Origin of the sequence: Geomonas diazotrophica (genome assembly GCF_018919385.1) — a bacterium.
GTDB classification, from domain to species: Bacteria; Desulfobacterota; Desulfuromonadia; order Geobacterales; family Geobacteraceae; genus Geomonas; species Geomonas diazotrophica.
This window is the reverse complement of sequence record NZ_JAHLMF010000001.1, coordinates 400,891-511,007: the sequence shown is the minus strand read 5'-3', so window position 1 is coordinate 511,007 and position 110,117 is coordinate 400,891. Positions and strand designations below refer to the sequence as shown.

At 61.8% G+C, this 110,117-nt stretch carries 108 protein-coding genes, 4 tRNA genes and 1 pseudogene (2 of these 113 only partly in view); 78 read left to right on the top strand and 35 right to left on the bottom strand.

The annotated features are described in order from the left end of the window. A protein-coding gene (gene cmoB / locus KOM00_RS02130; protein WP_216497172.1) for a tRNA 5-methoxyuridine(34)/uridine 5-oxyacetic acid(34) synthase CmoB crosses the window boundary here: on the top strand, positions 1-288 show its final stretch. It extends 684 nt beyond the left edge of the window; the window shows 288 of its 972 coding nt (coding positions 685-972); its start codon lies beyond the left edge, outside the window; the stop codon is at positions 286-288. A gap of 216 nt (positions 289-504) precedes the next feature. Next, entirely contained in the window at positions 505-714 is a 210-nt protein-coding gene (locus KOM00_RS02125; RefSeq protein WP_216497171.1) for a hypothetical protein, read from the top strand. A gap of 87 nt (positions 715-801) precedes the next feature. Here KOM00_RS02125 and KOM00_RS02120 read toward each other — a convergent pair whose 3' ends face one another. Further along, the gene (locus tag KOM00_RS02120) at positions 802-969 is read right to left on the bottom strand and encodes a hypothetical protein (protein ID WP_216497170.1); all 168 of its coding nucleotides are present in this window, start codon (positions 967-969) and stop codon (positions 802-804) included. Between the two features lie 104 nt (positions 970-1,073). After that, entirely contained in the window at positions 1,074-1,451 is a 378-nt protein-coding gene (locus KOM00_RS02115; RefSeq protein WP_216497169.1) for a response regulator, read from the bottom strand. A gap of 251 nt (positions 1,452-1,702) precedes the next feature. Here KOM00_RS02115 and KOM00_RS02110 point away from each other — a divergent pair, with 251 nt between their 5' ends. The 4 genes from KOM00_RS02110 (at position 1,703) to KOM00_RS02095 (ending at position 3,933) form a co-directional block, all read left to right on the top strand. After that, entirely contained in the window at positions 1,703-1,882 is a 180-nt protein-coding gene (locus tag KOM00_RS02110) for a hypothetical protein (RefSeq protein WP_216497168.1), read from the top strand. A 309-nt stretch (positions 1,883-2,191) separates the two neighbouring features. Next, a complete protein-coding gene (locus KOM00_RS02105; RefSeq protein WP_216497167.1) occupies positions 2,192-3,211 on the top strand; it encodes an OmpA family protein in 1,020 nt (339 codons plus the stop codon). Positions 3,212-3,328: 117 nt separating this feature from the next. Then, complete coding sequence (locus KOM00_RS02100) at positions 3,329-3,514, top strand: type II toxin-antitoxin system HicA family toxin (RefSeq protein WP_236026681.1); 186 nt, start codon at positions 3,329-3,331, stop codon at positions 3,512-3,514. A 2-nt stretch (positions 3,515-3,516) separates the two neighbouring features. Then, positions 3,517-3,933, top strand: coding sequence for a type II toxin-antitoxin system HicB family antitoxin (locus KOM00_RS02095; RefSeq protein WP_216497166.1), 417 nt, complete (start codon positions 3,517-3,519; stop codon positions 3,931-3,933). A gap of 11 nt (positions 3,934-3,944) precedes the next feature. Here KOM00_RS02095 and KOM00_RS02090 read toward each other — a convergent pair whose 3' ends face one another. Beyond that, entirely contained in the window at positions 3,945-4,133 is a 189-nt protein-coding gene (locus tag KOM00_RS02090) for a hypothetical protein (RefSeq protein WP_216497165.1), read from the bottom strand. A 208-nt stretch (positions 4,134-4,341) separates the two neighbouring features. Here KOM00_RS02090 and ovoA point away from each other — a divergent pair, with 208 nt between their 5' ends. The 3 genes from ovoA to KOM00_RS02075 are packed head-to-tail and all read left to right on the top strand — an operon-like array spanning position 4,342 to position 8,069. Next, the gene (gene ovoA / locus KOM00_RS02085; protein WP_216497164.1) at positions 4,342-6,447 is read left to right on the top strand and encodes a 5-histidylcysteine sulfoxide synthase; all 2,106 of its coding nucleotides are present in this window, start codon (positions 4,342-4,344) and stop codon (positions 6,445-6,447) included. Continuing rightward, positions 6,444-7,601 (top strand): MalY/PatB family protein, encoded by a 1,158-nt coding sequence (locus tag KOM00_RS02080; protein ID WP_216497163.1) that lies wholly within the window; start codon positions 6,444-6,446, stop codon positions 7,599-7,601. Before ovoA ends, KOM00_RS02080 begins: the two co-directional genes overlap by 4 nt. A 3-nt stretch (positions 7,602-7,604) precedes the next feature. Next, positions 7,605-8,069 carry a DsrE family protein gene (locus KOM00_RS02075; RefSeq protein ID WP_216497162.1) on the top strand — a complete coding sequence of 155 codons (465 nt, stop codon included), beginning with the start codon at positions 7,605-7,607 and terminating at the stop codon, positions 8,067-8,069. Positions 8,070-8,159: 90 nt separating this feature from the next. Here KOM00_RS02075 and KOM00_RS02070 read toward each other — a convergent pair whose 3' ends face one another. After that, positions 8,160-9,203, bottom strand: a complete 1,044-nt coding sequence (locus tag KOM00_RS02070; RefSeq protein WP_216497161.1) for a GMP reductase — start codon at positions 9,201-9,203, stop codon at positions 8,160-8,162. Between the two features lie 244 nt (positions 9,204-9,447). Between KOM00_RS02070 and KOM00_RS02065 the strand changes: the two genes are divergently transcribed. Next, positions 9,448-10,704: an MFS transporter gene (locus KOM00_RS02065; RefSeq protein WP_216497160.1), complete on the top strand. Its 1,257-nt coding sequence runs from the start codon at positions 9,448-9,450 to the stop codon at positions 10,702-10,704. A 34-nt stretch (positions 10,705-10,738) separates the two neighbouring features. Here the strand turns inward: KOM00_RS02065 and KOM00_RS02060 are convergent, their stop codons facing one another. Both KOM00_RS02060 and KOM00_RS02055 read right to left on the bottom strand, forming a co-directional pair. Continuing rightward, entirely contained in the window at positions 10,739-11,746 is a 1,008-nt protein-coding gene (locus tag KOM00_RS02060; protein WP_216497203.1) for a tRNA dihydrouridine synthase, read from the bottom strand. A 145-nt stretch (positions 11,747-11,891) separates the two neighbouring features. Further along, positions 11,892-12,395, bottom strand: a complete 504-nt coding sequence (locus KOM00_RS02055) for an FKBP-type peptidyl-prolyl cis-trans isomerase (protein ID WP_216497159.1) — start codon at positions 12,393-12,395, stop codon at positions 11,892-11,894. A 219-nt stretch (positions 12,396-12,614) separates the two neighbouring features. Between KOM00_RS02055 and KOM00_RS02050 the strand changes: the two genes are divergently transcribed. Beyond that, the gene (locus KOM00_RS02050; protein ID WP_216497158.1) at positions 12,615-12,821 is read left to right on the top strand and encodes a MerR family transcriptional regulator; all 207 of its coding nucleotides are present in this window, start codon (positions 12,615-12,617) and stop codon (positions 12,819-12,821) included. A 98-nt stretch (positions 12,822-12,919) separates the two neighbouring features. On the opposite strand, the gene KOM00_RS02045 is transcribed toward KOM00_RS02050, so the two are convergent. Then, positions 12,920-13,378 carry a hypothetical protein gene (locus tag KOM00_RS02045; RefSeq protein WP_216497157.1) on the bottom strand — a complete coding sequence of 153 codons (459 nt, stop codon included), beginning with the start codon at positions 13,376-13,378 and terminating at the stop codon, positions 12,920-12,922. A 230-nt stretch (positions 13,379-13,608) separates the two neighbouring features. Here KOM00_RS02045 and KOM00_RS02040 point away from each other — a divergent pair, with 230 nt between their 5' ends. From KOM00_RS02040 to KOM00_RS02025, 4 genes are all read left to right on the top strand, one after another. After that, positions 13,609-14,256 (top strand): YceH family protein, encoded by a 648-nt coding sequence (locus tag KOM00_RS02040; RefSeq protein ID WP_216497156.1) that lies wholly within the window; start codon positions 13,609-13,611, stop codon positions 14,254-14,256. A 9-nt stretch (positions 14,257-14,265) separates the two neighbouring features. Then, on the top strand, positions 14,266-14,562 hold the full coding sequence (locus KOM00_RS02035; RefSeq protein ID WP_216497155.1) for a DUF2288 domain-containing protein: 297 nt from the start codon (positions 14,266-14,268) through the stop codon (positions 14,560-14,562). Positions 14,563-14,702: 140 nt separating this feature from the next. Further along, the gene (locus KOM00_RS02030) at positions 14,703-15,425 is read left to right on the top strand and encodes a DUF1847 domain-containing protein (RefSeq protein WP_216497154.1); all 723 of its coding nucleotides are present in this window, start codon (positions 14,703-14,705) and stop codon (positions 15,423-15,425) included. A gap of 179 nt (positions 15,426-15,604) precedes the next feature. Beyond that, positions 15,605-16,861, top strand: a complete 1,257-nt coding sequence (locus KOM00_RS02025; protein WP_216497153.1) for a tyrosine-type recombinase/integrase — start codon at positions 15,605-15,607, stop codon at positions 16,859-16,861. 13 nt (positions 16,862-16,874) lie between these two features. On the opposite strand, the gene KOM00_RS02020 is transcribed toward KOM00_RS02025, so the two are convergent. Beyond that, positions 16,875-17,471: a hypothetical protein gene (locus KOM00_RS02020; RefSeq protein ID WP_216497152.1), complete on the bottom strand. Its 597-nt coding sequence runs from the start codon at positions 17,469-17,471 to the stop codon at positions 16,875-16,877. 152 nt (positions 17,472-17,623) lie between these two features. On the opposite strand from KOM00_RS02020, the gene KOM00_RS02015 reads away from it, so the two are divergent. From KOM00_RS02015 to KOM00_RS01960, 12 genes are all read left to right on the top strand, one after another. Next, positions 17,624-17,827, top strand: coding sequence for a helix-turn-helix transcriptional regulator (locus KOM00_RS02015; RefSeq protein ID WP_216497151.1), 204 nt, complete (start codon positions 17,624-17,626; stop codon positions 17,825-17,827). Between the two features lie 56 nt (positions 17,828-17,883). After that, on the top strand, positions 17,884-18,090 hold the full coding sequence (locus KOM00_RS02010; protein WP_216497150.1) for a hypothetical protein: 207 nt from the start codon (positions 17,884-17,886) through the stop codon (positions 18,088-18,090). A gap of 330 nt (positions 18,091-18,420) precedes the next feature. Then, positions 18,421-19,137: a hypothetical protein gene (locus KOM00_RS02005; protein WP_216497149.1), complete on the top strand. Its 717-nt coding sequence runs from the start codon at positions 18,421-18,423 to the stop codon at positions 19,135-19,137. After that, positions 19,134-20,390, top strand: coding sequence for a DnaB-like helicase C-terminal domain-containing protein (locus tag KOM00_RS02000; protein ID WP_216497148.1), 1,257 nt, complete (start codon positions 19,134-19,136; stop codon positions 20,388-20,390). Before KOM00_RS02005 ends, KOM00_RS02000 begins: the two co-directional genes overlap by 4 nt. A 158-nt stretch (positions 20,391-20,548) precedes the next feature. Then, positions 20,549-20,800, top strand: coding sequence for a hypothetical protein (locus tag KOM00_RS01995; RefSeq protein ID WP_216497147.1), 252 nt, complete (start codon positions 20,549-20,551; stop codon positions 20,798-20,800). 369 nt (positions 20,801-21,169) lie between these two features. Further along, positions 21,170-21,430, top strand: a complete 261-nt coding sequence (locus tag KOM00_RS01990) for a Mor transcription activator family protein (RefSeq protein ID WP_216497146.1) — start codon at positions 21,170-21,172, stop codon at positions 21,428-21,430. A gap of 64 nt (positions 21,431-21,494) precedes the next feature. After that, complete coding sequence (locus KOM00_RS01985; RefSeq protein ID WP_216497145.1) at positions 21,495-22,676, top strand: phage major capsid protein; 1,182 nt, start codon at positions 21,495-21,497, stop codon at positions 22,674-22,676. Between the two features lies 1 nt (position 22,677). Then, the gene (locus tag KOM00_RS01980; RefSeq protein ID WP_216497144.1) at positions 22,678-22,866 is read left to right on the top strand and encodes a hypothetical protein; all 189 of its coding nucleotides are present in this window, start codon (positions 22,678-22,680) and stop codon (positions 22,864-22,866) included. Between the two features lie 100 nt (positions 22,867-22,966). Then, positions 22,967-23,566 carry a hypothetical protein gene (locus KOM00_RS01975; RefSeq protein ID WP_216497143.1) on the top strand — a complete coding sequence of 200 codons (600 nt, stop codon included), beginning with the start codon at positions 22,967-22,969 and terminating at the stop codon, positions 23,564-23,566. 149 nt (positions 23,567-23,715) lie between these two features. Next, a complete protein-coding gene (locus tag KOM00_RS01970) occupies positions 23,716-24,036 on the top strand; it encodes a phage terminase small subunit P27 family (RefSeq protein WP_216497142.1) in 321 nt (106 codons plus the stop codon). Position 24,037: 1 nt separating this feature from the next. Beyond that, the gene (locus tag KOM00_RS01965; RefSeq protein ID WP_216497141.1) at positions 24,038-24,385 is read left to right on the top strand and encodes a hypothetical protein; all 348 of its coding nucleotides are present in this window, start codon (positions 24,038-24,040) and stop codon (positions 24,383-24,385) included. After that, positions 24,382-26,592, top strand: a complete 2,211-nt coding sequence (locus tag KOM00_RS01960) for a phage tail tape measure protein (RefSeq protein WP_216497140.1) — start codon at positions 24,382-24,384, stop codon at positions 26,590-26,592. The genes KOM00_RS01965 and KOM00_RS01960 overlap by 4 nt, the downstream gene beginning before the upstream one ends. A 130-nt stretch (positions 26,593-26,722) precedes the next feature. Here KOM00_RS01960 and KOM00_RS01955 read toward each other — a convergent pair whose 3' ends face one another. Together KOM00_RS01955 and KOM00_RS01950 are read right to left on the bottom strand one after the other, a co-directional pair. Next, positions 26,723-26,926, bottom strand: coding sequence for a hypothetical protein (locus KOM00_RS01955; RefSeq protein ID WP_216497139.1), 204 nt, complete (start codon positions 26,924-26,926; stop codon positions 26,723-26,725). 54 nt (positions 26,927-26,980) lie between these two features. After that, complete coding sequence (locus KOM00_RS01950; protein ID WP_216497138.1) at positions 26,981-27,211, bottom strand: hypothetical protein; 231 nt, start codon at positions 27,209-27,211, stop codon at positions 26,981-26,983. A 427-nt stretch (positions 27,212-27,638) separates the two neighbouring features. On the opposite strand from KOM00_RS01950, the pseudogene KOM00_RS20975 reads away from it, so the two are divergent. From KOM00_RS20975 to KOM00_RS01940, 3 genes and pseudogenes are all read left to right on the top strand, one after another. Further along, positions 27,639-27,830: pseudogene (locus tag KOM00_RS20975) on the top strand (DUF6011 domain-containing protein); the annotation flags it as partial. Positions 27,831-27,893: 63 nt separating this feature from the next. Next, positions 27,894-28,118 (top strand): hypothetical protein, encoded by a 225-nt coding sequence (locus KOM00_RS01945; RefSeq protein ID WP_216497137.1) that lies wholly within the window; start codon positions 27,894-27,896, stop codon positions 28,116-28,118. Next, positions 28,103-28,297: a helix-turn-helix transcriptional regulator gene (locus KOM00_RS01940; RefSeq protein WP_216497136.1), complete on the top strand. Its 195-nt coding sequence runs from the start codon at positions 28,103-28,105 to the stop codon at positions 28,295-28,297. The genes KOM00_RS01945 and KOM00_RS01940 overlap by 16 nt, the downstream gene beginning before the upstream one ends. A gap of 36 nt (positions 28,298-28,333) precedes the next feature. Here the strand turns inward: KOM00_RS01940 and KOM00_RS01935 are convergent, their stop codons facing one another. Continuing rightward, positions 28,334-28,972 carry a hypothetical protein gene (locus KOM00_RS01935; RefSeq protein ID WP_216497135.1) on the bottom strand — a complete coding sequence of 213 codons (639 nt, stop codon included), beginning with the start codon at positions 28,970-28,972 and terminating at the stop codon, positions 28,334-28,336. Positions 28,973-29,547: 575 nt separating this feature from the next. Here KOM00_RS01935 and KOM00_RS01930 point away from each other — a divergent pair. The 3 genes from KOM00_RS01930 to KOM00_RS01920 all read left to right on the top strand — a co-directional run bounded on the left by KOM00_RS01930 (position 29,548) and on the right by KOM00_RS01920 (position 31,997). Beyond that, complete coding sequence (locus tag KOM00_RS01930) at positions 29,548-29,838, top strand: hypothetical protein (protein WP_216497134.1); 291 nt, start codon at positions 29,548-29,550, stop codon at positions 29,836-29,838. A 67-nt stretch (positions 29,839-29,905) separates the two neighbouring features. Then, positions 29,906-31,213, top strand: a complete 1,308-nt coding sequence (locus KOM00_RS01925; RefSeq protein ID WP_216497133.1) for a hypothetical protein — start codon at positions 29,906-29,908, stop codon at positions 31,211-31,213. Positions 31,214-31,565: 352 nt separating this feature from the next. Beyond that, positions 31,566-31,997 carry an FKBP-type peptidyl-prolyl cis-trans isomerase gene (locus tag KOM00_RS01920; RefSeq protein WP_216497132.1) on the top strand — a complete coding sequence of 144 codons (432 nt, stop codon included), beginning with the start codon at positions 31,566-31,568 and terminating at the stop codon, positions 31,995-31,997. A gap of 100 nt (positions 31,998-32,097) precedes the next feature. Here the strand turns inward: KOM00_RS01920 and KOM00_RS01915 are convergent, their stop codons facing one another. After that, positions 32,098-32,301 carry a hypothetical protein gene (locus tag KOM00_RS01915; RefSeq protein ID WP_216497131.1) on the bottom strand — a complete coding sequence of 68 codons (204 nt, stop codon included), beginning with the start codon at positions 32,299-32,301 and terminating at the stop codon, positions 32,098-32,100. A gap of 286 nt (positions 32,302-32,587) precedes the next feature. On the opposite strand from KOM00_RS01915, the gene KOM00_RS01910 reads away from it, so the two are divergent. The 4 genes from KOM00_RS01910 (at position 32,588) to KOM00_RS01890 (ending at position 38,111) form a co-directional block, all read left to right on the top strand. After that, positions 32,588-34,570, top strand: coding sequence for an APC family permease (locus tag KOM00_RS01910; RefSeq protein ID WP_216497130.1), 1,983 nt, complete (start codon positions 32,588-32,590; stop codon positions 34,568-34,570). A 75-nt stretch (positions 34,571-34,645) separates the two neighbouring features. Further along, positions 34,646-36,217, top strand: coding sequence for a DUF4118 domain-containing protein (locus KOM00_RS20560; RefSeq protein WP_236026680.1), 1,572 nt, complete (start codon positions 34,646-34,648; stop codon positions 36,215-36,217). After that, the gene (locus KOM00_RS01895) at positions 36,207-36,911 is read left to right on the top strand and encodes a response regulator (RefSeq protein WP_216497129.1); all 705 of its coding nucleotides are present in this window, start codon (positions 36,207-36,209) and stop codon (positions 36,909-36,911) included. Before KOM00_RS20560 ends, KOM00_RS01895 begins: the two co-directional genes overlap by 11 nt. A gap of 381 nt (positions 36,912-37,292) precedes the next feature. Beyond that, complete coding sequence (locus KOM00_RS01890; protein ID WP_216497128.1) at positions 37,293-38,111, top strand: flagellin N-terminal helical domain-containing protein; 819 nt, start codon at positions 37,293-37,295, stop codon at positions 38,109-38,111. Between the two features lie 185 nt (positions 38,112-38,296). Here the strand turns inward: KOM00_RS01890 and thpR are convergent, their stop codons facing one another. Continuing rightward, on the bottom strand, positions 38,297-38,833 hold the full coding sequence (gene thpR, locus KOM00_RS01885) for an RNA 2',3'-cyclic phosphodiesterase (protein WP_216497127.1): 537 nt from the start codon (positions 38,831-38,833) through the stop codon (positions 38,297-38,299). Positions 38,834-38,948: 115 nt separating this feature from the next. On the opposite strand from thpR, the gene serS reads away from it, so the two are divergent. From serS to KOM00_RS01840, 9 genes are all read left to right on the top strand, one after another. Continuing rightward, positions 38,949-40,217, top strand: coding sequence for a serine--tRNA ligase (gene serS / locus KOM00_RS01880; RefSeq protein ID WP_216497126.1), 1,269 nt, complete (start codon positions 38,949-38,951; stop codon positions 40,215-40,217). Positions 40,218-40,222: 5 nt separating this feature from the next. Next, positions 40,223-40,308 (top strand) — tRNA-Ser (locus tag KOM00_RS01875). Positions 40,309-40,346: 38 nt separating this feature from the next. Beyond that, positions 40,347-40,439: transfer RNA gene (locus KOM00_RS01870), tRNA-Ser, on the top strand. Positions 40,440-40,489: 50 nt separating this feature from the next. Then, complete coding sequence (locus KOM00_RS01865; protein ID WP_216497125.1) at positions 40,490-40,966, top strand: DUF2155 domain-containing protein; 477 nt, start codon at positions 40,490-40,492, stop codon at positions 40,964-40,966. 8 nt (positions 40,967-40,974) lie between these two features. Continuing rightward, positions 40,975-41,051: transfer RNA gene (locus KOM00_RS01860), tRNA-Arg, on the top strand. A gap of 48 nt (positions 41,052-41,099) precedes the next feature. Beyond that, positions 41,100-41,176, top strand: a tRNA-Arg gene (locus KOM00_RS01855). Positions 41,177-41,770: 594 nt separating this feature from the next. Further along, positions 41,771-42,481: a sensor histidine kinase gene (locus tag KOM00_RS01850; RefSeq protein ID WP_216497124.1), complete on the top strand. Its 711-nt coding sequence runs from the start codon at positions 41,771-41,773 to the stop codon at positions 42,479-42,481. A gap of 150 nt (positions 42,482-42,631) precedes the next feature. Further along, a complete protein-coding gene (locus tag KOM00_RS01845; RefSeq protein ID WP_216497123.1) occupies positions 42,632-42,991 on the top strand; it encodes a hypothetical protein in 360 nt (119 codons plus the stop codon). Positions 42,992-43,276: 285 nt separating this feature from the next. Next, on the top strand, positions 43,277-45,616 hold the full coding sequence (locus KOM00_RS01840) for a multicopper oxidase family protein (RefSeq protein ID WP_216497122.1): 2,340 nt from the start codon (positions 43,277-43,279) through the stop codon (positions 45,614-45,616). Between the two features lie 179 nt (positions 45,617-45,795). Here KOM00_RS01840 and KOM00_RS01835 read toward each other — a convergent pair whose 3' ends face one another. Next, on the bottom strand, positions 45,796-46,197 hold the full coding sequence (locus tag KOM00_RS01835; RefSeq protein ID WP_216497121.1) for a PAS domain-containing protein: 402 nt from the start codon (positions 46,195-46,197) through the stop codon (positions 45,796-45,798). A 194-nt stretch (positions 46,198-46,391) separates the two neighbouring features. Between KOM00_RS01835 and KOM00_RS01830 the strand changes: the two genes are divergently transcribed. From KOM00_RS01830 to KOM00_RS01800, 7 genes are all read left to right on the top strand, one after another. Further along, positions 46,392-47,075: a response regulator gene (locus KOM00_RS01830; RefSeq protein WP_236026704.1), complete on the top strand. Its 684-nt coding sequence runs from the start codon at positions 46,392-46,394 to the stop codon at positions 47,073-47,075. After that, complete coding sequence (locus KOM00_RS01825; protein ID WP_216497119.1) at positions 47,072-48,460, top strand: sensor histidine kinase; 1,389 nt, start codon at positions 47,072-47,074, stop codon at positions 48,458-48,460. The genes KOM00_RS01830 and KOM00_RS01825 overlap by 4 nt, the downstream gene beginning before the upstream one ends. 419 nt (positions 48,461-48,879) lie before the next feature. Then, positions 48,880-50,931 carry a TonB-dependent receptor plug domain-containing protein gene (locus KOM00_RS01820; protein ID WP_216497118.1) on the top strand — a complete coding sequence of 684 codons (2,052 nt, stop codon included), beginning with the start codon at positions 48,880-48,882 and terminating at the stop codon, positions 50,929-50,931. A gap of 14 nt (positions 50,932-50,945) precedes the next feature. Then, complete coding sequence (locus KOM00_RS01815) at positions 50,946-51,509, top strand: YfiR family protein (RefSeq protein ID WP_236026677.1); 564 nt, start codon at positions 50,946-50,948, stop codon at positions 51,507-51,509. 1 nt (position 51,510) lies between these two features. Then, the gene (locus tag KOM00_RS01810; RefSeq protein WP_216497116.1) at positions 51,511-53,682 is read left to right on the top strand and encodes a putative bifunctional diguanylate cyclase/phosphodiesterase; all 2,172 of its coding nucleotides are present in this window, start codon (positions 51,511-51,513) and stop codon (positions 53,680-53,682) included. Positions 53,683-53,700: 18 nt separating this feature from the next. Then, positions 53,701-55,947 carry a GspE/PulE family protein gene (locus KOM00_RS01805; protein WP_216497115.1) on the top strand — a complete coding sequence of 749 codons (2,247 nt, stop codon included), beginning with the start codon at positions 53,701-53,703 and terminating at the stop codon, positions 55,945-55,947. A 48-nt stretch (positions 55,948-55,995) separates the two neighbouring features. Next, complete coding sequence (locus tag KOM00_RS01800) at positions 55,996-58,734, top strand: hybrid sensor histidine kinase/response regulator (protein WP_216497114.1); 2,739 nt, start codon at positions 55,996-55,998, stop codon at positions 58,732-58,734. Positions 58,735-58,776: 42 nt separating this feature from the next. On the opposite strand, the gene KOM00_RS01795 is transcribed toward KOM00_RS01800, so the two are convergent. From KOM00_RS01795 to KOM00_RS01750, 10 genes are all read right to left on the bottom strand, one after another. Beyond that, on the bottom strand, positions 58,777-59,274 hold the full coding sequence (locus tag KOM00_RS01795) for a c-type cytochrome (protein WP_216497113.1): 498 nt from the start codon (positions 59,272-59,274) through the stop codon (positions 58,777-58,779). Continuing rightward, positions 59,271-59,561, bottom strand: a complete 291-nt coding sequence (locus KOM00_RS01790; protein ID WP_216497112.1) for a hypothetical protein — start codon at positions 59,559-59,561, stop codon at positions 59,271-59,273. Before KOM00_RS01790 ends, KOM00_RS01795 begins: the two co-directional genes overlap by 4 nt. 8 nt (positions 59,562-59,569) lie before the next feature. Continuing rightward, on the bottom strand, positions 59,570-59,851 hold the full coding sequence (locus KOM00_RS01785; protein ID WP_236026676.1) for a hypothetical protein: 282 nt from the start codon (positions 59,849-59,851) through the stop codon (positions 59,570-59,572). Positions 59,852-59,860: 9 nt separating this feature from the next. Then, positions 59,861-60,166: a cbb3-type cytochrome oxidase assembly protein CcoS gene (gene ccoS / locus KOM00_RS01780; protein ID WP_216497111.1), complete on the bottom strand. Its 306-nt coding sequence runs from the start codon at positions 60,164-60,166 to the stop codon at positions 59,861-59,863. Positions 60,167-60,238: 72 nt separating this feature from the next. Continuing rightward, on the bottom strand, positions 60,239-61,228 hold the full coding sequence (locus KOM00_RS01775; RefSeq protein WP_216497110.1) for a cbb3-type cytochrome c oxidase subunit II: 990 nt from the start codon (positions 61,226-61,228) through the stop codon (positions 60,239-60,241). Next, complete coding sequence (locus KOM00_RS01770) at positions 61,225-62,610, bottom strand: cbb3-type cytochrome c oxidase subunit I (protein ID WP_216497109.1); 1,386 nt, start codon at positions 62,608-62,610, stop codon at positions 61,225-61,227. The genes KOM00_RS01775 and KOM00_RS01770 overlap by 4 nt, the downstream gene beginning before the upstream one ends. 53 nt (positions 62,611-62,663) lie before the next feature. Further along, a complete protein-coding gene (locus KOM00_RS01765; RefSeq protein ID WP_236026675.1) occupies positions 62,664-63,239 on the bottom strand; it encodes a cytochrome c3 family protein in 576 nt (191 codons plus the stop codon). Continuing rightward, the gene (locus tag KOM00_RS01760; protein WP_216497108.1) at positions 63,239-64,294 is read right to left on the bottom strand and encodes a hypothetical protein; all 1,056 of its coding nucleotides are present in this window, start codon (positions 64,292-64,294) and stop codon (positions 63,239-63,241) included. Before KOM00_RS01760 ends, KOM00_RS01765 begins: the two co-directional genes overlap by 1 nt. Further along, entirely contained in the window at positions 64,281-66,152 is a 1,872-nt protein-coding gene (locus KOM00_RS01755) for a quinol:electron acceptor oxidoreductase subunit ActD (RefSeq protein WP_239027577.1), read from the bottom strand. Before KOM00_RS01755 ends, KOM00_RS01760 begins: the two co-directional genes overlap by 14 nt. A 65-nt stretch (positions 66,153-66,217) precedes the next feature. Further along, the gene (locus KOM00_RS01750) at positions 66,218-69,115 is read right to left on the bottom strand and encodes a 4Fe-4S dicluster domain-containing protein (protein WP_216497107.1); all 2,898 of its coding nucleotides are present in this window, start codon (positions 69,113-69,115) and stop codon (positions 66,218-66,220) included. 194 nt (positions 69,116-69,309) lie between these two features. Between KOM00_RS01750 and KOM00_RS01745 the strand changes: the two genes are divergently transcribed. Together KOM00_RS01745 and KOM00_RS01740 are read left to right on the top strand one after the other, a co-directional pair. Further along, positions 69,310-71,100 (top strand): thiamine pyrophosphate-requiring protein, encoded by a 1,791-nt coding sequence (locus KOM00_RS01745; protein WP_216497106.1) that lies wholly within the window; start codon positions 69,310-69,312, stop codon positions 71,098-71,100. Between the two features lie 187 nt (positions 71,101-71,287). Continuing rightward, entirely contained in the window at positions 71,288-72,160 is an 873-nt protein-coding gene (locus tag KOM00_RS01740; protein ID WP_216497105.1) for an ADP-polyphosphate phosphotransferase, read from the top strand. Between the two features lie 76 nt (positions 72,161-72,236). Here KOM00_RS01740 and KOM00_RS01735 read toward each other — a convergent pair whose 3' ends face one another. Both KOM00_RS01735 and ligD read right to left on the bottom strand, forming a co-directional pair. After that, positions 72,237-72,413 carry a DUF1328 family protein gene (locus KOM00_RS01735; RefSeq protein WP_216497104.1) on the bottom strand — a complete coding sequence of 59 codons (177 nt, stop codon included), beginning with the start codon at positions 72,411-72,413 and terminating at the stop codon, positions 72,237-72,239. A 141-nt stretch (positions 72,414-72,554) separates the two neighbouring features. Then, positions 72,555-75,215 (bottom strand): DNA ligase D, encoded by a 2,661-nt coding sequence (gene ligD, locus KOM00_RS01730; RefSeq protein WP_216497103.1) that lies wholly within the window; start codon positions 75,213-75,215, stop codon positions 72,555-72,557. A gap of 149 nt (positions 75,216-75,364) precedes the next feature. Here ligD and KOM00_RS01725 point away from each other — a divergent pair, with 149 nt between their 5' ends. The 9 genes from KOM00_RS01725 to KOM00_RS01685 all read left to right on the top strand — a co-directional run bounded on the left by KOM00_RS01725 (position 75,365) and on the right by KOM00_RS01685 (position 89,927). Then, complete coding sequence (locus tag KOM00_RS01725; protein ID WP_216497102.1) at positions 75,365-75,544, top strand: SAP domain-containing protein; 180 nt, start codon at positions 75,365-75,367, stop codon at positions 75,542-75,544. A 25-nt stretch (positions 75,545-75,569) separates the two neighbouring features. Beyond that, positions 75,570-75,734: a hypothetical protein gene (locus KOM00_RS01720; protein ID WP_216497101.1), complete on the top strand. Its 165-nt coding sequence runs from the start codon at positions 75,570-75,572 to the stop codon at positions 75,732-75,734. Between the two features lie 108 nt (positions 75,735-75,842). Beyond that, on the top strand, positions 75,843-76,283 hold the full coding sequence (locus tag KOM00_RS01715) for a ferritin-like domain-containing protein (RefSeq protein ID WP_216497100.1): 441 nt from the start codon (positions 75,843-75,845) through the stop codon (positions 76,281-76,283). 301 nt (positions 76,284-76,584) lie between these two features. Next, positions 76,585-78,429: a malto-oligosyltrehalose trehalohydrolase gene (treZ, locus tag KOM00_RS01710; RefSeq protein WP_236026674.1), complete on the top strand. Its 1,845-nt coding sequence runs from the start codon at positions 76,585-76,587 to the stop codon at positions 78,427-78,429. Between the two features lie 10 nt (positions 78,430-78,439). After that, complete coding sequence (locus KOM00_RS01705; protein ID WP_216497098.1) at positions 78,440-80,890, top strand: DUF3536 domain-containing protein; 2,451 nt, start codon at positions 78,440-78,442, stop codon at positions 80,888-80,890. A 12-nt stretch (positions 80,891-80,902) separates the two neighbouring features. Further along, the gene (locus KOM00_RS01700; protein ID WP_216497097.1) at positions 80,903-83,866 is read left to right on the top strand and encodes a malto-oligosyltrehalose synthase; all 2,964 of its coding nucleotides are present in this window, start codon (positions 80,903-80,905) and stop codon (positions 83,864-83,866) included. Between the two features lie 254 nt (positions 83,867-84,120). Next, positions 84,121-86,100 (top strand): alpha-1,4-glucan--maltose-1-phosphate maltosyltransferase, encoded by a 1,980-nt coding sequence (locus KOM00_RS01695; protein ID WP_216497096.1) that lies wholly within the window; start codon positions 84,121-84,123, stop codon positions 86,098-86,100. Between the two features lie 12 nt (positions 86,101-86,112). Then, a complete protein-coding gene (treS, locus tag KOM00_RS01690; RefSeq protein WP_216497095.1) occupies positions 86,113-89,472 on the top strand; it encodes a maltose alpha-D-glucosyltransferase in 3,360 nt (1,119 codons plus the stop codon). Continuing rightward, the gene (locus KOM00_RS01685; RefSeq protein ID WP_216497094.1) at positions 89,469-89,927 is read left to right on the top strand and encodes a CHRD domain-containing protein; all 459 of its coding nucleotides are present in this window, start codon (positions 89,469-89,471) and stop codon (positions 89,925-89,927) included. The genes treS and KOM00_RS01685 overlap by 4 nt, the downstream gene beginning before the upstream one ends. 151 nt (positions 89,928-90,078) lie before the next feature. Here the strand turns inward: KOM00_RS01685 and KOM00_RS01680 are convergent, their stop codons facing one another. From KOM00_RS01680 to ku, 4 genes are all read right to left on the bottom strand, one after another. After that, positions 90,079-91,041 (bottom strand): YihY/virulence factor BrkB family protein, encoded by a 963-nt coding sequence (locus tag KOM00_RS01680; protein ID WP_216497093.1) that lies wholly within the window; start codon positions 91,039-91,041, stop codon positions 90,079-90,081. A 69-nt stretch (positions 91,042-91,110) separates the two neighbouring features. Beyond that, on the bottom strand, positions 91,111-92,331 hold the full coding sequence (locus KOM00_RS01675; RefSeq protein ID WP_216497092.1) for a zinc-dependent alcohol dehydrogenase: 1,221 nt from the start codon (positions 92,329-92,331) through the stop codon (positions 91,111-91,113). 39 nt (positions 92,332-92,370) lie between these two features. Beyond that, on the bottom strand, positions 92,371-93,099 hold the full coding sequence (locus tag KOM00_RS01670; protein ID WP_216497091.1) for an SRPBCC family protein: 729 nt from the start codon (positions 93,097-93,099) through the stop codon (positions 92,371-92,373). Between the two features lie 247 nt (positions 93,100-93,346). Continuing rightward, a complete protein-coding gene (ku, locus tag KOM00_RS01665) occupies positions 93,347-94,123 on the bottom strand; it encodes a non-homologous end joining protein Ku (RefSeq protein WP_216497090.1) in 777 nt (258 codons plus the stop codon). 193 nt (positions 94,124-94,316) lie between these two features. Between ku and KOM00_RS01660 the strand changes: the two genes are divergently transcribed. The 6 genes from KOM00_RS01660 (at position 94,317) to KOM00_RS01635 (ending at position 98,380) form a co-directional block, all read left to right on the top strand. After that, complete coding sequence (locus tag KOM00_RS01660; protein ID WP_216497089.1) at positions 94,317-95,942, top strand: AsmA family protein; 1,626 nt, start codon at positions 94,317-94,319, stop codon at positions 95,940-95,942. A 40-nt stretch (positions 95,943-95,982) separates the two neighbouring features. Beyond that, positions 95,983-96,135: a DUF3309 family protein gene (locus KOM00_RS01655; RefSeq protein WP_199393418.1), complete on the top strand. Its 153-nt coding sequence runs from the start codon at positions 95,983-95,985 to the stop codon at positions 96,133-96,135. A gap of 29 nt (positions 96,136-96,164) precedes the next feature. Then, a complete protein-coding gene (locus KOM00_RS01650; protein WP_216497088.1) occupies positions 96,165-96,350 on the top strand; it encodes a DUF6496 domain-containing protein in 186 nt (61 codons plus the stop codon). Between the two features lie 45 nt (positions 96,351-96,395). Next, positions 96,396-96,959 carry a quinol:electron acceptor oxidoreductase subunit ActD gene (locus KOM00_RS01645; RefSeq protein WP_216497087.1) on the top strand — a complete coding sequence of 188 codons (564 nt, stop codon included), beginning with the start codon at positions 96,396-96,398 and terminating at the stop codon, positions 96,957-96,959. Positions 96,960-97,061: 102 nt separating this feature from the next. Beyond that, positions 97,062-97,574, top strand: a complete 513-nt coding sequence (locus KOM00_RS01640) for a hemerythrin domain-containing protein (RefSeq protein ID WP_216497086.1) — start codon at positions 97,062-97,064, stop codon at positions 97,572-97,574. Between the two features lie 422 nt (positions 97,575-97,996). Next, entirely contained in the window at positions 97,997-98,380 is a 384-nt protein-coding gene (locus KOM00_RS01635; protein WP_216497085.1) for a response regulator, read from the top strand. A 20-nt stretch (positions 98,381-98,400) separates the two neighbouring features. Here the strand turns inward: KOM00_RS01635 and KOM00_RS01630 are convergent, their stop codons facing one another. The 3 genes from KOM00_RS01630 to KOM00_RS01620 all read right to left on the bottom strand — a co-directional run bounded on the left by KOM00_RS01630 (position 98,401) and on the right by KOM00_RS01620 (position 101,495). Further along, positions 98,401-99,252, bottom strand: a complete 852-nt coding sequence (locus tag KOM00_RS01630) for an HDOD domain-containing protein (protein ID WP_216497084.1) — start codon at positions 99,250-99,252, stop codon at positions 98,401-98,403. Positions 99,253-99,292: 40 nt separating this feature from the next. Next, complete coding sequence (locus KOM00_RS01625; RefSeq protein ID WP_216497083.1) at positions 99,293-101,188, bottom strand: GspE/PulE family protein; 1,896 nt, start codon at positions 101,186-101,188, stop codon at positions 99,293-99,295. Between the two features lie 115 nt (positions 101,189-101,303). Beyond that, complete coding sequence (locus KOM00_RS01620) at positions 101,304-101,495, bottom strand: twin-arginine translocase TatA/TatE family subunit (protein WP_015718486.1); 192 nt, start codon at positions 101,493-101,495, stop codon at positions 101,304-101,306. A gap of 174 nt (positions 101,496-101,669) precedes the next feature. Between KOM00_RS01620 and KOM00_RS01615 the strand changes: the two genes are divergently transcribed. Both KOM00_RS01615 and uvrB read left to right on the top strand, forming a co-directional pair. Next, positions 101,670-102,119, top strand: coding sequence for a response regulator (locus KOM00_RS01615; RefSeq protein ID WP_216497082.1), 450 nt, complete (start codon positions 101,670-101,672; stop codon positions 102,117-102,119). Positions 102,120-102,164: 45 nt separating this feature from the next. Further along, positions 102,165-104,153, top strand: coding sequence for an excinuclease ABC subunit UvrB (gene uvrB, locus KOM00_RS01610; protein ID WP_216497081.1), 1,989 nt, complete (start codon positions 102,165-102,167; stop codon positions 104,151-104,153). Between the two features lie 138 nt (positions 104,154-104,291). Here the strand turns inward: uvrB and pcnB are convergent, their stop codons facing one another. Continuing rightward, complete coding sequence (gene pcnB, locus KOM00_RS01605; protein ID WP_216497080.1) at positions 104,292-105,734, bottom strand: polynucleotide adenylyltransferase PcnB; 1,443 nt, start codon at positions 105,732-105,734, stop codon at positions 104,292-104,294. A gap of 105 nt (positions 105,735-105,839) precedes the next feature. On the opposite strand from pcnB, the gene KOM00_RS01600 reads away from it, so the two are divergent. From KOM00_RS01600 to KOM00_RS01580, 5 genes are all read left to right on the top strand, one after another. Then, on the top strand, positions 105,840-106,142 hold the full coding sequence (locus tag KOM00_RS01600) for a nitrous oxide-stimulated promoter family protein (protein ID WP_236026673.1): 303 nt from the start codon (positions 105,840-105,842) through the stop codon (positions 106,140-106,142). 130 nt (positions 106,143-106,272) lie between these two features. After that, complete coding sequence (locus KOM00_RS01595) at positions 106,273-107,046, top strand: ATP-binding protein (protein WP_216497078.1); 774 nt, start codon at positions 106,273-106,275, stop codon at positions 107,044-107,046. Positions 107,047-107,193: 147 nt separating this feature from the next. Further along, on the top strand, positions 107,194-107,796 hold the full coding sequence (locus KOM00_RS01590; protein ID WP_216497077.1) for a peroxiredoxin: 603 nt from the start codon (positions 107,194-107,196) through the stop codon (positions 107,794-107,796). A gap of 166 nt (positions 107,797-107,962) precedes the next feature. After that, positions 107,963-108,373, top strand: a complete 411-nt coding sequence (locus KOM00_RS01585; protein ID WP_216497076.1) for an exosortase system-associated protein, TIGR04073 family — start codon at positions 107,963-107,965, stop codon at positions 108,371-108,373. 3 nt (positions 108,374-108,376) lie between these two features. Next, positions 108,377-108,748 (top strand): exosortase system-associated protein, TIGR04073 family, encoded by a 372-nt coding sequence (locus tag KOM00_RS01580; protein WP_216497198.1) that lies wholly within the window; start codon positions 108,377-108,379, stop codon positions 108,746-108,748. 258 nt (positions 108,749-109,006) lie between these two features. On the opposite strand, the gene KOM00_RS01575 is transcribed toward KOM00_RS01580, so the two are convergent. Next, positions 109,007-109,246, bottom strand: coding sequence for a hypothetical protein (locus tag KOM00_RS01575; protein ID WP_199387369.1), 240 nt, complete (start codon positions 109,244-109,246; stop codon positions 109,007-109,009). Positions 109,247-109,523: 277 nt separating this feature from the next. On the opposite strand from KOM00_RS01575, the gene KOM00_RS01570 reads away from it, so the two are divergent. After that, on the top strand, positions 109,524-110,117 hold the start of the coding sequence (locus tag KOM00_RS01570) for a TIGR03960 family B12-binding radical SAM protein (protein ID WP_216497075.1). The gene runs 1,896 nt beyond the window's last position; 594 of the gene's 2,490 nt are visible here — the first part of the coding sequence; the start codon lies at positions 109,524-109,526; its stop codon lies beyond the right edge, outside the window.

Below are 110,117 nucleotides of genomic sequence, written 5' to 3'. Positions count from 1 at the left end.
GTGGAAGGCGACGAGGCTACGGTATTCATGCCTCAGGGACGTTACGCCAAGATGCGCAATGTCTGGTTCCTCCCGTCCATTGCCGTGATGACCCTGTGGTTGCAGCGCTGCGGGTTCACGCAGATTGCCTGCGTCGACACCAACCGCACCAGTCGGGAGGAACAGCGTTCGACGGAGTGGATGCAGTTTGAGTCGCTGGCGGATTTTCTTGATCCTGATGACGCGGAGAAGACGATTGAAGGGCACCCGGCACCGCTGCGGGCGATATTTACAGCGAAGAGGCCGTAGCTAACTGGTACCAGGCGGTACCTAAGCGGAAGCGGACCGTGTTTAAGAAAATGCAGACCGGAGTTAACAAAAAGCAGGTCGTAGTTAATTTAAAGACGGTCGTATTTAATTTAAACAAGGTCGTAGATTAAATAAACCGGGCTCTTCATTAAGCACCACCCCTCCTTCACGGGGATAAAAGGGGGCGTTGACGCCAAAAGTGAGGGGAGAATTGCGATGGTGAAGGGCGCTTCGGCTAAATTGCAGGGGCTTGTCGTGTTTGAACCACTTTGTTTAACAAAAAGCGGCCCTCGTTTTTTTAAAGCAGGTCTTACATTAGAAAAAGCGGGTCTACTTTTATTTAAAGTGACCCCTATATTAGAAAATGAACGCCTCGTTTCCCTAAAAGGTGGTGGTATGAGGGGGCGAGGAGTTGGCCTGGCGTGATATGAAGGGGCGGCTTTTACCGAAACTCCCCGACGGGGAATCCCAAACGGCCAAGGACCGTTCCGTCGGGGCAGCTTTCGAGAAAAACTACCTGCGCCCACCGTACGGACCGCGTCCATAGCGGCCATCGTAGTCGTTGTAATACCCTCCGTGATGCTGTCCGCGGTAATAATCATCGAACGGCACGACAACACAGGCCGACAGCAGTGACGGTAACACCACTAGTGCGATCAGATACCGGATTTTCTTTTTCATCTCGAGTCTCCTTTTTCCCCGGGGCATGTTGCCACCGTCTACAGGTTAAAAGGAAATTGAGGATGAAATATGGAACAAAGAAGAAAATACGCCAGTTTGCCGTTTCAGGCGCCGCACAGGACTTGCTTGATGGTGTCGTAAATCTCTCTTGGCTCGAAAGGTTTCTTGAGTATCCCCTTGGCCCCGACCTTCATCACCGCGTTGGTGTCACTGGGGCAATCCGAGGCGCTGCTGGTCAGCACATTGGCGTTTTTGTTCAGCGCGATCATCTCCCTGGTGGCGTCGATACCGTTTTTGACCGGCATGTAGACGTCCATTATCACGATATGCGGGCGATGTGTGAGAAACATCCGCACCGCCTCGATTCCGTCTGCCGCCTCGGCAACTACCGTGAACCCGATCCTGCTGAGGATATCGCGCAACGAATCACGATAAAACGCCTCGTCGTCGACTATCAGTATCCGTACGTCCTTCAGGGCCATTGTTCCTCCTTTGCGCTTGGCGCCCAAGAATTTTCCAGAAGAAGCTGCGATGGCTGCGTTGCAATTGCGGGATCATTCGGGTCAATGCCTACCCGTCTTCCGTGGATTTATAGAACTTTCATTCTCGTACGTCAATTAGAATATATGAAGTTTGGAATACCAAGATTTCCCAGCTTCGGGGGGGAAGTTCGCCAACGTCACGGGAGACCTGCTATGATAGGGGCATCAACTCGCACGAAAAGGAGAACGACATGAGCGAGAAGGAAAGCTGCCCAAAACCGAAACAACACCCGGCGCATATGTGCCAGTTGAAACATGAGGGGAGGATCGAAGAGATCGACAAGCATTCGGCCAGACCTAAATTCGTCTGCAACCGGTGCCGAGCCAAGGCGGACGAGGAGGATTACCTCTGCAATCCGCGGTCACTGTAGCACCGCGCGCCTTTACGTATCGACGGCCGCTGACCCGCATCGGCGGCCGTCTTCTCAAGAGCCTCCGAAGTGATGATCCTCAAATCAGCACAGCACACCCACCAACAGTGTGAAGACAAATTAATTCCGACCTCTGCTGGAATACCTAATCATTTCAATGTAAGTTTATATCCGCCGGCTTGGTATGTGTTGGCTGCGACTGCAGATCAACCAATATCCGAAGTCGGCTGTTTTTATGATCCCGCCCCCTGTTCCAGTCGCGACATTCCGACTGACAGTTGAATGGGAAAAATGTGATAAGGAGGCAACATGAGAAGAGAGAAACAGTTGAAGGGGGCTTTGCTGCTGGCAGCTTTGGTGTCGGTGGGAGCCATGTCCGGCTGCGCCCACTACGAGGTGAACAACGGGCGCGGCAATATCCCCGGCTACTACATCGTCGCCGACGTCCAGCAGGCGGACAAAGCCGTGGAAACGGCACGCGCCGAGGGAAAGGACAAGCTCTGCCCGGCCGAGTTCGCGCAGGCCGAAGCCGCCAAGAACCAGGCCTATGACGTCCTGAGGGCCTGCCACACCGAAGAAGCGATTGCGCTCGCCAAGGATGCGACCGCCAAGGCCAAGGCTCTCTGCCCGGCCAAGGCTCCCGAGCCGCCCAAGCCCGCGCCCAAGGCGGTCGAGCCGCCGCCCCCCGCCGCTCCCACGGACCAGTTGACCATCACGCCTGCTTCGGTCACCAAGGGAGACTCCGTCACCCTTAACTGGCAATCAAGCAACGCGACCAACTGCGTCATCGAACCGGGCATAGGGCCGGTGCAGCCGGCGGGGTCTATGGTCATTACCCCGCAGGACAGCGCCAACTACATCCTGACCTGCACCGGTGCCGGTGGCAGCGCGAAGAGCATGGCGAAGGTCGACGTGGCGGTGCCGGTGCCGGCGCCGAAGCCCGCACCGGTCGTGGTCGTGCCGCCCCCCGAGCCGGCCAAGCTGTGCAAGCCTACGGTGATCAACGTAAAGTTCGACACCAACAAGTCCGACATCAAGGCCGAGTACCACAACGAGCTGAAGGCGCTGGCCGACTTCCTGAAGGAGTTCCCCAACGCCAAGGGGACCATCGAAGGGCATACCGACAGCGTCGGGGACAAGGCCGCCAACATGAAGCTCTCGCAGCGCCGCGCAGACAGCGTGCGCAACTACCTGGTCAAGAACTTCGGCATCGCGCCGGACCGCATCAAGGCGGTAGGGTACGGGCCGACCAAACCGGTGGCGAGCAACAAAACTGCGGCAGGCAAGCAGCAAAACCGCCGCATCGAGTCCAACTTCAGCTGCGACTAGCGTTCCGTACAAAATGGCCGTAAAACAAAAGAAGGCGTCCCCTGCCACGCAGGGGGCGCCTTTTCGTTTGAGAAAGCGACTTGTTGACTTACACCTTATATGTTGTATATCATCCGAATGACCGGGAAACAGCTTAAAAAGCTGCTGCTGGAATCGGGATGGCGGCTGGATCGTATCTCCGGCAGCCACCACGTCATGATCAAGGATGGTCGCCGCTCGATCCCCGTCCCCGTTCATGGCCATGCGGACCTGCCCAAGGGGCTGGTGCATGCGGTCCTCAAACAAGCGGGAATAAAGGAATAGAAATGCTTTCGTACGCCGCACGCATAAAAAAAGAAGCAGACGGTTACTTGGTAACCTTTCCTGACTTTGATAACGTCATGACCTACGGCCTCACGATCGAGGAAGCCCTGCTCAATGCTGAGGAAGCGCTGAACGGTTGCCTGGAGTCGGATTTTGAGCGGAATTTCAAAATACCGGAGCCGTCTCACATGAGTGGGAAGAACGTGCACCAGATCCCGGTGGCGCCGCACGTCGCAGTCGCAATCATGCTCCGGGCCCTGCGTGCCGAGCGCTCGCAGATGGAAATCGCAAAGCAGTTGAACATTGCCTACCAGGTCTATCAGCGCCTGGAGAATCCCCGCAAGGCGAACCCTACCATCAAGACGCTCGAGAAGATCGCCAAAGTCTTTGGCAGACGTGTCGAACTCGGCTTCGTTTAAGCCAACCGCCTTTATTTCCTGATCAGATCGGCCACCGCCCCGGCTCCCCGCAGCACCCCTTCGAGATTCACCACCGTTCTTCCCCCTGACAGGTCGCTCTGCTCGCTTACCTTCAGGCCGTACTCTCTGAGCCGGTCACCGACGTATTGCGCCGCGTCATTAAGCGCATGGCAGTTGGCGAGGCGCAGGCAGCTACCCACACTATGGCTGACTTGTAATTCATAGAACGACTCCTCCCGGGAGCCTCCAACCTGCGAAAAGGATGAAGTTATCACCCGCGGTGTCAATATCGGGACTGTCACCTGACCCGGCGACGACGCCTGCAGGAAAAGTTCTGGTATCATTTGAAACGGCTGCTTCAGTCAGAAGGAAAACTGCGTGTGACAGCAATAAAACCTGGGGGCGGACATGGATCTGAAAAAAACTCATAGCGTGGTATTGAACGAAGGCGATCCTGAACAGAAACGCGCCGAGATACTTGAATACTTCAACGCCACGTTCACGATAGATGAGCTGCTCTATGACACCTTGAAGGATGACGGTGCGTTCTACCTGAGGGCGGATCGGCTGCGTCACCCGCTCATCTTCTACTTTGGGCACACCGCCTCGTTCTTCGTCAACAAGCTGGTGATCGCCCGGCTCATCGAAAAGCGGATCAACCCGCGCCTGGAGGCGATGTTCGCGGTCGGCGTGGACGAGATGTCGTGGGACGACCTGGACGAGACTCACTACGATTGGCCCACCCGGGGCGAGGTGAAGGCGTATCGCGACCAGGTGCGCGAGTTGGTGACAGGGCTGATCAAGACCCTGCCGCTCACCCTCCCCATCACCTGGGAGAGCCCCTTCTGGGCCATCGTGATGGGGATCGAGCACGAGCGGATCCACCTGGAGACTTCCTCGGTGCTGATCCGACAGCTCCCCATCGACCGGGTGCGCCGCCACGAGTTCTGGGAGATCTGCCGGGATGCGGGCGCCCCCCCGGAGAACGAGCTGGTTCCGGTTCCCGGAGGAGAGGTGGTGCTGGGCAAGGAAGAGGGGCATCCGCTCTACGGCTGGGACAACGAGTACGGTCATCACGAGGCTCAGCTGCAGGGGTTCGCCGCATCGAAATATCTCGTGTCCAATCGCGAGTACCTCTCCTTCGTGGAGGCCGGCGGGTACCGCGAGGAGCGCTGGTGGAGCGAGGAGGGGTGGCACTGGCGCAACTTCAAGAATGCCGAGCACCCGCTGTTCTGGGTGGAGCGCCCGCACGGCTGGGGGCTGCGCACCATGGTGGAGGTGATCGATCTCCCGTGGAACTGGCCGGTGGAGGTGAACTACCTGGAGGCGAAGGCGTTTTGCAACTGGCTCGCCGACAAGACCGGGAAACGGATCCGTCTTCCCAGCGAGGACGAGTGGTACCGGATCTACGACGTCGCCGGCGTGCGCGATCCCCAGGAGTGGAGCGAGGCTCCCGGCAACATCAACCTCGCCTACTGGGCGTCGTCCTGTCCGGTGGACCGCTTCCGCTTCGGACAGCTTTTCGACGTCGTCGGCAACGTCTGGCAGTGGACCGAAACCCCCATCTACGCTTTCCACGGGTTCCGCATCCATCCTTGGTACGACGACTTCTCGACGCCGACCTTCGACACGCGCCACAACCTCATCAAGGGGGGCTCCTGGATCTCCACCGGCAACGAGGCGACCCGCGAGTCGCGCTACGCCTTCCGGCGCCACTTCTTCCAGCACGCCGGCTTTCGTTACGTGGAAAGCGACAACCCGTTGCAACTGCACGAAGATCCCTACGAGACCGACGCGCTGGCGGCGCAGTACTGCGACGCCCACTACGGCCCGGAGCATTTCGGGGTGCCTAACTTCGCGAAGGCTTGCGCAGACGTCTGTTTGGAGCTAACATCCGGGCGCGCCAGGGGGCATGCCCTCGACCTCGGCTGCGCGGTGGGGCGGGCGAGCTTCGAACTGGCGCGGGGTTTCGAAAGGGTTACGGGAATCGACTTTTCCAGCAGGTTCTTTAGGCTGGCGGCCCGGATGCAGGAGGAGGGGTACCTGCGCTACGCCATTCCCGAAGAGGGGGAGATCGTTTCTTTCCACGAACTGAGCCTGGAGGAGCTGGGGCTTGCCGCGTTGCGTGACCGGGTGCAGTTCTACCAGGGGGATGCCTGCAACCTGCCGGATAAATTCTCCGGCTACGACCTGGTGCTCGCCGCGAACATCATGGACCGGCTCTATTCGCCGCGCCGATTCCTTGCGGGCATCCGCGGCCGGCTCAATCCCGGCGGTCTCCTGGTGCTGGTGTCCCCCTACACATGGCTGGAGGAATACACCAAGAAAGAAGAGTGGCTGGGAGGGTACCGGGAGGCGGGGGAGCCGGTGTGGACCCTGGATGGCCTAAAGGCAGAGCTGTCGCCTCATTTCCGGATGCTGGGTGAGCCGCGCGACGTTCCGTTCGTGATACGGGAGACGCGCCGCAAGTTCCAGCACGGCATTTCCGAACTGACCGTATGGGAGCTTAAATGACGCAGAAGAAGTTCGATTTCGACGAGATCATCGACCGGCGCGGCACCGCGAGCGAGAAGTGGGACAAGTACCGCGACCGCGACGTCATCCCCCTTTGGGTGGCGGACATGGATTTCCGTTCGCCCCCCGCCATCATAAAGGCGCTGCACGAGCGGGTGGAACACGGAGTCTTTGGCTACACCGCGCCGCCCCAGGGGCTGGTGCAGGCGGTGATCGACTCGCTGCAGGCGGAATACGACTGGCAGGTGCGGCGGGAATGGATCACGTGGTTGCCGGGGCTGGTGACCGGGCTCAACGTGAGTTGCCGGGCGGTGGGGGAGCCGGGTGACGACGTCGTTACCTTCACACCGGTCTATCCCCCCTTCATGTCGGCGCCCCCACTCTCGGGGCGCAACGCGATCAACGTGCCGCTCGTTTGCGAAGCGGGTCGCTGGGGCCTGGACCTGGAGGCGCTGGAGGCCGCGGTGACACCGAGGACGAGGCAGCTCCTGCTGTGCAGCCCGCACAACCCGGTGGGGCGGGTTTGGACCCGTGAGGAACTGGTCGCCCTGGATGAGTTCGCCGCGCGGCACGACCTGGTGATCTGCAGCGACGAGATCCATGCCGGCCTGGTCCTCGAACCGGGCGTGCGGCACATCCCGATCGCCACTCTCTCCCCGGAGACCAGCCGGCGCACCATCACGTTGATGGCTCCCAGCAAGACCTACAACGTGCCGGGGCTCGGCTGCTCCTTCGCGGTCATCTCCGACGACACCTTGCGGCGGGCCTTCAGGAAGGCGATGGGGCGCATCGTGCCGCACGTGAATCTCTTGGGCTACACCGCCGCCGAGGCGGCATATCGCGATGGGGAGGAGTGGCGCCGGGAACTGCTGGAATACCTGCGCGGCAACAGGGACCTGGTGGAAGAAGAGGTGACCGGGATGGGGCTCTGTGTGGCGCGGGTCGAGGCGACCTACCTTTCCTGGATCGATCTGCGCAAGACGGGGATCGAGGACCCGGTCCGCTTCTTCGAAGAAGCCGGTGTCGGCCTCTCCGGCGGGAGCGACTTCGGCCTTCCCGGCTACGTGAGGCTCAACTTCGGCTGCCGCCGGGAACTCTTGAAGGAAGCGCTCAGGCGCATGAAGGCGGCCCTTGAGGGGTTGCCCGGGAGGTGACGGATGCTGAGACGACTGTTGTTCTCCTTGCTGTTCCTGCTGCTTAGCGTCGCTGTCGCGGGGGCGGCCCCTAAAGCGGAGGACCACGACGCCCTGGCGGGATTGAAGAGCGCACGGGTCATCTTCGACGCGCGGGTGCCGGACTGGGAACGGCTGGTCTTCAACCTCGAGCTGATCGCGGAAACCTTCGACGGCATGACCGCGCAGGGGGTACGGCCGGAAATGGTGGTCTCCTTCCGCGGCCCCGGCGTCAAGCTTCTGACCGCACCGGTGATCAACAAGGAGGCGCTGGAGCTGATCAGGGAGTTGAAGAAGAAGGGCGTGCGCTTCGAGGCATGTGCGGTCGCCATGAGGGTGTTCAAGGTCGATCCGGCCCTGCTCGTCCCGGAGGTGAAGCTGGTCGGCAACGTGCTGACCTCGCTGATCGGTTACCAGAACAAGGGGTACGCGATGATCACCGTCAACTGAAGGCGCCGCACCACCGTGGCGACTGCCGTCATTTCCCCCTCTCCCGTCTGCCGGCCGGAGCCTGTTGAGGGCGAGGGGAAACAGGCGGCCCTATCCGAAGATCCTGTTCTCCTGTTCCTGCACCCTGATGAAGGTCGTGCGCTTGGTCAGTTCCTTGAGCGCGGCGGCCCCCACGTAGGTGCAGGCGGAACGCACCCCCCCCAGGATGTCGCGCACCGTCTCGTCAATCGGCCCCCTGTAGGGAACTTCCACCGTCTTTCCCTCCGATGCGCGGTAATGGGCGACGCCCCCGGAGTGTTTATCCATAGCCGTCGTCGAACTCATGCCGTAAAAGAGCTTGAACTGCCTCCCGCCGCGCTCAACGATCTGGCCGCCGCTCTCGTCATGGCCGGCGAGCATCCCGCCCAGCATGACGAAATCAGCCCCGCCGCCGAATGCCTTGGCGACGTCCCCCGGACAGGTGCAGCCACCGTCGGAAATGATCCTTCCACCCAGCCCGTGCGCGGCATCGGCGCACTCGATCACAGCAGAAAGCTGCGGATAGCCGACACCTGCCTTTACGCGGGTGGTGCAGACCGAGCCGGGACCGATCCCCACCTTGACGATATCGGCGCCTGACAAGAGGAGTTCCTCGACCATCTCGCCGGTGACCACGTTGCCCGCGACGATAGTCTTGTCGGGGAAGCCGTCCCTCACCTTCTGCACGAACTCCACGAAGCTCTCCGCGTAGCCGTTGGCAACGTCAATGCAGATGAACTGCAGCTTCGGATGATTCGCGATGATGGCGGAGAACTTATCATAATCGCTGTCGGAGGTGCCGGTGCTGACCATGATCCGGTTGTAGATGTCGTCACCCTGGTCATGGTTGTCGAGCCAGGCATCCCACTCGGCCACCGTGTAGTGCTTGTGGAGTGCGGTCAGCATCCCGTGCTCGGCAAGCCGGTCCGCCACCTCGAAGGTCCCGGTGGTATCCATGTTGGCGGCTATGACCGGCACGCCGCTCCAGTCGTACTTGCTGTGCAGGAACCTGAAGTGCCGCTGCAGGTCGACCTGGGCCCTGCTCTTCAGGTTCGATCTCTTTGGTCTGATCAGCACGTCGCTGAACCCCAGCTTAATGTCGCTTTCCAGGAACATCTCATATCCTCCTTCGGGTTCCCTTTGCTCCCCTTTCCGGGGAGGGGCGGGCTTAAGTTGCCAATGGCCGGGCGAATGATTATTCGCCCCTACAGGTTCACGTGCGCGAGGACTTCGCTCGCACTGACACAGCCAGTAAGAGAGTACCGGAAAACACAATGTCCACAAGGTGCATGTGATTCCGCACGCTTGGTTGAGTTTGACCAAGCGCTGTGTTAGAGTGCGCGGCGGAGGAGCGTATACAATGATCGACGAACGTCAGCGCCGCCAGCGCTGGTTGATTTTTTTCATCCTGTCCCTTATCTACATCCTGGTCTACTTCTATCGCGTATCGCTGGCCGTGGTCGCCAAGGACGTCTCTCGCGACCTGCACCTCACCCCGGCCCAACTGGGGTCGCTCTCCAGCATCCTCTTCTACGTTTATGCCGCTGCGCAGATCCCGCTGGGGCCGATGATCGACCGGCTGGGGAGCCGCGTGGTGATCAGCGGTTGCGGCGTGCTGACCGCCATTGGGGGGATCCTCTTCTCGCAGGCGGGCAGCATGGGGCAGGCACTGGTCGCGCGCATCCTCATCGGCATCGGCACCGCCTCGGTATTGATGGCGACCTTCAGCCTTTTCAGCCACTGGTTTACCAGGCAGGAGTTCGGTAAGGTCTCCGGCCTGATGGTCGCGGTGGGGAACATGGGAAACCTGGCCGGGACGGCGCCGCTGGCGCTGGCGGTGGCCTGGATCGGGTGGCGCAACTCGTTCCTCGCCATCGGCGTCATGCAGGCCCTGGCCACGGTGCTGGTCTTCTTGCTGGTGCGCGACCGTCCTGCGGTGGCCGTGGAAGGTGCCGGCGAGCCGGCGCCGGTGAAGATGGGGATGTTGCAGGCGTGGAAGCACATCACGACCAACCGGGACTTCTGGCTCTTGGCGGGGCTGGCCTTCGCCTGGTACGGATGCTACCTGGCGGTGCAGGGGCTGTGGGGGGGGCCGTACCTGATGGAGGTGCTCAAGCTGTCGCGGGAGGAGACGGGGCGGATGCTGATGTTCACCTCGATCGGGTTCATCTGCGGCAGCCTGGTGATCGATTCCATCGCCCGGAAGCTGGCGCATTCCTACAAGAAGACCTTTCTCTGGGGGCAGATACTGCTGCTGATCCTGATGACCGGCTTCCAGGGGCCGCTCGATCATCTCCCCCTGCTGCTATTGGGCGCGTATTTCTTCTGCCTGGGGCTGGCCGTGTCGAGCGGCGTCATGATCTACCCGGTCAACCGCTCCATGTTCCCGGTCTCCATCGTCGGCACCGCGCTCACCTCCATCAACCTCTTCGTATTGTTGGGGGCGGCTTCCGTGCAGCAGATCATGGGGATGGTGCTCGACGCCGTGGGCAAGACCACGCCGGAGGCGACGGCGCAGGCGTTCCATTCGGCCTTCCTGGTCCCTGTGGGTATCCAGGCGGTGGCCGCGGCCCTGTTTTTCCTTGCAAGGGATTACTGGGAAGAGGCTAAGGGGTAGATGCTGGAGGCTAGAGGCTGGGGACTGGTAGGAACTAAGCTGCTAGGTCTTCTACTGCGGCGCGGAAGGCGTGCAGGTTCCTGGCACGCTTGAGCTGCTTCAGCTCGCGCTCCATTTCGTGGTCCTCCACGTTGGAGACCACACCCTTGATCTTGCCCAGCACCTGCATGTCGCCGCAGAAGAGCTTGCCGTAGAGAGGAAGGAGGTCGCTCAGGTAGCGGTGCAGCATGGCACGCCTCTCGGCCAGGTCGGGAGCGGCGGCGGCGCGGCCGCGCAGCCTCTGGAAAAGCATCGGCTCGCCGATGCCGCCGCGGCCGAGCATGAGGCCGGCCGCCCCGGTGCGTTCCAGCAGCTCCAGGCCGAAAGCGGCGCTCCTGATGTCGCCGTTGGCGATCACGGGAATGGCGGTCCGCTTGATCACCTCCGCGGTGACGGCGTGGTCGGCGAACCCTTCGTAGGCCTGGCGCACCGTGCGCGGGTGCAGCACCAGGAAGTCGATCCGGGAGCTCTCGAAAAGTGGGAGCAGCGAGAAGATCTGCTGCGGGTCCTCGTACCCCGCACGGATCTTGACCGAGAAGGAGCCGCGTATTTCCTGCCGCAGCGCCGGGATGATCTCCTGCAGCAGTTCCGGGCGCTTCAGCATCCCGCCACCGGTCAGCCCGCTGGTCATACGCCCGTAGGGGCAGCCCATGTTCAGATTGATGTGCACCGCGCCCGCTTTCTGGGCGGTCCGTGCCGCGGCGACCAGCGCGTCCCTACCGTGCCCGATCAGCTGGACCACCAGCGGCACCCCGTTCTCTTCGGCGGCGCACTCGCGCACGTCCCCCGGCATGAGGAGCTTCTTCTCCGACTGGGAGTTCACCCGCATGAATTCGGTCCAGACCACGTCCGGGCGCACCCATTTCGTGAACAACTCGCGCAGCGCGCGGTTGGTGAGCCCTTGCATGGGGGCGAGCATGAGCGGTTTCTCTCCCGGGTTCCAGGGGAGCACGTGCTTCGCTTGCGGATTGGCGGCGGGAATGGTTGTTTCTGAGGTATGCATCTTCTTCAAGGAATGACGCGCCTCTGCATGCGGGGAGGCGGCTCGTGGTTCGACGCCGTTTTCGTTGTGAATCGTGTGGGGGCGAATGATTCGCCCCCACATTTCAGTCAGTGCAACGGCGCCCCCGCAAACAGGGACGGTTTATCTAGAGGACTTCCAGCAGCTCGATCTCGTAGGTGATGTCTTCGCCCGCCAGCGGGTGGTTGGCGTCGACCACGATGGCGGTCTCGTTCACCTCGACCACGACCACGTCGACCGGCTCGTCGTCGTCGCCGGTCAGCTCCAGCTCCATGCCGACTTCCGGCTCGATGTCGCCGGTAAGCTGCTCGCGGCTGATGGCGAAGACCTCGTCCTCGTCGTACTCGCCGAAGGCGTCCTCGGCCGGGATCACGATGGTCTTCTTCTCGCCGGGGGCCATGCCGACCAGGGCCTCTTCGATCTGCGGGAAGAACTCCTCGTTGCCGATGGTGAATTCCATCGGGCCGGATTCGCCGCAGCCGCAGTCGTCGTCTTCGCAGCCGTTATCGCCGCATCCGCAATCGTCGTCTTCGCAGCAACCGGTGTCGAGGGTGGTGTCGATGATGGTGCCATCTTCCAAGCTGCCGGTATAGTTGATCCGTACTTTGTCGCCTTTCTTTGCAATTGCCATTTTTACTCGGTTCCTTCTCATGGGGTTGATGTCTAGCTCCAGGCTATTCCCGGATGGTACGTGGGACGGTGCCCGCTAGTCCAGCAAAATCTGGTGCCGGTCCTCTTTTTTTGTTTGCTGTGACTTTCAGGTGCCGGCTTTGTCAGGACAATCGGCACTTTACTGCACGGGTCTCCTTGTGGAATCATTACCACATGGGGGGGAAGGAGGATTCAGGCCATGTCGGAAACGAAGAAGAAAGTGACGATGGAAGAGTGGAACTCCAGGTTCAGGTCCCTCGGGGTGGACGACAACCTCATGGGGCACTGGCACACCCTGTTCGAAAGGGAAAACCCTTCGGGGCACCAGAGTTTCCTGGAATGGCTGGGACTCCCCGAGGAGCGGATAGCGCAGGTGCGCGCCAAATCCGCGGAATCGAAAAAATAGCCCCAAAAAAAGAAGCCGCCACGATAGCGTGGCGGCCTTCTCGAAAGCCGGCTCTTCGCCCCTTAGGGGCGTTTCTTTTCTTTAAACTCGACCTCAGCCTATTTGGAGCCTTTCTTCACCGCGAAGCTGTAGCACTGCAGGTAGGTGAGGACGGTGAGCAGGAAGCTGTAGATGATGATGCTGAGGATGAAGGGATCCGGCGGGGACGCCAGGGCGAAGATGAAGTAGAAGCCCAGGACGGACATCTTGGCCACATCGGTCCATCTTTTTTTCTTGGCGAACTCCTTGGCCTCCTCCTGGGTCGGTGACATCCCGGCGATGGCGAGGTCCCGCTCGGCTTCCTTGGCGGCGAACCTGAAGATGGGGTAGAAGAGCAGCAACTGGATCACGAAGGCATAGACCACCCCGTTCATGAAGCGGTAGCCCCTGCCCACTGCCTGCAGCCGCTGCTGGAAGTTGACCGCGGTATAGATCAGCAGGGCGATCAGCCCGAACTGCGCCACGGTAAATATCTTTATCGTCTTGTTGATCTTCTTCAGATCCAGGTTAACCGCCATGTCATCTCCTTGCGCGGATTTGCTGCTGCCGCCTTAACTGTGCCATACCATAACAAATAAAATATTGTTATACAACAGAAGAGTCTTCGCTGCCGCAACCGCTCTTTTTGCATTGAACCATGTCCGGGAATCTAGTAAGTTGGAGCGACTTCACGCCCGGGTATGGCATAAGGTGCAATCCCCGTTGTTTTATTGATGACCAGAAGCCCCCGGATAAAGGAGCTTTCCCCATGGATGTGACCCTTAACGCCATCGAAGTTAGAGTGCTCGGTTCCCTGATCGAGAAGGAACTGACCACGCCGGAGTATTACCCCCTTTCCCTGAACGCGCTGGTGAACGCCTGCAACCAGAAATCGAACCGTGACCCGGTTGCCAACCTCGATGAGACCGAGGTGACCGGCGCCCTCGACACCCTGCGCTTCAAGCAGTTCGCCCTCCTCTCCGGCGTTGGCGGCAGGGTGTCCAAGTACCGTCACGCGTTGGTGGAAAAGTTCCGTTTCACCCCGGCCGAGCTCGCGCTTTTGTGCGAGCTGATGCTGCGCGGCCCGCAGACGGTGGGGGAGCTGAGGACGCGCGGCGAGCGGATGCACGCCTTCGCAGACCTTGCCGAGGTGGAGGCGGTGCTGCAGGACCTGATGGAGAGGACGCCTCCGCTGGTGACGCGCCTGCCGGTTCAGCCGGGACGCAAGGAGCCGCGCTACTGCCAGCTCTTGTCGGGCGAGCCGGATCTCGCCGAACTGGCCGCTGCGCCGGAAGCTTCGAGGGGGGGCGCGGACAGCAAGCGGATCGCGGAGTTGGAGCAGGAGGTTGCCGGCCTGCGCGAGGAGGTGGCGGCCCTGCGCCAGACCATCGCCGATTTCAAGAAATCTTTCGAATAGGAGTTTGACATGACCGATGCCAAGGAGGAACTTGCCACCAAGGTTGATATCGCCGACTGGCTTTCGCTCAGGGCGCACCTGGAGCGCGGCGGGGTGATCGTGGTGGACCCGCTGCTGGAGCTTGTCGAGGTGGGGGCGGCCCTCGCGGCGGACGAGGTGCAGGCGGTGCAGCGCTGGCTCTCTTCGTCCCTTTTGACCAAGCCGAGCCTCGAGCAGGTAAAGAAATGGGATGCCGAGAAGGGGAAGATCTTCAACTGCCTGATCGTCTCCCCCTACGTGTTGATCCAGGAGCCGCTAAACCCTTGACGCAAAGGCGCGGAGGCGCCAGGACGCAGAGAGACGCTTTGGCTGGGGAAAGCCAGCAGCTCAAATTTTCATGACGGCCTGCCTTTGCGGCATGGCGTCTTCGGTTAATCGTCTTTGGTTGGAGCTTACAAGGAGGAGACATGGAAAAGGAGTACGCCGAGGTCACCTGCGCGAGCTGCAGCGCGGTTTGGCAGAAGAAAGGGACCACCAACTGCTGGAGCGGAGATCCGGCCACCGCGCCGCCCAGGCCCGGGAACTGTCCGGCCGACCGGCATGCCGCCGTGGTGAAGGAAACGGCGGAGCTGATGAAAGGGGAGAGCGAGGACGCCAAGATGGCGTTCGTGGCGGCCCGCGTCGAGGGGCTTTGCTACCAGCCCATCCCCGGCAGCGACGCGGTGAACGCGCGCTGGACCCGGGTCGAGGACACCATCGCCTTCGCGAAGCTCATGGGTTACCAGAGGATCGGTATCGCAACCTGCATCGGCCTGCTCGACGAGTGCGAGCGGCTGGTAGCCATCCTGAAGGCCCAGGGATTCACCCCCTTCAGCGTCTGCTGCAAGGCGGGGAGCATCGACAAGAAGGAGTTGGGACTGGCCGAAAGCGACAAGGTGCGCCCCGGGACCTTCGAGCCCGCCTGCAACCCGATCGCACAGGCGGAGATCTGCAACAGCCTCGAAACCGACATGAACATGATCGTCGGCCTGTGCGTCGGCCACGACATGCTTTTCAACAAGTACTCCAAGGCCCCGGTCACCACGCTTGTCGTGAAGGACCGCGTCACCGGCCACAACCCCGCCGCCGTCCTCTACGGCCAGAATTTCTATTACAAGAGGCTGCAAAAGGGGCCTATGGTAATTGAATAGTTTGCTCACATTTGTACATATTGATATTCTTTAGCAATATCAATAAATTACGCTTGACTCCGCGTCCAATGAACCGCTAAGCTTTAGTACAGCTTTAGCGGTTTTTTTATTTCTCGACCTACCCATGTCCTACCCGCGTTGCGGGTTTGTGCTCGTGGGTAGGAAAAAGAGGGGTGCCTATGCCGAAGATCAACCTAACGTTGCGAGAGATAAGACAGATAGTCCCACCGGAATCCGGGAGGGTGGATTATTTCGACACCGAGTTGAGAGGTTTCTTGTTGAGGGTGTCCGCCGACTTCCCGGACAAGGGAGGGGTGAAGCAGAAGGGCGCCCGCGTGTTCTACGTTCAGGCAGACGTAATGGACCCGGCAAAGGGCAAATACGTCACTCGTAAGGCCAAGGTAGGGGCCTTCGGCGAGTTGACCCCTGACGAGGCACGTGGGAAGGCGCGCGTGCTTCTGCAGCAGCTCCGGGCTGGGCAACCTGTTGCCCCTTCCAACGTGCCGACGCTAGCCAAGATGTTAGAGATCCATCTGGCCGACAAAAACTTCAAGCCGCGGACGGAGGATTCGTACCGGTCGGAGATACCGGTCAAGTTTGCTACCTGGATGGACTTGCCGCTCACCGAAGTCAGTAAGATCCCCGCCGACGTCATCATCGACCGCTTCAAGCTGGTTGAGAAGGCCCACGGGAAAATGTCGGCGAAGAACAACTTCAGCAAGCTGCAGGCCATCTTGAATTACGCTAAGGTGAAGTATCCGGCCGCGATGCCGGTCAACCCCTGCTCCGTCATCGGTATCGCTGGCTTGTGGCCAAAGACAGCCAGTCGGGATGACTGCTTGAGGGGGAATGACTTCAAGGTCTTCAGGGAGGGCATCAAGTCCTTCAACGAGATCACGCAGGACTGTTACGTGTTCTGTCTATACCATGGCTTGCGGAACCGGGAAGCGGCGGGGCTCCGGTGGGAGCATGTCGACCTAGAGGAGACGACTCTGGTCCTTCCAGACACGAAAAGCAACCAGCCGCTGAAGGTCCCTCTCTCGCGGCAGTCCCTCGAGATCCTGAAACGGAGACGGGCAGAGAACCCAGAGGACAATCCCTTTATTTTCCCTTCCCTGAATGCCAATCATGCGAGCAAAACGGGGCACATTGCCCTGAAAGCCGACCTCCTCCAGTACAAGACCGGACTCAAGCTAACCGTTCATGGTTTGCGCCGGTCCTTCACCACGATTGGGGAGAGGCTGAAGCTTCGCAGGCAGGACATTGACAAGCTGACGAACCACTCAGACGGGAGCGTGACGGGGAAACATTACGATTGCACCGACGTCGACGACCTTCGCGCACCCCTCCAGGCTATTGCAAACGAGATTGAGCGGCTAATGGTTCATGGGGTGTGTGGGAAGGTGGTCGAGCTGGTGACTAGGGCGGTTGGATAGCTGCGAGGCTGTTTTATTTCCGAGGAATATCTTTTACTGCTTTCTCCAAACGAAGAAATAGTGGGTTTAACAGCTCTCGCACCTGTTCGAGCCGCTTTTCTGCCGTCAAGCCAGGCTCTTCTAAAATTCTCTTCGTCTCTTCTACGAATTCCTCTACTGCGGCCCTGCCACCTAGGGCCCCTTCAAGTCCGCCTTCGCCCAGTGCTTCGTCTACGAGCCTCACGCGACGCTCCACGGCCTGCATAAGGTCGGACCTATACTTATCCTCAATGGATTTCTGTCGCGCCAATTCAACTTCTTCAGGCCCAAGCGCCACTCCTCGCTCAAAGGCAGCTTTAGCCTCTTCATAATCCCCTTGCATTTTCCCACACAGCCACTGTGCGGGCACCCTGAGATATCCAGACATGTTTAGCACGAAGGTGGTAGTCAGAGGCTTTTTCTTGTTGAAAACCTGGCCAACATAGGCAGGTGAAACACCGACCTCCTTTCCAACCTTCACGAAAAGGCCATGAGCACCCCATTCTCCTCTCGTTCTGAACACCTCGATTAATTTATCAAGCACAATCTGCTGATTTTGCTCATTTTTTAGGAATTCGGACAAAGTTTCCATATTTATCCTTGCAAAAAATCTTTGTTTAGTTTAGTTTGTCTTTGTATTGATTGGTTGTCATAATGAATATAACGGAAAGTTTCCGAAGCCGCAACATCCGTGAAGAAAGTTTCGGGTGCTATGCGCATCTCCGCGCGATGGAAGGAGGTCTTATGGGTAACAAGTTGTTGAACGAGAAGGAGGTGGCCGAACAGATCGGCATGTCGGTTCATTGGCTCCGTCGTATGCGCATCACGGGCGGGGGTATTCCTTTCCTTAAAATGGGGAACGGAGCAAAAGCCGGGGTCCGTTACGAAGTAGACGCTGTCGAAGCTTTCAAGCGTAGCCGAGTTAGGACGTCAACCAGCACCTACTGACCGGCCCACACGCCGGGAATCCGCCCCTTGGGGGCAAATCTACGGGGGGGATGAGTATGACAACTGTGGAAATGAAGGAAGCGATCGATAGTGTAGCCCAGCTGGTCAAGACCCTGGACTGGACGAAGCGTGTCCATGTTCTTGATCATATGGCCAGCTTGCTGGATAAAGATGGTTTCCTTGATGCGCACCCTGTTCTTAAAGCAGAGATCACATCATGCAGACGGCGTATGCTCGAAAAGGCACTGAAAGAGGCTGCATAACTGCCTGTCACTTGCCCGTCGTGAGACGAGCGTCCCGCAGCCGCGGGGGCCCCTTTGGGCCTGGATAGGTTCGGAGGACTACCTTTGCGCGAGAACACGCGCCGGAGCCGGTATGAATCAAAAAACTAAAGGGGTTCTTTTGGGCACCCCCTATAAAGCCCTTCGTGTGTCTAGATCTCTAGTGAACGGAGCGAATGAGGCCGCTAGGAAGGCTGACATTTTGCGGAAAATAAACTCCCCCCTTGCATTTCTCCATGAACGGCGCCGTCAGGCGTTCATTTCCTATGCAAAAAATCACTTTACGGCTGAGGCCATCGCGGCGGTGATCTGATGAGTCCTCCAGAGTGCATCCCAGGCGGTTTCATTAAGTCATGGCGCAAGGAATTGGACTCCGACATTTGGATGATGCCTCCGATCTATCACCGCGTCTGGTATTGGTTGAGGCTACATGCGCAATACGAAGCCTTTCTGTTCCCGACCCTCCACCAATACGGCATATGGGTTCTCCCGGGCCAAAGGCTTACCAGTTTGCAGCAGATAGCCGAAGGCGTGAAATGGACGGAATGGGGCCGGGAAGTCATACCCAACAAGAAGACGATTAAGGGCGTGCTGGATTGGCTGGAACACCGGGAGATGGTAACGGTAGAAAGTAACTCAAAGGGCACGTTGATAACTATTGTAAATTGGACCACTTACAACCCGCAAGCGCTGCCGGAGGTAACGGGAGATAGTAACGCGGAAGAAACGCGGGTCGGACACAAGAAAGAAAGAAAAGAAAGAAAAGAAGAATCCTCTAGGGGGAAAAGTTTCGTCTCCCCCACCGAGGCCGAAGTGGGTGCATATATGGTTGAAGTCGAATTTGACGGTGACCCTGCAAGGTTCATCGATTTTTATGCTTCGAAAGGCTGGATGATCGGCCGGAATAAGATGAAGGACTGGAAAGCGGCTGTGAGGACCTGGAAAAGCAATTCTGCCAGCCGATACTTGGCACCCGCAACAGACGAATATAGCCGCCCCACTAAAGCACAGTTGGAGGCCATTATATGAGCACAGAAAACCAGTTTGTCGATACAACAGCAGAGCGGGAGGTAATGGGAGCACTCCTGTTTGACTCAGACATCTTCCCGGATATCCGCAGCATCATATCGCCTGATCACTTCTCTGATGGAAGATTGGCTGCGGTCTTTAAGAACTTCGGTGAGCAATACGAGACACGCGGCCATCTCGACCTAACAACTATTGCAGAACTTGCGCACGTTCCGGTTCCGTTCTTAGCGCAGTGCATGGTTGATGTGATCCCATCCCTTGCGCCTGGTAAAGCCCGTCGGCTTTCTGCCTTAGCCAACAAGCGCATGGTGAGAATGCGGGCTCTTCAGGTTCTTTCTCAACTCGGGACCCTCACAGTTGAAGAAGTAGCAAGGAACTTCTCGGATATTGCAGCGGATGTTGTCACAAGTAGCTCCTCAAAAGCCGTTTATGACTCCGCTTCGCTCTGCAACAGAGTTGTGAAACTTCAAGAGGCACGTGCCGAGAGGCGGCCTGAGGTGCGGGGGCTCGAAATTGGGTACAGCATTCTTGGTCGGCTGTTGAAGGGCCTGCAACCTAAGCGGATTACCGTCATTGCAGCAGCTACCGGCTTTGGCAAGTCAACTTTGGCCCTTAACCTCCTTCACAACATCATCATCGCTGGCCACCGGGCGCTGTTCATCTCGAATGAAAACGATGTGGACTTGAACCTCGACCGTCTTTGTGCAATTCACTCTGGCCTCAAGGTTAAGGACATCGAGAGCGGGGAGCACTACCAGGTGGCTTGCAGCTTTGGGGAGACGTTCCACCGCTCTGGTATCTTCATGACCGATAACAGCCCCCGGACCATAGAGGAGGTGGTGGGGACCATCAGCAAATTTGTGATCCAGCACAAGGTTCAGGTGGTCTTTATAGACTACATCGGAGAAATCAGCCATTCCGGTGACAACCGAGAAACAGAAGAGGCACGTCTCGCGAGATATGCCCAGAAGTTGGTGGACTGTGCGAAATCCCTAGGAATTCACATGGTGGTAATGGCGCAACTCAATAGACAAGGGAATAGCAAGGGACGGCCGTCTAAAGCGGAACTCGCCGGCTGTTTCAAAATCGCTCAGAAAGCACACTCGCTTTTGCTCTTCTGGCAGGACGAAAGGAGGCGCGATGTCCTCACGGTTGAAAAGAATAGGCAGGGACCAGCAGGGATCGACATTGAAATGAACTTCAACCGTACGACGCAGCAAATTTTCGAAAACAGTGTGCTCACGGCGGATTAACGGCGGAATGGAAAAGAGTGTTTCAAATCTGGTCCTGCCATGCCCAGTGACAACAGAGGACGCAAATTTTATGGCGTCCCTCCTCGAGGCCGTGAAGCAGAAACGCCGGGAGGCGACCGGCGGGCGAAGGGTCTACACACCAGACAAGGAGAACAAGCATGTCCGAAAGCCTGAGCGATAGAATGCTGCAACTGGTCAAACAAATCGGAGACCTTCCTGACGAAGGTGCGATTGATACTGTGCTGGCACGCACCATCATAGTTGGGTTCATGGACGTGTTGATGGAGGTTTCCAGCCTCTACGCGGGGTCCCTGGCTGTGACTCACGAGTTGGCAGTTAAGAACGACCGGCTCATTCAGCAGAACGACAAACTGATAACGGCAGCGGTGCGAGGCCCGGGAACGGCATGATCTGCGGGGAAGGGCAAGGCGATGTGGGCTGTCCGCAACCAAGAAGCGGAGGAGAGAACGTGAGACCAGAAAATCCGAGAGTAACTAGAAACGAGGCCAACAAGGCCAGAAGAGTTGATGTCCGCACTGTGCTTGGCTTCGGCCAGGGTGTGGTTGTCCGGTGCATCATGTGCAAGCTGCCAACGGAATACAACCCGGAGACCAGGAAGACTCTTTGCCCGTACTGCGGAGAAGAGAGCCATGCCCTCGATTATATGCTCCACCGCGGGCTCCCTTTGGGCCGCGCGGTCCAGGCTCTTCTCAGGTGGGAAGCAGAACAGAAAAAAGTGAACTGTTCACATGGAAAGTTCAGTGCGCCCGGGGGTATAAATGAGCATCCTGACCGAACTTCAAACGGCCCTTCTTGAGGAGTTCGACCAGGGGACCGCTGAACGGGTGGTGGAAATCGTCCGTTCCCACTTCGGCGGGGAAAGCTACTATATCCCGCGTGCCGCCCCTCTGAGGCAGGAGACGATAAGACAGGCAGCCGCCTCGCTAGGCGTGAAGGAAGCGGCGAAAGCATGCGGGGTGACCGAACGCTGGGTGTACCAAATCCTGGGACGGGCCCAAGGACAAAAGACGAAATTCTAACACGGGGAACGTCGGGAGACAGTGCCTCACCAGCCACGCTGTGAAGCGTAGCGAAGGAGAAACGATGGCAATCAATCTGAAGGAACTGCAGCACCGTAGAGGCCGTGCGTTGGTCGAGGCTAGGAGACTTTCCGAAGTGGCCGTCCGCCAACGTCGCGGCCTCAACTTTTTGGAACAGGTCCAGGTGGACCGGGCGCTTTCTGAGGCCCTCGACCTCAGAACGCAGATCGACAACGAGATCCGCGCCGGCCGGGTCCTCAAAGGTGAGCACTTCCGCGGCACGGACTACTCCGACGCAATCCGTAGTGTCCTGGTGAACGGCCGCTCCAGGGTGACCGAGCCGGAGCAGCGGTCTCTCATGGCAGGTGCCGACGCCCAGGGTGGCTTCTTGTGGATGCCGGAGGAGTGGGCCGGCGAACTGGTTGCCGTGGTCACGAACCTGGTACGCGTCCGCCAGCTCGCCAAGAAGTACACCATCACTCAGGCCAACGCCTTCGCAGCACCAACCGTTGAGAGTGACTTTGATGACCCTGACTGGACGCCTGAGGTCGGCAAGATCAAGGACGATGCAGGATTCCAGGCTGGCTGCCGGCTGCTCACTCCCCACCAACTCACCAAGGGCGTTAAGATCAGCGATGCCCTTCTCCGCTCAACCGCCGGTTTTGCCGAAAGCGTCGTCATCGACCGCCTCGGGTATAAGCGGGGAGTCGCAGAGGAAAAAGCCTTCCTCACCGGTGACGGGCACCAGAAAGCACTGGGCGTTTTTACCCCGTCCGATAAAGGTGTCCCGGTTACCCGCGACGTTCCGGTGGAGCTGGGCGCCAACGCCACGATCCCCACGATCCTCGATGCCTTAACCGCAGCCAAATACTCCATAAAGGCCCAGTACTGGCAGAACATGGAGTGGTTCGTCCACCGCACCGTCCTGCAGATCGTCGCGACCCTGAAGACAGTTGAAGGTCAGTACCTGTACGAGGCCTCAGATGATCCCAACCTCCCCGATCTGCTCCTAGGCCGCCCAATCAACCTGTCAGAATACGCACCCAACACCATTGCCTCCGGCGGCTACCTCGCGTGCCTCGGCGACTTCACCCAGGGGTATGCCATCGCCGATTTCCTTGAGCCGAAGATCAAGATCCTGAACGAGCTCTATGCCATTGAAGGTCAGACGGGTGTCATCCTCCAGGCGTGGACAGACGGCATGCCGGTCCTCGCTGAGGCTTTCGCCCGGGTGAAGGTGGCCTGACATGAAGAGCGCGCGCGTCTACTCGGTCACCTTCCAAGCCCGACTCCATTTGGATGACAACTGCACCAAAACCGAGGAGGAAATCTTGAAGGAGTGGCTGCCTGAACTGCCGACCGTCAGCAGCCCTTCAGGTGGTTACTTTGTAGCGGTGAAAGATGGATCCCGCTTCAAGGCCTCTTTTGAGTTCTAGGACAGTCCAGCTCCTGGCCGGACGGTTGGGGGTATTATCACTCGGCGGTAAAGCCGAGACAAATCCAGCGCCGTGATGGCGCAGCGAAAGGAGAACGTGTATGAAATCGAAGGACATGGAAAGGCTGTGGCAAGACCTCGAGAAAGAACGGGGGAAACTTGTAGGGCTGCAGATCCAAAAGGATGAGGCAGATAGGCGGGTTAACGAGATCAATCGGATCCTGTCGGCAAAGACAGAGGGGGACACGAACCCCGTGACGGAGGGCGCCCTTAAGCTCATCGCGGGTGAAGAGGTGAAGGCCATCGAGTACAGTCCCCTTGATGATGAGCGTGCCAACCTGTACCGAAAACTTACCATCATCAGAGAGGCGATCCGCCTGCAGCAGAACGAGATAGGCCAGGCCGAGAACCGTTACTCCATCCAGGCAGGGAAGGATCTGGCCCCGGAGTACAAGAAGCTTGTCCAGGATATGGTGAGGGGCGTGGTCACCCTGTCCAAAGCGGTCACGGCCGAGAGCCGCTTCAGAGATCAACTCAGTAAGAGCGGTATCGGATTCGGGGTGGCCTTCGGTAACGGTATGGCCTTTACCAAAGTCGGGCACCTGGACGATGACAACAGCCGGGTCTCCTACTACCTGCGGGACGTGGTGAGGGAGGGGTGGCTCACAGAGGAAGAGATAAGGAAGATGGTAGGCGAGTAGGCTTGATAGGGCCGCCGGGGAAGCTCAGCGGCCTTTACCTATCCCTCCCTGGGGGCGGTCTGCATCTTACAGCCGTTTTCTTCCATGACCGCGTGTGAACCCACGCTTGCGCGAAAAGAAGATTCCCTTAGAAAAATTCCGGAGGCCACATGGCAACCAAAGCACCGAAACACCTGAGCAAAGAGGCTAGAAACCTATGGGACCGGCTGCTCAAAGAGTACGACATCGGCGATGAAGCCGGCCTATTGATCCTGCAAACCGGCCTTGAAGCATTCGACCGGATGAGAGACGCGCAAGCGGTCATTGCCAAAGAAGGCTTGACCGTAAAGGACCGTTTTGATCAGCCGAAAGCCCACCCCTTGACTACCGTTGAGCGGGACAGCAGAGCGGCAATGCTTGCGGCCCTCAAGGCGTTGAACCTCGACCTCGAACCACTGCAGGACCGTGCCGGTCGACCGGCTGGGAGGTAACATGGCAACAAACCGCAAACGCACCCCCCGCAGCAGATTGGTGCCCTCCATTTCCCCTGAATGTTTCAACTGGCTCTGCGATATGCAGCACGGCCCGCAGGGACCTTCATGGAAAGACCGTTTCTTCCTGATGCCCGAAGAGGTCCGGCAACTGTGGTTGGACAACAAGGACCAGGTAGTTGCCTGGTGGATTAAGGCCTTCCCGGGCACGAGGCCATCAATGTGGTGGCGTTTCGAAGCGGCAGAGCGGCCCGAAAACGGTGAATCCGAGGTCGAGCACCTCAAGCGGCAGGGGTTACTGACAAAGAGAGAACAACAGGCAATTAAGGCCAAAGGAGGTAGTTTATGAGTGGCCAATTGGGCGAACTCGTCATAAGTCTCTCTGCCGATATTGCCCGCTTCCGCGACGATATGGGGAAAGCCAACAAGGTGGCGCAGGACTCCGCAAAGAGCATCGCAAGCTCATTTGACGTCATCCCGGCCACGTTCAACAAGCTCGGGACTGCTGCAGCTTCCGTGACCGCTGTGCTTGCTGGTGGTGCCATGTTCAAGGACATGGTGAACACCACGAAGGAAGTTTCCGCAGAGGTTGTCAAGCTCTCTAAGGTGTTCGGCGTTTCCGCTTCCCAGGCGTCCGTCATGCGCATTGCCATTGATGACGCCTTCCTCACCGTCGACGATGCCGTTGGTGCATCCGACCGACTCACCCGTCAAGCCCTCAAAAACGGCGAAGCCTTCACTAAAGCCGGGATCGACATTCGTGACAGCAATGGAAACCTCAAAGACTCCATGACGGTCATGATGGAGGTCAACGACTACCTCAAGACGCTGAAGGAAGGCAAGGACCGCGACACCGCCGCGATGGCCCTTTACGGAAAGGGCTGGCGCGAACTTTCCGGTATTCTGCGTCTCACCTCCGAGGGAATGAAGGAAGCCGAGGACCGCGCCAAGGAACTGCACCTCATCTTTGGCGATGACAAGGTCCAAGCGGTCAAGAAGTACAAGGCGGCGATGAAGGATATCGACGATGTGGCCGAGTCGCTGAAGGTGCAGCTTGGCACGGCGCTGCTTCCACCACTCACCCAACTGGCCATAACAATCGGCGAAGCTGCTGTAAAGAGTATTCCCCCATTCATAGAGGGGCTGCACAATGTCGAGGCTGAAATCACCCGTATGGCCATGTTGGCTGACAAGGCTGGCGGCAGCCTCACTACCCTCATGTGGGCGGTGACCGGCGGCAAGTTCACCAACACGGGGAAGTGGTGGGCTGAACAGAATAAACTTTTTGCTCAGCGGTATGCTGACAGTGACAAAATGCTCCAAGCCCTTGCAAACTCCGAGGTTGGTCTTGACGCGGCTGGCAACCGGCTCAAAGCAGATGGCAAACCCGGTGCCGCTGGGCGGCTGGGTGGTGGAAGTAGTACAGGCGCTTCTGCCGCCGAAAAGCTCAACTACACCACCAATGATCCTGGCTTTATGGGCTGGAAGCGCGAACAGGCTGCACTGGAGGAAGAAGCTAAGTGGCTGTCCGACGTCAACAAGAAAACGGACGAGTGGGCGCGGAATCAGGTTAAAAACACCGAGGAAGCGGTTAAAGGGTGGGAGATCCTCAAGTCGACGCTTGATGTTCCATTCCTCACCGAGCCCAAGACCGACAAAGGCACGTATGACCTTCTAACCGACACCTTCACCAAGAAACAGCCTTACAGTCTCACCGGCCCAGGCGAATCAATGGGTTTTGGTGGGATGCGCAAGCAGTTCCCGATAGATCTCGCTGGCGATGCTCAAAAGTCTGCCACCTCCAAGCGCGAGTTTGCCGGGATCATGGCGGCCGGTAATCCCTACGAAGAACAACTGCTGGTCTTGAAGGATTCCCGCGAGCAGCAGGTTGCCATGGTAGCCAAGTGGGACGATACCGAAATTGGCATGGCCGAGAAGAAGACTGAGGCGCTGAAGAAGATTGACCAGGATTACCAGCGTTCAAAGCTTGCGCTGCGCAATTCTGAGTATGAGGCGGCTATTGGTGCGGGGACCAAAGTAGGCGCACAAATGGCCGGAATGTTGATGCAGGGCAACCGGCGCCAGTTTGAAATGGGGAAAAAGCTGGCCATTGCGATGGCTACCATAGACACGGCCATGGGCGTGGCTAAAGCCCTTAGTTCTTCCCCGCCTCCTTTGAACTTTGCCATGGCGGCGCTGACTGCCGGGGCTGGTGCTATGCAACTTGCCACCATTCAATCGACTCAGTACCAGGGCCGCGAAACAGGCGGCAACGTAAGCGCCGGCACCCCATACATTGTTGGTGAGAAGCGGCCGGAACTGTTCGTGCCTGGGCAAAGTGGGTCTATTGTCCCGTATGTGCCGCGTCAGCAGGAGCAAACGGCGGCGGCCCCTGTGGTCAACCTCTACGAGGACAAGAACAAGGCCGGGAAAGTGGAGCACCGCCAGCAAGACGGCAAGAGCGTCATCGACATCTTCGTGGCCGACCTTATGGGCGATGGCCGCGTGCAGAAAGCAATGTCCCGCAAGTTCGGGATGCAACCGGTGGGGGCGTAGTTTGGGGGGTACTCAGATCTTGCCAACCTCTTCACTGAAAACCGTGCGCACAGTCAAATTTTCGCACGGACGAATTAAAAAACTGTAGAATATCAGAGGCCGGGGAAACCTGGCCTTCCCTTTTTTTGTCCTAGTTCTTGGCAGCTTTTGCGGCTTTCTGTGCGGCACGTTGCGCTTGCATCTTTACCCTTGCCATCTGGTTGCGCTCCTGCGGGGTAGTTGTGGCGACCAGGTATGCCTGGTCTTGATAGCCATCGTCGCGCCGTTTAGCCGCCGTTAACTCCTCGCGGATGATCTGGCGGATCCTAGCAAAGTCTTCGGTGCTGAGTGTCATATCTGTCTCCTTGTGCGGCTAGGCTATTTTGAGGTGGAGATGGCTGGGCCCTCATCAATTGCCACCTCCTTTTGCCCTTTTGAGCTCGCGCATCTTGGCGCGTTGAACTTTTGCCATTTGGTCGAAATCAAGCGTTGTGTCGTAAGCCGCTAACTCCTGGCGGCGTTGCTCGGCGTGTATCTCCCTTGCTAACTCCTTGGCGAGCACCTCGATGCACATAACCGCTCTCAGTTCCTCTCTGACAATCTGCCTTACCGCCGCTTGGTCCTCTTTGCTCAGCGCCATGTCTGCCTCCTCTTGCCCACTGGTCTAATTCGCCCGCCCCCCCATGATAAACCATCTGATCCACCACCGCATAGCGCGGCAGGGATCCAGCGTCGTGCCCCTTCCCAACGCCCTTGCTGTACTAGTAAACGAAGGACTATTTTCGTGCACCCCTCTCCGTCCTGCAACTCCTCGACCTGCAAATGAAAAATAGGGCTTTTTTGGGTAAAAAATAAGTGGGGAATTCTCCCGTTTATATGAAATACGTATTTAGTAGTTGCCAAAAAGGGGTGGAATTCGTGCCCGCTTTTGGTCTCGTTTCAGGTTCAGTTTCTGGTTTCGTTTCCGGTTTAGTGCCACTGGTTTTATTTCCGGTTTTCTTCTTGGTCGGGTTTTGTCTGCCTGATTGGGCATTCCCTCCCAAATCCCAAAATCGGAGGCCCCCATCATGGCGCACACTATCGACCAAGAAAAAGAAGACCCTACCGCCTACCCCAGATGCAGCTACAGACCTTCACCAGAAACCAAAAAGGCAAACCCGGGGGAGCCAAACCTGGTTGACACCAGGGCCCGCTGTCGACTTTGCACCCATCCCCTCACATCAGAGGCGTCCATCGCCGCCGGTGTCGGCCCCACGTGCGCTAAAAAAGCAGGGGTGAGGTGTCCGGGAGCTGCACCTGGTCGGAAAGGGAAACGGGTCCTTGTGCACCCTGACCAACTGGGTCTGTTCGAGGACATGCAGCAGGGCGCCGGCCGCGCTCTGGAAGAGGGTGATGGAGGGGCCGCCGATGGGCTCGCAGCCGACCCCGAAGAGAATGCGCCCCTGCGTGACACCGGCGCCATGCCAGGCTGGACCATAACCGTTAAGGTAACGATCACCTGCCATGAAGAGAAGGCCAAGGGGGGTGGCGCATGCAGCGGCTACTGAACGAGAAAGAGGTTGCAGAGCAGATAGGGGTATCGGTGCACTGGTTGAGGCGGAAGCGGGTGACCGGCGGCGGGATCCCCTTCATCAAACTCTCGGACGGCAAGGGGGCGGTGAGGTATGAGCAGGAAGCGGTCGAGGCGTTTGCGCAGGGGCGGGTGAGAAGGTCGACGAGCGGATGACCTGCATTGATCGCATAGCCTGTGGTAGCTGCGGTATCAGATCAACTTCCCATCTGCACTGACCTTGCGCCGCCAATCCCCTACGAGCGCCCAGTACAGGTAAAAGGCTCCGTTCCAAGATGAGTTGCCTTCTGGGGTGTATCTGCGAATTAGGTGCGGCTCTTGGCAGATAACTCCGTCCATTGCCTGTACATGGGAGACGAAAGTTTCCTGGGCCTCCCCAGTGAGGTCGGTCCCTTGCCGTGTACTACGCCAGAGTGTTCCGGCCACCACGCCAACCTCGCAACCGAGGGAGTTGATGGGATCTACAAAGGATCTGCCAAAAATCACGGGGTCTAGGCTCCTATCGACGCTGAACCGTTTGACCCTTTCAAGATCGGCAAGGGAGTTGATCATACTCCCTGACCAATACTGTTTAACCTCCAGGTGCAGTGCGAAGGAGTGCGCCGGCGCAATGGCAAGTACGTCTAGTCGTTCGGCTTTCGGTTGGCCGGGAAAGGAGAGTTCCTGCAGTACGGAAAAACCCATGTTTGCTAGAACTACTGAACAGTGAAGGGATAGGTTGCGTTCCGGCAGTTCACAGGTATTTGATACTCTGGTTGGCCAATAGCTATCCAGCGATCTCCCTAGTGACTTGGCGGTTTCTCGCATGACGTGATCAATGAAATGGACCATTCCCGCCCCTCCTTTAGTACGCCGTTTAATAGCACACAGCGGTGGGCTTGCCCAAGCTCTTTCGGTTGCCGTCTAGCTTGGGTTTGTAGGGTGCGGCGGTCGACGAGCGGTTAGAGTTCCTTGCCAATAGCAACGTCGGCCTCGGCGACTGTCTTGTGGATATTTTTTATTCATGGTGGTTTCAAAATTGCCGAAATGTGCAGCTATAGGTATAGAGGTGGATATCAACAGGGTGCGATGTAGCTGTGAAAAAATAAAAGATGTCACCGTTAGCAATTGACAAGTATGTGCAAAGACGTTATAAATCAACAAGTTTACGCTGTTTTGCTGTTGGTAACTCTGTTGATAACCTGTGGATAAGCTGTGGAAACTGAAATGAAAGCTTTATGCTGGTTTTAGCATATATAGCTTTGCAAGTGGTTCCATTGCTTGAGGTTTTTTAATAGTTTTCCACAGCACCATAGCGGAAAGAGTTGTGCATAACTGTCATTCCCCTTTGGGGCGGTCGGAAATATCACAGAAACACTAGGAACCGCAACATAAACCTAGTCTGGGATTTTTCTACAGGAGGTAAAATGGGCATCCATGAGGCAGTTGCCGCAGCCATGATAGTGGCTGGAGGCTGGCTTTCCATCTTTATGATTAGACTGGGGCTGAAGATTTTGAAAGCCGATCCAGAAGAATATCGTCGCAATCGAGAGGCATCACCTAGGAAACGTGATCCTTGGCTTGGAACTCTGCACACGTTTTACCTGGGTGCTCGGGATCATCGGATAAGCGCCGGTCTGGCTGTGAATAAAGATCGTCGCGAATGGGTTGAGCAAGGCGTTCTTTCCGAAAGCGCTATAGACGCAATCCTCCGCTAAGGCCTACAACTAATATGGTATGAAAAGGCTCAGGACACCACTGAGCCTTTTTTTGTTTGGAGTGAAAATGCAAAGGGTCTTCAAGGCGTGGGTGCCTAACGTTTCTGGCGCCCTTTCGTTCAATACACTAGGGAGCGGAAGTTATCCCGCCCAACCTGTTAGAGCTAACATAGGCGATCATTCCAGCCGATTTATTATTTGTTACCAACACCGCACCCTGCTAGACGCAGTGTCAAAGACTCTCGCGAAGAGAAATGCAATATATGGGGAGTTTGTGTGTCTTTGCGTCGGAACAAGTTCAGACGATCCTCTGTGCCTGGATGATACTCTGCGAGGCAGACTTTTCCTTTTTGAATTTGCAGATGACTGGAAACAGGATGCCAAGCCGATGGTCGATGACGCGATGCAGGTGCTGCGCCAATACCCTGGTTACAGCGTTGCTAGAACAGGTTCCACGTTGGGAAACTATTTCCAAGGACGCTATCAAGACCTCCTCGATAATATACCCGCGTCATGTGCTTTTTTTGTGGACTTTGAGCTCGAAAGGACAGGTGTCGTGACGTTGACGATGCCTGACTCCATTGAACACCAGATATCCAAGTCGGCACCACGGCTCCCAACGGATCAATATGATAGATCCCACATGGAACGTATTGTTTGCTCCCAACTCTTTTTCTTTCTAAAAGACATATGTCATAACCACCAACACCATGATCCCAAGTCTGACACTCTCGTGGACATTCATGAGGTTAACGGGGATGAAAAAAAATGGAGGAGCAATGTCCTCCGTTTCCTGTATAGAAAAGTCATCGAATGTAAGCGGGACTTTCGACCAGCATCGTATAACTCATCGCTTGGGGTACTGATTTATGCCAAGTCATTCAGGGGAATTTCGATGAGGGAAATTGGTGGAGGAGACGATAAGTTCTTTATACCCCCCGTCGTGCAAGACGATCTTCTAGAAACCGCTATAAAGGCAGGTTTTCAGAATAGTTCTTATAAAATAGAGGCGTCAGACGCCGTTGCCGGCGCACGAATTTCTAGGTACACAGCGGCATGGACTTTGGCTGTAACTGTGATTCTCCTATTAAGCATCACCCCCGTCAAACTTAGTGAGCCGGATCTCACACTGATACATGTCGGAGTCCTTCTGGTTCGGTACACGCTTCCTTGCGCTGCAATTGCATGGGTCTTTTATAGATTTAAACACATGGATTTTGGCAAAAAAATCGACATTGCTGATATGTGGATAGCACGTCGATCTCTCTTGGTCCTCCAGGCTTTGGACCAACGTACAGCTGGCTTCATCCTCATAGGGCTCGGCGTTGCGAGCATTCTAGGGGCCATCCTTTTCCTGTATTTTTGGTACCGTTAGTGCCACTGGCACGAAATACTGCTAATCAATAATATTGCCCAAAACTCCTGACCTCAGGGCAAAAGTCACCTGCGTCTTGTCCTACCCATATCGTACCCGTAGCTTTGGGCTATAATAAAAGTGTAAAGTTAACAGGGTGTTTCGACCTTACTCTCCTTTGCTGCAAAAGGGGCCTATGGTTATAGAATCGGTTACTTAACTCGGCACCAGGAGAAGGCAAGGCAGTACCATGCAAGGAGCTGGATCGGAGTATGGGTGGCAATAAGAAGAGGACATAACCATTGATGGAAACAGAGCCTGATGATAGCATCACGTGATTGATGTAAGATTCAGACCACGAACAGGAGCAAAGATGAAAAGAGTGGCGAGTATAGTTATTGCGCTGGCTATTGCTGTTCCCGGCCTGGCTGCGGCTAATGATACTATTGCTGACGCAGCAAGAGAAAATGGGGCCATAAAGACAGCGTCCGGAATGGTGTATCAGCCCATCAAGGAGGGGAGCGGCCCGTCACCTAAGGTATCGAGCATCGTAGGAGTCGACTATCGCGGCACCCTGCCCGATGGCAGGGAATTCGACAGTTCATACAACAGTAAAATGGTCACAAAATTACCCCTTTCGAACGTTATTCCCTGTTGGACCGAAGGGGTCCAGATGATGAAGGTCGGAGGCAAAGCCAAGCTTTTCTGTCCCCCTGAGCTGGCCTACGGAAGCCGTGGCGCTGGACCGGCAATACCGCCGAATGCCACTCTCATATTTGAGGTCGAACTTCTAAGCATAGAATAGGAGGGGAAAGGCCCATATCCTACCCGCGGCGGCCTAACGATGTTAAAGCCGCACAAAATAGGGCCTTTTTAGGCTTACGTCTCTTTGCTCCAGAAGGGGCCTATGGTCGTCGAGTAGCGGGGAGAGGCTGCAGTACCCACCTGTTCTCTGCGGCCATGAACACCGGCACCTCCCTCCGTCCGAAGGGGGGAGGTGCTATCGCGGTCGCCCCTGCCGGGACGCTTGAGCCGCCGGCCATGGCATCGTCGGCAAAATCCTCGCCGAGGTAGAGGCCATCTTCCGTGTTGAAAAGATAGATCTTCATGTCGTCCTCCCGTTTCCTCCCGATTTCATGATTTCACCATAGCGCTTTGCGGATAAAGGCAGGATCAAGATCGGGCTGAAAGAGGTCACGAAGTGGTCAAGATCTTCTGCCGCCGCACGCCGAATGTTTTTCCTCGCGAACCCCTCTCCCTAAACGCGCAACGCCCCGGTCGCGGTCTTGATACTTTCTTGATGCGCCCGGCCGCATCTTGACACCCTCTTTATGCCGCAAGCGGTAGCATCCTTTCAGGGCCGGAAAACAGCGGCCCGGTAAGGGAGGTGCGAGCATGGGACAGGAACTGCCCGAGGCAAGGCAAAACCTGGTCAAACGAGTTGCAACGGCGGTTTTCGGGGCGCCGAAATACCTGAAGGACCCGAGCCTCTTCCACAAGATGTCCCTCGTTCCGGTTCTGGCCTGGGTGGGATTGGGCGCTGACGGGCTTTCCTCGTCGTCGTACGGCCCCGAGGAGGCCTTTCGCGCCCTTGGCAGCCACACCTACCTGGCCATCACGCTCGGACTCTTCACGGCGCTCACCGTCTTCATCATCTCCTACGCCTATTCCCGCATCATCGAGCACTTCCCGCATGGCGGCGGTGGCTACATCGTGGCGACGCACATGCTGGGGGAAAGGGCGGGGGTGGTTTCGGGGAGCGCCCTCCTGGTCGACTACGTGCTGACCATCACCGTCTCCATCGCCTCCTGCGTCGACGCCCTGTTCAGCTACATACCGAAGCCCTTTCACGCCTACAAGGTCGAGGTGGCCTGTGCCCTCGCCGTGGTGCTGATCGTTTTGAACATCAGGGGGGTGAAGGAATCGATCTCCGTGATGGCCCCGATCTTCATGGTCTTCGTCGCGACGCACGTGCTCCTTTTGCTGGACGGCATCTTCACCCACACCGACCGCTTCGCGCCGCTTGCCGCGGGCTTCCACTCCGGGCTCTCGCACGACCTCTCCACCATCGGCGTCTTCGGCATCATGATGCTCTTCCTGCGCGCCTATTCCCTGGGGGGCGGTACCTACACCGGCATCGAGGCGGTTTCCAACGGCCTGCAGATCATGCGCGAGCCGCGCGTGCAGACCGGTAAGAGGACCATGATGTACATGGCGAGTTCGCTGGCATTCACCGCGGGTCTGCTCTTTCTCTGCTACACGCTGATCGGGGTCAGGCCGGTGGAGGGGAAGACGCTGAACTCGGTGCTGGCCGACGCCCTCTTCGCCGACTGGCCGATGGGCGGGGTCCTTGCCTTCGTCACCATCTTCTCTGAAGGCGCCCTGCTCCTGGTCGCCGCGCAGGCCGGGTTCGTCGACGGCCCGCGGGTCATGTCCAACATGGCGGTCGACTCCTGGCTGCCGCACCGTTTCGCGGCGCTTTCGGTGCGCCTCACCATGCGCAACGGCATCGTCCTGATGGGGCTTGCCTCCATCGTGCTCCTGGTGTACACCGGCGGGAGCGTCTCGGCGCTCGTGGTCATGTACTCCATCAACGTCTTCCTGACCTTCTCGCTGTCGCAGCTGGGAATGTCGCGGTTCTACATCCAGCGCAGCCGCGAGGATCCACAGTGGATGCGGCACCTCTCGGTGCACCTGGTCGGCCTGATACTGTGTGCCACCATCCTGGCGGTCACCACGGTCGAGAAGTTCGCTGAAGGTGGATGGCTCACGCTGCTCATCACCTCGGTCGTGATCGGGATCTGCTACCTGATCAGGGGACACTACCAGACGGTGCGCAAGGGGATGGCACAATTGGACGAGGCGCTGCTCGATTTCCCCACCAGCGGCCCCGTCAACGAAGCTGCGCCCTCGCGCAACGACCCGACGGCGATACAGCTCGTTTCGGCCTACTCAGGATTCGGGGTGCACACGCTTCTTTCGATCCTGACCACCTTCCCCAAGACCTACAAGAACGTCGTCTTCGTCTCGGTCGCCGTGATCGACTCGGGCTCGTTCAAGGGGGCCGAGGAGTTGGAGGCGCTGGAGCGGTCGGTGCAGGAGGGGCTTGCCAAGTACGCTGCGCTGGCAAGAAGGCTCGGCTTCGCGGCGGATTACCGGATGGCGGTGGCGACGGACGTGGTGGAGAGCGTGGTCGGCATCTGCAAGGAACTCGGCGAGGAGTATCCCCGCTGCACCGTCTTCACCGGGCAGCTGACGTTCCGGCTGGAGAAGTTCTACCACCGGATGCTGCACAACGAGACCGCCTTCGCCATCCAGCGCCGCCTGCAGTGGGACGGCATCACCACGGTGATCCTGCCGATACGGGTGAGCATCTAACGTCCGGCCTCGCCGGGAACCCGGGGAGGTGGGAAAACCACTTGTATGGTCCGGTAGTTCTGCTAGATTCGAAATATGAGCGAAAACCAGGGAACATCCACATTAGAGACTGCCGTCCTGCGGAGCAGGGCGCACGCTGCCTGGTACCGGGGAGGGGGCGCATATGCGGCCTCGGTCGCCCTGGTCGCGGTGGCGACGCTTTTGTGCGATCTGGCCCGTCCCTATCTCTCGCCGGTCAACATGGTGATGGGGTATCTGCTGGTGGTGGTCCTGGCGGCGCTCTTTCTCGGGCGACGACCCGCCGTGCTGAGCGCCTTTCTGGGCGTGCTCGCCTTCGACTTCTATTTCGTGCCACCCCGCCTCTCCTTCAGGATCGCCGACAAGGAATACCTGGTGACCTTCCTCGCCCTGTTTACGGTGGGGCTCGTGATCAGCTCCCTGGTGGCCAAGGCGCGGGAAAGCCTCGAAGCACTCAGGGTGCGCGAACGGCAGACCGCGAGCCTGTACCGGCTGAGCCGCGATCTTGCCGCCGCGACCGACACGGTTTCCCTGGCGGCTGCGGCGGTCGCCAATCTCGAGGACTCGCTGGGCGGCCAGGTGGCACTGATCCTGGGGCGGGAGGAGGAGTTGGCGCTGGCTGCGGCGAGCAGCGGGTTCGCCTTGCCCCCAGAGGCCCTGCAGGTCGCCGAGTGGTGCCTGCGCTCCCGGCGCCTGGCCGGGGCCGGGACAGATTCCTACGGCGGCGACAGGCTGACCTACGTGCCGCTTAAGGCCCTGGCGGAGACGCACGGGGTGCTGGCCCTGAGGCTGGAAGAGCAAGACGTGCGGCAGGACGTGGAACTGCAACGGCTATTGAGCGCCTACGCCACCCAGATCGCCATGGCGCTGGAGCGGCTGCGCCTTTTGCGGCAGGCCCAGGAAACGCGGATCCTCAAGGAGCGGGAGAACCTGGAGCGGGCCCTGCTCAACTCGATTTCCCACGACCTGCGCACGCCGCTCACCGCCATAACCGGGGCCCTGAGCGCGGTGCTGGAGGAAGGGGAGAAGCTCAACGGCTCCTCCCGCACCGATCTGCTGCAAACCGCACGCGAGGAGGCCGCGCGCCTGAACCGATTCGTCGGGAACCTCCTGGACATGACCCGCCTGGAAGCCGGCGTGCTGCAGCTGAAAAAGGAGCCCTGCGACGTGCAGGACCTGATCGGGACGGCGATAGCGACGGTGGAGGCGCGCCTTTGCGGGATGCCGGTTTCGGTGCGGCTGGCTCCGGAACTCCCCCTGGTCTCCCTCGACTTCGTGCTGATGCTCCAGGTGCTGGTCAACCTGCTGGACAACGCGCTGAAGCACGCCGCGGCCGGCGGGGAACTGGAGGTCGATGCCAACGTGGAGGGAGAACGGCTGGTGCTCGGCGTGGCCGACCGCGGCCCGGGAGTCCCGGAAGCGGACCTGCCGCACATCTTCGAGAAGTTCTACCGCACTCCGGTCCCGGAGGTGGTGGGTGGGACGGGGCTCGGGCTTTCCATCTGCCGGGGCATCGTCGAGGCGCACGGCGGGTCGATCCGGGCGGAGAACAGGAAGGGGAAGGGGCTGAAAATCGTGGTGGAGGTGCCGCTTGGTGCGGCTGCGGAAGGGAGAGCCGATGAAGGGTGAGGAACAAAAGACGAACCTGCCGCGGGTCCTGGTGATCGACGACGAGGTCGCCATCCAGCGTTTCCTGAAGACGGCGCTCGATACCGGCGACTACTCGGTGCACCTGGCGGACAGCGCGCATGCCGGGCTGGCCGCGGCGGTGGCGGTGCGTCCCGACGTCATCCTCCTGGACCTGGGGCTTCCCGACCTGGACGGCATCGAGGTGATCAGGCGGGTGCGCGAATGGTCCCAGGTCCCCATCATCGTCATTTCGGTGCGCGAGCGCGAGGACGAGAAGGTGCGGGCGCTCGACTGCGGTGCCGACGACTACCTCACCAAGCCCTTCGGGATCGGGGAACTGCTCGCCCGGATCAAGGTGGCGCTGCGCCGCTCGCTGCAGCAGGTGCCGGAGCCGGTGTTCCAGGTGGGCGAGCTCCGGGTCGACCTGCCGCACCGCAGGGTGAGCGTGCGGGGGGAAGAGGTGCCGCTCACCCCCACCGAGTACGAGTTGCTGCGCATGTTGGCGACCCACGCCGGGAAGGTGCTGACCCACAGCCAGATCCTCAGGCAGATCTGGGGTGTGGCCTACCTGGAGCAGCCCCACGTCCTGCGGGTCAACATAAGCAACCTCAGGCGCAAGATCGAGGTCGACGCCTCGCGCCCCCGTTATATCCTGACCGAGGCGGGGGTGGGATACCGGCTCAGGTCGGAGTAGGCGCCTCATTTGGCGTGGTGCTCCGGTGTCTTCATTATTTTTGACAGCGGTGCGGCGGGAGCAAGGAAAGCAGCGACGGTTTTTTGACTCGTCCCCCCGATTCTCCGCCAGGGGCAAACCATGCGGGGCGCGGCTCCCCCAACCGCAAAAAAAATTTCTCTCCCTTAGTCCTGTTGCTTCCTCCTTGGTAAGACGGTGTAGAAGCCCGTTTTTATGGCGGATGTGCCGGGGGTGGCGCGGATCAGGAGGCTTGCCGGAAGGGGTGCGCTGCAGGCTCGCCTGTAAAAACGGCACACATGGTGAAAAATGGGTTCTCCCTATCGGCCGCAGTAAAAAAACCGGCAAGAACGCCGGGACCAAAACCAGAAGGGGGGAAACACCATGTCAACCAGCGATATCTCTTTAACAGCAGGAATGAGGACCAACCTCCTCAACCTCCAATCGACCAGCAAGCTCCTGAACAGAACGCAGGAGAGGCTGTCCTCGGGCAAGCAGGTGAACAGTGCACTTGACAACCCGACCAACTACTTTGCAGCTCAGAACGCGAACCAGCGTGCCAGCGACCTGTCCGACCGTAAGGACGGCATGTCGGAAGCGGTGCAGACGGTCGGCGCCACCAACGCGGGCATCACGGCCATCACCGGCCTGATCAACGCCGCAAAAGGTATCGCACAGTCCGCCCTTTCCACCAGCGATACGGGCACTAGGTCGAAACTGGCCACCCAGTATGACACCATCCGCAGCCAGATAGACAACATCTCGTCCGACTCGGGCTATCGCGGCCTTAACCTGCTGAGCGCCACCAACACGCTGACCGTGAACTTCAACGAGGACGCGAGCTCCAGCCTGAACGTGGTCGGCTTCCTGGGAAATGCCAGCGGCCTGAGCCTCTCAGGCGCGAGCGCCAGCTGGGCCACCAACTCGGACATCACCACGGACACGGCGAAGATGGATAGCGCCATCTCGACCCTGAGGTCCAACACCCAAACCCTGGCGGCAAACCTGAACATCATTACCACCCGCCAGAGCTTCACCGATTCGATGGTCAGCACGCTGCAAACCGGCGCCGACAACCTGACACTGGCCGATATGAACCAGGAAGGCGCCAACATGCTGATGCTGCAGACACGCCAGAGCCTTGGCACCACCTCGCTCTCCATGTCCTCGCAGGCAGCGCAGTCCGTGCTCAAACTCTTCTAAACCTCTACCCGGCCCGGAGGGGACACTCCTCCGGGCCGACCTTGATCCTGCCCCAAGGGCCCGAATGACGGACTGACGTCGCTTCGGCGCCACGACCTGAATCCCAATCGACAACTTCTTGACTCGCCGCGACACTGATCTTCCACGTGAAAGCTGCGCCTTAACGCCCGCCGTGTTCGGGGGAACTACCGGCAGAGGTGGGTTTCTTCCAGGCGGTGGATGGCGCCCTTGGGCGTAAGAACGCTGGAGAAGAGGATGAATTCTTCGACGTTGAAAGGCGGGAAGCTGAGATCCCGGTGACTGGCCTCGAAGCGTGCCACGGCAGCAGATGCATTCTCCTTGATGCGGGCCAGGGTGATGTGCGGGGAAAAACCTCGCTCCTCGGGTAGTACGCCGGCATTGACGACGGCGGACTCTATCTGCTGCTGAAGGGTGAGAAGCGGCCGGGATTCCTCCACTCCGACCCAGAGCACCCTCGGGTGTCCGTGTGGGGGGAAGTGTCCCACCCCCCGCAGGGTGAGCGGGAAGGCGGCGAAGTTGACGGCGGAGAGGTTCTGCTTCAGTGAGGCGGAGGTCTGGGGCAGGACGTCCCCCAGGAAGCGGAGGGTCAGATGGATCTGGTCGGGCGTTACCCAGCGCAGACCGGGAACCTCATCACAAAACGCCGAAAGAGAGAGCTTTATGTCTTCGGGGAGTTCAATGGCAATGAAGAGTCTGGCCACGGCTGTCTCCTGTCAGCGGGCATAGGAAGTGCCGGCTTAGCAAAAAAGAGTTGACTAACCCAGAATTGAATGTTAGACAGTATAGCTTTGGTGATCTGAAAGTAAAGGCGCACTCATGCTCGACGCTAGATACTTACGCGAAAACCTGGAGACTGTAGAAGCCCGGTTGAAGACCAGGGGCGAGGGAGTCGATATCGCCCGCTTCAAGGAGCTCGACGGTAGCCGGCGCGAACTGCTCCAGCAGAGCGAGACGCTGAAAGCGTTGCGCAACAAGGTCACCGAAGAGATCGCCCGCCTCAAGGACAAGAGCCAGGGTGACGACAAGAAGGTGCAGATGCGCGAGGTCTCCCAGCAGATCAAGGGGATCGACGAGCAGCTGAAGGGCGTGGAAGAGGAGCTGCAGGCATTCCTCCTCACCGTCCCCAACATCCCGAACGAGACCACCCCGGTGGGCAAGTCCGAAGCGGACAACGTCGTGGTGCGCCTGGAAGGCGAGATCCCCAGCTACTCCTTCGAGCCGAAACCGCACTGGGAGATCGGCGAGAACCTCGGTATCCTCGACTTCGAGCGCGGCGCAAAGCTGACCGGAGCGCGTTTTACGCTGTACAAGGGGCTCGGTGCCAGGCTGGAGAGAGCGCTGATCAACTTCATGCTCGACCTTCATACCGACGAGCATAAATATATTGAAATGCTGCCGCCCTTTATGGTAAACAGGGACAGCATGACCGGTACGGGCCAGTTGCCCAAGTTCGAGGAAGATCTCTTCCATCTGGAAGGGGTCGATTTTTTTCTCATCCCCACGGCAGAGGTCCCGGTAACCAACATTCATCGCGGCGAGATCCTGAAGGGATCGGAGCTGCCGATTTCATACTGCGCCTATACCCCCTGCTTCCGGAAGGAGGCGGGTTCCTACGGCAAGGACACGCGCGGTCTGATCAGGCAGCACCAGTTCAACAAGGTCGAGCTGGTCAAGTTCACCACCCCCGAGCAATCCTACCAGGAGCTGCAGAAGCTGCTCGGCAACGCCGAGGAGGTGCTGCGCAGGCTGCAGATACCTTATCGGGTCGTTGAGCTTTGCACCGGCGATATCGGTTTTTCGGCCGCCAAGACCTTCGACATCGAGGTCTGGTTGCCGGGTCAGAACTGCTACCGGGAGATATCCTCCTGCAGCTGTTTCGAAGATTTTCAGGCGCGTCGGGCCGGGATCCGTTTCCGCCCGGACGAGAAGGCAAAGCCGGAATTTGTCCACACGCTGAACGGCTCGGGCCTCGCAGTCGGAAGAACCGTGGTAGCGGTGCTGGAGAACTACCAGCAGGCGGACGGTTCGGTGCTGATCCCCGAGGCTCTCAGGCCCTACATGGGCGGAGCGGAGCGCATCAGCTAGGCTTTGGAGGAATGGCCGAGTGGTTGAAGGCGGCGGTCTTGAAAACCGTTGAACGAAAGTTCCGTGGGTTCGAATCCTACTTCCTCCGCCATTGATTCACAGCAGGGAAAAAGCAGTAGATGTTGAAACGGAGAGCTGGCCGAGTAGGTCGAAGGCGCACGCCTGCTAAGCGTGTATACTGGGAAACCGGTATCGAGGGTTCGAATCCCTCGCTCTCCGCCATTTTTTTTGCAGTACGCAGTAGCAGGGTTGTTGCAGCAGCGGAGGTTGTAGTGAAGCGGTTGATGAAACTGACAGTTTTGTCCCTCATCGCTATCGGGTTCGCAGCAGGGTGCAACGAGAAGGAAAAGTCGGAGCAGACGGCAACAGCACCGCAGGTGGCCGAGGCTCCTTCCACGGTGGTGGTACCGGATCAGGTGAAGGGAAAGTGGAAGGCGGTGCAGATCCGGGTCGCCGACAAGAACGCCCACTTGAGGAAGGTCTACACCCTGAAGATAGGCTCCGACTTCAATCTTCCCGGATCGGACCTGACGCTCAAGGTGGAAACGTTTTTACCGCACTTCGTGATGGAAGGCACCACCCTCACTTCCCAGTCCAACGACTTGGTCAATCCCGCGGCTCAGCTGGTGATCCGGGAAAAGGGGAAGGAGATCTACAAGGGGTGGCTGTTTTCGCTCTACCCCACCACGCATGCGTTTCAGCATCCACAGTACGGTTTCACCCTGGTCGACTACCTGCCGGCCAGTTGATAAAGAATGCGCTCGTAGCTCAGCTGGATAGAGCAACGGACTACGAATCCGTAGGTCGGGAGTTCGAATCTCTCCGAGCGCGCCATAAAAAGCGGGGTCAGGCTCTTCCTGACCCCTTGCATTTCTCAAGTTTGCGCCCGTAGCTCAGCTGGATAGAGCACAAGACTACGAATCTTGGGGCCGGGCGTTCGAATCGCTCCGGGCGCGCCATCTGAAAAGGGGGACCAGGCATTTTGCCTGGTCCCCCTTTTTTGTTTTTGGGTTGGCAGTCTGCGCCGGGTTCCCTCGGTCTTAACTCGGCCGCCGGGATGTCGCTCCTAGATGGGAAGGCTGCCGGGGCGCGCAAAAAGAGGGGCCCGTCGCCGGGCCCCGATTGCAGGGAACCGATGCAGAGTTTTGCCGGGCAGCAGGCCGATCCTGAGGTTGTGCTCGGGACGGGTGAAGCCGTGGCACATGGAGCAGTCGATCCGCGGGTTCGTAAAAAGGGGGGAGGCGTGTTCGCGGGTTCTCCCCTGGCCGGTGCGAGCCAGAGGCGTTACGCAGTGGGGGCGCGTCGGACATTATTTTTGATTGAAATTAACCTTTCAATAATTTAATGTGCAACGGTTGGTAAATCTTTTCATAAATACCCTGCGATCGTATAGGGCTTCCACCATGGGAACAGCTAGCGAAGAGTCGGAGAAGGTAAAACGCCGAGGGGGCGCAGGCACTGCCGGCGCGCCCTTCGGAGATGGATCGGCACCGTTTGCTCTTGGAGCTCGAACTGCACCAGACGGAATCGGAGTTGCAGGACAGCGGTTTCAGGTGGCGTGGGAGAACGCTGCCGCGCGGGCGCACAGCCTGGAGCTTACGGTGAAGGAGCTGGAATCCTTCAGCTATGCGGTTTCCCATGACCTGAGGGCACCGCTGCGCCACATAAACGGCTACCTGAGCATCCTGGCCCAGGATTTCGAATGCCATCTCCCCGAGGAGGCGCGGCATCTGCTGGAGCGCTCCCGCCAAGCCACGAGGGACATGAGCCGGTTGATCGATGACATGCTCGAGCTGGCCAAGGTAAACCGTATCAAGCTGAAAAGCGACATGGTCAACCTGAGCGCCCTGGCCCGCGGGGCGATGGAGCGGCTCGCCGAAGGGGACCCGGGGCGGTCAGTCGAGGTCGTCATCGTCGACGGGCTGTACGTCCAGGGTGATAAGGCCCTGCTGACCCAGTTGATGTGGAACCTCTTGGAGAACGCCTGGAAGTACACCTCGACCAGAGACAACCCGAAGATCGAAGTCGGCCGGATCATCGTTGACGACCAGCTGGTAATCTTCATCAAGGACAACGGGGTCGGCTTTGACCGCAAGTACAAGGAGAACCTCTTCGTCGCCTTCCAGAGGCTGCACGGCAGAGAATTCGAAGGCAACGGCATAGGGCTCGCCACAGTCAAACGAATCATCGACAGGCACGAGGGAAAGATTTGGGCCGAATCGGAAAAAGGGCAGGGATCGATCTTCTTCTTCGTGCTGCCATAGTAAGGCAGAGACAATGCATCGCTTGCAAGGGATCAAGCCGTCAGGCCTGGTCCTTTTGTTTTCGAGTCATCTCTTTGTTGATGTCTGTGTCTTTTTCTTCTATACTGGCGAGATTGTTCAAAGCTCAAACAGCACAAGGAGGAGGTAATCATGAATGTCGCGATAGTCCATAAAGCAAATGTGAATGACGAGGTGCTTGACGGCCTGGCCAGAGAGCTCCCTAGCATCATTTCCGAATTGCTGGAAATCCGCGGCGGGAAGATGGCCATCCTCAAACCGGAGCAGATCTCGCTGCAGTTTTCCCAGGCAAGCAGCCGGGACATCGGCGCGGACATCCGCATCATCGTGCTGGCCCGTAGCCTTGGACCCCGCACCTCGGTTGAAAACAAGCTCGCCGCGGCCATCCTGGAAAAGGTCATGGCCATGGTCAAGGGAATCGCAGATGCCTGCTCGATCACGGTGAGGCTCTACCTTACCGAAATCGGCGCCGCGGAGTACGTTCCGGAGTAGCTGCCAAGAACAGCGTTCATATAAACTCAATGACAAAGGGTCAGCCTAAAAGGCTGGCCCTTTTTGTTTTCCAGCGCCGGAATGAAAATCAACCCGACATGACTGAATGACAAGGGGTGCGAAAAATAAGACAGTCTTCCCCGGCAAAGGATGAAATCGTTACAGAAAATCCGTGGTCGGATGCGGCAAAAGTCGGGTCTCGACGCAAAAACAGCCGGTTACGCGTGGGAACAAAAATTGCGTTTAATGGTTATGTGATCAAATCGTGGTGGAGGAGGCTGTGCTATGAGGACGAGACTTATACTTTGTACTCTGGGAGCGGTGGCACTTGTCACAACATCCCTGATTGATGCGTGGGGAGGAGTTTCCCCACAGGTTCCACTGGCAGGTTCCTCCATTCCCCAGTTCGTGGATCGCCTGCCCGATCTGGACCTCATTCCCGCCGGGAGCGACCGGATCGAACTCCGCATGAAGGAGTTCAAGACCATGGTGCTCCCGGCGAAAACAGTCCCCGGTTACAGCGGCACCTGGGTCTGGGGATACCTGAAGCCGGACCAGGCGGCGGGACAGCTCGCCGACGGCACGGTGCCGGGGCGCCACTCCTTCATCGGGCCGGTGATCGCGGCAACCCGCGGCGTACCAACGGAGATGAAGTTCATCAACGATCTCCCCACCGCAAGGAGCACCAGGGTGCTGGCCTACAGGTACGGCACGGACCAGACACTGCACTGGGCGGACCCGCTCCACGACGGCGAGAGCATGTGCGCGCATATGGCCATGCCGCCGGAGCCAGGCAGCGACTGCGCGGCCAACTACGGCGAAAGCTACGATGCGCCGATCCCGGCGGCGGTCCACCTGCACGGCGGCGAGGTTCCCCCGCAACTGGACGGGGGGCCGGATTCGTGGTTCACCAGCGACGGCACCAGGAAGGGCGCTTCCTTCTACAGCAAAGACGGCTCCAGCGCCTCGAACTACGCCATCTACCGCTACCCCAACAGCCAGGAGGGAGCGCCGATCTGGTTCCATGACCATACCCTGGGGGCCACCCGGCTCAACGTCTATGCGGGGCTGGCCGGCGCCTACCTCGTGACCGATCCGCCGCACGACCCCAAGAACCTGCCGGAGCTGATCCCGCTGGTGGTCCAGGACCGCATGTTCGACAGCAACGGGCAGCTCTTCTTCACGGCGGGGACGGCGGGTGGCGCGCTCTGGGCGCTCAACCCGGAACACCCCTACTGGAACCCGGAGTTCGTGGGAGACGTGATCGTGGTTAACGGGAAGTCCTGGCCCTACAAGGAGGTGCAGGCCAAGCGCTACACCCTGCTGTTTCTGAACGGGTCCAACGCGAGGAGCTACGAGATGGCGCTGGTGGACCCGGTTTCCAAGAACCCCGGCCCGCCGCTGTGGGTGATCGGCACCGACGGGGGGTACCTGGACCGGCCGGTGAAGATCGATCCGAGGGCTTCGGGAAAACTGGTCCTGTTGCCGGGCGAGCGCTACCAGGTCATCGTCGACTTCGCGGGATACCAGGCCGGCAGGATAGGCCCCAACGGGGCCCCCTACTCCGGCAGCTGGCTGCTGCGCAACACGGCCAAGACCCCCTATCCGGGAGGGGAGACAGCCGACGGCAACACGACGGGGAGGATCCTGCAGTTTCGCGTGGTGGGCGGGACCATCGCGGACGGCTCCTTCAACCCCGCCCTGGCCGATGCGCGGCTTCGGGGTGGCACCGACCAGGGGCCGCCCCTGGTGCGGCTGGCCGACCCGGCGACCGGGACCGTGGCGCCGGGGGTGGCGGTGCATAAGACCAGGCAGTTGACCCTAAACGAGGTGATGGGGATGGCGCAGGCGGCTACGAACCCGGTGGACGGGGCCCAGACCGCCTACCCGGGAGGGCCGCTCGAGATCCTGGTCAACAACACCAAGTGGACCGGCAAGCGTATCGTCGGCGTAGAGGGGGGGATGTACCAGTTCGAGCCCATCCCGGGCTTCGCTGCCGACGCCGGCGGAAACTTCGTCTCCGAGCGCCCGCAGGAGGGGGAAACCGAGGTGTGGGAGATCGTGAACCTGACCGAGGACGCCCATCCCATCCACCTGCACCTGGCGCAGTTCCAGCTGGTGAACCGGCAGGGCTTCGACGCCAAGGCGTACGCCGCGGCCTACGCCGCCGCTTTCCCCGGCGGGGGGTACGACCCGATGACCGGGCAGCCTTATCCGAAGGGGGTCTTCATTCCGGGCTTCGGGCCGCCGCAGAGCTACGACAACAACCCCGGCAACGCGCGTGCCGTCGGGGGGAACCCGGACATCGCTGCCGTGGGTAAAAACGGCAAGCCGCTCTACCTGAGAAACGCGCTTCCGCCGCTGCCCCACGAAGCGGGGTGGAAGGACACCGTCATCGCCTATCCGGGACAGGTGACCCGGATCGCCGTGCGCTGGGCACCGACCGACCTGCCGGCCTCGAGCCCGGCCGCGGCGGGCTTCTTCCCCTTCGATCCCAACGGCGGCAACGGCTACGTCTGGCACTGCCACATCATCGACCACGAGGACAACGAGATGATGCGCCCGGACCAGGTGCTTGCCAACCCGGCGGCTGCCCGCAGTTACCTTTTGGGGAGTGACTACTGACCAGGTGACCGACCGCGGCGGGCAACAGGGGGGCGCCGCGGCGATAAAAGGGGTCATGCCGACGCATGACCCCTTTTATAAGGTTCGTCAGGGGAATCCAGAGAGGACACGCCTGCCCCTCCTCGCTGCTTTGCCCACCCATCCGTAAGTGGAGTGGGTGCGGGAAATCGCTGGCCGGCCTAATGCCCGGAGCAGCTGGCGCAACCCCCCTCGCAGCTCTTGGGGATGAGGCGCTCGGAGGCGAACTCGGTGATGTCGTTGGCGAAGTGGACGTAGAAGTCTTCGGCGCCCGCCAGCGGAATCCAGTAGCTGTCCAGGACGGCCGACCTGAAGTCGTACCAGGCGGTGTCGCGCACGCCGGTCTTGTCGCGCAGGGCGACGTTGGCGCGGCAACCGGCGTGGTGCTTCTTCTCGCCGAGGTCGACGCACCTGAGGCCAGTGGGGTAGCCCAGGGTCTGCGCGGCCTTGTTGGCCTCCAGTATGGTCCTGTCCTTGTAGATCAGCATCACGGGCTCGGGGTAGTTGTCCCAGAAAAGGTGGAAATTCCTGCGGATCTCTTCGCTCACTTCGATCTGGCTCATGTCTGCTCCTTGGTTCTTGGCGCGCCGCAAGGGTCGCGGCGCGGCTTCCCTTTGCATGGTAGTGGCCACAGGGTAGCGAAAAGGTGTAAAGAAAGTATGTGACGTATGTAAAAAAAAGGTAAAAAAAGCGAGAGCCTCGCGCTTCCCTGTTACTATGCGGAACAAGGAAAAACCGGAGGCGGGGTGTGACCGAGATGAAAAACATTTTCCTGGTCGATGACGACCTGAGGCTCAGGCGTCTGGTAGCCAAGTTCCTTGGCGAGTACGGCTTCACCACCAGAGAGTTCCCGGACGGTGGAGCGGTGGTCGAGGCGCTGCACGAGGGGGAACCGGCGGCGGTAATCCTGGATATCATGCTCCCCGGCGAGAACGGGCTCTCTATCTTGAAACGGATCCGCGAGGAGAGCGCGGTCCCGGTGATCATGCTGACGGCCAGGGGGGACGACGAGGATCGCATCGCCGGCCTGGAGCTTGGGGCGGACGACTACCTCCCCAAGCCCTTCAACCCGCGGGAGCTTCTGGCGCGCATCAACGCCGTGCTCAGGCGCAGCCAGCCCACCCCCGCCGGCGATCGCATCGAGGCGGGCGGGTTCGTCCTTTTGCGCAAGCGGCGCACGGTCTCCCGGCAGGGGCAGGAGGTCGAGCTGTCGGCGACCGAACACCGGCTCCTGGAGGCGCTGATGAGCTACCCGGGCACGGTGCTCACCCGCGAGGCGCTTTTGAACTACGCACGCGGCAAGGATTTCGGCCCCTTCGACCGCAGTATCGACGTCCACATCAGCAAGCTGCGCACGAAGACCGAGCAGATCTCGGGGGGGAAGCGCTGCATCAAGACGGTCTGGGGCTCCGGCTACATGTTCGAGGTGGAGGAACCGTGATCCGCAGCCTTTATCTCAAGATCCTGCTGCACTGGTGCGTGGCGCTCGCCCTCACCGAAGCCCTCGTCTTCGTCCTCTTCCTGTTCGTGGTAGGGGAAAGCCACCGCCAGTACGTGACCAAGTCGGTCGCGCAGAGCAGCCACGTCGCGGCGGATTTCCTGGAGCTCTCGGTTGCCGCGGCGCTGGCCCGGGGCGTCGACGAGGCCGCCGCGGTGCAGGGCGCCGCGCGGCAGCTCGCCCTGAGAAGCCACGCCCTGGTGTGGGTCACCGATGCCGCGGGGGAGCTGCTGGGCGCCTCCTTTGAGGGGCGGCGCCCCCCTGAGGTCGAGACGGTGGCGCGCCGGACCGGGAGCCACGACGGGGTGACCGTGACCGTCGACCCGGCCGGGGGGTTCCCCTGGTACGCGGTGCTTCCGGTGACCGGCGCGGAGCACCGCCCCCTGCGGTTGCACCTTTTGTCGCAGCGCCACGGCGGCAGTTTTCCGGCGGGGGGGTTCGCCGCGGGGCTCGCCCTGATCGGTGCGCTGGTGGCGCTGCTCGCGGTGCCGCTCACCCTGCGCATCACCCGGCCGCTCAAGCGCCTGGAGGAGTCGGCCCTGCGCATCGCCGCCGGGGACCTGTCGGCGCGGGCGGAACTCTCCGAGCGCGACGAGATCGGGCGCCTGGCCCGCGCCTTCAACGACATGGCCGAGACGGTGGAGCGGATGGTGCGCGGCGGCCGCGAGCTGACCGCCAACGTCTCCCACGAACTGCGCAGCCCCCTGGCGCGCATCCGGGTGGCGGGCGAGTGTCTGGAAACGGCGGTCGCCCGCTGCGACCGGGAAGATGCCGGGGAGATGCTGGAGGTGATCCGTGAGGAGATCGAGGAGGCGGACCGCCTGGTGGGGGAGATCCTGCAGTACTCGAGGCTGGACCTGCAGGCGCCCCTGCAGCTGGGGGGGCGGGTCGACCTCCCCGAACTGATCGGGGGGGTGGCGAAAGGGGTGGGGCCGCTGGCGAAAAGCAGGGGAATCCCGCTGCGCCTGGAGCTGCACGGCGGCGAGACCATTGCCGGCAACGAGGAGGTGCTGCGGGTTGCCGTGAAGAACCTGCTCGAGAACGCGGTGCTGCACGGCACTCCCGGCGCGGAGGTGCTCGTGGAGCTGGACCGGGAAGACCAGGGGGTCCGGCTGCGGATCACCAACGGCCACGCGCCGCTCGACGAGCAGGAGCTGGCCTCCATCTTCGAGCCGTTCTACCGGGGCAGGGACGCGGCGGCGCAGGGGAGCGGGCTCGGTCTCGCCATAGCCCGCAAGGTCGTCGCCCTGCACAACGGCGACATCGCCGCGTGCAACGTCCCCGGCGGATTCCAGGTCCGCGTCACGCTGCCGCGAGCGCGGGGATGAGGGATTGCGTCGCTGCGACAAGAAGCCATTGAACGCTAAGGTTTAAGACCGATCTTCCGAAGAGAGGAATGAAAGAACGGCGGCAAAATAATACCTGCAGCAGACATTGATGTTCGATTGCATTGGTTGTGCAGTGTGATACGCTTCCCACGATATGCGGGCAAGTCATAACGCATGGTTGGCGCAATGTAGTTGCAGGTAATTAATGTTACTCGTCTCCTCTTTCTCGATGTGACTGTATCTGCGTCACCGCCATTGCCGTATTAAGCATTGACAATAATAATAAAATATTAAATGATCCATCACCCATCAAGAGCTTTCACGGATTTTTTCGATATCATGCAGTGCCTTCTTCCTCAAGCTCGTTGTTCCGTCCGGCGGCACAGGTGCAAAAGAAGCAGGCACGCTGGAGGAAGGCGATGAGAAAATCCCGTCCCGGCCTGCGGCTGGTGCTTGTCGGCTCACTGCTGCTCTCCCTTTCCTGCGGCAGGACGGCGCTCGCCCAGGACGCGGAGCAGGCGGCGCCGTCCGACCTCGAGTCGATGGACCTGGAGCAGCTCACCAACCTGAAGGTGGAGACGGTCTACGGCGTCTCCAAGTTCGAGCAGGTGGTGACCGAGGCGCCCGCGTCGGTGACCGTGGTCACCTCCGAGGAGATCAGGCGCTACGGCTGGCGCACCCTGGCCGACGTGCTGAAGGCGACCCGCGGCTTCTTCGCCACCTACGACAGGAACTACAGCTACATCGGCACCCGCGGCTTCAACCGCCCCGGCGACTACAACACCCGGGTGCTCCTTTTGGTTGACGGCCACCAGATCAACGATGCCATCTATGAATCGGCGGCCATCGGCACCGAGTTCATCCTGGACATGGCACTCATCGACCGCATCGAGATCATCAGGGGCCCCAGTTCGTCCCTCTACGGCGCGGGGGCCTTCTTCGGCGTGATCAACGTGATCAGCAAGAGCGCCAGACAGATCGAGGGGGTCGAGCTGGGAGGGGGCTGGGGGAGCCAAAAGACCGGCTCCGGCCGCATCAGCTACGGCAAGCTCTTCAACGGCGGCGAGTTCCTGCTCTCCGGTTCCGGCTATGACAGTCGGGGCAACGACCGCCTCTTCTTCCCCGAGTTCAACGATCCGGCCACCAACAACGGCATCGCCCGCAACATGGACCGGGACCGCAGCTACTCGCTGTTCGCCTCGGGGCACCTGCACGACTTCACCCTGGCCGGCGCCCTCGTCTCGCGGGACAAGAGGATCCCCACCGCCTCCTTCGGTACCATCTTCAACGACCCGCGCACCGACTCCAACGACCGCAGGAGCTATCTCGACCTCAGGTACGACAAGGCCATCGACGGCACGAGCGTCACCGCCAGGCTCTTCTACGACGAGTACCGCTTTACCGGGAACTTCGCCTATGACCGCACCGGCGACGATCCTCCCTTGTACCCGGCGAGCTACGTGAACCGCGACCAGCACCTGGCGCGCTGGTGGGGCGCGGAGGTGCAGGCGAGCCGCCAGCTGCTGCCGCGCCTGCAACTGACCGGCGGGGCCAGGGTCCGGGACAACTTCCAGGTCGAGATCCCCAACTACGACCTCGTGCCGGGGGGGCGCCGGCTGGATAACAGCCACGAAAACGTCTTCTACGCCCTCTTCGGCCAGGCCGAACTGCGCATCCTGGACACGCTCATCCTGAATGCCGGGGTGCGCTACGACCACTACGAGACCTTCGGCGGGGCCACCAGCCCCCGCCTGGCACTGATCTACACCCCCGTGGAGGGGACCGTCTTCAAGCTCATCTACGGCCACGCCTTCCGGGCGCCCAACGCCTACGAACTCTACTACAACGACGTCTTCGACGGCTACGCCACCAGCACGTCGCTCAGGCCGGAAACCGTGCGCAGCTACGAGGCGATCTACGAGCAGTACTACGGCGGCGTGCTGCGCACCAGCGCGAGCGTCTTCTATAACAAGATCGACAACCTGATCAGCTACCAGGACGTGTCGCCGACCCAGGTGGCCTTCGCCAACATCGACCGGGTCAAGGCGGTGGGGGGCGAGTTCGAGATAGAGGGGCAATGGAGCAGCGGCTTCGCGGCCAGGAGCAGCTACGGCTACGTCGCGGCCAGGAACGAGGGGACCGAGCAGAGCCTGGACTACTCGCCGCGCCACCTGGTGAAGCTGAACCTGACCGCGCCCCTGTACCGCAAGAACGTGTTCGCGGGGATCGAGATGCAGGGGGTGAGCCGGCGCGAGTTCAGCCACAACGGCGCCGGGGTCGCTTCTCCGGGGTACCTGGTCACCAATGCCACCCTCTCCTCGACGGCGCTGCTGCCGGGGCTGGATGCTTCCTTCTCCGTGTACAACCTCCTGGACCGGCGCCTCGACGACCCGGCCACCACCGACCACGCGCAGAGCCTGATCCCCCAGGACGGCAGGACCTACCGGCTCCTGTTCAGTTACCGGTTCTAAGGAGAGGGATGCCGATGCCAGCGATCCGCATAAGGAGGTGCCGCCTGGGGCTGATGCTCCCGGCCCTTCTCTGCCTGCTGCTGGGGGGGGCGGGGCGGTTGCTTGCGGAAGCGCCCCAGGAATACCAGGTGAAGGGGGCCATGGTGTTCAACATGGCCAAGTACATCGAGTGGCCCACGGGCGTCTTCTCCGGAAGCGGGGCCCCGCTGGTGGTCTGCAGCATCGGGCGCGGCCCCTTCACCGGGGCCCTGGAGCAGTACCGCGGCAAGACGGTGCTGGGGCATCCCCTGCAGGTGAGGCGGATGCAGCCCGGCGAGGAGCTGGGGGAGTGCCACCTGCTGGTGGTGAGCGGGGTGGAGAAGCGCTACCTTGCCGGGATCCTGGACCAGGCGCGCAAGCGGTCGCTGTTGACGGTGAGCGATATCCCCGATTTCGCGCGGCTCGGGGGGATCATAGGTCTCGTGGAGGTCGAGGGGCGAGTCCGCTTCGAGATCAACGTCAAGGCGGCGCAGCAGTCCCGTTTCAAGATCAGTTCCCAGCTTCTGAAGCTGGCCAGGATCGTACGCGAAGGTGAATGACATGAGGCGTCCCGGCGAAAAGTTCATCAGAAACCTCCCCCTGCAGCGCAAGCTGATGCTGATCATCATGGGGTGCTGCACGGCGACCCTTTTCGTCTCCTCCCTCTTCTTCGTGGCGCGCGAGGCCAAGGTCCTGTACCGGAACCAGCAGGAGTACCTGGTTTCGCTGGCTGACATGATCGGCAGAAACAGCGCACCGGCGCTGGCCTTCAACGACCCGAAGCCGGCGCTGGATACCATCAGGCCCGTCACCGAGAAGGGCAACATCCTCGCGGTCTACATCCTCAACAAGGATGGCCGCCTGTTCGTGCGCTACCAGGCCGCCGGGCAGGTGCACACCGCCCTTCCCCTGGAGGGCCTGCCGGACTGGGCGTCGCAGGACCAGGTGGCCGAGGCGGTGCGGCAGGTGACCAGCGAGGCCTACACCAGCTCGTTTCTGTCCGGCTACGCCAGCGTGGTCAGGCCGATCCGGCTGGACGGCGAGCAGATCGGCACCGTGGTGATCCATGCCAACGCCAGTGGGTTCCTTAACAGCCTGCGCTGGAACGTCCTGGTCGCGCTCGGTTTCATGGCGGTCACCTTCCTGGTCTTCTGCCTGTTTTCGGCCCGGCTGCAGCTGATGATCTCGGCTCCGCTTTTGGGTCTGCTGGCAGCCATGAAGGAGATTTCCGCCAGCAAGAATTTCGCGCTGCGCGTGACCAAGCCCTGCGACGACGAGATCGGGCTCTTGTACGACGGCTTCAACGAGATGCTCCACGAGATCGAGGAGAGGGACCAGATCCTCAGGCAGCGCCAGGCCCACCTGCAGCAGCTCGCCCATTACGACCCGCTGACCCGGCTCCCCAACCGGACCCTGTTCTACGACCGCCTGGCCCAGGCGCTGTTCCACGCCGAGCGGGCCCGGGAGGCGGTGGCGGTCATCTTCATCGACCTCGACCACTTCAAGGACATCAACGACACCCTGGGGCACCGTACCGGGGACCTGCTGCTCATCGAGGTGGCCGGGCGGCTCGGCACCGTGGTCAGGAGCTGCGACACGGTGGCCCGCCTGGGAGGGGACGAGTTCACCATCTTCTGCCAGAACGTGGCCAACGAGGAGAACGCGGCCCTGGTGGCGCAGAAGCTGGTCGCCCTGTTCGCCACCCCCTTCCGCCTGGGCTCCAGCGAGATCCGCGTCACCGCCAGCGTCGGGGTGACCCTCTTTCCCCACCACGGCAAGACCGTGGACGAACTGCTCATGAACGCCGACATCGCCATGTACCACGCCAAGGGGTGCGGCAAGAACGTCTTCGCGTTGTTCGACAAGCGGATGAACGAGCACGCCAGCGAACGGGTGACGCTTTTGGCCGACCTGCGCCAGGCGGTGGAGCTGGGGCAGTTCGTGCTGCACTACCAGCCCAAGGTCGACCTCCTGACCGGCAAGGTGACCAGCGTCGAGTCGCTGGTACGCTGGATGCACCCAAGGCTTGGGATGCTGGCGCCCGACAAGTTCATCCGCCTGGCCGAGGAGAGCGGCATGATTGCGGAGCTCACCGCCTGGGTGCTGCGCACCGCGTGCCTGCAGGCCAAGGCGTGGCAGGACGCGAACCTGGCGCCGGTCCGGGTGGCGGTGAACCTTTCCCCGTTCCACTTCCAGCGCCAGGACGTGAAGCAGTCGGTCTGCGCCGTGCTGGAGGCGACGGGGCTGGACCCCACCCTTTTGGAGATAGAGATCACCGAGAGCGCCCTGATGCAGAACGACGAGTACACCTGCCGCGTGCTGAGAGAGCTGCGCGAGATGGGGATCACCATCTCCGTCGACGATTTCGGCACCGGCTATTCCTCGCTCTCCTACCTGCACCGCTTCCCCATCAACACCTTGAAGATCGACCGCACCTTCATTCTGAACATGATGAAGAGCTCGGAGGATCAGGCCATCGTGACCGCCATCATCGCCATGGCCAAGAGTCTCAAGATGCAGATCGTGGCGGAGGGGGTGGAATCGGTGGACCAGCTGGAGGCCCTGAAGGACCAGGGATGCCACGAGATCCAGGGCTTCCTGGTGTCACGTCCGGTGAACGCGGAGCGCGTCGCCCGGTTCTTCACCGACGAGGATCACCTGCAGTTGCAAAATTCCGCCGCGCAGCCCCTGGCAGAAGGGACCGCGCAGCATCTGGTAAACGGCAAGGCCTAGGCCCGCCGAGGGGGGATGATGAACGAACTTACCATCAAGCTGAAGACCGGGGACGAGATCAAGGGGGTTTTGACCCGTTCCTTCAAATATCAGGATACCGACCTCGAGGTGCTGACCGAGGGGAGCAAGGAGACGCTGGTCTTTTCCCTGGATGAGATCTGCTACATCCGCTTCCAGAGCCCGCCGGCCGGAATCGGGCGCGGCGGCAACGAGACCCTTGAGGAGGTGCAGACCATCGCAGGGGAGACCTTCCAGGTGACCGTGCCGGGCAACGGCAAGTTCCTCAAGGGGTTTTTGGGGCTGCTGCCGGGAGATGACAACCAGACCATCTTCTTTACCGACTCCGGGGTGCGTTACCGCCAGGATGCGCGCTACACCGGGCAGATCCTCCACGACCAGGGAGTCCTGTCGAACGAAAAGCTCGAGGCGGCGCTGAAGCTGCAGGAGGAGCAGGCGCAGCGCGGGGACCAGGACGCGGCCATTTTGTTGGCCGACGCAGTGGACGAGGGTGAGATGCACGAGCAGGCACAAAGACACGAGATGCACCACACGCGGGTTGGGGACATCCTGGTCGAGTCGGGGCTGGTGACCCGGGAGCAGGTGGAGGCGGCCTTCAAAAGCCAGAAGGGTAAGAAGCTGCAGGTCGGGGAACTCCTGATCATGAAGGGGCTCATCACCGAGGAACAGCTCCTCTCGGCGCTGGCCACCAAGTTCCGGCTCCGCTTCGTGGACCTGGAGACGGTGGTGCCCACCGACGCCGCGCTGAGCGCCATTTCCGAGGGGCTGGCCACCCGGCTCAGGGTCTTCCCCATCTCCCTGGATGGGAGAAAACTGGTGGTGGCCACCTGCGCCCCCACCGACCTGACCATCGGGGACAACCTGAGATTCTCCACCAACTTCGCCCCCGAGCTCGTGGTCGCCCCGTCGCGCCAGATCCTCGCCGCCATCGACAAGTACTACCGGAACCGGGTCGAGACGGTGGACACCCTGTTGAACGCCATGAAGGGGGAGGCGGAGACGGTGACAATCGAGGAGGAGGCCGACGATACCAGGCTCCTCTTCGAGCCCGACTCCAAGATCATCTCCCTGGTGAACCGGATCCTGATCGACGCCTATCGGCGCGGCGCCTCGGACATCCACTTCGAGCCCGGCGCCGGGAGCGAGCCGCTCAGCATCCGCTACCGGATCGACGGCGAGTGCATCCACGCCCACAAGGTCGCCGCCTCGTACAAGGGGGCCATCACGGTGCGCATCAAGATCATGGCCGACCTGAACATCGCCGAGCGGCGGCGCCCGCAAAGCGGCAAGATCCTGCTCCGCTACCGGCAGCAGATGCTGGAATACCGCGTCGAGATCACCCCGATGGTCGGCGGGCGGGAGGGTGCGGTCCTGAGGCTTTTGGCGGCCTCCAAGCCGCTCCCCCTGAGCGGGCTGGGGCTGTTGCCGCACAACCTGGAGCGCTTCATCGACATCCTGGAGAAGCCGCACGGCATCATCCTCTGCGTCGGCCCCACCGGCTCCGGCAAGACCACGACGCTGCACTCGGCGCTGGGACACATAAACACCCAGGAGCGCAAGATCTGGACCGCGGAGGACCCCGTGGAGATCACCCAGGCGGGGCTGTGCCAGGTGCAGGTGAACGCCAAGATCGGCTTCACCTTCGCCGAGGCCCTGCGCTCCTTCCTGCGCGCCGACCCGGACGTCATCATGATCGGCGAGATGCGCGACGCCGAGACCTCCAAGATCGCCATCGAGGCCTCGCTCACCGGCCACCTGGTCTTCTCCACCCTGCACACCAACTCGGCCCCCGAGGCGGCGGTGCGCCTGATCGAGATGGGGATGGACCCCTTCAACTTCTCCGACGCCCTTCTGGGCATCCTGGCCCAGCGCCTGGCCAAGAGGCTCTGCCCGAAATGCAAGAAGCCGGCGCGCGACCAGCGGCAGCGCTACGACGATGCGTTGGCCTCGCTGAGGCAGATCGCCGGGGACAACATAGAGCTCCTTGCCGACTTCAAGGACGCCAACTTCATGAAGGCCGTTGGATGCGACGAGTGCGGCGGCACCGGCTACAAGGGGCGCCTCGCCCTGCACGAGCTGATGGTGGGGACCGAGACGGTCAAGAGCGCCATCAGGCGCGGCGTGGGGATGGACGAACTGCGCTCCATCGCCATGGACGAGGGGATGTGGACGCTGAAGATGGACGGCCTGATGAAGGTGCTGCAGGGGGAGACCGACCTGGAGCAGATCCTGAAGGTGTGCATGTAACGAAGGCGGTACGGCGCAGGCTTCACGAAGCATGGCGGAGGGTGTGGCATGCCCCTGGGTGACTTGCAATCGCGGTGGAAAGTGGTGCTGGTGGCGCTGTCGGTTCTGGCCGTCATCCCGTTCCTCCTCCTGCAGCTGTTCGGTGCCAGGCTGTACCTGGTGCTGGACGTTTCCGCCTACCTCACCTTCCACAACGTGGTGGAGCTCTTCAGCGTCATGGTTTCCCTCTCCATCTTCGGGGTGGGGTGGTTCTCCTTCAGTCAAAGCCGCGACCGGCACACCCTCTTCCTCGCGGTGGCCTTCCTGGGCATCGGCCTTTTGGACTTCATGCACACCCTGGCCTACCTGGGGATGCCCGACCTGATCACCCCCAACTCCGCCAACAAGTCCACCCAGTTCTGGATCGCCGGGCGCTTCTTTTCTGCCGCCGCCTTCCTGGCCAGCGCCTTCGTCGACGAGAAGTGCCGTTGTCGCTGGCTGGGGAGAGTGCAGCTCATAGCGGGGGTGCTGGCCATCGTCGGGATCTCCTTCGCGGCCATCATCTTCCGGCCGGACCTGGTACCCGACACCTTCGCAGCCGGCTCGGGGCTCACCCCCTTCAAGAAGCTCTCAGAGCTGGTCGTCATCGTGCTCCTTTTCCTGTCCACCCTGGCCTACGTGAAGAGGCTGCGCGGCTCCGGCGACGGCATCTACCTCTACTACCTGTGCGCCTTCATCCTCTGCATCGTGAGCGAAGTTGCCTTCACCGCGTACAAGAGCGCCTTCGACAGCTTCAACGTCCTCGGGCACCTGTACAAGCTGTTCGCCTTCCTGCTGATCTACCGAGGCATCTTCGCGGCCGCCGTCAAGCGCCCCTACCGGGAGTTCCACCTGGCCCTGGGGGAGCTGCGCCACACCAACGACGTCCTGATGCACATCATGGACTCCATCCCCCACTGCATCTTCTGGAAGGACAGAAACAGCGTCTACCTGGGGTGCAACAGGGAGTTCGCGAGGAGTGCGGGGCTTGCCGATCCGGCCCTGATTGTGGGGAAGACCGACTACGAGCTCCCCTGGAGCCGGGAGGAGTCCGAGGGGTACCGGGCCGACGACCGGGAGGTCATGCAGGGGAACCAGGCCAAGATGCACATCATCGAGAACCTCACCCAGGCTGACGGGAGCGTCATCTGGATCGAGACCAGCAAGATGCCGCTCACCGACGAGGACGGCGCGGTACGGGGGGTACTCGGCATCTACGAGGACATCACGGCCCGGAAGAAGGCCGAGGAGCGGCTCTCCGAGACGCTGCAGTTCAACCAGGAGATCATCAACAGCGCCCGCGAGGGGATCATCGTCTACGACCGTGAGCTGCGCTACCTGGTCTGGAACCCGTACATGGAGGAGGTGAGCGGCGTGCCGGCGAGCGAGGTTCTGGGGAAGCGCCCCGCGGAGGTCTTTCCCTGGCTTGCCGAAACCGGCCTGACGCACCGCCTGGAACAGCTTTTGGCGGGGGGCGCCCCCACGGTCGCCGAATTCGCCGCGAGACACGTGAGCGGGAGGACGCTCTGGCTTTCCGACGCCTCCGCCCCCCTGAGAAACAGCTCCGGCGGGGTCATCGGGATCATCGGCACGGTGCGTGACGTGACCGAGCGGCGCGGCATCGAGGAGCAGCTGCGCCAGGCCCAGAAGCTGGAGTCGGTCGGGCGGCTGGCCGGCGGGGTGGCGCACGACTTCAACAACAAGCTGACCGTGATCCTGGGCAACGCCGAGCTCGCCGCGCGGCAGGCCGCAGGCGATGCGCTTTTGGAGCACCTGCGCCAGATCGTCAAGGCCGCGGAGCAGTCGCGGGACATCACCACGCAGCTGCTCGCCTTCTCGCGTCAGCAGGTCGTGGTGCCGAAGTGCGTGCAGGTCAACGCCATGCTGGAAGAGCTGAAGAAGTCGCTGGGGCGCCTGATCGGGGAGCACGTCGCCATCGTGCTGGTGCCGGGGGACCGGTTGTGGAACATCAGCATCGACCCGGTGCAGTTGGACCAGATCGTCATGAACCTGGCGGTCAACGCCCGCGACGCCATGCCCCAGGGGGGAACCATCACCCTGGAGACGTCCAACGTGCAGCTCGAGGAGCCGCCCCCCCTGCACCCGGAGGTGCCGGGCGGCAGCTACGTCAGGATCGTGTGCAGGGACACGGGCGCGGGCATGGACGCGGAGACGCGGGGCCACGTCTTCGAGCCGTTCTACACGACCAAGGGACAGGGGAAGGGGACCGGGCTGGGGCTTGCCACCGTGTACGGCATCGTGAGGCAAAACGGCGGCTTCATCGACCTGGAAACCGAGCCTGGGCGCGGCAGCGCCTTCAGCATCCACCTCCCGAGGTGCGTAAGCGACGAGACGGGGCAGAAACCGGCGCCGGCTGCAGTGCTGAGCCGGGGAACCGGCACGGTGCTGCTGGTAGAGGATGAGGATATGGTGCGCGAGCTTACCGCCGGCATGCTGGAAGCCTTGGGCTATAGCTGCCTCGCCATAGCCGATCCGCGGGAGGCCCTGGAGGTTGCGGCGAACGCAGAGGTGCCCATGGACCTGGTGCTCACCGACGTGCTGATGCCGGGGCTTGGGGGACAGGAGATGATGGCGCGGATCAGGCGCACCCGCCCGGGGATCAAGTGCATCTACATGTCCGGCTACAGCCACGCCATCCTGGACGAGTCGAGCGCCAGCCGGGAGGGTGCGGCGTTCCTGAAAAAGCCCTTCCAGATGGAGGAGCTCGCGCGGCTGCTGCACGAGCTCCTCTCCGGCGGACAGGGATGAGCCGGGAAGCCCGGGGGCATGACGCGGGTGAGGGGGGCGGGGTCAGCGGGAGGGTTGCAGCGAGCGCAGGTAGGTCACCAACGGCCAGCGGTGCGCGGGGGGGACCACCCGTTCCAGCACCGGCTCGTGGCCGATTCCGGTGAGCATGGCGCGCAGCAGTTCGCCGTCGCGGTAGGAGGCCCTGGGGAGACGCAGGTCGGCGGGTCTCGGGACATAGCTGTTGCCGACGGGGCCGTTGCCGGCCCCGCTGCCGCCGTGGCAAAAAGCGCAGTAATAGCCGTAATAGACTTCCCCCTGTACCAGGGCGGCCGGGGTGGCCGGGACCGGGTTGGCGAGCCCCGCTGCTTCGGCCTGTGCGGGAGCGCGCCCCGCTGCGGGGGTGACGCTCACCGAACCCACCGCCGGTGCCGGGAGCACCATCTGGAATTCCCGCACGTGGTGCTGCACCGTCATGCGCGGGCCCCGGTACAGGATGTACCCGAAGAGGACCGCCCCGAACAGCGGGGGCGCCACCACCATGAAGAGCGTCAGCTTCCTCATCTGTCCCCCTCCCGTTTACCGCTTTGCCCCCGGGGCGGCAGCGGCACCGCCTCCGGCAGCGGCCGGATCTGGCGCTGCGCCTTTCGCCGCGGCTGCTCGCTCGAATATATGGACTCCGCCGGCGCGTCCGGGAGCTGTCCGAAATCCCAACGCCGGGGCGCGTCCTGGACCAGCAGGTACACCAGCCAGCCGAACCCCATGATGGAGGCGCTGAAGGCGATCAGGATCACCCACTCCCAGGGGGAGCGCAGTTCCTGGTGCTCGTCGTAGTCTGGGGTTCGTTCCATGGGGCGCCTCACCAGTTAGGGGGGATGGCGTGGTTTTGCGTGACCTCGCAGAGGGTGAAGGCGATGCAGACTCCGATGAGGAGGATGATCACCCAGGGGATGAAGCTAGCCAGCCAGCGGAAGAAGCTGGCCGGTCCCCGCACCTTGATCGTTTCGCTCCGCTTCTCGACGCCGCGCGGCAGCCAGAGCGCCTGGTAGGTGAGCGCCATGATCAGCACCAGGGCCGCTCCCGACAAGAGCGCGATGACCAGCCACTGGTTCTGCAGCACGTACAGGTAGAGCATCAGCATGACGTCCCCCTAGCTCCTTTCTCCACGCGACGTTCCCTTCCGTCCGGACAACCCTCCCTGATCCTGGCAAAAGCCGGGGAGCCCATCCGGCCACTGTAGGGGCGAATAATCATTCGCCCCCCTCCCTTGCCCCGGCTCCTCGGGGGGCTCCTCCGGAATGCCGCTGTCCAGCGCCAGGTAGCGGGCCCGCTCCTGGTCGGCGAACTGCCCCGACCGCACCCCCCACACGAAGAAGACGATCAGCGTCCCGCACATCAGGAGCGGGAGGCACATCCAGATCAACAAAAAAGCGGGTGTTTCCAACGGGCTGTCCATCTCTCTCTCCTGTCACCCCTCCCCCTCCGGGAGAGGGGGAGGGGGGGCGCTGCCGTCTCCGGGGGAAGGGGGCTAGGGCGAGCCGTTCACGGCCGGCGGCCGGTAGCGGTTCTGCCAATCCCCCTCGTAGGAGGCGTCGATGCCGCGGGGCTCGGTGTTGGCGTCGGTGTACCCCACGAAGGAGACCGCCAGGTAGTTGGCCAGGTCCCAGATCTTCTCGCTTTCCAGGTGCTTCTTGAAGTAGGGCATGGCGGTGCCGGTGATGCCGTTCATGATCTGGTAGTAGAAGATCCCGCCGATGTACCGGTTCTCCACCAGGTGACGCCTGAGAATGGTGAAGTTCAGCGGGGGCGGCCCCAGGAAGGGCTGTGCCGGGCCGTTGCCGTCGCCGACCGGGCTGTGGCAGTTGATGCAGAGCTGCTGGTATATCCTCTTGCCGCGCTGCAGCGCCGCCTCGGTGGCCGGGTAGGGGTTGGGCATCCGGCGCCAGACCTCGGGGACCTGGGCGTGCAGCCACTCGATGTTGCGGTCCACCCCCTCCGCGTAGGCGGCGAGCGCCTGCCGCTTCCAGTCGTGCTGGCGTTTTTGCCTCAGGTCGGCGTCCTTACCCCCCAGCGCCTGCACGTAGGCAGCCAGCGCGGCGATCTCATGCCCGGTCAGGAAGTCCCAGGCGGGCATCAGCGAGACGGGCGTGGTGTAGCGCGGGTTGGTGAAGTGGGCGATGTTCCAGTCGTCGCTGTGCTCCCCCCCTTCCTGGGAGAGGTCCGGGCCGGTGCGCTCGCTCCCCAGGATGGCCGGTTCGATCCCTGCGTAGTCGCCGGCCCTCGCGATCCGCTCCGCCCCGACGTCCCAGTCGCTGACCCGGATGAAGAGGGAATGGCAGTAGCTGCAGCCGTTTTTCACGTAGAGCCGGTGCCCCTCCCGCTCCAGCGGCGAGAGCGGTCGCCAGATGTCGGAGGGGTAGTCCTTCATGGTCATCGAGGGGATCCCCACGATGATGAAGGTGGAGGCCCAAAAGACCATGAGCGCTCCGACGATGAGGAAGGCGGGTGTCATCTTCATGCCGCCTCCTCCGCGCGCCTGATCAGTTCCGGCTCGGGCGCCGGGCGCAGGGTCATGTACAGGTTGAAAAGGCCGACCAGCGAGCCGGTCAGGATGAAGATGCCGAGCGCGGCCCGCAGCACCATGAAGGGGGCGATCTGGGGCAGCACCCGCAGCACCGTCTCGCCGTTGTGCCAGGCGGTCCCCTGCACCAGCCCGGCCATGGTCAGCACCAGGAAGAAGCCGGTGAGCCCCAGGGTGATCAGGCCGAACTGCAGGTTGACCAGCTTCCGGGAATAGACCGGGCGCCCGCTCGCCAGGGGGAGCACGTGCCACATGGCGCCCAGCGCGATGTAGCCGCCGAAGCCGAGCATGGCGATGTGGGCGTGACCGACGGTCCAGTTGTTGAAGTGGGTCACCCGCTGCAGGAAGGGGAGCGACTGCAGCGGCCCCTGGATGCAGGTGATGATGTACCAGACGATCCCCCCCATCACCAGCCGCGCCGCCGGGTCGCTCCAGACCCTGCCGCCGAACCCGCGCGCGGTGAGCCAGAGGTTGATCACCACGATGGAGACCGGCAGTATCATGGAGACGGAGTCGACCACGGAAACCGTCTTCAGCCAGTTCGGGATGGGGGACTGCAGCACGTGGTGCCCGCCGATGTGGCTGTAGAGGGCGATCAGGAACCAAAAGCCCAGAAGCGAAAGGGTGTGCGAGTTGAGCGGCGTCCGGGTCACCCGGGGGATCACGTAGTAGGCGGCGCCGGTGGCGAGAGGCGTGATCAGAAGTCCCGGCAGGTTGTGCCCCCAGAACCAGAGGAAGAGCGAGTCGATCAGCCCCGGCATGGCCCCGGTGGCCGGGTGCCACATGACGTTCCCCAGCGGATAGTTGCAGGCGGTCCAGAGGAGCGCGGCCATGAAGTACCAGATGGAGACGTAGAGCTGCGGCTCCCGGCGGTGCACGATGGTGAGCGCCGTGTTGACGATGAGGCAGGCGACGGCCACAACCAGCGAGACGTCGGCGATCCAGACGTACTCGTTGTACTCGCGTCCCTGGGTGAGGCCGAAGGCGAACCCCACGGGGCCGCTCAGGACGGTCAGGTTCCAGAAGAGGAACGCGATCCACGCCAGGGGCTCGGACCAGAGCCTCGTTTTCAGCAGGGCCGGGAGGTAGTAAAGCCCGGAGCCGATCAGCATGGTGCCGGTGAAGCCGTAGAGCATGGTGTTGATGTGGACCGGGCGCTCCCGTCCGAACACCAGCGCCGCCACGTGGGGGAGGAACTCCGGCGCCACCAGGTGGATGGCGGAGAACATGCCGTACACGGCGCCCACCACGAACCAGACCGCGCCCGCGACCATGAAGGCGAGGGCCGCACTCTGGGGCTTGTGGATAAGGTTGACCATCTGTTTTCCCCTAGTCTGGTTTTTCTTCGCGTAACCGCTTTTGTCGTAACCATTCACCTGTGGCAGACGAAGCAGTCGTGGGTGACCCGGTTGTCCCGGTGACACTGGATGCAAAAGCCCATCTCGAACTTGACCGCCCCCGCCACCCGGTCCATCTGCCGGATGTCGCCGTGGCAGTGACCGCAGTCGACACCGCGCCGCAGGTGCATGGAATGGTCGAAATAGACGAATTCGGGCACCCAGTTCACCCGCTGCCAGACCACCGGCTGGTTCCGGGCCGCGAGCTCCCGCAGCCGGGCGATGTAGGGGTAGGTGCGGATGATGCGGGCGTGGCAGAGCAGGCAGGTCTGCAGCGGCGGTATGCCGGCCCGCGACGAGCGCGTGGCGCTGTCGTGGCACATGAAGCAGCCGATCTGCTTGATCCCGGCATGCACCCGGTGGCTGAACGGGATGGGCTGGCGCGGGCCGAGCCCCACCGGGTAGAGCCGGCCCAGGTAGACCATCCCCGCCAGGGCGGCGCACAGGAGCACGCCGGCGGCTGCCGCGTTGGCCCACAAAGGCACCCCCCTCGGTGTCCCTCCTTTTCCCGGTGCCTTCTCCGGGCCGGTATCGGGTCCCGCTGCCGTCATCACGACCTCCCCTCCCCAACCCGGCGCATCCAGGTCATCCCGAGTCCGAGCACCCCGGCGAAACCGGCGGCGAGGGAGAGCTCCGGGAGCCCGAGCCGGGGCGCCTGCTCGAAGGTCGGCGCCACCAGCCACCAGCGTTCCAGCCAGAGCCCGCACAGTACGAGGAAGGAGATCGCCCCCAGTGCCAGGCGGCTGCGCTTGGCGCGGACCGGCAGGAGGAGCACCAGCGGCCCGAAGTACACGAGGGCCAAAAGGAACGCGCTCACCGGCGCCCACTGCGGGCCGTGCAGGCGCGGCACGATGAAGCGGACCTCGCGGGGGAGGTTCTCGTACCAAAACGGCAAGAGGTGCACGTACATCAGGTAGGTCGTCATCAGGCTGAAGGCGACCATCAGCTTCCCGAGGTCGTGGAGCTGGTCCGGCTCGGCCGCCGGATGGCTCGCGGCGAGGAGCGCCCAGCAGGTGATGGCGATGTAGAGCCCGGACATGAAGAAGTAGCCGCCGGCCAGGTTGCTGTGCCAGTAAGGGTCGAGCGCCATGACCAGGTCGAAGCCGAGCAGGGAGAACACCAGGCAGTAGATCAGCACCAGTACCGCGCCGCTGGACTTTCCCTCCCCCGAGCGTCGCCGGTTTAGGTGGTACAGTGCCGCGCCCCAGAAGATGAGCAGACCCGCCAGGTCGCGCCCCAGCAGGAAGTCGGGGTGCAGCCAGATCCCCTGGTGGTAGTGGACCCGCTGCCAAGGCGCCCAAAGGTCGTTGCCGACCCACAGGAGCACCAGGGCGGCCAGTGAGGGGAGCGCGAAGGCGATCCCGACCGAGGCGAGACGCTCGACCTTGAGGTGCCACCGGCCGTTGCAGGTCGCCACCAACGGCGGCCAGACCACCATCCCCCCCGCCAGCGAGGTGAAGAACAGGAAGTTGATCAGCAGCGAGCGCCAGGCGCGCGGCTCCTCGGCCCCGTTCAGCAGCACGACCCAGGTCGCGATACCGGCCAGGGCGAGGAGGAGCCAGAACGGCAGCCAGAGCTTGGCGAAGGGGCGCTCACTGGCGGACATGGAATTCCTCCGGTCGGGCGGGGGAGAGCCGCTCCTTCAGCAGTTCGACCTGGTCGGGTCCGCAGCTCACCAGCAGGCCGAACTTGTCGCGCGAGAAGCGCGGGTCGTAGCTTGGAGCCGTCTCCAGCCGGAACAGGCGGGCCAAAAGCGCGAGCCCCAGGAGGTTCGCGAGGCTCCCGAGGAGTATGGTTCCCTCGAAGCCGACCACGCAGAACGGGATCCAGGAGAGGGGAGGCTTCCCCCCCACGGTCAGCCGGTTCACCAGCGCGGTGCCGCCGGCGAGCCAGAAACCGCCGGCCAGACCCGCGACCGCACCGGCCAGGGTGAACAGCCGCACCGGGCTCTTCTTCAGCTTCAGGACCTCGGAAAGCGGTTCGATCTTTACCGGGGAGAACGTTTCCATCACCTGGAAACCGCTCTCGCAGCAGCACCTCGCCCCCCGGACCAGGCTGCCGGCGCTGGAGAACACGGCGAGGACGGTGGGGCGGTGCAGCGGCAGCCGGTGGCTCACCGTCTCTGGGCAGGAGGCGCCGGGGGAGAGTTCATTTTCCGCAACCTGCCCCTTCAGTTCGCTGAGCGGGACGGTGGGGAGCCCCTTCGTGAAGAGGACGAAGAAGAGGAAGAAGAAGCCGAAGGAACCGGCGGTGATCATCAGTTCCACCCAGGTGGGGAGGTAGCGCCCGAAATTGTGGGGGAGAAAGTCGTGCGCCTGGGAGGTGTAGATGATCATCAGCCTCTCGTACCACATGCCGACGTTGACCAGCAGCGAGATGACCAGGAGCGGCAGGTAGTGCGTGCGCAGGCGCCGGAAGACGAAGAGCCAGGGGACCAGCACGTTGCAGACCACGCAGAGCCAGTACATCCAGGCCACCGGTCCGAACAGGCGCCACTTGTGGTTTTGCCACTCCACCAGGTCCCCGCTGTACCAGGCGATGAAGGCCTCGACGGCATAGGCGTAGCCGACGATGGTGGCGGTGAGGACGATGGTCTTCGCCAGCATCTCAAAGTGGTGCATCTCGATCAGGCGCTCGAGGTGCAGGAGCTTCCGCATCGGGATCAGCAGGGTGAGCACCATGGCGAGGCCGGAGTGGATGGCGCCGGCCACGAAGTAGGGGGGGAAGATGGCGCTGTGCCACCCCGGCAAAAGGCTCATGGCGAAGTCCCAGGAGACCACCGAGTGCACCGAGACCACCAGCGGCGTGGCGAGGGCCGCGAAGAAGAGGTAGGAGCGGCCGTAGTGGTGCCACTGGGTGCCCGTGCCGGACCACCCAAGCGACAGGGCGCGGTAGATCCTGCTTTTCAACTGTTCCGGGCCCAGTTCCGCGCGGTAGCGGTCCCGCGCCGCCGCGAGGTCGGGGATCATGCCGATGTACCAGAAGATGAGGCTCACCGTGAAGTAGGTGGATACGGCGAGGACGTCCCAGACCAGGGGGCTCACGAAGTTCGGCCAGATCTGGCGCTGCGACGGGTAGGGGATGATGTAGTAGACGGCCCACAGCCTCCCGAGGTGGATGAGCGGGAAGAGCCCGGCGGTCATGACCGCGAAGATGGTCATCGCCTCGGCCGAGCGCGACACGGCGTCGCGCCACTTGGCCCGCAGGAGGTAAAGGATCGCCGAGATCAGGGTTCCCGAGTGCGCGATGCCGACCCAGAAGACGAAGTTGGTGATGTAGACCGCCCAGCCGACGGGGCGGTTCAGCCCGGTCACCCCCATTCCCGCCTGGACCTGGTACATCAGGCTGAGCGCCGCCAGCCCGACCAGCCCGGCCAGGGAGACTACGGCAAGGTAGAACCCGTAGCCCGGCTTCTGCATGGCGTTCAGGACGTCGTCGTTGATTTGGCCGTAGCTTGGCGGCACAGGCGTTCTCCTCTGTCTGACGTCTGACCGGTCCGATCAGCCGGGTCAGACCGCGTCGGACTGTCTCAGACCACGTCGTTGTCCACCCGCTTCAAAAACGTCACCGCGGGCTTGGTGTTGAGCTCATGCAGCAGGTGGTAGCGGCGCGGGTCGCTCCGGGTGAGCCTGGTCACCAGGGCGCCCGGGTCGAGGAGGTCGCCGAAGGTGAAGACCCCGGCCGGGCAGGTCTGGGCGCAGGCCGGAACCACCTCGCCGTCCCGCAGCTTGCGCCCCTCGCGCGCGGCGCGGTACTGCGCCTGCCGGATGCGCTGCACGCAGAAGGTGCACTTTTCCATCACGCCGCGCTGGCGCACGGTCACCTCGGGGTTCAACTGCAGGTCCAGGGGCGTTCTCCATGCCAGGTTCACCCAGTTGAAGCGGCGCACCTTGTAGGGGCAGTTGTTGGAACAGTAGCGGGTGCCGATGCAGCGGTTGTAGATCTGGGCGTTCAGCCCCTCCTCGTTGTGCATCGAGGCGAAGACCGGGCAGACCGGCTCGCAGGGGGCGGCGTCGCAGTGCTGGCAGTGCAGCGGCAGCCACGCGTAGCGCCAGGTACTCCCGGGGACGCGGTAGGGGGGGACGCGCAGCCAGGCCATCTCCCGGCCGTCCGCCACCAGTTCCGGGCCGATCACCGGGACGTTGTTCTCGGCGTAGCAGGCGACGGCGCAGGCGCCGCAGCCGATGCAGCGCTGCAGGTCCACCGCCATGGCCCAGCGGTGCTTCAAGTGCTCGTGTTTCGGGTAGAGGTCGCGATCCGCGTGGTACCCCTCGGGGAGCGGCAGGTCAAACCGTTCCACCTGCGGTTTCGCGGAGCGCAGCACCGAGAGCGGCACCGACTCGAGCAGGTCGCGCTGCAGCTGGTCGTTGCTCAGCGCGGTCCGGATGGGGCGTGGGGCGTTGCCGGCGACCCGGCTGACCCGGCAGGGGGTGAAGAACCCGGCCCGTTGGACGGCATCGAGCAGGAGGAATGCGTTGGAGCCGACCCCCCTCGCGTTCTGGCCCAGCGCGCTGTGCCCCTGCCCGAGGCCGACCGCCGCGCAGCGCTCGTGGATTTCGGTGGTGAGGCGGACCGGCGCCCGCAGAGACCCGGCAACGCTCGTTAGCTGCACCAGGTCCCCCGCCTCGATGCCGAGGGTCGCCGCCTTCTTCGGGTGGAGGTCGATCCAATTACCCCAGACGATGAAGCTGGTCGGGTCGGGAGCCTCCTGCAGCCAGCCCCGGTTGGCCAGACGTCCGTCGTAGAGCATGATCGAGGCCCAGGGCCACAGTTCCACGTCCTCGGCGCGTGCCGGTCCCGAGGGGCGCTGCGCCTGGGAGGATATCCCGGCCAGATGCGGGGTGTGTGCCGTGCCCGGAGGGAGTGTTTCCTGCCAGGTACCTCCGGTCCTGAGCGCCGCCTGCCAACCACGCTCCGCCTCGTCCCCGCCGCCGCCGAAACCACGCCGTTCCTTGAGCCACTGAAGCAGGTCGGCTGGCGTCGTGCCGCGCGCGCTCCGAAGCGGCCTGCCGGCCTCGCGGGCCAGCGCGATCAAGATATCGCAGGCGCCACGGGTGTCGTAGAGGCGACCCATGGCCGGCTGCATCAGACCGTCCACACCCGGTTCCGGCTGGTATTCGCCCCAGGACTCCAGGTGGCTGTCGGTCGGGAGCACCCAGCGCGCCAGCTCCGCCGTCTCGTCCAACTGCGAACCGAGGTAAACCACCATCCCGGCCCGCGCCATCCGGTCCGCCGCACCGGCCCTGGAGTAGGCGGGGTTCGCGTCGAGCACGAACAGGACGTCTTGCGCCCCCAGGGAGGAAAAGAACAGGTCCAGCTCGGCGTCGCGGGCGCTGCCGCTCAGGGCGTGCGGGCGGGAGAAATCGACCGTGCTGCCTATCGCGCCGACGGCGTAGTTGAGCAGGGCGACGCAGAGGGCGGTCTGGGTGGCGGTCGGGCCGGCGGCAAACGGTGGACCGGCCAGGGCCACAGGGCGGCGTGCCGAGGTGAAGCCGCGGGCCACCGTCAGCAGGAGCTCCTGGTCCAGCGCGGGGAGAGAGGGGGCGTTGAGCAGGGTGTCCAGAGCAGGCCGGAGCACCCCCAGGTCGTTCCTGGCCCACCCCCGGTCCACGATCACCCTGAGCAGGGCCGCCGCGACCACCGGGAGCTGCTCGGGAGAAACCTGTACGAAGTAGTCCCCGTTGCCGGCGGTCATGGAGAGGCGCGGCCCCAGGTACGCCATCCGGGTGGGGGACTCCCCTTCCCGGTAGGCGCGGCCGTCGGAAAACTGCCTCGCCTGGCGGACCGGCGAGCCCCAGGTCTCCAGGAAGTCGGCGGCGAAGCTGAGGATGAAGTCGCTTCCTTCCAGGTCGTAGCGGGGGATCACCGGGAGGCCGAAGAGCTGCTGGTGCGCGGCGCGGAGGGATTCGTAGTTGAAGGGTTCGTAGAAGAGGACCCGGTCCGAGCCGAAGGCGGCGGCAAAGGCATGCAGCACCTCGGCCGGCGCCCCGGTCTGCAGGGCGGACAGCAGCGCCACCCTTCCACCTGCGGCCAGCCGGGACGAAATGGAGTCGAAGGCCTCCTGCCAGCTCCTTTGCCGGTGCTTTCTCCCGCTGCGGTAGAGCACCTTGGTGACCCGGTCCGGGTCGAAGAGTCCCTGCAGCGAGGACTGCCCACGCGGGCAGAGCGCACCCCGGTTCACCGGGTGTTCGGGGTTCCCCTCGGCCTTGGTGGCGCGGCCGTCGCGGTTGGCAACGTGCATGCCGCAGCCGGCGGGGCATTCACGACAGGTCGTCGCGTAATAGGTCCAGTGGCCGGGAGAGATCTCTTCGGGTGGGTTCACCTTCGGGATCAGCTTGTTGACCAGCTTGCGCGGCGAATCGGTCGCCAGCGCGATGCTGCTCCCCCCCGTGATCCACAAGAAGGTGCGTCTGGACATCTCGGACATCGGTTCGCCCCCCGGGTCGGTTCTCATCGCTTCAATGAAGATCAAGATGAAAAAAGATTAACCTTTTTTATCAAGGTGGCTGTTCTTGTCAAGCGCGCGGTGCGAGCCGGGGTGCCCGCTGTTGACAAAGAAGGTCCGCTTCCTAGACTGTTAGGGTGATTAAAATTATCAAATTTAATGAGCAGGGAGGACTCATGACAACTGCCAGCGATTACCTGGTGCAACGGCTTTACGACTGGGGGGTGCGCAAGGTCTACGGCTACCCGGGCGACGGTATCAACGGCGTGATGGGCGCCTTGAACCGGGAAAAGGAGAAGGTTGCCTTCATCCAGACCCGCCACGAGGAGGAGGCGGCCTTCATGGCCTGCGCGCACGCCAAGTTCACCGGTGAGGTCGGGGTCTGCATCGCGACATCCGGTCCGGGTGCGATCCACCTGTTGAACGGGCTCTACGACGCGAAGCTCGACCATCAGCCCGTGGTGGCCATCGTGGGACAGCAGTCCACGCAGGCGCTCGGCGCGGACTACCAGCAGGAGGTGGATCTCCTCTCGCTGTTCAAGGACGTGGCCCACCATTACGTGCACATGGCCAGCAGCGCCGGGCAGGTGAGGCAATTGGTGGACCGCGCCATCCGCATCGCCCTGGCCGAGCGGACCGTCACCTGCGTGATCTTCCCCACCGACATGCAGGAGATGGACGCGGTCCCGTCGCCGGTGCGCAAGCACGGCGCGACCTTCACCGGGCTCGGTTTCACCCGGCCGGAGATCGTTCCGGCTCGTGACGACCTCAAACGCGCCGCAGACGTCTTGAACGCCGGGAAAAAGGTGGCCTTCCTGGTGGGGGCCGGCGCGCTGGGCGCGGGCGAGGAGGTGGCCATAGCGGCGGAGAAGCTGGGGGCGGGGGTGGCCAAGGCGCTTCTGGGCAAGGCGGTGCTGCCGGACACCCTCCCCTACGTCACCGGTTCCATAGGCCTTTTGGGGACCAAGCCGAGCTGGGAAATGATGAAGGAGTGCGACACGCTGCTCATGATAGGCAGCGGATTCCCCTATGCGGAGTTCCTGCCCAAGGAGGGGCAGGCGCGCGGGGTGCAGATCGACATCAGCGCCAGGATGCTCGGGCTGCGTTATCCCATGGAGGTGAACCTGCAGGGGGACGCGAGGCTCACCCTGCGTGCGCTGATCCCGCTTCTGGAGCAGAAGCAGGACCGCGGCTGGCGCGATGACATCGAGAAGGGGGTCAACGAGTGGTGGGAGGTCCTTGAGGCCCGCGCCAAGCTTGCAGCGAACCCGATCAACCCGCAGCGCCTGTTCTGGGAACTCTCGGCGCAGCTTCCCGACAACTGCATCCTGACCTGCGACTCGGGTTCGGCCGCCAACTGGTACGCGCGGGATCTCAAGATCCGGGCGGGGATGATGGCGTCCCTCTCGGGGGGGCTCGCCACCATGTGCCCGGGGGTCCCCTACGCCGTCTCCGCCAAGATGAACTACCCGGACCGGCCGGTGATCGCCATGGTGGGGGACGGCGCCATGCAGATGCAGGGGATCAACGGCCTCGTGAACATCGCCAAGTACTGGAAGGAGTGGAGCAATCCGCAGCTGGTGGTCCTGGTGCTCAACAACGGGGACCTGAACCAGGTGACCTGGGAGCAGCGCGTCATGAACGGCGACGCCAAGTTCAGCGCCTCCCAGGACATACCGGAATTCCCCTACGCGGGGTACGCCGAGATGCTCGGCCTGGACGGTATCAGGCTGGACGATCCCGAGCAGATCCGCTCGGCCTGGAGGACGGCTTTGAGCGCCAACCGGCCGGTGGTGATCGATGCGCGCTGCGACCCGGACGTACCGCCGCTGCCGCCGCACATCACCTTCGACCAGGCGAAGGGGTTCCTCTCATCGATCTTCAAGGGGGATCCGAACCTCGGGGGTATCGTGACACAGTCGGCCAAACAGATGATGTCGACGCTTTTGATCAGGAGCGAAAAGTAGCAAATGGGAGGATGACGGGACCTCCTCGCGGCAGGGGCGAATGATCATTCGCCCCTGCCTTTTCTCCTTTCTCGCGTTGCCAATGGTGCTCTGTCCGGTAACTTCATGAATATCATAGCCAGGCATTCTCATTGAAAAGTGCACGATCTGCGTTAGCCTCAACAGTGTGGTCACCAAGGAGGCGCGCATGAAGATCCCTACCGAACAGTTCCGGGTGAAGCCGAAGGACGAGGTGGAGCTGAAGAAACGCCCCACCTCGGTCCCCCCTTTTTACGACTCCAAGGAACAGTACCAGGAGCTCCTGACCGAACAGATCGAACGGCTGAGCGCCCTGCAGGCGCTGCTCTACGCCAACAACAGCTGGTCGATCCTGCTCATTTTCCAGGCCATGGACGCCGCCGGCAAGGACAGCATGATCAAGCACGTCCTCTCCGGGGTCAACCCGCAGGGATGCGAGGTGTACTCCTTCAAGCACCCAAGCACCGAGGAGCTCGACCATGACTTTCTCTGGCGCAGCATCAGGCGCCTTCCGGAACGCGGCCGCATCGGCATCTTCAACCGCTCCTACTACGAGGAGGCGCTGATTGTCCGGGTGCACCCGGAGATCCTGGCGGCGGAGAACCTCCCCGACGAACTGTCCAGCCGCAAGAGCATCTGGCGGGACCGCTTCCGCTCCATGAACGACCTGGAAGCGCACCTGACCCGAAACGGCACCCGCATCATCAAGTTCTTCCTGCACATCTCCAAGGAGGAACAGCGCAAGCGCTTCCTGGAGCGGATCGACAACCCGGAGAAAAACTGGAAGTTCAACCAGGACGACATCGAGGAGCGCAAGCTCTGGAAGCGGTACATGAGGGCCTACGAGGGATGCCTGCGCGCCACCAGCAGCAAGGAGGCCCCGTGGTATGTGGTCCCGGCGGACGACAAGAAGAACGCGAGGCTGATCGTGGCCCAGGTGGTGGTGAACCTGTTGGAAGAGCTGAAGATGGACTATCCGGAAACATCGGGAGAAAAACAGCGGGAGTTGCTCGCCATCCGCGAGCAGCTGATGAAATCATGAACCCGCGGACGGCTTTACATTGAGAACAACAAAAGGCGGCTTACGCCGCCTCGATTGAAGGTCTTGCCAAGGTTTGTCATCGTGTAATGCTCCGTCCTGCCAGAAGGCCTGCCACCAGCATCACCACTGCGACCACCAGGAACAGGTAGAAGAGCAGTTTTGCGATACCGGCTGCCGCTGTTGCAATGCCACCGAAACCGAACACGGCGGCAATTACGGTGATAATGAAGAATATGATGGCCAACCGTAACATGATCGTTCACCTCCCCGCCACTCATTAATTCCCATAAACAAAGTGTATCATGGGAAGGGTGCAATTTTACATCTTGTATTTTTTCAATTCCCAAGGGCGTTCTTGCTCCGCTTCTCATTGCCCGCCGTCCGTTGCCTTGGCCTACCGGCGCTCCAGGTTCTCGATGCATTGCTCCAGGTCGATCCCCGGCCCCAACACCCCTGCGAACAGGTCGCCCATGTGTTCCAGTCGCCGTGGCATGGTGGCGATGGTGAACTGGCCGGGGTCGAGACCGGGTTTCACCTCCTCCCACCTGAGCGGGGCCGAAACGGTTGCCCCCGGCCTTGGGCGGATGCTGTACGGCGCCGCCAGGGTCTGTCCCGGCTTGTTCTGCAGGAAGTCGAGGTAGACCTTTTTCTGGCGCAGCTTCGGGCTGCGCAGGATGCTGGTGAAGTCGGGGACCTTGTAGTGCACCAGGGTGGCGATGACCCTGGCGAACTCGCCCGCGGCGTCGTAGTCGTACTTGGCCCCCAGCGGCACGTAGATGTGGATGCCGGTAGCGCCGGAGGTCTTGGGAAAACCGATGGCGCCGGCCAGGTCCAGGACCTCCCGGACCGCCAACGCCGTCTCGATCACCTTTGCGAAAGGGATGTCCTCGGGGTCGAGGTCGATCACGAAGTAGTCCGGGTAGTCGAGGTGCTGCAGGCGTGACAGCCAGGGGTTGATCTCGATGCAGCCGAGGTTCGCCATGTAGACGAGGGTGGCCTCGTCCTGGCAGACGAAGAACTTGATGTTCTTGTCGACGTGCTTTGAGTAGATCTCCCGGGTGGTGATCCACGAAGGGGGGAGCTCGCCCGCCTCCTTCTGGAAAAAGCCCGGCATAGTGATGCCGTTGGGCGTGCGGTAGAGCGATTCCGGACGGTCGACCAGGTGGGGGAGCATGGCGTGGGCCATGGCCCGGTAGTAGCTGATGACGTCCCCCTTGGTGTACCCCTGGTCCGGCCAGAACACCTTGTCCAGGTTGGAAAGCTCGAGGCGGTGGCCGCCGAGTATCAGCAACTCTTCCGCCCCTTTCTTTCCGCTCACCCCTTTCTTCCGGTCGGCCTGGCGCGGGAGGGAAGGGGGTTCCGAAGCGGCGGCGGGCTGCGGCGTCACCGGGGGCGAAACGACCATCTCGCGCACCACGCTCTTCGGGTCCTTGTCCTCCCTGAGCCCCAGGTAGATGGGGTGGCGCATCACGTTCTCGGCGGTCCATTCGGAAAACTCCACCTCGCAGACCAGCTCCGGCCTTACCCAGGTGATGGGCATGTCCGACGCAACCGGCTGCTGGAAAGGGGACTTTTCCTGCGCCAGCGGTTGCAGCAGGTGGTACATCTCCATGAGCCCCGCCTCGTCAAATCCCCCTCCGGCAAAGCCGATGCAGACCAGCCGGTCTTCCTCGAAGACCCCGAGCACCAGCGCGCCGAATCCTTTACGGCTGCGGCGCGGCTGGGTAAAGCCGCAGATGACCGCCTCCTGCTGCAGTCGCACCTTGATTTTCAGCCAATCCTTGCTCCTTCTTCCCGCCTGGTAGGTGCTGGTCGCGCGCTTGGCAAGGAGCCCCTCCAAGTTGTTCTGGCGCACCAGTTCGAAGAACTGCCTGCCGTACTCCATGACGTGGTCGCTGTAGCGGATGTCGGGCAGGTCGGGAAGGTCGGGAAGGAGGGCGCGCAGCCTCTCCTTGCGGGCCAAAAGGGGCTGGTTGCGCAGGTCAACGCCGTTTAGGTAGAGGAGGTCGAAGACGAAGTAGGCGATGTTGCCGCGCCCGGTTCGCCGGTAATTTTGCAGCAGTTGGAAGGAGGAGCGGCCGCTGTCGTCCAGCGCCACCACCTCGCCGTCCAGGACAGCCTCGACACCGAGGGAGGCGAGCGCCGTAACCACGGTGGAAAATTTTTTGTTGAAGGAGAGGTTGTTGCGCGAGTAGAGAGCGACTTCGCTGCCGGAGACCTCGGCAAGGGCGCGGTAGCCGTCGAGCTTGATCTCGAAGAGCCAGTCGGGGTCGTTGAAGGACTCGGCGGCGGAGGTGGCCAGCATGGGGGGCAACTGGTGCGGCATGGGGGCGCCGCCTCTCACGGTGGACGAAGCGGACCCGGCGGACCCGGGAGACCCGGGAGACCCGGGGGAACTGGGGGAGGGGGGGTGGGGGGAAGCCGGTGAGTCGGTGCCTGCCGGCTCATCCTGCACCTGCGCGGCGGGGCGTCGTGGCATCCTGCCGGCGCGCACGTCCTCGATGGTGGCGTTGCTGACCACGGAACGTTCCTGGAGCGTCACGTCCTCGGTCCCGGCAAATTGATCCTTTTTCTTGATCAGGAGCCAGGAGTTCCCCTTGTCCCCCTTGATCCGCACCAGGGCGAATTCTCCGTTCAGCTTCTCCCCGTGCAGGACGAACTTCAGGTCCCCCTTCTGCAACCCCTCGCGCAAAAGCTGGAGACTTAGTTCCGGCTCCTTCGTCGCCGCGGCATGGAAGGTGCCGGCGTCCCAGATGATCACCTCGCCGGCGCCGTAGTTCCCTTTCGGAATGACTCCTTCGAAATCGCCGTACTCGTAAGGGTGGTCCTCCACCATCATGGCCAGCCGCTTCACGGAGGGATCGAGCGAGGGGCCCTTGGGAATCGCCCAGCTCTTCAGCACCCCGTTGATCTCCAGGCGAAAGTCGTAATGCAGGTGGGAGGCGGCGTGCTTGTGGACCACGAAGCGCAGCGTCCCGACGGACCTTTCCACCTTCCCGGCGGGCTCAGGCGTCCTGTTCAGGTCCCTCTTGCGCCGATACTCTTCCAGTCCCATGAGAACACCTCCTTCGGCTGCACATGAGTCTATCACAGCAGCACGACGCAGGGAGATTGACAAAAGAGGACCGGCGGCTAGATTATTAGACGTTGCCAATTCTGGAACAAGATCAAGGCCCACTGCGGCCACTAGAAAGGAGAAGAAGCATGAAGGTCCAGGACATCAAGGAGATCGCACAAAAGATGGCCATCCATTGCGGGAAGCTGAAAAAGGGCGAGCTGATCCGCCTGATCCAAGTTACGGAAGGGAACAACGCGTGTTTCGACTCGGGGCAGTCTTCCCAGTGCGGGCAGCAGGGGTGCCTCTGGGCGGAGGACTGTAACTGACGACCGGCCGAAAGGGGAGGCGCCGATGGATTTCGACTACACAAAATACCAGTACATTCCGGAGTGCAAGGACGGCTGCGGCGCCATAACCGACTGGTTGAGCAGCAGGGAGATGGCGCGCGAGGCGGGGGAAAACCACCACAAGTCCACGGGCCAATGGATCCTGCTGGAGAAGATGAGGGAGGAATAATTCGTCATGTGATGAGAACTCATGCGGACTGCAGGAGGGAAGCGCAGTTTACCCGCGGCCATACGGGCCGCGTGCAAACAAATACCAAAATCTGATCCGGAGGAAAGCATGAACAGAGACGACATTCTCGACCACTTGGAAAAACTGATCCAGCTTGACGTGGACGCGACCCACGCCTATGACCAGGCTATCAAGAACGTGAAAGAGGTGGTCATCAAGGACAAGCTCATCCAGTTCCAGGCGGACCACCGCAAGCACATCGACCTCCTCTCCGCGAAGGTGCTGGAACTCGGGGGGACCCCACCGGAACTGACCTCGGACTTCAAGGGTTTCCTCATCTCCGGCTTCACCGCCCTGCGCAGCCTGACCGGCACCAAGGGGGCGCTAGAGGCGATGGAGAGCAACGAACGCCTGACCACCAGCCGCTACGAGGAAGCCTCCAAGCTTGACTTCCCGGTGGACATCTCGGCCATCGTGCGCGCCAACTACGCCGACGAACAGCGCCACCTCTCCTTTATCCGCGAAGCACTGCCGACGCTGCGCAAGTAATCCCGAAGGCTGACAAAGGCATCACTGCGGTTTAAGCCCGCGCGGTTTCGCCGATGATAAGGGAGCCCGGGTCCGGCCGGATTCGGGCTCCCTTTGTTAAGCGGGGCGGGCATGCTCTTTGCGTGGATGTTTAATGAATTAAGCGTGTTTAGCGGCCTTAACCTCCGAGAACGCGCGTCCCTGGGTGTGTTGACACGGGGGGGCTCTCATGTATCGTTGAGGAGGTTTGCGCGGTGGGTATGCGCCCCTGGCGGGGAGGTGACGGGGCGGGAGGTGGCGTATGGTTGCGAGCGGATGGCGGATGGAATTAGGTGCCACGGTGTTGAGGGAAGGTGGCGTTCAGTTCCGGGTCTGGGCCCCGAAGTCCACGGCGGTAAACGTCCTGATCCTCTCGGGCAAGGCGGCGGGGACGGTGCCGATGCAGCCTGAGGGGAAGGGGTACCACTCGGTGACCGTACCCGGCGTGATCGACGGGGACCGCTACCTTTTCCAGCTGGAATCCGGCAAGACCTACCCCGATCCGGTCTCGCGTTACCAGCCTGACGGGGTGCACGAGTCTTCCCAGGTGGTGGACCCGGGGCTTTTCCACTGGACGGAGGAGGGGTGGCAGGGCATTTCCCTGGTGGATTACCGGATCTACGAGATCCACGTCGGCACCTTCACGAGGGAAGGGACCTTCGAGGCGGCCATCGAGCACCTCGAGTACCTCGTGGAACTGGGAGTCACCGCCGTCGAGCTGATGCCGGTCTCCCAGTGCCCGGGTACGCGCAACTGGGGCTACGACGGCGCGTACCATTTCGCCCCGCAGCACAGCTACGGCGGCCCCGACGGGCTGAGGCGCCTGGTGCAGGCCTGCCACCGGAAGGGACTCGCCATCCTCCTGGACGTCGTCTACAACCACTTCGGTCCGGAGGGATGCTACCTCGACGAATTCGGTCACTACTTCACCGACAAGTACCGCACCCCCTGGGGGCGGGCCGTGAACCTGGACGGCGCCGAAAGCGACCCCGTGCTCGAGTACTTCCTCGTCAACGCCGGGTACTGGATCAACGAGTTCCACTTCGACGGGCTGCGCCTGGACGCCGTCGACTGGATCTTCGACCAGACGCCGAAGCCGCTTTTAAGGCGCCTGGCCGACGAGGTGCACGCGCACCGGGAGCGCCTCGGGCGCAAGATCCACCTCTTCGCGGAGAACGACACCAACGACGTCCGCCTGATCAACTCCCCGGACAAGTGCGGTTTCGGCTTGGACGCCCAGTGGTGCGACAACTTCCACCACGCCCTGCGTGCGCTGCTGACCGGGGAGACCACCGGCTATTACGAGGATTTCGGGCAGTTCGCGCAGCTGCAAAAGGCCTTCAGCGAGGCCTTCGTCTACACCGGCGAGTACTCCCGCTACCGCAGGCGGCGCCACGGCGGGCCGACCGAGCGGCACCCGGGGTTCCAGTTCGTCGTCTTCTCCCAGAACCACGACCAGGTCGGAAACCGCAAGTGCGGCGACAGGCTGAGCGCGACCCTCCCCTTGAACCAGCTCCTTCTCGCCGCCTCGGCGGTGATCCTTTCCCCCTACCTCCCCCTTCTCTTCATGGGGGAGGAGTACGGCGAACGCGCACCCTTCCACTACTTCATCGACCATGGAGACCTGGAGCTGGCCGAGCAGGTGTTCAAAGGGAAGCTGGAGGAGCACCCGTCGGGGGTGTGCGAGGGGGAGATTCCGGACCCCTCGGCGGAGGATACCTTCCTGGAGTCGAAGACCAGCGTGGGGACGGTGAAGGAAGGGGAGCAGGCGGTGATCCTCGCCTTCTACAGGAAACTCTTCTCCCTGCGCAGTTCGCTTCCGGCGCTGCAGGTCTTCCAGCGCGACGGCATGGAGGTCTCGGGCCTGCCGGAACAGAAGGTGCTTTTTTTCAGGAGGTGGATGGAAACCAACGCCGTCGTCTGCCTGTTCAGCTTCAGCAACATCCAGCAGGATGTCCCGCTTCCCCTCCCCGGGGGGATCTGGGAACGGGTGCTCGACTCCTCGGCCCTTGAGTGGCGCGGGCCGGGAGAGGAGACGCCGGAGCGGATCGAGGCGGGGGAAGGAGGTTCCCGCGGTATGGTCAGGATCAACCCCTTCAGCGTGGTCGTGTACAGCGCGAAGCTTTGAGGAGGAAGTCATGGCGCAGGAGAACGATACCCAGCGTTACGTCTGCATTCACGGTCACTTCTACCAGCCTCCCCGGGAGAACCCGTGGCTCGAGGCTGTCGAGATTCAGGATTCGGCCTTCCCCTACCACGACTGGAACGAGCGCGTCACCGCCGAGTGCTATGCGTCGAACGCGGCCTCCCGCGTCCTGGACGGCGACAGCCGCGTCATGAACATCTCCAGCAACTACGCGAAGATCAGCTTCAACTTCGGTCCCACCGTCCTCTCCTGGATGGAGCAGGCGGCCCCGAGGATCTACCAGGCGATCCTCGACGCGGACAAGCAGAGCATGCAGTGGCGCTCCGGCCACGGCTCCGCCATCGCCCAGGTCTACAACCACATGATCATGCCGCTTGCGAACGCGCGGGACAAGCGGACCCAGGCGGTGTGGGGCATCGCGGACTTCGAGAAGCGCTTCGGGCGCTTTCCTGAGGGGATGTGGCTCGCCGAGACCGCCGTCGACCTCGAGACGCTCGACATCCTCGCCGAGCTCGGGATCAGGTACACCATCCTGGCGCCGCACCAGGCCGCGGCCTATCGCGCCGTCGGCGAGGAGGAGTGGCTCGAGGCGGAGATCGACCCGACCCGCGCCTACCTCTGCAACCTCCCATCCGGCCGCACCATCAGCCTCTTCTTCTACGACGGACCGATCTCCCGCGCGGTCGCCTTCGAGAAGCTCCTGGAAAGCGGCGAGGCGCTCGCCAGCCGGCTCGTCGGCGGCTTCACCGAGGAGCGTGACTGGCCCCAGCTCATGCACATCGCCACCGACGGCGAGACCTACGGCCATCACCAGAAGTTCGGCGACATGGCCCTCGCCTCCTGCCTGAACCACATCGAGAGCAACAACCTCGCCCGGCTCACCAACTACGGCGAATACCTGGAGCTTTGCCCCGCGCAGACCGAGGTGCGCATCCACGAACGCACCTCCTGGAGCTGCGCACACGGGGTTGAGCGCTGGAACAGCGATTGCGGCTGCTCCGGCGGCATGCCGGGGTGGAACCAGCAATGGCGCCAGCCGCTGCGCGCGTCCCTCGACTGGCTACGGGACCTGCTGGCGAAGGGGTTCGAGCAGAAGGGGCGTGAACTGTTCAAGAATCCCTGGCGGGTGCGGGACGCCTACATCGAGGTGATCCTGAACTGCGGAATGGAGGTGGCGGAGCAGTTCCTTTCCAGGCACGCGCTGCGGGAGCTTACGGCAGAGGAGAAGATCAAGGCTCTCAAGCTATTAGAGATGCAGCGCCACACCATGCTCATGTACACGAGCTGCGGCTGGTTTTTCGATGAGCTCTCCGGGCTTGAGACCGTGCAGGTGATCGACTACGCGAGCCGCGCGCTGCAGCTCGCCGGGGGCGTGGTTGAAGGACCGGTGGAGAAAGGGTTCCTGGAGCGGCTCAAGGAGGCGAAGAGCAACATACCTGAATACAAGGACGGACTCTGGATATATCAGAACTTCGTGCTCCCGATCCGTCTCGACCTGGTGAAGGTCGGCGCCCACTACGCCTTCAGCTCCCTCTACGAGGATTACGAGGAGCATTCGCAGATCTACTGCTACGCCATCGCCAGGGAAGAGTACCACAAGATCGGCACCCCGGACGCCGTCATCGCCATGGGACGCATCCATGTGGCGAGCGAGATCACCGAGGAGAAGGCCTGTCTCACCTTCTGCGTGATGCGTCTGGGGAGCCACGATTTCAAGGGGGGGGTGATGGAGGGCTGCGACCAGCAGGGGTATGCCGCCATGCGCGAGGAGTTGAGCGCCGCCTTCGACAAGGGGCTCTACTCGGACCTGGTGCTCCTCATGGACAAGCACTTTGGCACGCACAGCTTCTCCCTTTTGAACCTCTTCAGCGACGAGCAGCGCAAGATCATCGGGGAGATCATAAACCGCAACCTCGAGGAAAGCGTCGCGAGCTACCAGGAGATGTACGAGCGCGTACGGCCGCTGATGGAGTTCGTCAAGGAGACCGGGGTGCCGGTCCCCCACGTCTTCATGGCCGTGGCCCAGCCGGCCCTGAACGAGGCCCTGAAGCGCGCCATGAGCGAGGAGGACGTGGACGAGGAGGGGGTGCGACGCATCGTGGGGCAGATCCGGAAATGGGGCGTGGGGATCGAGGGGCCCGAGACCGAGTACTACATGCGGCGCCACCTGGAGAAGCTCTCGGCCCAGTTGCTCCAGGACCCCTCCGACCTCAAGGTGATGGGCAGGATGCAGAAGTACATGGAACTTCTTAACGAGATCCCGGTCAACCTTGTGCTGTGGCAGCTGCAGAACGACTATTACGACCTGGCGAAGACCGTCTACCCGGAGTACCTGGCGCGTTCCAGCAGCGGCGAGGAGGGGGCGAGCCTCTGGTTCGATGCCTTCAAGAAGCTCGGGGACATGCTGCACTTCAACCTCGACGCGGTACTGCCGCAGGGATAGACGGGGGATGCGATGGAACGCCAGCCACGCCAGCCGCAGGCACGTATACCCAGCGCCACCTACCGTTTGCAGTTCAACGCCGGCTTCACCTTCGCCGACGCCACCAGGATCGTCGGCTACCTGCACGACCTCGGCGTGAGCGACGTGTACGCCTCCTCCTACCTTGCGGCAAAGGAGGGGAGCGTGCACGGCTACGACGTGGTGAACCAGACCATCCTCAACAGGGAGCTCGGCGACGAACGGAGCTACCATGCCTTCGTGGACGAGCTCGCCCGCCACGGCATGGGGCATATCCTCGACTTCGTACCGAACCACATGTGCATCGAAAGCGGGGACAACATCTGGTGGATGGACATCCTCGAAAACGGCATGAGCTCCCCCTACGCCAACTTCTTCGACATCGACTGGGCGCCGGTGAAAAAGGAGCTGACCGGGAAAGTGCTGCTGCCGTTTCTGGGAGACCAGTACGGCAAGGTGCTGGAGAGCGGCGGGTTGCAGCTTCTGTTCCGCGACGGCGCCTTCTTCGTCCAGTGCAATGCGCTGCAGATACCGATCGAGCCGCGCAGTTACCTCCAGATTCTCCAACACCGCCTGGACGTCCTGAAGGAGAGGTTTCCGCCGGACGCCGCGCCGGTCCAGGAGCTTTTGAGCATCGAGACCGGGCTGCAGCATCTCCCTCCCGCCACCGAGCAGGACCCCGAGAAGATGGGCGAGCGCCAGCGGGAGAAGGAGATCATCAAGAAGAGGCTCTGGCAGTTGTGCCAGGATGCGCCCGAGGTTACCGAGTTCATCGCGGAGAACGTCAGGATCTTCAACGGAGTAAAGGGGGAGCCGGGCAGCTTCGATCTCATGGACCAACTGCTGCAGGAGCAGGTCTATCGCCTCTCCTACTGGGGGGTCGCCACCGAGGAGATCAATTACCGGCGCTTCTTCGACATCAACGCGCTGGCGGCGATCCGCATGGAGGACCAGGCGGTCTACCACCTCACCCACGGGCTGCTGTTGCGGCTGATCCGCGAGGGGAAGGTGACCGGGGTGCGCATCGACCACGTCGACGGGCTCTACGACCCCGTTTCCTACCTGCAGAACCTGCAAAAGAGCGCGTACCTGCAGCTCTGCGGCTGCGGCCAGGGGGGAGAGGGGGACGACGGCCCGGAAGGGGAGTATTACCGGGAGCTGGAGCGGGAGCCGTACTACCAGCCGCTTTACGCGGTGGTGGAGAAGATCCTGATGAAAGGGGAGCAGCTCCCGGAACAGTGGCCGGTGGCAGGCACCACCGGTTACGAGTTTTTGAACAGCGTGAACGGCATCTTCGTGGACACCGAGGCCGCCAAGCAGTTTGACCGCATCTACGACCGCTTCGTAAAACGCGTCTCCGACTTCACCGAGATCGTCTACGAAAAGAAGAAGCTGGTGATGCAGGTCTCGCTCTCCGGTGAGGTGAACATGCTGGCGCACCAACTGAACAACATCTCCGAGCAGGACCGGCTCACCCGCGACTTCACCTTGAACAGCCTGGCCCGTGCCATCAGCGAGGTGATCGCCTGCTTTCCGGTCTACCGCACCTACGCGAATTCCCCCTCCGTGCGCGACAAGGACATGCAGTACATCGAGGCGGCGGTGTCCAAGGCCAAGCGGAGGAACCCGGCCATCAGCGGCTCCGTGTTCGATTTCGTGCGGGACGTGCTCCTTTTGAAGGCTCCTGAGCGCGCCGCCGAGGAGAGCCGCCGCACCTGGCTCTCTGTTGCCATGCGTTTCCAGCAGATCACCGGGCCGGTCATGGCCAAGGGGCTGGAGGACACCGCCTTCTACGTATACCACCGGCTCATTTCCCTGAACGACGTCGGCGGGATGCCGGGCAAATTCGGAACCACCCTGGACGCATTCCACGGCCAGAACCTGGAGCGCAACAAGAACTTCCCGCACGGCATGATCACCACATCCACCCACGACTCCAAGCGCGGCGAGGACGTACGCACCCGGATCGACGCCCTCTCCGAGCTTCCGGAACTCTGGCAGAAATCGGTGGTGCGCTGGAGCCGGATCAACAAGGGGCGGGCCAGCCTGATAGACAACCAGCGAGTCCCGGACCGCAACGAGGAGTACCTGATCTACCAGACCCTGCTCGGTGCCTGGCCCGCGGGGGAGATCGACCAGGCTGGCTACGAGAGCTTCAGGGGGAGGATCAAGGAGTACCTGATCAAGGCCTTGCGGGAAGCCAAGGTCAACACCAGCTGGGTGAGCCCGAATGCGGCTTACGAGGAGGCGGTGCTTGGTTTCGCGGACGGCATCCTGGAGCAGTCGCCGGGGAACCTGTTTTTGCGTGAGTTCCGGTCGCTGCAAAAGCGCCTGGCCCGCTGCGGCGTTTTCACCTCGCTGTCCCAGGCCCTCCTGAAGATGACCGTCCCGGGAGTTCCGGACTTCTACCAGGGGACGGAGCTGATCGAGTTCACCCTGGTCGATCCCGACAACCGGCGCCAGGTCGACTACGGCGCGAGGATCGTGGCGCTGCGGGAACTCCGGGTGCGCGAGGCGGAGATCGGCGCGCAGGCGCTCTGCCGGGAGCTTCTGGAGCGAAGCGAAGACGGCCGGATCAAGCTCTTCCTCATCTACCGGGTGCTGAACTACCGGCGGCAGAACCGCGACCCGTTCGATTTCGGGGAGTACCTGCCGCTCGAGGCAAAGGGGGCGCGGGAGCGGCACGTCTGTGCCTTTGCCAGGAAGGGAGGCGAAGGTGTGCTCATCGTGGCGGCGGCGCGGCTGGTGGCGACGCTCATGCCGGAGCCGGAGAGTAGCCCGCTGGGCGAGGGGGTGTGGCAGGACACCGTGCTGCTGCTGCCGGAAGGCGCGGCCCCGCGGTACCGCAACGTGGTCAACAGTCAGCCGGTAGAGGCAAAGCGGCACGGGGGACGGCCGGCGATACCTCTTGCCGTCTTGTTCGGCGAGGTGAGCGTGGCGCTGCTGGAGCCTGCCTAGCTGATCCCTCACCCCCGCCCCTCTCCCGGAGGGCGAGGGGGGAATGGCCCCCGACGGCCAGGGGGACTTGGACGTCACCCGACCTATCCTCTCTTCGACGGCGAGGGGGTCATGGACGTCACCCGCCTTATCCCCTCTCCGACGGCAAGGGGACTAGGACGTCCCGCCTGATCCCCTCTCCCTCCGGGAGAGGGTGCCCGAAGGGCGGGTGAGGGCGGTGCCGCGGATGCAGCCGTTGAAGACGAGGTGAGCCTATGGAAGGGAGAGCCCGGATAGCCATCGAGATGGTGCACCCGCAGATCGACTGCGGCAGGTTCGCCGTGCAGCGGATCGCCGGCGACGAGATGGTGGTGCAGGCAGATGTCTTCAGCGACGGACACGACGAGGTCGTGGCTCTGCTGCTGTACCGCCGGATGGGGGAGGAGCAGTGGCAGGAGAGCGTGATGCGGCGCCTGAACAACGACCGCTGGGAGGGGAGCTTCGTTCTGGGCGAGCCCGGCTTCTACCAGTACACCTTGATGGGGTGGGTCGACCACTTCCGTACCTGGCAGAGGGACCTGCAAAAGCGGTTCGAGGCGGGGCAGGACGTGGCGGTCGACCTGAGAATCGGCGCGAAGATCCTGGAGCAGGCAGCGGGGGAGGCCAACGCGGAGGATGCGGCAAGGCTGCGGGAGGCGGCCGCGGCGCTCTCGGCGGAAAAGGACCAGGAAGGCGCGGTGGCGCTCGGGCTGGAGACCCGGCTCGCCGACCTGGTGAGCACCTGCTGCGCGCGCGGGCTCGCCACCCTCTACCACAAGGAGCTGGTGGTCAGGGTGGACCGCAAGAAGGCGCTCTTCAGCAGCTGGTACGAGCTCTTCCCGCGCTCGCTGGGCGTTGAGGGGCGCCACGGCACGCTGCGGGACTGCATCGCGCTCCTCCCTGACATCGCGATGCTCGGCTTCGACGTCCTCTACCTTCCCCCGATCCACCCCATCGGCTCCAGCAAGCGCAAGGGAAAAGCCAACGCCGTCGAGGCCCAGCCGGGCGACCCCGGCAGCCCCTGGGCCATCGGCTCCGAGGCCGGAGGGCACAAGACGGTGCACCCGGAGCTCGGCACCCTGGACGATTTCCGCTACCTGGTGCGCGAGGCGGAAAGGCACGGCATCGAGATCGCCTTGGACCTCGCCTTCCAGTGTTCGCCCGACCATCCCTACCTGAAGGAGCACCCGGAGTGGTTCACGTGGCGCCCGGACGGTACCGTGCAGTACGCGGAGAATCCCCCCAAGAAGTACCAGGACATCGTGCCGATCAACTTCGAGACCGCTCAGTGGGAGGAGCTCTGGGAGGAGCTGAAGTCCATCGTCTTCTTCTGGATGGACCAGGGGGTGCGCATCTTCCGGGTGGACAACCCGCACACCAAGCCTTTCCCGATGTGGGAGTGGCTCATCGGCCAGGCCAAGGAGAAGTCGCAGGACGTCATCTTCCTGGCCGAGGCCTTCACCCGCCCGAAGATCATGGCCCGGCTCGCCAAGCTCGGCTTCACCCAGTCCTACAGCTACTTCTCCTGGCGTAACAGCAAGGGAGAGCTGACCGAGTACCTGACCGAGCTGACCCGCGGCGACACCAGGGAGTTCATGCGCCCGAATTTCTGGCCCAACACCCCGGACATCCTCACCGAATACCTGCAGTACGGGGGGCGCCCCGCCTTCATGATCCGGCTCGTGCTCGCTGCCACGCTCTCCTCAAACTACGGCATCTACGGCCCGGCTTACGAGCTCTGCGTCGGGGAACCGGAAAAGCCCGGCTCCGAGGAGTACCGCGACGCCGAGAAGTACGAGATCCGGCAGTGGGACCGGGAGGGGGGCGGCAACATCCGCGAGCTGATCGTCATGCTGAACCGGGTCCGCCGCGATCACGCGGCGCTGCAGCAGACCAACAACGTCACCTTCCTCGCGGCCGATGACGACAGCGTCCTCTTCTACGCCAAGATCGCCGAGCAGAAGAAGGGATCGCTCCTGGTCGCGGTGAACCTGGATCCCTTCCGGGTGCGCACGGCGCGACTCAGCCTGCCGCTGGAGCTGTTCGGCGTGCGGCCGGGGCAGTCGTACCTTCTGCACGACCTGATCGGCGGCGATCACTCGATCTGGCAGGGGGAGACCGCCACCGTGCGGCTCGACCCGCAGATCAACCCCGCCTGCATCTACCGGATCAGCACCTGGCAGCGCCGGGAGTCCGACTTCGACTACTACTTCTAGCAGGGGTAAGCCATGCCATTTCGCAACGAGAAGAACCCGCTCTGGTTCAAGGACGCCGTCATCTACGAGGTGCACATAAAGAGCTTTTGCGATTCCAACGGGGACGGCATCGGGGACTTCCGGGGGCTGACGCAGAAGCTCCCGTACCTGCGCGACCTGGGCATCACCGCCATCTGGGTGCTCCCCTTCTACCCCTCGCCGCTTCGGGACGACGGCTACGACATCGCGGACTACCGCAGCGTCCACCCCGACTACGGCACCCTGCGCGACTTCCAGGACTTCCTCAAGGGTGCGCACGCCTTGGGGATGCGGGTCATCACCGAGCTGGTCCTGAACCACACCTCGGACCAGCACCCCTGGTTCCAGAAGTCCCGCAGCGCCAAGCCCGGCTCTCCCTGGCGCGACTTCTACGTCTGGAGCGACACCCCCGATAAGTTCCTGGACGCCCGCATCATATTCAAGGACTTCGAGGTCTCCAACTGGACCCGCGATCCCGTCGCCAAGAGCTACTACTGGCACCGCTTCTACTCGCACCAGCCCGACCTCAACTACGACAACCCCCGGGTGCATGAGGCGATGTTCCGGGTCATCGACTTCTGGTTCGGCATGGGGGTGGACGGCCTGCGCCTGGACGCGGTTCCGTACCTGTACGAGCGCGAGGGGACCAACTGCGAAAACCTCCCGGAGACCTACGAGTTCCTAAAGAAGCTGCGCTCTTACATCGACGCGAAATATCAGGACAAGATGCTGCTCGCCGAGGCGAACCAGTGGCCCGAGGACGCCGCATCATACTTCGGAGGGGGCGCCGCCTGCCAGATGGCGTTCCACTTCCCGCTCATGCCCCGCATGTTCATGGCGCTGCAGATGGAGGACTCCTTCCCCATCGTCAACATCCTGCAGCAGACCCCGCCCATCCCGCAGCAGTGCCAGTGGGCCATGTTCCTGAGAAACCACGATGAGCTCACCCTGGAGATGGTGACCGACGAGGAGCGGGACTACATGTACCGCATCTACGCCCGGGATCCCCGGGCACGGATCAACCTCGGCATCCGGCGCCGGCTCGCGCCGCTCATGGGGGACGACCGGCGCAAGATCGAGCTGATGAACGTGCTCCTGTTCACCATGCCCGGCACTCCGATCGTCTACTACGGCGACGAGATCGGCATGGGGGACAACTATTACCTGGGTGACAGAAACGGCGTGCGCACCCCGATGCAGTGGAGCCCGGACCGCAACGCCGGGTTCTCGCCGGCAAACCCGCAGAAACTCTACCTCCCGATCATCATCGACCCGGAGTACCACTATGAGGCGCGCAACGTCGAGAACCAGGCCAAGAACCCTTCTTCGCTGCTTTGGTGGATGAAGCGGATGATCGACCTGAGAAAGAGGTTCCGGGCCTTCGGCTGGGGGACGCTCGAGTTCATCCCGCTGGACAACCCCAAGGTGCTGGCCATGCTGCGCCAGTATGAGGACCAGATCATCCTGGTGCTGATCAACCTTTCCCGGGCCACCCAGTTCGTGCAGGTGAACCAGCCCCGCTTCGTGGGCTTCTATCCGGAGGAGATGTTCAGCCGCAACCGGTTCCCGGCCATCAAGGAATCCCCGTACGGTGTCATCATGGGGCCCTACGACTACCACCTGCTCATTCTGGCCGACGGTCGGGAAAAGACCAAGCCGCGCGAGGAGGGGGTGCTGGAGGAGATCGCGGTGACGGGCGGCTGGGAGAACGCGCTCAGGGCGGCGGGGCTGCGCCAGTTGGAGCAATCGGTCCTGCCGGACTACCTCAGGAAGTCGCGCTGGTTCCAGGGGAAGAGCCGCATCATGGTCAGGTTCTCCATGCTTGACATGCTCACTATCCCGATCGACAGCTCCTCGGTCATCCTCGCCTTCCTGGAGGTCACCTACAGCGAGGGGACGCCGGAGGTCTACCTGCTGCCGCTGCACTACGTCCCGATGGACGGCGGGGGCGAGATGCTCCTCGGCGCTTCCCCTGAGGCGGTCATATGCCAGCTCAGGGTGGGGGACCGGCCGGGGCTTCTCTACGACGGCCTCTACAACTCGCATCTGCGCTGGGTGCTCTTCGAGCTCATCTCGCGCAGGAAGTCGCTGAAGGGCGACGGCGGCCGCCTCTCGGGACAGCCGGCCATCGCGCTGGCGGCGCTCATGGAAGGGAAGAAGCCCCCGTTCCCGTCCCAGGTGGGGAAGGCGGAGCAGAGCAACAGCTCCGTAACCTTCGGTAACAACTTCTTCTTCAAGCTCTACCGGCGCATGGAGGAGGGGGCCCACCCGGAGCTGGAACTCGGCAGGTTCCTCGACCGGGTCCGCTTCCCGCACGTGGCACCCCTAGGGGGGACCCTGGAATACCGGCGCAACAGCGGCGAGGCCTTTGCCATGGGACTTCTGCAGGGGTTCGTCCCGAACCAGGGGGATGCCTGGACCTTCACGCTCGGCGAGGTGGGGCGGTTCGTGGACCGCGTCCTCGCCCACCGCGAGGACGCGAAGAAATCGGGGCTCGAGCCCCACCCCGGCAACGAGTCGAGCGGCTTCACCCCCGCGCTCTTGGAGCTCATCCAGGGGGTGTATCCCGACAGGGTCGCCCTCATCGGCAGGCGGACCGCCGAATTCCACATCGCACTCTCCTCCCGCAGCGACGACGCGGACTTCGCGCCAGAGCCCTTCACGCTCCTCTACCAGCGCAGCGTTTATCAGTCCATGCGCACGCGCTGCAGGAAGGTCCTCGAACTCCTGCGCAGGAACATGGCGGCCGTCCCGCAGCAAGCGGCCGGCGAGGCGGAGGGGCTTCTCGGCATGGAGAACGACCTTTACGCCGTCTTCCAGAAGTTCATGGTGCGCAAGTTCGGCGCCATGAAGACCCGCGTCCACGGCGACTACCACCTGGGGCAGCTCCTCTACACCGGCGACAACTTCCTGATCATCGACCTGGAGGGGGAGCCGATCAAGTCGCTGAGCGAACGGAGGATCAAGCAGTCACCGCTACGTGACGTGGCAGGCATGATGCGCTCGTTCCACTACGCGGCGCACGCCGTGATCATGCAGCGCACGCAGGTGCGCGACGAGGATATCGCCTACCTCCTTCCCTGGGTCCATGCCTGGTACCGCTACAACGCCGCGGTCTTCCTCGACGCCTACCGGGAAGTGGCGTCCGGCGCCTCGTTCATGCCGAGCGCGCCGGACGAGGTGGAAATCATGCTGCAAACCTTCATGCTGGACAAGGCGATCTACGAGCTGGGCTACGAGCTCAACAACCGGCCGGAGTGGCTCTCCATACCGCTCTCCGGCATTCTCGACCTCCTTGTCTTGGGGCAGGCTTCCGCCAGGCCGGAGGGCGCCGAAAAGGGGAGAACATCATGAGGAAATGGCAAATGTCGGTGGTAGTCTTGGCCGTGTTGGCTACCCTGCCGGCGGGGGCGGAACAGAGGATCTTTCGGGCCAAGCTTTCGGGCCAGCAGGAGGCTCCCTTGGTGAAGACTCCGGCCCGGGGGGATATCAAGATGATTTACGCGGGCGGCGAGATGAGTTACGAGTTGAACGTGAGCAGGATAACGAGCCCGGTCGCGGCGCACATCCATCACGGCAAGCCGGGGCAAAATGGCCCCCCCTTGGTGGGGCTGTTCGGTGGTCCGGTGAAGATGGGCGTATTCAAGGGGATCCTCGCCGAGGGGCTCATCACCAATGAGAACCTGATAGGCGAGCTGGAGGGGAAAACCGTCGAGGACCTGGTACGTATCATAGATGCCGGCGAGGCCTATGTGGATGTGCCGACGGTGACCTACCCCATGGGCGAGATCCGGGGGCAGATCAAGTAAGTTCTTTCTGCGCCAACACCCACCTTGCCCCGGGCGTCCCCACCCCCGGAGTGGAGGGACAGGGAGGGGGAACACCGGCTGCCACAGCCTCACCCCCTCCCAGCCTCCCCCTTCGGGTGGAAGGAGCGTTCTGCGCCACTCGTCATCCCCTCTACGATTTTGCCGCCTCTTCCTTTGCCTTCCGCTGTGACTCCTCCTTTGAATGGGTGCCGCGCTCCGCGGCGTGCTCCCCTTCCACCTTCTCACCCGGCTCCTTCCCCTCCTTCGAACTGTGCTCGATGACCGCGTTGATGACTGCTCCGGCCAGGATGATCAGCCCGCTCAGGTAGAGCCACAACAGGAGCACGATCACGGCGCCGATGCTGCCGTAGGTCTTGTCGTAGGAGCCGAAGTTGTTGATGTAGTAGGAAAAACCGAAGGACATGGCGATCCAGCAGGGGATGGCGACCACCGCGCCGGGGCTGATCCATTTCCACTCGTGTTCCACGTCAGGGGTGAAGTAGTAGATGATGGCGACGGCAAGCACCAGGAGGAAGAGGGTGACGGGGATGAGCCCGATGACGAGGCCGACCTTGAAGGCGACGCCGAAGTCGATCACCCCGGCTATGAAGTCGGCGATCTTCACCCCGAACATGAGCAGTACCATCGCCCCCAAAAAGAGTAGGGAAAGCCCCACCACAAGCCCGATGGCGACCAGGCGCACCTTCCAAAACGGACGCCCCTCCTTGACGTCGTAGAGGTTGTTCATCGCGTCCATGACCGAAACCATGGCGTTGGAAGAAGCCCATAGCGCCAGCAGGATGCCGATGGACAGCAGCCCCTGCTTCTTGTTCAGAAAAAGGGCCCGGATGTTGCTCTCGATCAGGGAGAACGCCTCCGAGGGAAGAAACCTGGCCGCGTTGGCCAGCATGTAGTCCATCAGGTGAGGGATGGGGAGGTAGCCGATCAAGGTGGTGAGAAAAAGCAGGAAGGGGAACGAGGCAAACAGGAAGTAGTAGGCCATGGCGGCGGCATGTTCCGAGCAGTCCTCGTCGCTGAACTTGTGGTAGGCCTTTTTCGCCAGGTCCTTGTAACTGGCGTCACCCAGCTTGAAGTGGCTGCGCAGTGAAAACATGTCGGGCTCCTCCTCTTGCGAGGGCATCTGTTACCCCTCTATGGCGGCATGCCATGTGGGGGGGCGGGTCTATACGGCTCTCGCCTCCTCGGGGCCCGGCCTGGCGGCACTTGCCGATTCCTGAGGGTTCAGGACGATCTTGATGCAGGCATCCTGCTTGTTCAGGAAGGTCTTATAGGCGCCGGGCGCCTGGTCGAGCGGCAGCCGGTGCGTGATGATGGAGGAGGGATTCAACTGCTGCTCCTCTACCAGCTTGAGCAGGTGCGGCAGGTACTTGTGCACGTGGGCCTGCCCCGCGTGCAGGGTGAGCCCCTTGGCAAAGATGGCGCCCATGGGGAAATTGTCGATGAAGCCGCTGTAGACCCCGACGATGGAGAGCGTCCCCCCCTTGCGGCAGGCCTTGGTCAACTGGCGCAGCGCCGAGGTGCGGTCCGTTTCGAGCCGGAGCGTCTGCTTCACCGAATCGTAGATCCCCTCGATGCCGGTTCCGACCGCTTCCAGCCCGACGGCGTCGATGCAGGAGTCCGGACCGCGCCCCCCGGTCATATTCTGCAGCGCCTCCGCCACGTCCACCTCCTCGTAGTTCAGCACCTCGGCCCGGCACTGGGAATGGGCCATCTGCAGGCGCTCCGGGAAGCGGTCTATCCCTATGACCCGCTCGGCCCCGAGGTGCCGTGCCGACATCATCGCCATGAGCCCCACCGGGCCGCACCCCCAGACGGCGACGGTGTCGCCGGGGCTGATGTTGCAGTTGTCGGCGGCCTGGTAGCCGGTCGGGCAGATGTCGGTCAGGAGCACCACCTGCTCGTAGGGGATCCCGTCCGGGATCTTCTCCAGGCCGACGTCCGCGAACGGGACCCGGACGTACTCGGCCTGGCCGCCGGAGAAGCCGCCGTACATGTGCGAGTAGCCGAAGATACCGCCACCGGTGTCGCCGTAGAGGTGCTCCAGCATCCAGGAGTTGGGGTTGGAGTTGTCGCACAGCGACCAGAGTTCGTGCTTGCAGTACCAGCAGACGCCGCAGGAGATCGGGAAGGGGACGATGACCCGGTCGCCGACGTGGAAGCGGGAGACGCCGCTCCCTGTCTCGACGATTTCTCCGACGAACTCGTGCCCCATGATGTCCCCTTTCTTCATGGTGGGGACGTAGCCGTTGTACAGGTGCAGGTCGGAGCCGCAGATGCAGGTGAGCGCGACCTTGACGATGACATCCCCCTTGCTGACGATTTGCGGGTCCGCCACCTCGTCCACCCGCACGTCATGCTTGCCGTGCCAGCATACCGCCCTCATATACCCTCCTTGTCCGCCGCGTGCCCGGCGGGATCGCGTTTATTCGACCGTGCGCCGTGCCGTGGTTTCCTCGCCCACTTCCAGGATCTGCTTCAGCCTTTTCAGATCCTCCTCGAGCTGCTGGGCGTTGATCCCCCGGGCCAGCTTCGCAGCCGCCCTTCCCGCACCGCCGCCGGGGGGGTAGTAGTCGATGGTCACCTTCACCTCGGTCCCCCGGTGTCCCGGCGCCTCCTTGAACTCCACGCTCCCCTTGTTGGGGACGTCCGCCTCGCCCACCGAATGCCAGCTGATCTGCTGGCCCGGCGTGTCCTCCATCATCTCGGCGTCCCATTCGGCTCTGATCCCGCCCGGCCCGATGGCTCTCCAGTGGGAGGTCCGGGCCCCGGTCACCTGCACCGACTCCAGGTGCTTCATGAAGCGGGGGAGGTTCTCGAGGTTGCGCCAGAATTCGTACACCTCTTGCGGCGGCAGCCCGATGGTGACCGCCTTCTCTATGGTCAGGGCGGAGTTGCGCGTGTGCACCGTGTCCATCCCCATGGCGTCGTAGATCCCGCAGTGTCCGGTCTGCCCCCGGTACAGGAACATCCCCCCGGCCAGCATCATGGCGAGCCCCGAGGCGTAATTTCTCTTGCTGATGCACCTGAGCCCCGAAACCGCCAGGGCCGCACCGCCGATGACGGACGCCTTCCGCTCGGCGGGACCCACGTTTACCCGCGTCTCTCTTCGCCACTCTCTCGACTGGCTGCGTTCGGTTTCACTCGGTTCCATGCCTTATCCTCCCTTGGAAGCTGATGGCGCTTGTTCTTATTAAAGGTGCCGGTTTTTGAATTAGAACAAGCTAACACAAGAGGGGGCGATTGCAACGGGGTCGGTCGGAATTATGGGCGTTGGCGGAGTCCGTTGTTCGAAGCTATGGGAATGGAAGGGGACTATGGGGAGGCGTTGCGCGGGGGCTCCCTCCCCCGGAGGGGGAGGGAGGGGGTAGCTGGAAGACGGCGGGGGCGGATAGCGCCGGCTACGCCGCTTCTTTCCGCTTCTGCTTCAGGCTCTCCTTCAAAAGGGCCATCATGTCAGCCACCTTCGGCGGAGGCGGGGCCTTGGCCGGTGCCGGCTGGCGCCCCTGCGCCTTCTCTTCGATCAGCTTTTTCAGGTCGTCGATGTACTGGTCCCTGTACTTCACCGGGTCGAACTTCACCGTCAACTGGTCGATCAGGGACAGGGCCAGGGCCACCTCCTGCTCCCGCACCTGCTCGTTGCCGGGCAGCTTGAGATCCGAGGCGTCGCGCAGCTCCTCGGCATACCGGATCTGGTTCAAGACCAGCAGGTCGTCCAGCGGCCGGACGATGCCGAGGCTGCCGCGGTTTCTCAGGACGTAGTAGGCAACCCCCACCTTGCCCGACCGCTTCAACGCCTCCCTGAGCAGCGCATAGGCCTTGGGACCGCTTTTGTCAGGCTCGAGGTAGTAGGGCTTCTCGAAGTAGCGGGTGTCTATCTCTTTCTCGTCGATGAAGTCGACGATGTCGATCAGGTGGGTCTTTTCCAGGCTGGCGTTTACGAAGTCCTCGTCGGTCAGCACGATGTACTCGCCGTCGCTGTACTCGTACCCTTTGACGATCTCCTCGTAGGGGACTTCCTTGTTGTCGGTCTTGCAGACCCGCAGGTACTTGATTGGGCAAAGATCGTTCTTACGCAGCATGTCCAGGTCCAGAGAGTTGCTCTGGGAGCCGCTATAGAGTTTCACCGGGATGTTCACCAGTCCGAAGCTTATCGAACCGGACCACATAGCTCTCATGTTTGACCTCCTCGGGTGCAGACTTTCATTGCCGCCGCGTCGGGTGCAGGCACAGCTGGAATTTTACCATGATTGAAGGCGGGGGGAGGGGTAAAGCGCTCCCCGCGATTGACAACAGGCATGCAATGCATACATTTATTAGCGTGCCTTTACTTTGCTTGGACTCCTCCATCTGCAACTACAGGAGATCGTTATGGTTGAACCGAAGGAACCGGCGCCGCGCGACACTCGACACGGGCTGGCCGTCCCGAAGGTCCTGCTCTGGATCGTGGGGATAATGGTCTCCCTCGTCCTCATCGCCTTCATCGCCAGCTTCTTCATCGATGAACCGTTGCGGCGCACCACGGAAAAGAAGATGAACCAGAGCCTCAAGGGGTACAAGGTCAGGCTCCCCAGACTGCACTTCAGCCTGATCGGCCTCTCTGTAACCCTGAAGGGGTTGACGATAACCCAGGAGGCGCACCCGGAGCCGCCGGTGGCCGAGTTTCCCTACCTAAGGGCCAGCGTCCAGTGGCGCGAGGTATTGTCCGGGAGACTGGTCGGCGACATGAGGGTCGACGGGCCGAAGATCCATGTCGACTTGCAGCAGCTGAAAAGCGAGGCCGCCAGCAAGGTACCCATGAAGCAGAAGGGATGGCAACAGGCCTTCGAGGCGATCTACCCTCTGAAGATCAACCTTTTGAAGATCACCGATGGAAGCCTCACCTACATCGATGAGGACCCCAAGCGACCTCTGAAGCTCACCCACCTGAACCTGTCGGCCAACAACATCCGCAACATACACCTGCCGGACAAGGTGTACCCGTCCGATTTCCAGATGGAAACCGACATCTTCGGTACCGGGCATGGTCGGGTGGAGGGACGGGCGGACTTCCTGGCGGAGCCGACCCCCGCGGTGAAGGCCGTTATCGAACTCGCCAAGGTTCCCATCGCCTATTTCGCCCAGTTGGCCGCCCGCTCCAACGTCAGGATCGAGGGGGGCGTCCTGAGCGCGAGCGGCGACGTCGAGTTCGGCCGCAAGGTGCAGACGGCCCGGCTCAAGAACCTGAACATTAACGGCGTCAGGCTCGACTACATCCACACCCCGGAGACGGCCCGCGCGGAGGCGAGAAGGGCGGAGAAGGTGAAGAGGGCGGCCAAGGAGGTGAGCAACAAGCCGAACCTGGTACTGACCATCGAGCACTTCATCCTGACCGACGCCAACGTGGGGTTCATCAACGACTACGGGGGCAAAAAGGTCCGCCTTTTCCTGTCGGACGCGAACCTCTACCTCGACAACTTCTCCAACCAGTTTTCCAAGGGGCCGGCCAAGGCCAGGCTCTCCGGCAGATTCATGGGGAGCGGCGTCACCGAGGCGACGGCTACCTTCCGCCCCGAGGACAAGGGGCCCGACCTCGACCTCTACCTGAAAATCGACAACACCCAGCTCGTCTCACTGAACGGCCTGCTGCGCAGCTACGGAAACTTCGACGTCACCGCCGGCACCTTTTCGCTGGTCACGGAGCTGCACGTGAAGAACAACAGGGTGAACGGCTACATCAAACCCTTTTTCAAGGACATGAAGGTATATGACCGGCGCCAGGATAAGAACAAGGGGTTCTTCCACAGGGTCTACGAGATGCTGGTTGGGGGAATCGCCAAGCTGCTGGAAAACAGGCCGCGGGACCAGGTAGCGACCAAGGCGGACATCTCCGGCCCGGTGCAAAACCCGAGGACCAGCACATGGCAAGTCGTGGTGGAGCTGATCCGCAATGCCTTCATAAAGGCCATTCTGCCCACCTTCGAGAGGGACGTCACCGCGCTCGGCAAAAGGAAGTGATGCAACAGCAGCAGATTCCCGGAGGGAAAAGGAGGAAGACATGAGGTTGATTCTGCTTGTGATCGTGATCTTGCTGCTCGTCGGTTCACTCCCCACCTGGCCCTACAGCGCCGGATGGGGTTATTACCCAAGCGGAGGCTTGGGGCTGGTCCTGCTGATCCTGTTGATCCTGGTGCTATTGGGGCGCATCTAGAAGGTCGCAGGACGAAGGAGGAAAAGGTCATGGCGAAATACGGCAAGAAGGCGCAGGAAACGGTGCACGAGGTGATGGACAAGTTCAAGAAGGGGGAACTGAAAAGCGGTGGCAGCGGCAAAAAGGTGACCGACCGCAAGCAGGCGGTGGCCATCGGTCTTTCGGAGGCGCGCGAGAAGGGAGCCAAGGTGCCTGAGCCTCCGGAGCATAAATAAAGCGGGCACCGCCAAACCGGCAGCACCAGAAAAAGGAGGTTCATCATGGCAAAGAACACGGCAGTTTTCGGTATCTACCGCAGCCGCGACAGCGTTGAACAGGCAGTAGAGTCGCTGCGCGCGGCGGACTTCCGCAACACGGACATCTCGGTCCTGTTTTCCGAGAACGTAGGCACCAAGGACTTCGCCCATGAAAAGCACACCAAGGTTCCGGAAGGCTCTACCGCGGGTGCCGGCACCGGCGCGGTGATCGGCGGGGCCTTGGGGTGGCTGAGCGGCATAGGCGCCCTGGCCATCCCGGGCGTCGGCCCCTTCATCGCCGCGGGGCCGATCGTCGCGGCGCTGGCAGGCGTGGGCGCAGGCGGGGTGATCGGCGGGGTCGCAGGGGCGCTCATCGGCATGGGCATCCCTGAGTACGAGGCCAAACGCTACGAAGGGCGGGTGAAGGAAGGGGGGATCCTTCTTTCCGTGCACTGCGACAATGCGGACTGGAAAAAGCGCGCCATCGAAATTCTGAAGCAGACCGGCGCAGCCGACATCGGCTCGGAAGGCGAGTCCAAAGCGGACTTCGCCAGCTCCGACAAGCCCAAGCCGAGGGGGATGGCATAGGAGCGGTAACGAAAATCCGGGTAGTAGCAACGCGGGGGCGAACGGAAGTTCGCCCCTACATGTATGGGTGCCATTTGCCGTGGCGCCTAAAGGAGACAGCAAATGCCTACAGGCCAGAAGTCGAGCGAGTCGCAAAGCAGGGCGGAGATGACCATCTTCGACCTGCTGAAGCAGGACCACGAAAAGGCCCGCTACCTTTTCGACAAGGCGGAAAAGGCGGGCAAGAAGGAGATCTCCTCACTGCAGAAGCTGTTCTCGCAGTTGGAGGAGGAGCTGGAACTGCACATGGAAGGGGAGGAGCGCTTCTTCTATAGCGCCCTGGAGCAGAACGAGGAGATCCGCGACAAGGTGCTGCAGGCGTTCGAGGAGCACCAGGTCGCCAAGGCCATGCTGGGGACCTTCCAATCCCTGGCGGTGGATGACGAGCGCTGGGTGGCGAAGCTGAAGGTGCTCGGCGAGATCGTCGAGCACCACATGCAGGAGGAGGAGAAAGAGGTGTTCAAGATGGCGAGGAAAGCGCTCGGCAAGGAGCAGCAGCACGAAATTGCCCTGGCATTCCAAAGAAGCAAGCGGGAAGGGCGCAAGTCCTCACGCGGAGCACCGGTCGAGGGATAGCGTCGACCAAGCGGACAACAAGGGCGTCGCGTCTGTGTGAACTCACTGCCGCGGCGCCTTTTTTTTGTATGACTTTCGAAAAACCCTATTTGTGTATTGGTTAATGTATGATATAAAATTATCCCTGACTCAGAGGTTGGTTCTGTCAATGTCATAGCCTAGGTGGCTGCTCTCAATACTCCTCAGTTTGTGCCCGGTTGTGGCCGCAAAGCCAGCGAAATGGCGGCCGCTGACAGATGTTTGGATGGCGTGACGCTGGAAGATGAAAACCAATCGGCAGCAGGGCTGGAGCGCGAGCGACAGTCTGATTTGTAAAAATACGTGTTAAATAAAATTTAATTCAATTCACCCGGGAACCGTCGAATAACCAACCCTCGTGTGACAGTGAGAAAGGACCCTGGATGGCAGTTTTTGGAGGCGCTATGCAAGAAGCTGAGATTTTGCTGGTCGAAGATAACAGCAATTGCGAAGAACTCGCCTTGCGGGCCCTGAAGAAAGCGGGCTACGACAAGGTGACGGTTGCGCGCGACGGGGCTGAAGCGTTGGGGATGCTCCTGGGAGAGGGGACGAATTGGGGGGGGCACCATGAACCCAACTTCGTGCTGCTGGACATGAAGCTGCCGAAGATCGACGGGGTCGGGGTGCTGCAGCGGCTGCGCAGCAACGACCGAACCAAGGCGCTCAAGGTCTTCGCGCTCTCCTCCTCGGAAGATCCCAAGGACATAGAGCAGTGCAAGAGCCTGGGAGTGGTGGCCGTTCTGCCAAAGCCGCTCAACCCGGAGCTGCTCAAGCGGTGGCTGCACTAAAATAGGGACGCCGCCCGATCTTATTCCGCTGAAATGGGGACGGCGAGCGCGTCCTCGATGACGATCTCCAGCTCCGCCAGGGCGGTCTCCTTGAGGCCCAGCACTTGTGCCTCGCCGGAGGCGAAGAGCAGGACCGAGGGGTCGCGGTTCATCCCGATGCCGAGCTTGCGGCACGCCAGGTTCGCAAGCCGCACCATGGCCAGCAGCACGTTGCCCTGATCCCAGCGCTCCTGCTGGTGTCCGGCGACGATGTCGCAGTAGATCTGCGGCATCTGCCACTGCACCATGAGCTGGTACCCCTGCTCGACGTGCAGCGTCGAGAGCACCTCCCTCAGCACCGCCTGGCTGGTGACCCCGTTGAAATGCTGCTCACGGCCCACCTCCTCCATGCACTTCAGGAGGAACAGTTTGCCCAGGTCGTGCAGCAGCCCTCCCAGGAAGGCCTCCTGCGCCTGCGCTGCGAACCCCACCTTTTGCGCGAGCCACTTGCTCCCCACCGCGCAGCAGAAAGAATGCTTCCATAGCGTCTGCATCACGGCGTTGTACCGGGTGTCGTTGGAGCGGTACAGGTCCTGCTGCGTGGTGACCATGGCCAGGTTGGCCACCTCGTTGGCGCCCAGCCTGATGATCGCCTCCCGGATCGTGCTCACCTTGGTAAGCCCGGCGTAGAAGGCGGAGTTGGCCGCCCTGAGGACGCCGGTGGCGATGCCGGGATCCGCGTTCAGTAGCTGGTGCACCTCCTTGATGTCGAAGTCGGGACGCGCCAGCGCCTGCTGCAGCCTGATGGCTACCACGTGGAACACCGGGATGCTGAGGCTTCCCTCCGCGAGCCGCGCCTTGATCACCTCAACGATCGAGGTTTGCTGGTTCATGTCAACTGCTCTCCTTGCACTGTGCATCTCTTGCCTTCCCTCAGTATCCGAGGATGCGCCGGAGTTCCATGAGCGGCCTGGGCGTGCCTATGCGGGGAAGGTCGCGCAGCACCTCGTGGACCGATATCAGCCCGTTGGCTGCCTTCACCAGGCCGTCCTCGAACAGGGTCACCAGCCCGGAGGTCTCCATGCTGAGCCTGCGGATCTCGGCTGAGGACCGGTTCTGCAGGATCGCCTCCTTCACCGGTTCATTCAGGACCAGGAGTTCGAAAACGGCGCTCCTCCCCTTGAATCCGGTGAATCGGCAGTTGGTGCACCCCCTGCCCGCCCGGAAGTTGGCTCCGGCCAGGTCCTTGGCCGACATCCCCATCCGTCCGTACTCCGCCGGTGCGGGGATGTAAGGCTCGGCGCAGTCGTTGCAGACCAGGCGCAGCAGGCGCTGGGCGACCACGCAGACCACGGTGGAGGAGATCAGGAACGACTCGATCTGCATGTTCATCAGCCGCAGCAGGCCGCCGATGCTGTCCTCGGTGTGGAAGGTGGTGAGCACCTTGTGGCCGGTCAAGGCCGCCTGGATGGCGGTCTCGGCGGAGAAAGTATCGCGGATCTCTCCGAGGACGATCACGTCCGGGTCCTGGCGCACCATGTGGCGCAGGGTTTCCTCGAAGGTCACCCCGATCTTGTTGTTAATGGAGCATTGGGCCACCCCCTCAATGACGTACTCCACCGGGTCCTCGGCCGTGATGATGCTGGTGTTGATGTTGTTCAGGTGGCTCACGCAGCCGTAGAGGGTCGAGGTCTTGCCGCTACCGGTGGGGCCGGTGATGATCATGACCCCGGACGGGGTCTCCAGGGCGTCCTCCATGAACTGCTTGAGCATGCGCGGCGCCATGCCGATCTGCGAGACCTCGAGGATGGCCTCCTTCTTGTTCAAAAGACGCAGTACGATCTTCTCGCCGAAGATGGTGATGTAGAAGGAGACGCGCATGTCGAGGTTGAAGCCGTGCAGCCGGCTCTCGTAGATGATGCGACCGTCCTGGTGGCGCCTCTTTTCGGCGATGTCGGCCTGGGCCATGACCTTGATGCGAGAGGAGAGCTGCGGCGCGAGGTCGAGCGACAGCTCCATGTGCGGCATCATGACCCCGTCGTGGCGCAGCCGTATGCGGAGCCGGTCCCTGAGCGGCTCGATGTGGATGTCACTGGCCCCCATGGTCATGGCGTCGTCGAAGAGCTTGTTGATCATCCCTACCACGGTGCTCTCGTCGGGCACGGTGGTATCGTCGCCGGCGGTTTTTTGTGCCGCGGCGATGGCGGAGAGGATGGCGGTACGGGTGGCGATGGCAGGCTTCACGTTCCTGCCGAAGATCTTTTCGGCTGACAGACGCGAGTACTTCTCCAGGGGGTTGGCGAAGGCTACCAGCGTCGCCCCCTCCTCGTCGACGGCGTAGGGGACGAAGAGTTCGTCCCGGAACACCTCGAAGGGGGCCTTGGCGAACAGTTTTCGGTCCAGTTTGCGGAATTCCAACTCCGCCATCGGGAAGCCGAGCTGGAAGGAAAGCACCTCGGTCAGCCTGCGTTCCTCGATGAACCCTTTTTCCACGATGATGTCCCCGAGCATCTTGCGCGGGGTGCCCCCTTCCTTTTGCAGGTTAAGCGCGGTGAGGAGTTCGCTTTGCTTCAGGTAGCCGAGTTCGACCAGCAGGTCGCCGATCCGGATGGAAAGGCTGTTCTCGCGCAGGGTCCGCACCACGTCCTCGCGCTTTATGTACTCCAGCTCCTGGAGCACGTCGATCAGTGTCTTCGTGGATTGCAACTTCCCGTGCACGCGCTGGGCATAGAGAAGCTGTTGGTTGGTGATGACGCCGGTGGCAACCAGGAGCTCTACGATCTGTCCGGTGCCCGGGGGGGCAGGGGCGTCTTTATGGTGTTTTTTCATGATTATTCCGGTGTGACGGCCTGATCTGCCGATATGCCGCGCCAAAAAACAAAAGGTCCCCGCTAGCTGCAGCGGAGACCTCGGAACGACGGGGACGCAAACTAATGAGCTGGAGCTAGCTCCCTTTCTTATCGTCATCCGGGCGGCCGGCTTTAATCTCAATTTCGTCCTTGCCGCTGGAAGCCTTCTTGAAGTTCCTGATGCTCTTGCCGAGCGCTCCGCCGATCTCCGGGAGCCGGCCGGCTCCGAACACCACGAGCACGATCACCAGGATAATAATGAGCTCCGGCATTCCGAATCCAAACATATGACCTCCCTTTGTGAATTGCGTAAGATGCTGCAGTATCGCACAGGGGGAGCGGAAAAATCAACAGTTGGATTAAGATTGGTCTGAGAACGAAATTATTAAAAAATTATTGTAAACGCGTTAAAAGTTTGTTACAAACTTGCTGCCGCTATCTCTCTAGCAAGGAGGACTCCCGTGAACAAGATGATCCTGCTGGTCGAGGACAACCCTGACGACGAGGCTCTGACCCTCAGGGCGATACGCAAGCACATGCCGTACGGCATCGTGGTAGCGCGCGACGGCGCCGAAGCGCTGGAGCACCTATTCGGTACCGGGCGCAACGCCGGGGCCGAACAGGCGCCCACGCCGCTTCTGGTGCTGCTCGATCTGAAGCTCCCCAAGGTGAACGGTCTGGAGGTGCTGCGTCGCATGCGGGAGGAGGCGAAGACCCGCTCCATCCCGGTGATCGTGTTCACCTCGTCCACCGAGGAGCAGGACATCCTGGACAGCTACCGCCTGGGCGCCAACAGCTACATCCGCAAACCCGTGGACTACGGTCAGTTCTGCGAAAACATGAAGCAGGTGATGAACTACTGGCTGAGCGTGAACCAGCTTCCCCCGCACCGGACCTGCACCGCGGCCTGATCCCCTTGTTGCCAAGCCGCACCTCATCCTGTTAATATCCTGCGCATGGACAAATTCGAACTGGTAACGGGCTTCCATGCGCGGGGTGACCAACCGCGCGCCATCGAAGAGCTTTCCGAAGGGGTGCTGCGCGGCGACCAGCACCAGGTCCTGCTCGGGGTCACCGGCTCCGGCAAGACCTTCACCATGGCCCAGGTGATCGCCCGGTGCAACCGCCCCGCCCTGGTGCTCGCCCCCAACAAGACCCTGGCGGCCCAGCTCTACGGCGAGTTCAAGGAACTGTTCCCCAACAACGCCGTCGAGTACTTCGTCTCCTATTACGACTACTACCAGCCTGAAGCCTACATCCCCTCCTCGGATACCTTCATCGAAAAGGACTCCTCGATCAACGACGAGATCGACAAGTTCCGCCATGCCGCCACCAGGAGCCTTTTGACCCGGCGCGACGTGATCATCGTCGCTTCGGTCTCCTGCATCTACGGCATCGGTTCGCCGGAGTCGTACCAGGAGATGCAGATCCGGGTGCGGGAGGGGGACGATCTGGGGCGCGACGAACTCCTAAAACGCCTGGTGGAGATCCAGTACGAGAGAAACGACGTCGACTTCCACCGCGGCAGCTTCCGGGTGCGCGGCGACACCGTCGAGGTGTTCCCGGCTCACGACGACGAGCGCGCCATCAGGATCGAGTTCTGGGGGGACACCGTCGAGGCCATCTCGGAGATCGATCCCCTGCGCGGCGTGCAGATCCAGAAACTCCCCCGCTTCGCCATCTACCCGGCCTCGCACTACGTGGCGAGCCGCCAGACACTGGAGCGGGCGGTCGAGCAGATCAGGGTCGAACTGGAGGAGCGCATCCGCTACTTCAAGGACCAGAACATGCTCCTGGAGGCGCAGCGCATCGAGCAGCGCACCTTTTTCGACATCGAAATGATGGAGCAGATGGGCTTTTGCCAGGGGATCGAGAACTATTCGCGGCATTTCGACGGACGCCTGGCGGGGGAGCCCCCCTACACGCTCATCGACTACTTCCCGGATGACTTCCTGCTGGTGGTGGACGAGTCACACATCACCGTATCGCAGGTGGGGGGGATGTACCGCGGGGACAGGAGCCGCAAGGAAACACTGGTGAACTTCGGTTTCCGGCTCCCTTCGGCCCTGGACAACCGGCCGCTGACCTTCCAGGAGTTCACCAGGAAGCTGAACCAGACCGTCTACGTGTCGGCGACCCCCGCCGATTACGAGCTTAAGATGTCCGGAGGCGTCGTGGTCGAGCAGCTGATTCGCCCCACCGGCCTCATCGATCCTGTCATCGAGGTACGTCCCGCGGCGGGACAGGTGGACGACCTGCTGCACGAGGTTCGCCTCACCGCCGAGCGGGGGGAGCGCATCCTGGTGACCACCCTGACCAAGAGGATGGCGGAGGAGCTCACCGACTACTATCGGGAGCTCGGGATCCGGGTGCGTTACCTCCATTCGGACATCGACACCTTCCAGCGCATGGAAATCCTGCGCGACCTGCGGCTGGGGGAATTCGACCTGCTGGTCGGCATCAACCTGCTGCGCGAGGGGCTGGACCTCCCCGAGGTATCGCTGGTGGCGATCCTGGACGCCGACAAAGAAGGGTTCCTGCGTTCCACCCGCTCGCTGATCCAGACCTGCGGCCGCGCCGCGAGGAACGTGTCCGGGCGCGTGCTCATGTACGCCGACAAGGTGACCGGCTCGATGCAGTCCGCCATCGACGAGACCATCAGGCGCCGGGAGCTGCAGCAGGCGTACAACCTGGAGCACGGCATCACCCCCGAGAGCGTGAAGAGGCTGATCGGCAACGTGCTGCAGGCCCCCGAGGAGAAGGACTGGGTCACCGTCCCGGTCAAGGGGGAGGAGTTCCTCAATCCCAAGGACCTGGAAAAGACGTTGAAACGGTTGAGAAAAGAGATGCTGGCGGCGGCCAAGGCCCAGGAGTTCGAGAAGGCGGCGGAGCTGCGCGACAAGATCAAGCGGCTCGAAGTGGCGGAAATAACCAAAGGCAGTTGACGGTTGGGTTGACATTGGGTCACGAAAAAGCCCCTCGATCCCGTGCTACGGGTGAGGGGCTTCTTTTATTCGGTGCCAGGACGATTCCGGAAAGGTGCCCTGTCCCCCCTCCCGTCGAGGGAGGGGGGAGCGTTGCGCTTATTCGGGTGCGCCCCCGGGCTTTTTGCGCCGCCTCCGCCTGCGCCGCTTCTTCTTGGGCGCCTCTGCGTCGGCTGCAGCGGCTTCGTTCCCGCGTTGCGGCGCGGGTTCCAGTCCCTCCGCCTGCTGAACGGCGTAACGCTCCCACCACTCGGCCAGCGACCTCTTCGGCGGGGTGAGCTGCTCCATGAAGCGGAGATACTGCAACGCGTCCGGGAAGACGGGACGCCCCAGCACGCCGCGGCCGTTCCTGCCAGGGGTCTTCTGGAAGCGGTGCTGCATGTTCAGGATGTCGCGCACCGCAACCAGCACCCGGTTGGGCACCGAAACGGTCGGCGCGAGTTCCCCGGCAAAGGCAGCCACCGCTGCGTCGGTTGCCTGTTGCGGTGGAAGCCCCTCGTCGCGAAACTGCGCCACCTTCTCTTCCAGGTATTCCCCGAACATCAGGGCGATCAGCAGCGGCGGGGTGACGGCGATCCCCTGGCCGATCTGGCTGTCGGCCCATTCAAGCGCCTTGCCCACCCGGACATGGGGATAGCAATCCGACTCGCGGGAAAGCCAGGCGTCGAAGTGCGGGAAGAGCGGCTCGAACAGCCCGCAGTGGCGCATCATCTGGTAGGTCCGCTCGCCGGCCCCCATGAGGAGCAGTTTCAGCACTTCCTCGTAAAGGCGCGGCGGCGTGGCCTTGTTGATGGTGCCGCAGAGTGCCTCGATGGCGGCCTCGGTCCGGGCCTCGATGTTGAAGCCGAGCATGGAGGCGAACCGGATCGCGCGGATCATGCGCACCGGGTCCTCGGTGAAGCGGACCATGGGGTCGCCGATGGTGCGGATCAGCCCGTTTTTGAGATCCTCCATCCCCCCCACGTGATCGATGATGGAGAAGTCGGCGATGTTGTAGAACAGGGCGTTGACGGTGAAATCGCGCCGCACCGCGTCCTCTTCAGGGGTGCCGAAGACGTTGTCCCTGAGCACCATGCCGTCCTCGCTCTTCAGGATGGGAGGACCGTGGTGGTGCCGGCGCCTTCTCCTGTCGCGCTCCTCTTCAAGCTGCTCTGCCTCGGGAGGAGCCTCGACGAGCTCCTCGGGCAAGGCCTCGGCGGCTTCCTCGAGGGATGCCTCCGCGGCATCGACGGTGGAGCGGAAGGTGGCGACCTCGATGATTTCGTCGTGGAAGTGGATGTGGGCCAGGCGGAAGCGTCGGCCGATCAGGCGGCAGTTGCGGAACAGCTTCTTGAGCTGGTTGGGGGTTGCATCGGTGACGACGTCGAAGTCCTTGGGCTCGCGCCCCAGGAGCAGGTCCCTGACGCCGCCGCCCACCAGGTAGGCGATGAAGCCGTGCTCCCGGAGCTTGTAGAGCACCTTGACGCCGTTGGGGCTCAGTACGGAGCGGGAGATCGAGTGCTCCGCGCGCGGGATGATGACTTTTTCCATGTTAGTGTTCATTCGCGGAAAATTAGCATAAATCCGCAGCAAAGGCAAAGGGTGCGGAGTCAATTTAATTGACTTTGGTCATGACGAAACTGGATTGCTTCTGTTATGGTGGCGATCATGGAAAAGACGCAGAAGCAGGAAAAAGACATCAGGGTACTGGAAACCTTCATCGGCTGCTACTGCCGCGGCAAGCACAAGAGCCAGAAGGGAGTGCTCTGTGAGGATTGCTCGGAGCTTTTGGCCTATGCCAAGCTGAAGCGGGAGAAATGCCCTCTCGACCCCAAGCCGACTTGCAAGCACTGTCACGTGCACTGCTACGGGAAGGTGCAGCGCGCCAAGATCCGCGAGATCATGGCCTACTCGGGGAAACACCTGATGCTGCGCGGTCGCCTCGATCTACTCTGGCACTACTTTTTCTAGAAGACGTTCCAGGTTCTACGTTAGAATCAGGACCTTCGAGCTTCGGAGCAACACAACAACAGTCTTTCGGTTTTGACTTAGAACATAGAACATAGAACGTATAACTTAGAACGGATTTCGGGGGGTAAAGATGATCAGGAAAATTGTGCATATCGACCAGGACAAGTGCGACGGCTGCGGGCTCTGCGTCCCTTCCTGCGCGGAAGGCGCCATCAAGATTGTGGATGGCAAGGCCCAGATCGCCGCAGACAACCTGTGCGATGGCCTGGGGGCCTGCCTGGGAGAGTGCCCCCAGGATGCGATCACCATCATAGAGCGTGAAGCGGACGAATTCGACGAAATTGCCGTAGAGAAGCATCTCGGCGCCCAGGGCGGAGCCCCTGCCGGGCACGGTCATGGCCACGGTGGTGGTCACGGTGGTGGTCATGGTCATGGTCATGGTCATGGTCACGGCGGTGGCGGATGCCCGGGCTCTCGCGTTCAGAGCTTCGCGCCGGCGCCGTCCGCGGCGGCGCCCGCACCGGGTTCGGTGCAGAGCCAGCTGGCGCAGTGGCCGGTGCAGTTGCACCTGGTGCCGGTAACCGCCCCGTATTTCAAGGATGCCGAACTGCTCATCACCGCGGACTGCGTGCCCTTCGCCTATGCCAACTACCACCAGGATTTCCTCGCGGGCAAGGCGGTGGTGGTCGGTTGCCCCAAGCTCGATGACAACAACGCGTACCTGACCAAGCTGACCGAACTGTTCCGCGTCTCCGGCATCAAGGGGATCACCGTACTCAGGATGGAGGTCCCCTGTTGCGGCGGCATCGTGATGGCGGCGCGCCAGGCCTTGGCTGCTTCGGGGATGGAGATCCCCTTCCGCGAGGTAACCATCAGTATCCGCGGAGAAATCGTGGAGCGTTAGAGGTCCGTCGTAGGATGAAATCGGACCTTCCTCAAGGCACAAAGGACAAATAGGACGCTTTTGATCTTTTTTGATTGACAGGGGATTGGACCACTGGTACAGTTGCTCCCATTAGAATCCCAATCAGCCGAAAGGAGAACAGCACCTATGAGTCTTACTACCTTGGTAACTAAGGAAGCCCCCGATTTCACGGCACAGGCGGTACTGCCCGATAACTCCTTCGCAGAGCTCACTCTGTCCAAATATCGCGGCAAGTACGTCGTCCTCTTTTTCTACCCGCTCGACTTCACCTTCGTCTGCCCCTCCGAGATCCTCGCCTTCAACAAGAGGGTGGCGGAATTCAAAGAGAAGAATTGCGAGGTGATCGGGGTTTCCGTAGACTCCAGGTTCACCCACTTGGCCTGGAAGAACACTACGGTGGAAAACGGCGGCATCGGCAACGTCCAGTACCCGCTGGTCGAGGACCTCGACAAGTCCATCGCCAGGAGCTACGGCATCCTGCTGAACGAGTCGGTTGCGCTGCGCGGGCTGTTCCTGATCGACACCAAGGGCGTGGTGCGCCATACCGTCATCAACGACCTACCGCTGGGGCGCAGCGTCGGTGAGGCCCTCAGGATGCTGGATGCGCTTCAGTTCGTCGAGACCCATGGCGGCGAAGTCTGCCCGGCCAACTGGCAGGAAGGTGAGGATTCTATGAAGGCTTCTACCGCCGGCGTCGCAGAATATCTCGCCAAGAAGCACGGCAAATAAGAAGCATCCACCCACAGTTTGAATAGAGAAAAGGCGCGGTTTCGCAACCGCGCCTTTTTTGTTATTGATCTCTACAATGATAGAGGTAGTGCCATCTTGCCAATGAAAGCCATCTATGTTACAAGAACATAGCATTTACCGACATGTAGCTCAAAAAGGAGTCGACATGCGTACCAAGGCGACCTTGTTATCCCTGTTGTTGCTCATGGTTTTTGCCACGTCTTCGTTTGCTTTGGAAGGTCAGCAGCCGGAGGCAATTGCCGAGAAGATGGCGTTCAAGCTGGTTCGAGGGGTGACCAATACGGCGACCTCGCTGGTCGAGGTGCCCAAGCAGTCCTACCTGATGGTACGTGACCGCGGCGGTATCGGCTACGTGGTCGGGCCGCTGAAGGGCGTGGGAATGGCCTTCTACCGCTTGTTGACCGGCCTGACCGAGACCGTCTTTTTCGCGGTGCCCCAGCCCGGCTATTACGACTCCATGATCACCCCCGAGTTCGTCTGGGAAGGTTGGGAAGAAAAACGGGTCGAACCGAGAGGCCAGAGTGAGGCTCAACCTGTTCCAGCCAAGGGAGAGTAGATGATGCAGAAGAGGTTTGTTTTCTTGGCCATACTGGCGCTGGCGCTGGTCCTGACGGCAGAGAAGGGACATGCGGCCGATACCCGCACCGTGGATACGGCCTCCCCGCAAGAGGTGGTGGACGGCATGGCCAACAAGCTGGTCCGGGGTGTTGCCAATATAGCGACCGGGTGGCTGGAGTTGCCGAAGCAGATCTATCTCACCTGCAAGGAAGAAGGAGCCGCCAAGTGTGTAACCGTTGGTCCCATAAAAGGGATAGGGATGACGCTGGTACGTACCGCATCGGGTGTCGGTGAGACGGCCACATTCTTCCTGGCCTATCCCGGTTTCTACGATCCGTACCTCGATCCGGCCTACGCCTGGCAGAAGGAGTAGGCGGACCCGGCAACGCTTCCCATTAATGCAAAAAAGATCCAAGGCCTGTTCCGCGACCGGAACCCTTGGATCTTTTTTTATGCCCGCAGCAACGAAGCGCGGAGCGGGCGACATCCTGTCCCCTCGCCCTCCGGGAGAGGGACTGGGGTGAGGGCGCTGCTATGGGAGAGGGTACGGGCTGGCGCCCTTTTTCTGGGCAGAAATAAAAAAGGCCGCATCGTGAGATGCGGCCTTTCGCAATTACCCGTTAAGGGGAAATTACTTTGCAGCCGGAGCAGCCGGAGCGGCCGGAGCAGCTTCTTTCTTCTCTTCTTTCTTAGCAGCGGCTTTCTTAGCAGCTTTTTTCTTCTTCGGAGCAGCTTTCTTAGCCGGAGCTTTCTCTTCTTTCTTAGCCTCTGCAGCCGGAGCAGCAGCCGGAGCAGCGTCAGCAGCGAAAACAACACCAGCGAAAGCAACAGCAACGAGAGCAGCAACTACGGAGGACAGAACTTTTTTCATGGTAATTCTCCTTGTACAAAATGGGTTGGTGTCTGGCATAGAGCAGGTTGCGTGCCAATCTCTCATTATAACCGTAAACACTGGAAAAAACGTGAGGCGACCCCAGGAGGGACCCGGGCTCTCATGAAAGCGCCGCCGCATATGCTCCAATGAGTACCGCAAATGCGGTATACTTTGTGGTGAACCGTGCCGATGCCGAGGGTATATTGCTTGCCAGCGCTTCGAATATTTTGTTATTATGTCCGGTCACGGCTGAGCCGGGCTATCTGGGGGATTTTTGAGCAATAACATACTTTTGTCAGTGGAAAAACCCGCCCGTTACATGGGTGGGGAGATGGGAACAGTTGCCGACCGGGAAGGGGCGCTCCGCTTTGTGCTCGCGTTCCCTGACGTATATGAGATAGGAATGAGTCATCTCGGGCTGCAGGTCCTGTACGGTGTCCTGAAAGAGGTGCCGTGGGTCATGCCCGAGCGCGCCTACGCGCCGTGGCCCGACCTCGAGGAGTCGCTGCGCGCCGAGGCGAAGCCCCTGGTCACGCTGGAAGCCGGTACTCCTTTGGCCGACGCCGACATTCTCGGTTTCACCCTGCAGTACGAGCTTTCCTACACCAACATCCTGAACATGCTGGATCTCTCCGGGATCCCGCTGCTTGCCTGCGACAGGCCCGAGGGGTATCCGCTCGTCATCGCGGGCGGCCCCTGCGCCTATAACCCGGAGCCCCTGGCCGACTTCTTCGATGCCTTCCTGATCGGCGACGGCGAGGAGGCGGTGATTGAGCTTGCCGACTGCGTGCGGACGGCGAAGGAGCAGGGGGTTGCCAAGGCGGAACTCCTGGAGCGCCTCGCCCGGATCGAAGGGGTCTACGTCCCC

What these genes read in the sequence shown, in the direction of transcription:
- ccoS (WP_216497111.1), bottom strand. Translation starts at nt 60,166, where the DNA reads ATGGACAGCCCGTTGGAAACACCCGCTTTTTTGTTGATCTGGATGTGC.
- KOM00_RS01965 (WP_216497141.1), top strand. Translation starts at nt 24,038, where the DNA reads ATGGCAACAAACCGCAAACGCACCCCCCGCAGCAGATTGGTGCCCTCC.
- KOM00_RS01810 (WP_216497116.1), top strand. Translation starts at nt 51,511, where the DNA reads ATGAGGCGTCCCGGCGAAAAGTTCATCAGAAACCTCCCCCTGCAGCGC.
- KOM00_RS01675 (WP_216497092.1), bottom strand. Translation starts at nt 92,331, where the DNA reads ATGAGGGCGGTATGCTGGCACGGCAAGCATGACGTGCGGGTGGACGAG.
- KOM00_RS02100 (WP_236026681.1), top strand. Translation starts at nt 3,329, where the DNA reads ATGACCGGGAAACAGCTTAAAAAGCTGCTGCTGGAATCGGGATGGCGG.
- KOM00_RS01585 (WP_216497076.1), top strand. Translation starts at nt 107,963, where the DNA reads ATGCGTACCAAGGCGACCTTGTTATCCCTGTTGTTGCTCATGGTTTTT.
- KOM00_RS01950 (WP_216497138.1), bottom strand. Translation starts at nt 27,211, where the DNA reads ATGGCGCTGAGCAAAGAGGACCAAGCGGCGGTAAGGCAGATTGTCAGA.
- treZ (WP_236026674.1), top strand. Translation starts at nt 76,585, where the DNA reads ATGGAATTAGGTGCCACGGTGTTGAGGGAAGGTGGCGTTCAGTTCCGG.
- KOM00_RS01800 (WP_216497114.1), top strand. Translation starts at nt 55,996, where the DNA reads ATGCCCCTGGGTGACTTGCAATCGCGGTGGAAAGTGGTGCTGGTGGCG.
- KOM00_RS01590 (WP_216497077.1), top strand. Translation starts at nt 107,194, where the DNA reads ATGAGTCTTACTACCTTGGTAACTAAGGAAGCCCCCGATTTCACGGCA.
- KOM00_RS01995 (WP_216497147.1), top strand. Translation starts at nt 20,549, where the DNA reads ATGTCCGAAAGCCTGAGCGATAGAATGCTGCAACTGGTCAAACAAATC.
- KOM00_RS01830 (WP_236026704.1), top strand. Translation starts at nt 46,392, where the DNA reads ATGAAAAACATTTTCCTGGTCGATGACGACCTGAGGCTCAGGCGTCTG.
- KOM00_RS01760 (WP_216497108.1), bottom strand. Translation starts at nt 64,294, where the DNA reads ATGTCCGCCAGTGAGCGCCCCTTCGCCAAGCTCTGGCTGCCGTTCTGG.
- ligD (WP_216497103.1), bottom strand. Translation starts at nt 75,215, where the DNA reads ATGGGACTGGAAGAGTATCGGCGCAAGAGGGACCTGAACAGGACGCCT.
- KOM00_RS01670 (WP_216497091.1), bottom strand. Translation starts at nt 93,099, where the DNA reads ATGGAACCGAGTGAAACCGAACGCAGCCAGTCGAGAGAGTGGCGAAGA.
- KOM00_RS01915 (WP_216497131.1), bottom strand. Translation starts at nt 32,301, where the DNA reads ATGAAGATCTATCTTTTCAACACGGAAGATGGCCTCTACCTCGGCGAG.
- KOM00_RS01820 (WP_216497118.1), top strand. Translation starts at nt 48,880, where the DNA reads ATGAGAAAATCCCGTCCCGGCCTGCGGCTGGTGCTTGTCGGCTCACTG.
- uvrB (WP_216497081.1), top strand. Translation starts at nt 102,165, where the DNA reads ATGGACAAATTCGAACTGGTAACGGGCTTCCATGCGCGGGGTGACCAA.
- treS (WP_216497095.1), top strand. Translation starts at nt 86,113, where the DNA reads ATGCCATTTCGCAACGAGAAGAACCCGCTCTGGTTCAAGGACGCCGTC.
- KOM00_RS02105 (WP_216497167.1), top strand. Translation starts at nt 2,192, where the DNA reads ATGAGAAGAGAGAAACAGTTGAAGGGGGCTTTGCTGCTGGCAGCTTTG.
- KOM00_RS01700 (WP_216497097.1), top strand. Translation starts at nt 80,903, where the DNA reads ATGGAACGCCAGCCACGCCAGCCGCAGGCACGTATACCCAGCGCCACC.
- KOM00_RS01645 (WP_216497087.1), top strand. Translation starts at nt 96,396, where the DNA reads ATGGCAAAGAACACGGCAGTTTTCGGTATCTACCGCAGCCGCGACAGC.
- KOM00_RS01775 (WP_216497110.1), bottom strand. Translation starts at nt 61,228, where the DNA reads ATGAAGATGACACCCGCCTTCCTCATCGTCGGAGCGCTCATGGTCTTT.
- KOM00_RS01890 (WP_216497128.1), top strand. Translation starts at nt 37,293, where the DNA reads ATGTCAACCAGCGATATCTCTTTAACAGCAGGAATGAGGACCAACCTC.
- KOM00_RS01925 (WP_216497133.1), top strand. Translation starts at nt 29,906, where the DNA reads ATGCAAAGGGTCTTCAAGGCGTGGGTGCCTAACGTTTCTGGCGCCCTT.
- KOM00_RS01740 (WP_216497105.1), top strand. Translation starts at nt 71,288, where the DNA reads ATGAAGATCCCTACCGAACAGTTCCGGGTGAAGCCGAAGGACGAGGTG.
- KOM00_RS01795 (WP_216497113.1), bottom strand. Translation starts at nt 59,274, where the DNA reads ATGAGGAAGCTGACGCTCTTCATGGTGGTGGCGCCCCCGCTGTTCGGG.
- KOM00_RS01970 (WP_216497142.1), top strand. Translation starts at nt 23,716, where the DNA reads ATGGCAACCAAAGCACCGAAACACCTGAGCAAAGAGGCTAGAAACCTA.
- KOM00_RS02005 (WP_216497149.1), top strand. Translation starts at nt 18,421, where the DNA reads ATGAGTCCTCCAGAGTGCATCCCAGGCGGTTTCATTAAGTCATGGCGC.
- KOM00_RS01835 (WP_216497121.1), bottom strand. Translation starts at nt 46,197, where the DNA reads ATGAGCCAGATCGAAGTGAGCGAAGAGATCCGCAGGAATTTCCACCTT.
- KOM00_RS02040 (WP_216497156.1), top strand. Translation starts at nt 13,609, where the DNA reads ATGGATGTGACCCTTAACGCCATCGAAGTTAGAGTGCTCGGTTCCCTG.
- KOM00_RS01600 (WP_236026673.1), top strand. Translation starts at nt 105,840, where the DNA reads ATGGAAAAGACGCAGAAGCAGGAAAAAGACATCAGGGTACTGGAAACC.
- ku (WP_216497090.1), bottom strand. Translation starts at nt 94,123, where the DNA reads ATGAGAGCTATGTGGTCCGGTTCGATAAGCTTCGGACTGGTGAACATC.
- KOM00_RS02065 (WP_216497160.1), top strand. Translation starts at nt 9,448, where the DNA reads ATGATCGACGAACGTCAGCGCCGCCAGCGCTGGTTGATTTTTTTCATC.
- serS (WP_216497126.1), top strand. Translation starts at nt 38,949, where the DNA reads ATGCTCGACGCTAGATACTTACGCGAAAACCTGGAGACTGTAGAAGCC.
- KOM00_RS01705 (WP_216497098.1), top strand. Translation starts at nt 78,440, where the DNA reads ATGGCGCAGGAGAACGATACCCAGCGTTACGTCTGCATTCACGGTCAC.
- KOM00_RS01785 (WP_236026676.1), bottom strand. Translation starts at nt 59,851, where the DNA reads ATGCTGATGCTCTACCTGTACGTGCTGCAGAACCAGTGGCTGGTCATC.
- KOM00_RS01765 (WP_236026675.1), bottom strand. Translation starts at nt 63,239, where the DNA reads ATGACGGCAGCGGGACCCGATACCGGCCCGGAGAAGGCACCGGGAAAA.
- KOM00_RS01735 (WP_216497104.1), bottom strand. Translation starts at nt 72,413, where the DNA reads ATGTTACGGTTGGCCATCATATTCTTCATTATCACCGTAATTGCCGCC.
- KOM00_RS01575 (WP_199387369.1), bottom strand. Translation starts at nt 109,246, where the DNA reads ATGAAAAAAGTTCTGTCCTCCGTAGTTGCTGCTCTCGTTGCTGTTGCT.
- KOM00_RS01655 (WP_199393418.1), top strand. Translation starts at nt 95,983, where the DNA reads ATGAGGTTGATTCTGCTTGTGATCGTGATCTTGCTGCTCGTCGGTTCA.
- KOM00_RS01910 (WP_216497130.1), top strand. Translation starts at nt 32,588, where the DNA reads ATGGGACAGGAACTGCCCGAGGCAAGGCAAAACCTGGTCAAACGAGTT.
- KOM00_RS02030 (WP_216497154.1), top strand. Translation starts at nt 14,703, where the DNA reads ATGGAAAAGGAGTACGCCGAGGTCACCTGCGCGAGCTGCAGCGCGGTT.
- KOM00_RS01930 (WP_216497134.1), top strand. Translation starts at nt 29,548, where the DNA reads ATGGGCATCCATGAGGCAGTTGCCGCAGCCATGATAGTGGCTGGAGGC.
- KOM00_RS02120 (WP_216497170.1), bottom strand. Translation starts at nt 969, where the DNA reads ATGAAAAAGAAAATCCGGTATCTGATCGCACTAGTGGTGTTACCGTCA.
- KOM00_RS01845 (WP_216497123.1), top strand. Translation starts at nt 42,632, where the DNA reads ATGAATGTCGCGATAGTCCATAAAGCAAATGTGAATGACGAGGTGCTT.
- KOM00_RS02060 (WP_216497203.1), bottom strand. Translation starts at nt 11,746, where the DNA reads ATGCATACCTCAGAAACAACCATTCCCGCCGCCAATCCGCAAGCGAAG.
- KOM00_RS02035 (WP_216497155.1), top strand. Translation starts at nt 14,266, where the DNA reads ATGACCGATGCCAAGGAGGAACTTGCCACCAAGGTTGATATCGCCGAC.
- KOM00_RS01650 (WP_216497088.1), top strand. Translation starts at nt 96,165, where the DNA reads ATGGCGAAATACGGCAAGAAGGCGCAGGAAACGGTGCACGAGGTGATG.
- KOM00_RS01720 (WP_216497101.1), top strand. Translation starts at nt 75,570, where the DNA reads ATGGATTTCGACTACACAAAATACCAGTACATTCCGGAGTGCAAGGAC.
- KOM00_RS01685 (WP_216497094.1), top strand. Translation starts at nt 89,469, where the DNA reads ATGAGGAAATGGCAAATGTCGGTGGTAGTCTTGGCCGTGTTGGCTACC.
- KOM00_RS01980 (WP_216497144.1), top strand. Translation starts at nt 22,678, where the DNA reads ATGAAGAGCGCGCGCGTCTACTCGGTCACCTTCCAAGCCCGACTCCAT.
- KOM00_RS01630 (WP_216497084.1), bottom strand. Translation starts at nt 99,252, where the DNA reads ATGAACCAGCAAACCTCGATCGTTGAGGTGATCAAGGCGCGGCTCGCG.
- KOM00_RS02080 (WP_216497163.1), top strand. Translation starts at nt 6,444, where the DNA reads ATGACGCAGAAGAAGTTCGATTTCGACGAGATCATCGACCGGCGCGGC.
- KOM00_RS01625 (WP_216497083.1), bottom strand. Translation starts at nt 101,188, where the DNA reads ATGAAAAAACACCATAAAGACGCCCCTGCCCCCCCGGGCACCGGACAG.
- KOM00_RS01595 (WP_216497078.1), top strand. Translation starts at nt 106,273, where the DNA reads ATGATCAGGAAAATTGTGCATATCGACCAGGACAAGTGCGACGGCTGC.
- KOM00_RS02115 (WP_216497169.1), bottom strand. Translation starts at nt 1,451, where the DNA reads ATGGCCCTGAAGGACGTACGGATACTGATAGTCGACGACGAGGCGTTT.
- KOM00_RS02010 (WP_216497150.1), top strand. Translation starts at nt 17,884, where the DNA reads ATGACAACTGTGGAAATGAAGGAAGCGATCGATAGTGTAGCCCAGCTG.
- KOM00_RS02020 (WP_216497152.1), bottom strand. Translation starts at nt 17,471, where the DNA reads ATGGAAACTTTGTCCGAATTCCTAAAAAATGAGCAAAATCAGCAGATT.
- KOM00_RS01750 (WP_216497107.1), bottom strand. Translation starts at nt 69,115, where the DNA reads ATGTCCGAGATGTCCAGACGCACCTTCTTGTGGATCACGGGGGGGAGC.
- KOM00_RS02110 (WP_216497168.1), top strand. Translation starts at nt 1,703, where the DNA reads ATGAGCGAGAAGGAAAGCTGCCCAAAACCGAAACAACACCCGGCGCAT.
- KOM00_RS01725 (WP_216497102.1), top strand. Translation starts at nt 75,365, where the DNA reads ATGAAGGTCCAGGACATCAAGGAGATCGCACAAAAGATGGCCATCCAT.
- KOM00_RS01935 (WP_216497135.1), bottom strand. Translation starts at nt 28,972, where the DNA reads ATGGTCCATTTCATTGATCACGTCATGCGAGAAACCGCCAAGTCACTA.
- ovoA (WP_216497164.1), top strand. Translation starts at nt 4,342, where the DNA reads ATGGATCTGAAAAAAACTCATAGCGTGGTATTGAACGAAGGCGATCCT.
- KOM00_RS01815 (WP_236026677.1), top strand. Translation starts at nt 50,946, where the DNA reads ATGCCAGCGATCCGCATAAGGAGGTGCCGCCTGGGGCTGATGCTCCCG.
- KOM00_RS01745 (WP_216497106.1), top strand. Translation starts at nt 69,310, where the DNA reads ATGACAACTGCCAGCGATTACCTGGTGCAACGGCTTTACGACTGGGGG.
- KOM00_RS01620 (WP_015718486.1), bottom strand. Translation starts at nt 101,495, where the DNA reads ATGTTTGGATTCGGAATGCCGGAGCTCATTATTATCCTGGTGATCGTG.
- KOM00_RS01695 (WP_216497096.1), top strand. Translation starts at nt 84,121, where the DNA reads ATGGAAGGGAGAGCCCGGATAGCCATCGAGATGGTGCACCCGCAGATC.
- KOM00_RS20560 (WP_236026680.1), top strand. Translation starts at nt 34,646, where the DNA reads ATGAGCGAAAACCAGGGAACATCCACATTAGAGACTGCCGTCCTGCGG.
- KOM00_RS02025 (WP_216497153.1), top strand. Translation starts at nt 15,605, where the DNA reads ATGCCGAAGATCAACCTAACGTTGCGAGAGATAAGACAGATAGTCCCA.
- KOM00_RS01840 (WP_216497122.1), top strand. Translation starts at nt 43,277, where the DNA reads ATGAGGACGAGACTTATACTTTGTACTCTGGGAGCGGTGGCACTTGTC.
- KOM00_RS02095 (WP_216497166.1), top strand. Translation starts at nt 3,517, where the DNA reads ATGCTTTCGTACGCCGCACGCATAAAAAAAGAAGCAGACGGTTACTTG.
- KOM00_RS02070 (WP_216497161.1), bottom strand. Translation starts at nt 9,203, where the DNA reads ATGTTCCTGGAAAGCGACATTAAGCTGGGGTTCAGCGACGTGCTGATC.
- KOM00_RS01790 (WP_216497112.1), bottom strand. Translation starts at nt 59,561, where the DNA reads ATGGAACGAACCCCAGACTACGACGAGCACCAGGAACTGCGCTCCCCC.
- pcnB (WP_216497080.1), bottom strand. Translation starts at nt 105,734, where the DNA reads ATGAACACTAACATGGAAAAAGTCATCATCCCGCGCGCGGAGCACTCG.
- KOM00_RS02045 (WP_216497157.1), bottom strand. Translation starts at nt 13,378, where the DNA reads ATGGCGGTTAACCTGGATCTGAAGAAGATCAACAAGACGATAAAGATA.
- KOM00_RS01640 (WP_216497086.1), top strand. Translation starts at nt 97,062, where the DNA reads ATGCCTACAGGCCAGAAGTCGAGCGAGTCGCAAAGCAGGGCGGAGATG.
- KOM00_RS01680 (WP_216497093.1), bottom strand. Translation starts at nt 91,041, where the DNA reads ATGTTTTCACTGCGCAGCCACTTCAAGCTGGGTGACGCCAGTTACAAG.
- KOM00_RS02000 (WP_216497148.1), top strand. Translation starts at nt 19,134, where the DNA reads ATGAGCACAGAAAACCAGTTTGTCGATACAACAGCAGAGCGGGAGGTA.
- KOM00_RS01715 (WP_216497100.1), top strand. Translation starts at nt 75,843, where the DNA reads ATGAACAGAGACGACATTCTCGACCACTTGGAAAAACTGATCCAGCTT.
- KOM00_RS02050 (WP_216497158.1), top strand. Translation starts at nt 12,615, where the DNA reads ATGTCGGAAACGAAGAAGAAAGTGACGATGGAAGAGTGGAACTCCAGG.
- KOM00_RS01770 (WP_216497109.1), bottom strand. Translation starts at nt 62,610, where the DNA reads ATGGTCAACCTTATCCACAAGCCCCAGAGTGCGGCCCTCGCCTTCATG.
- KOM00_RS01940 (WP_216497136.1), top strand. Translation starts at nt 28,103, where the DNA reads ATGCAGCGGCTACTGAACGAGAAAGAGGTTGCAGAGCAGATAGGGGTA.
- KOM00_RS01635 (WP_216497085.1), top strand. Translation starts at nt 97,997, where the DNA reads ATGCAAGAAGCTGAGATTTTGCTGGTCGAAGATAACAGCAATTGCGAA.
- KOM00_RS01895 (WP_216497129.1), top strand. Translation starts at nt 36,207, where the DNA reads ATGAAGGGTGAGGAACAAAAGACGAACCTGCCGCGGGTCCTGGTGATC.
- KOM00_RS02015 (WP_216497151.1), top strand. Translation starts at nt 17,624, where the DNA reads ATGGGTAACAAGTTGTTGAACGAGAAGGAGGTGGCCGAACAGATCGGC.
- KOM00_RS01660 (WP_216497089.1), top strand. Translation starts at nt 94,317, where the DNA reads ATGGTTGAACCGAAGGAACCGGCGCCGCGCGACACTCGACACGGGCTG.
- KOM00_RS01975 (WP_216497143.1), top strand. Translation starts at nt 22,967, where the DNA reads ATGAAATCGAAGGACATGGAAAGGCTGTGGCAAGACCTCGAGAAAGAA.
- KOM00_RS01805 (WP_216497115.1), top strand. Translation starts at nt 53,701, where the DNA reads ATGAACGAACTTACCATCAAGCTGAAGACCGGGGACGAGATCAAGGGG.
- KOM00_RS01955 (WP_216497139.1), bottom strand. Translation starts at nt 26,926, where the DNA reads ATGACACTCAGCACCGAAGACTTTGCTAGGATCCGCCAGATCATCCGC.
- KOM00_RS01960 (WP_216497140.1), top strand. Translation starts at nt 24,382, where the DNA reads ATGAGTGGCCAATTGGGCGAACTCGTCATAAGTCTCTCTGCCGATATT.
- KOM00_RS02075 (WP_216497162.1), top strand. Translation starts at nt 7,605, where the DNA reads ATGCTGAGACGACTGTTGTTCTCCTTGCTGTTCCTGCTGCTTAGCGTC.
- KOM00_RS02125 (WP_216497171.1), top strand. Translation starts at nt 505, where the DNA reads ATGGTGAAGGGCGCTTCGGCTAAATTGCAGGGGCTTGTCGTGTTTGAA.
- KOM00_RS02055 (WP_216497159.1), bottom strand. Translation starts at nt 12,395, where the DNA reads ATGGCAATTGCAAAGAAAGGCGACAAAGTACGGATCAACTATACCGGC.
- KOM00_RS01920 (WP_216497132.1), top strand. Translation starts at nt 31,566, where the DNA reads ATGAAAAGAGTGGCGAGTATAGTTATTGCGCTGGCTATTGCTGTTCCC.
- KOM00_RS01580 (WP_216497198.1), top strand. Translation starts at nt 108,377, where the DNA reads ATGCAGAAGAGGTTTGTTTTCTTGGCCATACTGGCGCTGGCGCTGGTC.
- KOM00_RS01990 (WP_216497146.1), top strand. Translation starts at nt 21,170, where the DNA reads ATGAGCATCCTGACCGAACTTCAAACGGCCCTTCTTGAGGAGTTCGAC.
- KOM00_RS01985 (WP_216497145.1), top strand. Translation starts at nt 21,495, where the DNA reads ATGGCAATCAATCTGAAGGAACTGCAGCACCGTAGAGGCCGTGCGTTG.